Origin of the sequence: Vibrio sp. L5-1 (genome assembly GCF_021728315.1) — a bacterium.
Taxonomy (GTDB): domain Bacteria; phylum Pseudomonadota; class Gammaproteobacteria; order Enterobacterales; family Vibrionaceae; genus Vibrio; species Vibrio splendidus_K.
Window position 1 is genome coordinate 1 of record NZ_JAKKCQ010000005.1, and the last position, 115,343, is coordinate 115,343.

103 protein-coding genes, 1 tRNA gene and 2 rRNA genes (1 of these 106 running past the window's edge) are annotated in these 115,343 nt (G+C 43.6%); 51 read left to right on the forward strand and 55 right to left on the reverse strand.

Features of this window, described 5'->3' with window-relative positions; all coding sequences use genetic code 11:
• The 3 genes from L3V35_RS17680 to L3V35_RS17690 form a co-directional block, all read left to right on the forward strand.
• A 23S ribosomal RNA gene (locus L3V35_RS17680) occupies positions 1-99 on the forward strand; the annotation flags it as partial.
• 113 nt (positions 100-212) lie between these two features.
• Positions 213-328 (forward strand): 5S ribosomal RNA (rrf, locus tag L3V35_RS17685).
• Between the two features lie 83 nt (positions 329-411).
• Positions 412-502, forward strand: a tRNA-Ser gene (locus tag L3V35_RS17690).
• A 290-nt stretch (positions 503-792) separates the two neighbouring features.
• Here L3V35_RS17690 and L3V35_RS17695 read toward each other — a convergent pair.
• The gene (locus L3V35_RS17695; protein WP_237300359.1) at positions 793-2,205 is read right to left on the reverse strand and encodes a phosphoethanolamine transferase; all 1,413 of its coding nucleotides are present in this window, start codon (positions 2,203-2,205) and stop codon (positions 793-795) included.
• A 70-nt stretch (positions 2,206-2,275) separates the two neighbouring features.
• Here L3V35_RS17695 and L3V35_RS17700 point away from each other — a divergent pair, with 70 nt between their 5' ends.
• Positions 2,276-3,130, forward strand: coding sequence for a glycerophosphodiester phosphodiesterase family protein (locus L3V35_RS17700; RefSeq protein ID WP_346730176.1), 855 nt, complete (start codon positions 2,276-2,278; stop codon positions 3,128-3,130).
• Positions 3,131-3,228: 98 nt separating this feature from the next.
• On the opposite strand, the gene L3V35_RS17705 is transcribed toward L3V35_RS17700, so the two are convergent.
• Both L3V35_RS17705 and L3V35_RS17710 read right to left on the reverse strand, forming a co-directional pair.
• Positions 3,229-4,563 (reverse strand): MATE family efflux transporter, encoded by a 1,335-nt coding sequence (locus L3V35_RS17705; RefSeq protein ID WP_237300361.1) that lies wholly within the window; start codon positions 4,561-4,563, stop codon positions 3,229-3,231.
• Between the two features lie 262 nt (positions 4,564-4,825).
• The gene (locus L3V35_RS17710; RefSeq protein ID WP_237300362.1) at positions 4,826-5,800 is read right to left on the reverse strand and encodes an AraC family transcriptional regulator; all 975 of its coding nucleotides are present in this window, start codon (positions 5,798-5,800) and stop codon (positions 4,826-4,828) included.
• A 92-nt stretch (positions 5,801-5,892) separates the two neighbouring features.
• Between L3V35_RS17710 and L3V35_RS17715 the strand changes: the two genes are divergently transcribed.
• Both L3V35_RS17715 and L3V35_RS17720 read left to right on the forward strand, forming a co-directional pair.
• Positions 5,893-7,263 (forward strand): serine hydrolase domain-containing protein, encoded by a 1,371-nt coding sequence (locus L3V35_RS17715; protein WP_237300363.1) that lies wholly within the window; start codon positions 5,893-5,895, stop codon positions 7,261-7,263.
• Positions 7,264-7,329: 66 nt separating this feature from the next.
• On the forward strand, positions 7,330-8,121 hold the full coding sequence (locus tag L3V35_RS17720) for a hypothetical protein (RefSeq protein ID WP_237300364.1): 792 nt from the start codon (positions 7,330-7,332) through the stop codon (positions 8,119-8,121).
• A gap of 83 nt (positions 8,122-8,204) precedes the next feature.
• Here L3V35_RS17720 and ppsA read toward each other — a convergent pair whose 3' ends face one another.
• On the reverse strand, positions 8,205-10,577 hold the full coding sequence (gene ppsA / locus L3V35_RS17725) for a phosphoenolpyruvate synthase (protein WP_237300365.1): 2,373 nt from the start codon (positions 10,575-10,577) through the stop codon (positions 8,205-8,207).
• 178 nt (positions 10,578-10,755) lie between these two features.
• Here ppsA and L3V35_RS17730 point away from each other — a divergent pair, with 178 nt between their 5' ends.
• Positions 10,756-11,589 (forward strand): pyruvate, water dikinase regulatory protein, encoded by an 834-nt coding sequence (locus tag L3V35_RS17730; protein WP_017069200.1) that lies wholly within the window; start codon positions 10,756-10,758, stop codon positions 11,587-11,589.
• Positions 11,590-11,707: 118 nt separating this feature from the next.
• Here L3V35_RS17730 and grxB read toward each other — a convergent pair whose 3' ends face one another.
• The 3 genes from grxB to L3V35_RS17745 form a co-directional block, all read right to left on the reverse strand.
• Entirely contained in the window at positions 11,708-12,340 is a 633-nt protein-coding gene (gene grxB / locus L3V35_RS17735; RefSeq protein WP_237300366.1) for a glutaredoxin 2, read from the reverse strand.
• Between the two features lie 333 nt (positions 12,341-12,673).
• Positions 12,674-12,832, reverse strand: a complete 159-nt coding sequence (locus L3V35_RS17740; RefSeq protein ID WP_004733064.1) for a hypothetical protein — start codon at positions 12,830-12,832, stop codon at positions 12,674-12,676.
• 164 nt (positions 12,833-12,996) lie between these two features.
• Positions 12,997-13,977, reverse strand: coding sequence for a Gfo/Idh/MocA family oxidoreductase (locus tag L3V35_RS17745; protein ID WP_237300367.1), 981 nt, complete (start codon positions 13,975-13,977; stop codon positions 12,997-12,999).
• Between the two features lie 209 nt (positions 13,978-14,186).
• Here L3V35_RS17745 and L3V35_RS17750 point away from each other — a divergent pair, with 209 nt between their 5' ends.
• Both L3V35_RS17750 and L3V35_RS17755 read left to right on the forward strand, forming a co-directional pair.
• The gene (locus L3V35_RS17750) at positions 14,187-14,669 is read left to right on the forward strand and encodes a GNAT family N-acetyltransferase (RefSeq protein ID WP_004733067.1); all 483 of its coding nucleotides are present in this window, start codon (positions 14,187-14,189) and stop codon (positions 14,667-14,669) included.
• Between the two features lie 2 nt (positions 14,670-14,671).
• Positions 14,672-15,463, forward strand: coding sequence for a L,D-transpeptidase family protein (locus tag L3V35_RS17755; RefSeq protein WP_237300368.1), 792 nt, complete (start codon positions 14,672-14,674; stop codon positions 15,461-15,463).
• A gap of 77 nt (positions 15,464-15,540) precedes the next feature.
• Here L3V35_RS17755 and L3V35_RS17760 read toward each other — a convergent pair whose 3' ends face one another.
• From L3V35_RS17760 to L3V35_RS17795, 8 genes are all read right to left on the reverse strand, one after another.
• The gene (locus L3V35_RS17760; protein ID WP_237300369.1) at positions 15,541-16,278 is read right to left on the reverse strand and encodes a sulfite exporter TauE/SafE family protein; all 738 of its coding nucleotides are present in this window, start codon (positions 16,276-16,278) and stop codon (positions 15,541-15,543) included.
• 158 nt (positions 16,279-16,436) lie between these two features.
• Positions 16,437-17,156 carry a glycerophosphodiester phosphodiesterase family protein gene (locus L3V35_RS17765; protein WP_237300370.1) on the reverse strand — a complete coding sequence of 240 codons (720 nt, stop codon included), beginning with the start codon at positions 17,154-17,156 and terminating at the stop codon, positions 16,437-16,439.
• A 56-nt stretch (positions 17,157-17,212) separates the two neighbouring features.
• Positions 17,213-18,523 (reverse strand): sn-glycerol-3-phosphate import ATP-binding protein UgpC, encoded by a 1,311-nt coding sequence (locus L3V35_RS17770; protein ID WP_237300371.1) that lies wholly within the window; start codon positions 18,521-18,523, stop codon positions 17,213-17,215.
• Positions 18,513-19,355 carry a sn-glycerol-3-phosphate ABC transporter permease UgpE gene (gene ugpE, locus L3V35_RS17775; protein WP_102511493.1) on the reverse strand — a complete coding sequence of 281 codons (843 nt, stop codon included), beginning with the start codon at positions 19,353-19,355 and terminating at the stop codon, positions 18,513-18,515. The genes L3V35_RS17770 and ugpE overlap by 11 nt, the downstream gene beginning before the upstream one ends.
• A gap of 38 nt (positions 19,356-19,393) precedes the next feature.
• On the reverse strand, positions 19,394-20,275 hold the full coding sequence (locus L3V35_RS17780; protein ID WP_114635615.1) for an ABC transporter permease subunit: 882 nt from the start codon (positions 20,273-20,275) through the stop codon (positions 19,394-19,396).
• Positions 20,276-20,521: 246 nt separating this feature from the next.
• A complete protein-coding gene (locus L3V35_RS17785) occupies positions 20,522-21,814 on the reverse strand; it encodes an extracellular solute-binding protein (RefSeq protein ID WP_171328285.1) in 1,293 nt (430 codons plus the stop codon).
• 287 nt (positions 21,815-22,101) lie between these two features.
• Entirely contained in the window at positions 22,102-22,704 is a 603-nt protein-coding gene (locus L3V35_RS17790; RefSeq protein ID WP_237300372.1) for a 2OG-Fe(II) oxygenase, read from the reverse strand.
• A 170-nt stretch (positions 22,705-22,874) separates the two neighbouring features.
• Positions 22,875-23,906 (reverse strand): major royal jelly family protein, encoded by a 1,032-nt coding sequence (locus tag L3V35_RS17795; protein ID WP_237300373.1) that lies wholly within the window; start codon positions 23,904-23,906, stop codon positions 22,875-22,877.
• Positions 23,907-24,260: 354 nt separating this feature from the next.
• Here L3V35_RS17795 and L3V35_RS17800 point away from each other — a divergent pair, with 354 nt between their 5' ends.
• Positions 24,261-25,049 (forward strand): MBL fold metallo-hydrolase, encoded by a 789-nt coding sequence (locus L3V35_RS17800; protein ID WP_237300374.1) that lies wholly within the window; start codon positions 24,261-24,263, stop codon positions 25,047-25,049.
• Positions 25,050-25,124: 75 nt separating this feature from the next.
• On the opposite strand, the gene L3V35_RS17805 is transcribed toward L3V35_RS17800, so the two are convergent.
• Both L3V35_RS17805 and rimK read right to left on the reverse strand, forming a co-directional pair.
• Positions 25,125-25,553, reverse strand: a complete 429-nt coding sequence (locus tag L3V35_RS17805) for a RimK/LysX family protein (protein ID WP_004733090.1) — start codon at positions 25,551-25,553, stop codon at positions 25,125-25,127.
• A 32-nt stretch (positions 25,554-25,585) separates the two neighbouring features.
• Positions 25,586-26,491: a 30S ribosomal protein S6--L-glutamate ligase gene (gene rimK, locus L3V35_RS17810; RefSeq protein ID WP_010428457.1), complete on the reverse strand. Its 906-nt coding sequence runs from the start codon at positions 26,489-26,491 to the stop codon at positions 25,586-25,588.
• A gap of 603 nt (positions 26,492-27,094) precedes the next feature.
• Between rimK and L3V35_RS17815 the strand changes: the two genes are divergently transcribed.
• Both L3V35_RS17815 and L3V35_RS17820 read left to right on the forward strand, forming a co-directional pair.
• Complete coding sequence (locus L3V35_RS17815; RefSeq protein WP_237300375.1) at positions 27,095-28,879, forward strand: SgrR family transcriptional regulator; 1,785 nt, start codon at positions 27,095-27,097, stop codon at positions 28,877-28,879.
• 165 nt (positions 28,880-29,044) lie between these two features.
• Complete coding sequence (locus L3V35_RS17820; RefSeq protein ID WP_237300376.1) at positions 29,045-30,106, forward strand: MBL fold metallo-hydrolase; 1,062 nt, start codon at positions 29,045-29,047, stop codon at positions 30,104-30,106.
• Positions 30,107-30,302: 196 nt separating this feature from the next.
• Here L3V35_RS17820 and L3V35_RS17825 read toward each other — a convergent pair whose 3' ends face one another.
• Positions 30,303-30,728 carry a MarR family transcriptional regulator gene (locus L3V35_RS17825; protein WP_010428472.1) on the reverse strand — a complete coding sequence of 142 codons (426 nt, stop codon included), beginning with the start codon at positions 30,726-30,728 and terminating at the stop codon, positions 30,303-30,305.
• Between the two features lie 98 nt (positions 30,729-30,826).
• Between L3V35_RS17825 and L3V35_RS17830 the strand changes: the two genes are divergently transcribed.
• The 4 genes from L3V35_RS17830 to L3V35_RS17845 all read left to right on the forward strand — a co-directional run bounded on the left by L3V35_RS17830 (position 30,827) and on the right by L3V35_RS17845 (position 34,176).
• On the forward strand, positions 30,827-31,318 hold the full coding sequence (locus L3V35_RS17830) for a DUF2798 domain-containing protein (protein WP_237300377.1): 492 nt from the start codon (positions 30,827-30,829) through the stop codon (positions 31,316-31,318).
• Between the two features lie 34 nt (positions 31,319-31,352).
• A complete protein-coding gene (locus tag L3V35_RS17835) occupies positions 31,353-31,658 on the forward strand; it encodes a DUF3861 domain-containing protein (RefSeq protein WP_010428476.1) in 306 nt (101 codons plus the stop codon).
• A 206-nt stretch (positions 31,659-31,864) separates the two neighbouring features.
• Positions 31,865-32,629, forward strand: a complete 765-nt coding sequence (locus L3V35_RS17840) for a hydratase (protein ID WP_237300378.1) — start codon at positions 31,865-31,867, stop codon at positions 32,627-32,629.
• 188 nt (positions 32,630-32,817) lie between these two features.
• Complete coding sequence (locus L3V35_RS17845; RefSeq protein WP_237300379.1) at positions 32,818-34,176, forward strand: Na+/H+ antiporter NhaC family protein; 1,359 nt, start codon at positions 32,818-32,820, stop codon at positions 34,174-34,176.
• A 148-nt stretch (positions 34,177-34,324) separates the two neighbouring features.
• Here L3V35_RS17845 and L3V35_RS17850 read toward each other — a convergent pair whose 3' ends face one another.
• Positions 34,325-34,885 carry a cysteine hydrolase family protein gene (locus tag L3V35_RS17850; protein WP_102553198.1) on the reverse strand — a complete coding sequence of 187 codons (561 nt, stop codon included), beginning with the start codon at positions 34,883-34,885 and terminating at the stop codon, positions 34,325-34,327.
• Positions 34,886-34,983: 98 nt separating this feature from the next.
• Between L3V35_RS17850 and L3V35_RS17855 the strand changes: the two genes are divergently transcribed.
• Positions 34,984-35,964 carry a helix-turn-helix domain-containing protein gene (locus L3V35_RS17855; protein WP_237300380.1) on the forward strand — a complete coding sequence of 327 codons (981 nt, stop codon included), beginning with the start codon at positions 34,984-34,986 and terminating at the stop codon, positions 35,962-35,964.
• 64 nt (positions 35,965-36,028) lie between these two features.
• On the opposite strand, the gene L3V35_RS17860 is transcribed toward L3V35_RS17855, so the two are convergent.
• From L3V35_RS17860 to L3V35_RS17870, 3 genes are all read right to left on the reverse strand, one after another.
• Entirely contained in the window at positions 36,029-37,189 is a 1,161-nt protein-coding gene (locus L3V35_RS17860) for a multidrug effflux MFS transporter (protein WP_237300470.1), read from the reverse strand.
• Between the two features lie 372 nt (positions 37,190-37,561).
• Positions 37,562-37,942: a hypothetical protein gene (locus L3V35_RS17865; RefSeq protein ID WP_004729929.1), complete on the reverse strand. Its 381-nt coding sequence runs from the start codon at positions 37,940-37,942 to the stop codon at positions 37,562-37,564.
• A 206-nt stretch (positions 37,943-38,148) separates the two neighbouring features.
• Positions 38,149-39,861, reverse strand: a complete 1,713-nt coding sequence (locus tag L3V35_RS17870; protein ID WP_237300381.1) for an RluA family pseudouridine synthase — start codon at positions 39,859-39,861, stop codon at positions 38,149-38,151.
• Between the two features lie 291 nt (positions 39,862-40,152).
• On the opposite strand from L3V35_RS17870, the gene L3V35_RS17875 reads away from it, so the two are divergent.
• Positions 40,153-40,605 carry an NUDIX domain-containing protein gene (locus tag L3V35_RS17875; RefSeq protein ID WP_171310853.1) on the forward strand — a complete coding sequence of 151 codons (453 nt, stop codon included), beginning with the start codon at positions 40,153-40,155 and terminating at the stop codon, positions 40,603-40,605.
• Positions 40,606-40,622: 17 nt separating this feature from the next.
• Here the strand turns inward: L3V35_RS17875 and L3V35_RS17880 are convergent, their stop codons facing one another.
• The 9 genes from L3V35_RS17880 to L3V35_RS17920 all read right to left on the reverse strand — a co-directional run bounded on the left by L3V35_RS17880 (position 40,623) and on the right by L3V35_RS17920 (position 50,678).
• Positions 40,623-41,060, reverse strand: coding sequence for a bifunctional diaminohydroxyphosphoribosylaminopyrimidine deaminase/5-amino-6-(5-phosphoribosylamino)uracil reductase RibD (locus tag L3V35_RS17880; RefSeq protein ID WP_054547159.1), 438 nt, complete (start codon positions 41,058-41,060; stop codon positions 40,623-40,625).
• Positions 41,061-41,262: 202 nt separating this feature from the next.
• The gene (locus L3V35_RS17885; protein WP_237300382.1) at positions 41,263-41,817 is read right to left on the reverse strand and encodes a nucleotidyltransferase family protein; all 555 of its coding nucleotides are present in this window, start codon (positions 41,815-41,817) and stop codon (positions 41,263-41,265) included.
• Positions 41,818-42,105, reverse strand: a complete 288-nt coding sequence (locus L3V35_RS17890) for an antibiotic biosynthesis monooxygenase (RefSeq protein ID WP_237300383.1) — start codon at positions 42,103-42,105, stop codon at positions 41,818-41,820. It lies immediately after the preceding gene.
• A 940-nt stretch (positions 42,106-43,045) separates the two neighbouring features.
• Positions 43,046-43,903: a hypothetical protein gene (locus tag L3V35_RS17895; RefSeq protein ID WP_017083226.1), complete on the reverse strand. Its 858-nt coding sequence runs from the start codon at positions 43,901-43,903 to the stop codon at positions 43,046-43,048.
• A complete protein-coding gene (locus L3V35_RS17900; RefSeq protein WP_065205829.1) occupies positions 43,903-44,757 on the reverse strand; it encodes an ABC transporter ATP-binding protein in 855 nt (284 codons plus the stop codon). Before L3V35_RS17900 ends, L3V35_RS17895 begins: the two co-directional genes overlap by 1 nt.
• A complete protein-coding gene (locus tag L3V35_RS17905; RefSeq protein ID WP_237300384.1) occupies positions 44,754-45,125 on the reverse strand; it encodes a GntR family transcriptional regulator in 372 nt (123 codons plus the stop codon). The genes L3V35_RS17900 and L3V35_RS17905 overlap by 4 nt, the downstream gene beginning before the upstream one ends.
• A gap of 222 nt (positions 45,126-45,347) precedes the next feature.
• A complete protein-coding gene (locus tag L3V35_RS17910) occupies positions 45,348-47,093 on the reverse strand; it encodes an EAL domain-containing protein (RefSeq protein ID WP_237300385.1) in 1,746 nt (581 codons plus the stop codon).
• An 849-nt stretch (positions 47,094-47,942) separates the two neighbouring features.
• Positions 47,943-48,422, reverse strand: coding sequence for a type II secretion system protein (locus L3V35_RS17915; RefSeq protein ID WP_017079599.1), 480 nt, complete (start codon positions 48,420-48,422; stop codon positions 47,943-47,945).
• 261 nt (positions 48,423-48,683) lie between these two features.
• Positions 48,684-50,678: an EAL domain-containing protein gene (locus L3V35_RS17920; RefSeq protein WP_237300386.1), complete on the reverse strand. Its 1,995-nt coding sequence runs from the start codon at positions 50,676-50,678 to the stop codon at positions 48,684-48,686.
• Between the two features lie 812 nt (positions 50,679-51,490).
• Between L3V35_RS17920 and L3V35_RS17925 the strand changes: the two genes are divergently transcribed.
• Together L3V35_RS17925 and L3V35_RS17930 are read left to right on the forward strand one after the other, a co-directional pair.
• Positions 51,491-52,180: a response regulator transcription factor gene (locus L3V35_RS17925; RefSeq protein ID WP_054547152.1), complete on the forward strand. Its 690-nt coding sequence runs from the start codon at positions 51,491-51,493 to the stop codon at positions 52,178-52,180.
• Positions 52,173-53,522, forward strand: a complete 1,350-nt coding sequence (locus L3V35_RS17930) for a HAMP domain-containing sensor histidine kinase (RefSeq protein WP_237300387.1) — start codon at positions 52,173-52,175, stop codon at positions 53,520-53,522. Before L3V35_RS17925 ends, L3V35_RS17930 begins: the two co-directional genes overlap by 8 nt.
• 110 nt (positions 53,523-53,632) lie before the next feature.
• Here the strand turns inward: L3V35_RS17930 and L3V35_RS17935 are convergent, their stop codons facing one another.
• Entirely contained in the window at positions 53,633-54,169 is a 537-nt protein-coding gene (locus L3V35_RS17935; RefSeq protein WP_171308022.1) for a GNAT family protein, read from the reverse strand.
• Between the two features lie 225 nt (positions 54,170-54,394).
• Between L3V35_RS17935 and L3V35_RS17940 the strand changes: the two genes are divergently transcribed.
• Complete coding sequence (locus L3V35_RS17940; RefSeq protein WP_237300388.1) at positions 54,395-55,660, forward strand: HD-GYP domain-containing protein; 1,266 nt, start codon at positions 54,395-54,397, stop codon at positions 55,658-55,660.
• A 227-nt stretch (positions 55,661-55,887) separates the two neighbouring features.
• On the opposite strand, the gene L3V35_RS17945 is transcribed toward L3V35_RS17940, so the two are convergent.
• From L3V35_RS17945 to L3V35_RS17960, 4 genes are all read right to left on the reverse strand, one after another.
• On the reverse strand, positions 55,888-56,337 hold the full coding sequence (locus tag L3V35_RS17945; RefSeq protein ID WP_171316503.1) for a PTS sugar transporter subunit IIA: 450 nt from the start codon (positions 56,335-56,337) through the stop codon (positions 55,888-55,890).
• Positions 56,334-57,590, reverse strand: coding sequence for a PTS ascorbate transporter subunit IIC (locus L3V35_RS17950; protein ID WP_004729966.1), 1,257 nt, complete (start codon positions 57,588-57,590; stop codon positions 56,334-56,336). The genes L3V35_RS17945 and L3V35_RS17950 overlap by 4 nt, the downstream gene beginning before the upstream one ends.
• A 9-nt stretch (positions 57,591-57,599) precedes the next feature.
• Entirely contained in the window at positions 57,600-57,869 is a 270-nt protein-coding gene (locus L3V35_RS17955; RefSeq protein ID WP_004729968.1) for a PTS sugar transporter subunit IIB, read from the reverse strand.
• Positions 57,870-58,154: 285 nt separating this feature from the next.
• A complete protein-coding gene (locus L3V35_RS17960) occupies positions 58,155-58,631 on the reverse strand; it encodes a hypothetical protein (RefSeq protein ID WP_004729970.1) in 477 nt (158 codons plus the stop codon).
• A 612-nt stretch (positions 58,632-59,243) separates the two neighbouring features.
• Between L3V35_RS17960 and L3V35_RS17965 the strand changes: the two genes are divergently transcribed.
• The 8 genes from L3V35_RS17965 (at position 59,244) to L3V35_RS18000 (ending at position 69,793) form a co-directional block, all read left to right on the forward strand.
• Positions 59,244-60,452: a NupC/NupG family nucleoside CNT transporter gene (locus L3V35_RS17965; protein ID WP_004729974.1), complete on the forward strand. Its 1,209-nt coding sequence runs from the start codon at positions 59,244-59,246 to the stop codon at positions 60,450-60,452.
• A 337-nt stretch (positions 60,453-60,789) separates the two neighbouring features.
• Positions 60,790-61,059, forward strand: a complete 270-nt coding sequence (locus tag L3V35_RS17970) for a hypothetical protein (protein WP_065205837.1) — start codon at positions 60,790-60,792, stop codon at positions 61,057-61,059.
• A 114-nt stretch (positions 61,060-61,173) separates the two neighbouring features.
• The gene (locus L3V35_RS17975; protein WP_237300389.1) at positions 61,174-62,607 is read left to right on the forward strand and encodes a TolC family protein; all 1,434 of its coding nucleotides are present in this window, start codon (positions 61,174-61,176) and stop codon (positions 62,605-62,607) included.
• A complete protein-coding gene (locus L3V35_RS17980; protein ID WP_237300390.1) occupies positions 62,604-63,875 on the forward strand; it encodes an efflux RND transporter periplasmic adaptor subunit in 1,272 nt (423 codons plus the stop codon). Before L3V35_RS17975 ends, L3V35_RS17980 begins: the two co-directional genes overlap by 4 nt.
• 2 nt (positions 63,876-63,877) lie before the next feature.
• The gene (locus L3V35_RS17985) at positions 63,878-67,066 is read left to right on the forward strand and encodes an efflux RND transporter permease subunit (protein ID WP_237300391.1); all 3,189 of its coding nucleotides are present in this window, start codon (positions 63,878-63,880) and stop codon (positions 67,064-67,066) included.
• Positions 67,067-67,221: 155 nt separating this feature from the next.
• Positions 67,222-67,932 (forward strand): response regulator transcription factor, encoded by a 711-nt coding sequence (locus tag L3V35_RS17990; protein ID WP_065206266.1) that lies wholly within the window; start codon positions 67,222-67,224, stop codon positions 67,930-67,932.
• Positions 67,929-69,182 carry a HAMP domain-containing sensor histidine kinase gene (locus tag L3V35_RS17995; RefSeq protein ID WP_237300392.1) on the forward strand — a complete coding sequence of 418 codons (1,254 nt, stop codon included), beginning with the start codon at positions 67,929-67,931 and terminating at the stop codon, positions 69,180-69,182. The genes L3V35_RS17990 and L3V35_RS17995 overlap by 4 nt, the downstream gene beginning before the upstream one ends.
• Positions 69,182-69,793 (forward strand): class I SAM-dependent methyltransferase, encoded by a 612-nt coding sequence (locus tag L3V35_RS18000; RefSeq protein ID WP_171316512.1) that lies wholly within the window; start codon positions 69,182-69,184, stop codon positions 69,791-69,793. The genes L3V35_RS17995 and L3V35_RS18000 overlap by 1 nt, the downstream gene beginning before the upstream one ends.
• Positions 69,794-69,924: 131 nt before the next feature.
• Here L3V35_RS18000 and L3V35_RS18005 read toward each other — a convergent pair whose 3' ends face one another.
• A complete protein-coding gene (locus tag L3V35_RS18005) occupies positions 69,925-71,073 on the reverse strand; it encodes a DUF3541 domain-containing protein (protein WP_171310736.1) in 1,149 nt (382 codons plus the stop codon).
• 283 nt (positions 71,074-71,356) lie between these two features.
• Between L3V35_RS18005 and L3V35_RS18010 the strand changes: the two genes are divergently transcribed.
• Both L3V35_RS18010 and L3V35_RS18015 read left to right on the forward strand, forming a co-directional pair.
• Entirely contained in the window at positions 71,357-72,712 is a 1,356-nt protein-coding gene (locus L3V35_RS18010) for a diguanylate cyclase (RefSeq protein ID WP_237300393.1), read from the forward strand.
• 164 nt (positions 72,713-72,876) lie between these two features.
• Positions 72,877-74,460: a DEAD/DEAH box helicase gene (locus L3V35_RS18015; protein WP_054543020.1), complete on the forward strand. Its 1,584-nt coding sequence runs from the start codon at positions 72,877-72,879 to the stop codon at positions 74,458-74,460.
• 562 nt (positions 74,461-75,022) lie between these two features.
• On the opposite strand, the gene L3V35_RS18020 is transcribed toward L3V35_RS18015, so the two are convergent.
• The gene (locus L3V35_RS18020; protein ID WP_017085410.1) at positions 75,023-76,552 is read right to left on the reverse strand and encodes a DUF3612 domain-containing protein; all 1,530 of its coding nucleotides are present in this window, start codon (positions 76,550-76,552) and stop codon (positions 75,023-75,025) included.
• Positions 76,553-76,721: 169 nt separating this feature from the next.
• Between L3V35_RS18020 and L3V35_RS18025 the strand changes: the two genes are divergently transcribed.
• Positions 76,722-77,318 (forward strand): hypothetical protein, encoded by a 597-nt coding sequence (locus L3V35_RS18025; RefSeq protein ID WP_114635585.1) that lies wholly within the window; start codon positions 76,722-76,724, stop codon positions 77,316-77,318.
• A 186-nt stretch (positions 77,319-77,504) separates the two neighbouring features.
• On the opposite strand, the gene L3V35_RS18030 is transcribed toward L3V35_RS18025, so the two are convergent.
• Complete coding sequence (locus L3V35_RS18030; protein ID WP_237300394.1) at positions 77,505-78,521, reverse strand: GGDEF domain-containing protein; 1,017 nt, start codon at positions 78,519-78,521, stop codon at positions 77,505-77,507.
• A gap of 248 nt (positions 78,522-78,769) precedes the next feature.
• On the opposite strand from L3V35_RS18030, the gene L3V35_RS25475 reads away from it, so the two are divergent.
• Entirely contained in the window at positions 78,770-78,898 is a 129-nt protein-coding gene (locus L3V35_RS25475; RefSeq protein ID WP_267136161.1) for a hypothetical protein, read from the forward strand.
• Positions 78,899-78,905: 7 nt separating this feature from the next.
• Here the strand turns inward: L3V35_RS25475 and L3V35_RS18035 are convergent, their stop codons facing one another.
• The 5 genes from L3V35_RS18035 to L3V35_RS18055 all read right to left on the reverse strand — a co-directional run bounded on the left by L3V35_RS18035 (position 78,906) and on the right by L3V35_RS18055 (position 84,291).
• Entirely contained in the window at positions 78,906-79,118 is a 213-nt protein-coding gene (locus L3V35_RS18035) for a cold-shock protein (protein WP_004730009.1), read from the reverse strand.
• A 360-nt stretch (positions 79,119-79,478) separates the two neighbouring features.
• Entirely contained in the window at positions 79,479-80,756 is a 1,278-nt protein-coding gene (locus L3V35_RS18040) for a cytosine deaminase (protein ID WP_017079618.1), read from the reverse strand.
• A 9-nt stretch (positions 80,757-80,765) separates the two neighbouring features.
• Entirely contained in the window at positions 80,766-82,004 is a 1,239-nt protein-coding gene (gene codB, locus L3V35_RS18045; RefSeq protein WP_237300395.1) for a cytosine permease, read from the reverse strand.
• A gap of 719 nt (positions 82,005-82,723) precedes the next feature.
• A complete protein-coding gene (locus tag L3V35_RS18050) occupies positions 82,724-83,947 on the reverse strand; it encodes an HlyD family secretion protein (RefSeq protein WP_237300396.1) in 1,224 nt (407 codons plus the stop codon).
• Positions 83,941-84,291 (reverse strand): MFS transporter, encoded by a 351-nt coding sequence (locus tag L3V35_RS18055; RefSeq protein ID WP_108208668.1) that lies wholly within the window; start codon positions 84,289-84,291, stop codon positions 83,941-83,943. Before L3V35_RS18055 ends, L3V35_RS18050 begins: the two co-directional genes overlap by 7 nt.
• A 133-nt stretch (positions 84,292-84,424) precedes the next feature.
• On the opposite strand from L3V35_RS18055, the gene L3V35_RS18060 reads away from it, so the two are divergent.
• Positions 84,425-85,432 (forward strand): AraC family transcriptional regulator, encoded by a 1,008-nt coding sequence (locus L3V35_RS18060; RefSeq protein WP_237300397.1) that lies wholly within the window; start codon positions 84,425-84,427, stop codon positions 85,430-85,432.
• A 9-nt stretch (positions 85,433-85,441) separates the two neighbouring features.
• Here the strand turns inward: L3V35_RS18060 and L3V35_RS18065 are convergent, their stop codons facing one another.
• Together L3V35_RS18065 and L3V35_RS18070 are read right to left on the reverse strand one after the other, a co-directional pair.
• Entirely contained in the window at positions 85,442-86,398 is a 957-nt protein-coding gene (locus tag L3V35_RS18065) for an urea transporter (RefSeq protein ID WP_237300398.1), read from the reverse strand.
• A gap of 82 nt (positions 86,399-86,480) precedes the next feature.
• On the reverse strand, positions 86,481-87,140 hold the full coding sequence (locus L3V35_RS18070; protein WP_237300399.1) for a pyridoxamine 5'-phosphate oxidase family protein: 660 nt from the start codon (positions 87,138-87,140) through the stop codon (positions 86,481-86,483).
• Positions 87,141-87,230: 90 nt separating this feature from the next.
• Here L3V35_RS18070 and L3V35_RS18075 point away from each other — a divergent pair, with 90 nt between their 5' ends.
• Complete coding sequence (locus L3V35_RS18075) at positions 87,231-88,688, forward strand: PLP-dependent aminotransferase family protein (RefSeq protein ID WP_237300400.1); 1,458 nt, start codon at positions 87,231-87,233, stop codon at positions 88,686-88,688.
• Positions 88,689-88,734: 46 nt separating this feature from the next.
• On the opposite strand, the gene yjeH is transcribed toward L3V35_RS18075, so the two are convergent.
• A complete protein-coding gene (gene yjeH / locus L3V35_RS18080; protein WP_065205869.1) occupies positions 88,735-90,003 on the reverse strand; it encodes an L-methionine/branched-chain amino acid transporter in 1,269 nt (422 codons plus the stop codon).
• A 256-nt stretch (positions 90,004-90,259) separates the two neighbouring features.
• Between yjeH and L3V35_RS18085 the strand changes: the two genes are divergently transcribed.
• From L3V35_RS18085 to L3V35_RS18095, 3 genes are all read left to right on the forward strand, one after another.
• The gene (locus L3V35_RS18085; protein ID WP_017082486.1) at positions 90,260-90,721 is read left to right on the forward strand and encodes an Lrp/AsnC family transcriptional regulator; all 462 of its coding nucleotides are present in this window, start codon (positions 90,260-90,262) and stop codon (positions 90,719-90,721) included.
• Positions 90,715-91,635, forward strand: a complete 921-nt coding sequence (locus L3V35_RS18090; protein WP_237300401.1) for a LysR family transcriptional regulator — start codon at positions 90,715-90,717, stop codon at positions 91,633-91,635. The genes L3V35_RS18085 and L3V35_RS18090 overlap by 7 nt, the downstream gene beginning before the upstream one ends.
• 127 nt (positions 91,636-91,762) lie before the next feature.
• A complete protein-coding gene (locus L3V35_RS18095) occupies positions 91,763-92,377 on the forward strand; it encodes a LysE family translocator (protein ID WP_029221972.1) in 615 nt (204 codons plus the stop codon).
• A 103-nt stretch (positions 92,378-92,480) separates the two neighbouring features.
• Here L3V35_RS18095 and L3V35_RS18100 read toward each other — a convergent pair whose 3' ends face one another.
• Both L3V35_RS18100 and L3V35_RS18105 read right to left on the reverse strand, forming a co-directional pair.
• Positions 92,481-93,644: an alpha/beta fold hydrolase gene (locus L3V35_RS18100; RefSeq protein WP_237300402.1), complete on the reverse strand. Its 1,164-nt coding sequence runs from the start codon at positions 93,642-93,644 to the stop codon at positions 92,481-92,483.
• 53 nt (positions 93,645-93,697) lie between these two features.
• Complete coding sequence (locus L3V35_RS18105) at positions 93,698-93,928, reverse strand: hypothetical protein (protein WP_029221973.1); 231 nt, start codon at positions 93,926-93,928, stop codon at positions 93,698-93,700.
• Between the two features lie 274 nt (positions 93,929-94,202).
• Between L3V35_RS18105 and hcp the strand changes: the two genes are divergently transcribed.
• Both hcp and L3V35_RS18115 read left to right on the forward strand, forming a co-directional pair.
• Positions 94,203-95,864 (forward strand): hydroxylamine reductase, encoded by a 1,662-nt coding sequence (gene hcp, locus L3V35_RS18110; protein WP_054547123.1) that lies wholly within the window; start codon positions 94,203-94,205, stop codon positions 95,862-95,864.
• Positions 95,865-95,983: 119 nt separating this feature from the next.
• The gene (locus L3V35_RS18115; protein ID WP_102561283.1) at positions 95,984-97,063 is read left to right on the forward strand and encodes a hybrid-cluster NAD(P)-dependent oxidoreductase; all 1,080 of its coding nucleotides are present in this window, start codon (positions 95,984-95,986) and stop codon (positions 97,061-97,063) included.
• Between the two features lie 281 nt (positions 97,064-97,344).
• On the opposite strand, the gene L3V35_RS18120 is transcribed toward L3V35_RS18115, so the two are convergent.
• Positions 97,345-98,781: a glyceraldehyde-3-phosphate dehydrogenase gene (locus L3V35_RS18120; protein ID WP_004730041.1), complete on the reverse strand. Its 1,437-nt coding sequence runs from the start codon at positions 98,779-98,781 to the stop codon at positions 97,345-97,347.
• A gap of 995 nt (positions 98,782-99,776) precedes the next feature.
• Here L3V35_RS18120 and L3V35_RS18125 point away from each other — a divergent pair.
• Complete coding sequence (locus L3V35_RS18125) at positions 99,777-102,368, forward strand: ATP-binding protein (protein ID WP_237300471.1); 2,592 nt, start codon at positions 99,777-99,779, stop codon at positions 102,366-102,368.
• A gap of 32 nt (positions 102,369-102,400) precedes the next feature.
• Here the strand turns inward: L3V35_RS18125 and L3V35_RS18130 are convergent, their stop codons facing one another.
• The 3 genes from L3V35_RS18130 to L3V35_RS18140 form a co-directional block, all read right to left on the reverse strand.
• Positions 102,401-102,637: a hypothetical protein gene (locus tag L3V35_RS18130; RefSeq protein WP_004730045.1), complete on the reverse strand. Its 237-nt coding sequence runs from the start codon at positions 102,635-102,637 to the stop codon at positions 102,401-102,403.
• Positions 102,638-102,801: 164 nt separating this feature from the next.
• Positions 102,802-103,428: a D-Ala-D-Ala carboxypeptidase family metallohydrolase gene (locus L3V35_RS18135; protein WP_050052414.1), complete on the reverse strand. Its 627-nt coding sequence runs from the start codon at positions 103,426-103,428 to the stop codon at positions 102,802-102,804.
• 212 nt (positions 103,429-103,640) lie between these two features.
• Positions 103,641-103,955, reverse strand: a complete 315-nt coding sequence (locus L3V35_RS18140) for a DUF496 family protein (RefSeq protein WP_004730049.1) — start codon at positions 103,953-103,955, stop codon at positions 103,641-103,643.
• A 195-nt stretch (positions 103,956-104,150) separates the two neighbouring features.
• On the opposite strand from L3V35_RS18140, the gene L3V35_RS18145 reads away from it, so the two are divergent.
• The 5 genes from L3V35_RS18145 to luxQ all read left to right on the forward strand — a co-directional run bounded on the left by L3V35_RS18145 (position 104,151) and on the right by luxQ (position 109,358).
• The gene (locus tag L3V35_RS18145; RefSeq protein WP_054547120.1) at positions 104,151-104,351 is read left to right on the forward strand and encodes a hypothetical protein; all 201 of its coding nucleotides are present in this window, start codon (positions 104,151-104,153) and stop codon (positions 104,349-104,351) included.
• Between the two features lie 63 nt (positions 104,352-104,414).
• On the forward strand, positions 104,415-105,071 hold the full coding sequence (locus tag L3V35_RS18150; protein WP_054547119.1) for a YceH family protein: 657 nt from the start codon (positions 104,415-104,417) through the stop codon (positions 105,069-105,071).
• The gene (locus L3V35_RS18155) at positions 105,072-105,386 is read left to right on the forward strand and encodes a GIY-YIG nuclease family protein (RefSeq protein WP_054547118.1); all 315 of its coding nucleotides are present in this window, start codon (positions 105,072-105,074) and stop codon (positions 105,384-105,386) included.
• Between the two features lie 307 nt (positions 105,387-105,693).
• Positions 105,694-106,788, forward strand: coding sequence for an autoinducer 2-binding periplasmic protein LuxP (locus tag L3V35_RS18160; protein ID WP_054547117.1), 1,095 nt, complete (start codon positions 105,694-105,696; stop codon positions 106,786-106,788).
• Positions 106,788-109,358 (forward strand): quorum-sensing autoinducer 2 sensor kinase/phosphatase LuxQ, encoded by a 2,571-nt coding sequence (gene luxQ / locus L3V35_RS18165; protein WP_054547116.1) that lies wholly within the window; start codon positions 106,788-106,790, stop codon positions 109,356-109,358. The genes L3V35_RS18160 and luxQ overlap by 1 nt, the downstream gene beginning before the upstream one ends.
• 61 nt (positions 109,359-109,419) lie before the next feature.
• On the opposite strand, the gene L3V35_RS18170 is transcribed toward luxQ, so the two are convergent.
• The gene (locus tag L3V35_RS18170; protein ID WP_054547115.1) at positions 109,420-110,079 is read right to left on the reverse strand and encodes a PilZ domain-containing protein; all 660 of its coding nucleotides are present in this window, start codon (positions 110,077-110,079) and stop codon (positions 109,420-109,422) included.
• Between the two features lie 194 nt (positions 110,080-110,273).
• Here L3V35_RS18170 and L3V35_RS18175 point away from each other — a divergent pair, with 194 nt between their 5' ends.
• Positions 110,274-110,624, forward strand: coding sequence for a HopJ type III effector protein (locus L3V35_RS18175; RefSeq protein WP_017082477.1), 351 nt, complete (start codon positions 110,274-110,276; stop codon positions 110,622-110,624).
• Positions 110,625-110,744: 120 nt separating this feature from the next.
• On the opposite strand, the gene L3V35_RS18180 is transcribed toward L3V35_RS18175, so the two are convergent.
• Entirely contained in the window at positions 110,745-111,053 is a 309-nt protein-coding gene (locus L3V35_RS18180) for a DUF1289 domain-containing protein (RefSeq protein ID WP_081008987.1), read from the reverse strand.
• Positions 111,054-111,212: 159 nt separating this feature from the next.
• Between L3V35_RS18180 and yegD the strand changes: the two genes are divergently transcribed.
• From yegD to L3V35_RS18200, 4 genes are all read left to right on the forward strand, one after another.
• Positions 111,213-112,565 carry a molecular chaperone gene (gene yegD / locus L3V35_RS18185; protein ID WP_054547113.1) on the forward strand — a complete coding sequence of 451 codons (1,353 nt, stop codon included), beginning with the start codon at positions 111,213-111,215 and terminating at the stop codon, positions 112,563-112,565.
• A gap of 491 nt (positions 112,566-113,056) precedes the next feature.
• Complete coding sequence (locus tag L3V35_RS18190; protein ID WP_054547112.1) at positions 113,057-114,106, forward strand: porin; 1,050 nt, start codon at positions 113,057-113,059, stop codon at positions 114,104-114,106.
• Positions 114,107-114,455: 349 nt separating this feature from the next.
• Positions 114,456-115,088: a fumarylacetoacetate hydrolase family protein gene (locus tag L3V35_RS18195; protein WP_054547111.1), complete on the forward strand. Its 633-nt coding sequence runs from the start codon at positions 114,456-114,458 to the stop codon at positions 115,086-115,088.
• Between the two features lie 150 nt (positions 115,089-115,238).
• Positions 115,239-115,343: the start of a LysE family translocator gene (locus L3V35_RS18200; protein ID WP_004730073.1), read on the forward strand. The gene runs 528 nt beyond the window's last position; the window shows 105 of its 633 coding nt (coding positions 1-105); its start codon is at positions 115,239-115,241; its stop codon lies beyond the right edge, outside the window.

A 115,343-nucleotide genomic window follows, 5' to 3' on the forward strand; every position in this document is an offset into this window, starting at 1 on the left:
CTAAAGGGTTGTCGTAGACTACGACGTTGATAGGCAGGGTGTGTAAGTGCTGCGAGGCATTGAGCTAACCTGTACTAATTGCCCGTGAGGCTTAACCATACAACACCCAAGGGGTTTTGTGGACTCAGAAGTACCAGACCTTGAATGAGTTTGAAGAGAAACTTTTATAGCTCTATTAAATAGAGAAGCAGCTTTCCGAATTTTAAAATTTGCTTGGCGACCATAGCATTGTGGACCCACCTGATTCCATGCCGAACTCAGAAGTGAAACACAATAGCGCCGATGGTAGTGTGGGGCTTCCCCATGTGAGAGTAGGACATCGCCAGGCTTTAATTGTATTTTCAGTTTTAAAAACTGAAAATAAAACTAAAAGCAGCGTACAAGTAAGACTGATTTTAGTAACAATTTGTTGGAGGGATGGCTGAGTGGTCGAAAGCACCGGTCTTGAAAACCGGCAACCGTTAATAGCGGTTCTAGGGTTCAAATCCCTATCCCTCCACCACCATTAGAAAGCCCGCTGAGAAATCAGCGGGCTTTTTTCTTATCTGTTTCAAATCATTATGTATCATCCAAATATTTACACACGCACTTAATTCACCCACGGATACTGTCAGAGTTTCCTAAATCATCTCATTAGGCTGTTTGCTAACAAGGTTAATGAAGTTCTTGAATAAGTAAAATTGAGCTGATATCTGCCTACACAGTGTTAAATAAGAGGTAATTTGATGTGAGGAGAAGGTTACTTACTAAGTAACCTTTTGGTATTCCGGATCTTCTGTACCAGTTGCCGACTTAGTCGATTTTTCTTATCTTAAACTCACTTGTTAGCACTGAGTCGTACTCCTTTCCGATGTACTCGGTATTGAAGATACTTTTATGTAGCTCTGTCTGTTCCGAATTGATTCCTGCCCATTGTGCAAATGTGTCTGAAAAGTCTCTCAAATTATATTTGACCGAATGTGTTTTTGTTTCTTGGGTATCGTCACTCATTGTTACAAACGGTACTTCTACTGCCTGCCTTGAAAAATGTGAGCCAGTACCATGAATTAGATACGGTGGAACGTTTACAGACGTTAGGCCATGATCAGAAAAATAAATGATTTTATATGTTTTATCATGCATCGTGAGTAAGTCTCTAAGCTTCTCTATAAAAGCCACGCCATAAGCTACTGATTTTGAATAGCATTCTAGGTATTTGTTATCTGAGGGTTTTAGTGAAATCTCCTCATCAAATCTCTTACAAAAGTCATAGTGTGACCCCATGGTATGAATGAAAATGACTTTCGGCTTATTAGTTTCTTCACGAATCGCCTTGCTCACTTCTGGTAAGAGAATGTTATCGGGTTCAGCTTTATCATAAGACGTATTTTTATAATATTGGTAATGTGCCCTACTCGCGATTGCGGATACTTGTGTCTCGTATTGTCCGATCTTAGCTTGATTTGATATCCAATAAGTTTTCATTCCAGCATCATTAGCAAGATCTATCACATTTAAGCCTTTGTCATGCCTGTTTACATCTAGGCTCTTGGATAATATTCGAGGAACTGAGAAGTATGTAACAACGGATGGGGAAATAACACCATTAAATATTTCTGCTCCTTTTATCTTTCCATTTTCTTCGTTATACGATGGGTAGTAATTTTTGCTCACAGATTCACCAATATTTACGACATAAATATCCTTTAATACTTTATTTGTATGAACATTCTCCCATTTTGAAGAGATTACAGATTTTCCCCCTTCAAGAAGAGATAGTTCATAATATAAAGAAATAGGTTTAATAACTGAAATTAACCCTAAAAAACTAAACCACACTTCATGATGGATTGTTTTTGAGTATTCTTCATTGAGGTATGTCGTATTTTTATTATTATGTAAGCTATAAAACTTGGTTACCAATATACTGGAAAATAATATCAACATAATTAATGAAAATGACTTACCAACCTTTCCTAAGGTAATGTGAAATGATAAAAAAACCAGAATGAAAAATACAATTATCTTTACATATGTTATGGCGCTAATACTTTTTATATGTTCAAGAGCTTCACCTCGATTAGACTCTAAAACCGATCCTAAGACACCTAAGTCTAAGCTTAGAGAGTTCAATCTTAAGTAGAAATCAAAAGTCATTATTACCGTGAGAAGAAGAAATACAAATCTATTACCGACAAATGCTATTATAGTTGCTATAAATAACATGTTTAAACTCAATATTGATAGGGTAAACCACAAATTATCATCAGCCCCAGTTCTCAACAGGTAAAATGTCATGATACTTAAAGGAATCAGAGTCTTAATATCAATATTTTGTCTAGTTCTCATATGTTTTTGGGTAGCTTTTGTTATCGGCCCTTCGATGAGTGTAGTCATTGATGTATGGAGAGGCAATGTAAAGGCATACCCAAATGAACATAATAACATCCTTAATATTATCGATAATTCTGGTGGTTTGATCGCACATGCCGGTGGGGGAATCAATGGATTTAAATATACAAACTCGTTAGAAGCGGTGGAGCAATCAATTGAACATGGTTTCAAGATGATAGAGTTAGATCTACTTATCTCATCGGATGGAAGGATTGTTGCTGTTCATGATTGGAAGACTTTTCACGAAATGACAAATTCTAATAATACTGGGTCTATTAGTTCTAAAGAATTTGAATCAAAGATAATTTATGATGAATATAAAACATTAAATATATCAACAGCTATTGATATTCTAGATGAAAATGGCGTGGTATTAGTTACGGATAAAATAAATAATCTTGCTTTGCTTTCAAAGTATATAATAGATAAAGATAAATCTATTATCGAAGTATTCAACACAGATCAATATAATGAAGCAATAGAGTTAGGTTTTAATAATGTCGCATTAAATATAGATCTAAATACACCATTTATTCTTGAGTGGATTGATTTAAATAAAATTAAGGCTGTGACGTATCGGGGTGATAACCTTAGCTCGCTTGGGAGTGAGTATCAGAAGGCGATAGAACTAAGCAACATGGGGGTTTCTGCCATGATTTATTCGACAAATGATTTAGACTTGGATGGTATTAAAGCTTCTGGAATCGGAAACTTTGCGTTATATGTCGACTTTGTTCTTCCATCAGATGAACTATAAGATTGCAGCTTATCTAAAAAGCAGAGCTTAATCGCTCTGCTTTGATGTCTAATTAAATGTTCTTTGGAGATTGCTTGGTTGATGAGCTCCCGAATTGCCTATTTGGCAAGCCTAGCCTCGACTTGCCCAAGTGCGCGTTGGTACATAAACCATGCACAGGTTCCGGCAAGTACATTCCCTACCATTGCGCCCCAGAACAGACCTTCAATACCAGCAAGCTGCGAGCCAACCCACAAGCAAGGCAAGAAGAAGGCGAACAGGCGTAGCGCTGAAATCGTTAATGCGGTGTAAGACTTGCCCAATGCGTTAGAGACAGAAACCATCAGCATACAGATTCCCAGTGGCCCTAAACTAATAGGCACGATCAGTAGGTGATAGTTCAAAATCGTCGAGACTTCGCTTTCACTAGTCATAAGGTTTGCTAGCCCACCAGAGAACAACCAAGTCACTAACGCTATCACCAACTGGAAACCCAATACGAACATCACTGCAATCTTAACGAGCTTACGTATGTTTTCGAGGTTGTTCTCTCCTAACATGCGTCCAATCATTGGTGGCATCGACATAGTCAGTGCTAACACGGCAACAATGGAGAAAAACTCAAAACGAGAACCCAAAGCCCAAGCTGCAACGGCTGCAGTCCCATAGCCAGCAAGTAGCTTGGTGGCGAACATTGATGAAACGGGTGGTAGCAATTGACTGATCATGGCAGGTCCCATGATGTTACCGATTGAACGAACACTTTTGCTGATGTCGAGATCGTGCCAGTCGAATGTCATCCAATGCTTTTTCGTAACTTTTGGAGCAACGATAAAGATACCCGCACCGAACGCCAAAATGGTCGCAATGGCTGCCCCATTGATGCCCATGTCGAAAGTGAAGATGAAAATCGGGTCCAATATCAAGTTGATGACACTGGTCGAGATCATCATTGATCCGGGCAGCATGGTATTACCATTGGCACGACAAACACTGTAGAAGAAGTAGAGTAGGGCTCCTGTCCAAGAGCTGATTAGCCAATAGATCCAATAAGAATCAATGATCGGTAATACCGTCGGTGGCGCATCCAACAACTGTAAAATTGGCCCCCGAAGCAGATAAATGATGACTGAGAAAAGCGCCACACTCACGCTGCCCATCGCAATTACTAATCCACCAAGCTGCTTAGCGTAGCGCGTTTCATTCGCGCCAATGGCTCTTGCAATTACCGCGGTTGTTGCGATTCCTAGCCCGACCTGAATACCAATGATGATCATCTGTATTGGAAGTGTAAAACCTTGAACAGCGAGCGGCAGCACGCCCAGTTGGCCAATAAAAGCACTGTCTACAAGCTGGAAGCTCATAAGGGAAAGCACCCCAAACAGCATTGGCCATGTCATTGTATAGAGTTGTCGGCCAAGAGAAGGCGAGGGAGTTGCGGTAGTAGAATTCATAACACTCTTATCGGTCTTGAAGTTAGGTTTGTGTTGGTGACAAACCTCTCAATGAAGAATTGCGTAAAGGATAACGTAAGGTCAGCCCGATACCAATAATTGTTCTTAGATCTATCGATATTACCTTTGCACAGTTTCATCGGTATGTGAGCATTGTGCGATGTAACTTTATGCGGTCGCTTATTGAAATTTAAGGTGTCGTATCTTGTTTCTGAGTTTTATATTGGCGGATTGGGTCTAAAGGTTTTCAAATCGATTATTTCTAAGGTTTCGCTTTATGCCGATAATTTGGTGCTGTGATACCAACCCAACCTTTGAAAGCACGGTTAAAGTTGCTCAAATCACTGTAACCAACTTGCCAACTGATCTCTTGCACTGAAAGATCGGTCTCTTCGAGTAGCTGTTTTGCTTTGGTTTCACGAACCTGTTCTTTGGCTTCTTTAAAAAGAATGCCTTTGCTCTTCAGGTTTCTCTGTAGCGTTCGTTTTGTCATGCCGAGCATGGTCGCAAACCATTCAATATTGAACCAAGGTAAAGTCGAATAAGTGTTTATCAGTGTCTTTACGGCTTGCTCCCAATCTTGGGTACTATTTTGTTCTGAGATAGCGCGATAGTCGTCGGGCAGTGGGATCGCAATCGCCCCATATTGTTGCTCAAACTGAATATCAGAATTAAAAAAGTGTTTAGGTAACTGACGCGCACCGTTGTTGGTAGAGACAAGCTTAGCGTGTGATGGTTGCCACTGGTCGTCTATAAACTTACGGCATAGGGTAATCACTGTAAGGGATCTAAACCATTCGGATTGTTCAAATCCAGAGGTTGATGGATGATAGCAACTGCGATGACATAGCCACCACAAGCCCTCTTTTTTCTCGGTCCATATCGTGACGTGGTTGTTCAAACTAGGCATTTCAGCGATCAAACAACGAATGGCTTGCTCTAACGAACTACATTTCTCTATCTCATGGTGTAGCTGTGGTGAAAGTTGTTCCAGAGAGGTTTTTCGCCCAACTTCAATACCAATCGAATAACCAAACTTACGCTCAAGTCGATGAATAAAGAGAATTAAATCTTGGGTAGGAAGCCATTGGTTAGATTGTGTTAGCTCAATTGGTAAACCGCACTCGATAGCGACACTGCGCCAGTCAAGCGATCTCTTATCACAATACGCAATGTACGGGGCAATATTACTGGTAGAGCTCAATAGTATGTTAGTTATGTTCGATGATGCTTTCATTGTTGTTAGTATTACCTATAAATGTCACCAAATGACCTAATTAAGTGTAGCGTAACTCCATATACTTCTTCTAACCCAAAGAGGAGAAGAACATGAAACTTACACCCATTGCCTTAATTATTTCATCACTCACGATTTCATCGCTTGCTGTGTCATCGACTGTATTTGCAGAAAACCCAGTAGAAGCCGCGCTTAAGATTGAAGGCGCGCAGGTTACTCTACCTGTAAAAGATGCTCTCCAATCTTTTACTCCTGGTTTCGTTGATTCAGCTCGTGAAAATTTCAATAATTTCCATTGGCAAATGGGTGGTGATCATAGTGTCTATTACAACATGCACATGAGTGAATTTATGCCGACCGCTCTTGCCGCTCCTAATGCGGAATATAAGCCACTGGTTAAAAATATCGATTCACGCCTTGCTAAATTAACCGTAAACACCGAAACCAAAGGTGAGCTGACAATGGAGCAATACCTAGCGGATGAGCAGTTCAGAACTCAAGGCTTCATGTTAATTCACAAGGGTGAGATCGTTTATCAGGCTTATCCCGGCATGAGCCCAACAGACACCCACGTTTGGGCCTCAACAGCGAAAACGACGGTAGGCGCAGTAGTCGCTATGCTGGTTGAAGAAGGTAAAGTCGATCCTGAACAGGACATTGCTCACTACGTTCCTGAACTCAAAGAGACTAACTGGGAGAGCATCACTGTCCATCAAGTGCTCAACATGTCGACTGCGTTAGACAACGAAGAAACGCTTGAATCGATATTGAATCCGGACTCTGACGTAGTACGTTTCTTTGCTGCGTCATTCAATTCACCAAGAGCAAAAACCGGTGAGATGGAAACATGGATGGACGTGGCTAAGGGCGCACAAAAGCTAGAGGGCGAGAAAGCAGGTGATCATTTCCGCTATGCCTCAATCAATACCATGGTTTTGACCAAACTAGTCGAAAACATTGAAAACAAGACTTGGACTGAGGTATTTGAAGACCGTGTTTGGTCTAAGGTACATGCTCGTCAGCCTATGCAGATCAACCTAACACCTGATGGAATGGGCATCGCGGTAGGTTTGGTTTCGACGACCTTAGAAGATATGGCACGTTGGGGAACGTTATTTACACCGAGCTGGAAAGCCGTTGCTGATGAGCCTGTGATTTCACAAGCAGTGATTGACCGCATTCATACTGGTGGCAACTCGAAAGGCTTCGTAGGTACTAGTAAAGAGAGCAGTTCAGTGCACGCTTTTAACGAAAAGGCTGACTACAACGCTTATCAATTCGACTATATCTTCAATGACGGTGCGATGTCGAAAAGTGGCAACCTTGGGCAGTTTATCTATATCGATCCAGAGCGTGATTTTGTAGGCGTGATGTTTTCAACCAACCCATACCACTCAGGTTTTGGTGAGAATAAAGGTCCAGCACTGATGCGCTCTGCAGCGAAACTACTTGCCGACAAGTAATCTACTTATAACCCAACAGGATGTTCCATGCTTCAAGGAGGAAGCAAACGACTTTCGAGATATATAATGAAAAAGTTTGCTCTATTGATCCCTTTGAGTTTAGGTTTAGCGCTGCCTGCACATGCAGGTTCAGAGTCCGAACGTGTTATCGACCCTGCTGATGTCACCAAAGTTTATACTCAAGCTGCATTGATGTTGAACGGTAGCTCAGATATCCAATTTCAGGGACAAGTTTCTGGCGGTTTAGAAAACGGTCAACAGTTTGCCCTACTGGCTGAAGGGACGTTTGTCGATGAAAGCAACACAGCGCTTCGCGATCCAGACAAATTCGGTACAGAGTATAGCAACTCTAGAATCCAGTACTTCCACGTCTTTGAAACGGGGACTAAAGCTACGCCTAAAGTGGGTCTTTCATTAGATTATATTAATACGCGCAACAGCATTAAAAATGACTTATTGTCGGTTGGCGGTGTTGTTGCGATTAATCCAGTTTATACCGGTGGATTTCTTGTATTTCCAAGAGCAGGGTTGATGACAGGTAGCATGGAGATCCCTGGTGTTACTTCATCTAAAGATGATTTAACGGGATACTCGCTTGGTTTGATTACCGCGAAGCATCTCGGTGACTCTGGCGCCTATGTGTCTTTAGTACCAGAGTGGCAGGATCTTTCTGGCGATGACATCGATATGCAGAACTTCTCTTTCAAAACATCGTTAAATGTACCGATGAACAGTGCAAGAACTTGGTGGTTGAATACGCGTTATGACATTACCAAAGCAGATGTTGATGTGAAAGGTGTGCCAATGTCGAATGATTGGCAAACCGAGGCTTGGATTGGTGTGAGATACTACTTCTAACCCCTTAATTTGCTAACATGCAAAGAACTTAAAAAAGCCAGTCATCGTGACTGGCTTTTGTCGTTTAGGTCTCGCACGAAGCGTTATTTATTTGCTACGTTACCAAGCTTCAACCACGTGTCGATAACCGTATCTGGGTTTAGTGAAACAGAGCTGATGCCTTGCTCCATTAACCATTCAGCTAGGTCATCATGGTCAGATGGGCCTTGGCCACAAATACCCACGTACTTACCCGCTTTAGCTGCTGCATCGATTGCCATTTTCAGCATCGCTTTCACCGCTGGGTTACGCTCATCGAATAAGTGTGCAACGTCACCTGAATCTCGGTCTAGGCCAAGTGTCAGCTGCGTCATGTCGTTCGAACCGATCGAGAAGCCATCGAAGTACTTCAAGAACTCATCAGCCAATATCGCATTCGATGGTAGCTCACACATCATGATGACTTTCAGACCTTGGTCGCCACGACGCAGGTTAAATTTAGCCAGAATGTCGATAACCGATGCCGCTTCGCTTGGAGTACGAACGAATGGAATCATGATTTCAACGTTCTTCAGTCCCATCTCGTTACGAACGCGTTTCAGCGCTTGAGTTTCAAGCTCGAAACAGTCTTCAAAGACTGGAGAGATGTAACGAGATGCACCACGGAAGCCCAGCATTGGATTCTCTTCATGTGGTTCAAACGTTTTACCGCCAACAAGGTTACTGTACTCGTTCGACTTAAAGTCAGACATACGTACGATTACACGCTTAGGCCAGAACGCAGAAGCGATGGTCGCGATGCCTTCCGTTAGCTTGCTTACGTAGAAATCGATAGGATCTTTATAACCACGAATGCGTTGGTTGATTTCTGCTTTGATCTCATCCGTTTGCTCATCGAAGTTCAGCAGAGCTTTAGGGTGAATACCAATCATCTTGTTGATGATGAATTCAAGACGAGCAAGGCCAACACCTTCGTTCGGGATCTGAGCGAAGTCGAAGGCACGATCTGGGTTGCCTACGTTCATCATGACTTTGGTTGGCAGCATTGGTAGCTCATCAACCTCAGAACGTTTGATTTCAAAGTCGAGTTCGCCATTGTAAACGTAGCCCGTTTCACCTTCTGAACATGACACTGTCACGATGTCGCCATCATTTAGGCTACTTGTCGCTATACCACAGCCAACAATGGCAGGAATACCGAGCTCACGAGCAATGATCGCTGCGTGACAAGTACGGCCGCCACGATTAGTCACAATCGCGGACGCTTTCTTCATCACAGGTTCCCAGTCTGGGTCTGTCATGTCTGTTACCAGTACGTCGCCTTCTTGAACCAATGACATTTGGTCTAGAGAGTCAACTAAGCGAACAGGGCCTGAACCGATGCGTTGACCGATAGCACGGCCTTCAACTAGTACATCTGCCTTGTTGTTTAGCTCGTAACGCTCGATAACGTTTTGGTCGCTTTGAGAACATACGGTTTCAGGACGAGCTTGAACGATGTAAAGCTTGCCGTCGATGCCATCTTTTGCCCACTCAATGTCCATCGGACGTTGGTAGTGCTTCTCGATGATCATCGCTTGTTTTGCTAGCTCTTTGATCTCTTCATCGTTCAATGAAAACTCGTTACGCTCTTGAGTATCGGTGTCGATGATATCAACTTGCTTGCCGATCTCTTGGTTGGTTGAGTAGATCATCTTGATCAACTTAGAACCAAATGTCTTTTTAACAACTGGGTAGTGACCCGCTTCTAGCATTGGCTTGTGAACGTAGAATTCGTCTGGGTTCACAGCGCCTTGTACAACCATTTCACCTAGACCCCAAGAAGAGGTGATGAATACCACTTGGTCGAAGCCTGACTCAGTATCAAGCGTGAACATCACACCTGAAGAGGCTTTGTCTGAGCGAACCATACGCTGGATACCCGCAGACAATGAAATGCCACGGTGATCAAAGCCTTGGTGTACTCGGTAAGAGATAGCACGGTCGTTAAACAGAGATGCGAACACGTGTTTAGTCGCTTCGATAACCGCATCGATCCCTTTCACGTTAAGGAAGGTTTCTTGTTGGCCTGCAAATGAAGCATCTGGAAGGTCTTCAGCTGTTGCCGATGAACGAACCGCAACAGACAATTCTTCGTTGCCTTCAATCAGTTCGCGGTAGTTATCACGGATGTCTTGCTCTAGTGATTCTGGGAATGGTGCGTCTAGAACCCATTGTCGAATCGTTGCACCTGTCTTACGCAGTGCGTCAACGTCTTCAACATCAAGTTCATCAAGAAGTTGGTGAATGCGCTCATCAAGACCTTTGTAGTCAAGAAAGTTGTTAAACGCATAAGATGTGGTAGCAAAACCATTAGGTACTGATACGCCAGCGTTGGCTAGGTTAGAAACCATCTCGCCAAGTGAAGCATTCTTACCGCCGACTTTGTCGACATCTTCCATGGAAAGGCCATTGAACCATAGGGTGTTATTTTGCATTTATTTCTCCAGAAACATAGCAAGTATTGTAGGGATTTAAAGGCAAACGATTACGTATCAGTTTAAAAAAATGTAAATTATTTTTAAAAGCTGTGGGGGACGTAATAGTCAGCAGGGTTTCGTTATATATATTATGGTTCCCATCCTACTCAAAATAATTTTAAACATTAAATAAAAAATGCAAATTGATATCCAAAGTCGTGATGTATTCTATGTTTCTGATGGAACGGCCATAACATGTGAGACTTTAGGGCATGTTGTTCTAGGTCAATTCCCATTCGAAGCCAATGAAAAAACCTTCCCGTTTGTCGAAAGTGAGGACAAACTTTCTGATTTATTAAAAGAGATCGAAATTTCGTATCGTGATACGGGCAACCACCCGTTGGTCTTTTTTTCGATTGTGATTCCAGACATCAAGCAGAAGCTCTTGGAGGCACCAGCGCATTGTTATGACGTGCTAGAGAGTATTGTGCAGAAAGTGCAAGACGATACCCAAATGGCCCCTGTGCCTAAGCTGCAGCGCTCACGTAGTGTTAATAAAGATTCAGTGAAGTACTTCGACCGTATTGCTGCGATTGAATACACGTTGGCTCATGATGATGGCATTACGCTGAAAGGGCTTGAAGAGGCGGATATCATCCTATTGGGTGTGTCTCGAAGCGGTAAGACACCGACAAGCTTGTATATGGCGATGCAGTTTGGCTTGCGCGTAGCGAACTACCCGTTCATTCATGATGACTTGGCGCGCTTGAAGCTGTTACCCGAATTTGAGATCTACCGACACAAACTGTTTGGTTTAACCATTGATGCGGAAAGGTTGACTGAAATTCGAGAGAACCGTTTAGCCGGAAGTGAATACGCGAGTGATTCGCAATGCTTGTATGAGTTGCAAACGGTAGAGTCGATGTTTCGCCGAGAAGCGATACCTTACATCAACACGTCTTCGTTATCGGTTGAAGAAATTTCAACGCGAATCTTGGAGCGAACAGGGTTGAGAAGGCGCTTGTTGTAGAAAAGACAATTGAGTCATAAAAATCGAAGCTCGTACGAACAATGTTTCGGGGAGCTTCGATTTTTCGTTTAGGCTCGTTGCTAACGACTAACGACTAACGACTTAGCAAATTAGGAAATTAGCGAAGAAGCTTGATGCCTAACGTTTGACTCTGTTTTTCTAACCAACGCTCAAGTGTTGGTGGCCATGTGATACTTGGTTCGACACAGAAGCCACGAAGCATTGAGAAATAGAGTGCTTGATCAACCAAAGGTAGCGATGACTCACCATTCTCTAGATTCAGTAAAAGCTCGGCATCTTTCAGTAATGGGTTAATCAGTTGAACGTATTGCGGGGTCTTTTCTAAGAGCTCTTCAAAATTAAAGCCTTCGGTCTCTTTACTAACACGCCAAGCTTCTTTGGCTCCAGCAGAGCGATATTCAGCCAAGTCGAGGTTCCACCAACGTGGGCGTCCGATCTGTTGAGTGAGAGGAAAAGATCGGCTTTGGAAAAGAGTAGCCTGCTCTGAAGGTTCACGTTGCTCATCCTTTGATTTCAAATCCATGAAATAAGCAATGATGTCTAGGCTTTCGGCCATGATAGAACCATCGTCTTTCTGTAAGACGGGCACCATTTTTTTACCGATCAGATCGATAAGGGTTTGGGCATCATCATAATCCACAGAAACAAGTTCGATGTTCAAGCCTAAAGATTGAGCGATGTAGGCAACTCTTGCACAGAAAGGGCAGTGGTCGTAAATGTAAAGCTTCATAGCTTCCCTTAGTTCAGGATAGAATAAATATAAGTTAATGCTAATATATCAGAAAGTATTACGAACATTAAGCGTCAATAAACGCTAAGTACCAATAAACAGCAAGTATCAACAACACACAATAAGTGCTTGGTATAAATACTCTTTCATTAATTCTATTGTCTGTTGGATTCGGCTTTACTGCAATGAGTAGACTAATGGGAAGGCTAGTGAGAAATAACGGGCACAAAAAAGGCTCTGGCGGCTCACTCTAATGCAGAAGAGTGAAGTCAGCCAAAGCCTCAATGTTGTTACCTTTAGCAGAGTGACTACTAAAAGAGCAGAGTAGTTAAACTATGCTTTTTTAAGGTCTTGTGCTGGGTAAGTAAGCGTCATTGCGCCTTCTACCGTTGTAACGTGAACGTAGCCACCACCAGCACTTAGGCCAGTCACTACCATTTCACCAAGCTCAACACCTTTTGTTGCTACAACGCGATCGTCAACTGAAAACACTTTACACACCTTCAATAAATTAAATAAATACGATAGATATCGAACGCGGATTTAAACAGATGACACCCCAATCAACTAATCCGGTTATTTGTCGTAAAGATTAAATTTAGTTATGCATAAACCAGTATTTCTTAAAAATCAGTTTGTTAACTCATTCAGCGATGTTATTTGTCTGCCGGATAAACGACACCAACTTGCTGGCGCATCTCTGTAATTAACTTAGCAACAGTTAAAGCGCGCTGTTGGGCTTGCGTTTGAGTTGCTTGATCGCCACCAATGCAGTCTGCAAAGGCTTGCGCCTCGTAACACATTGAATTTTCGCTTTGCGCTTGTGTGAGGCTCTCAACACTACCATCGCGGTAGCGGATCTTAACGTCAGTACATTCAGCGATGTGATCGATGATGATCGCTCCTAGTTCACCTTGGATCTCGCTTGGCGCATAAGAGTCGCTGACTTTGGAGTGAGCGAGCGTTACGTCAAACTCAGGATACTGGAAGATCGCACAGCCATGAGCATCGACACCTGAATCCAGTAGCTTTGCAGAAGCCTGTGCATTTTCAGGTTGGCCAAATAACGCGACTGTCGCGGCAACACAGTAGAAGCCAATATCGACCAATGAGCCGTTAGAAAAAGCTGGGTTGAAGGTGTTTGGGTTCTCGCCGTTTAGGTATTTTTGGTAGCGCGATGAATACTGGCAGTAGTTGATGTGTGCCTTATGTACCTTGCCAATCTTCTCTAACCCTAGTTGAACTTGCTTAAAGTTCGGTAGAAACTGAGATTTGTACGCCTCAAACATCACCACTCCGTTCTTCTGAGCAACCTCAAACATTCGGGTTGCTTCATTAATATTCGATGCGACAGGCTTTTCACAGATGACATGTTTGCCTTGCTCCATCATGAAGATGGACTGTTCGCAATGGAGTGAATTCGGTGAAGCGATGTATACGGCTTCAACCGTTTTGTCATTGGCCAATGCGTCGAGTGAGTTATACGTCGTTTCAACGTCAAACTCTTGGGCGAACTGTGCCGCGCTGTCTAGATTTCGAGAGTAAACCGCTGCAAGTTGCATCGATTGAGATTCGTGAGCAGCTTGAACAAACTTTTGTGTAATCCAATTCGTTCCAATTACAGCAAACTTAATCATATAGGTGTCCAATAGTTAGTGTATTGATTCTGCAGAGATAGTAGCACTCAACGGCTGGCAATGTGCCTGAGATTTACGGAACAATTTCCCTAAACATAGTGCCTAATATTAATAATCAGCCTTCACAGAACGTCTGGGTTGACCAGTACAACGGTGCACAACGAAGTCATTTTTGCTAAGGTATTAGTGAATTCAAATAAGGTAATGATATGCAAATTCGGACTGCCAAGGTCACTGATATAAGCTCGATCTTAGAGCTCTCAGAGCAGATAAATCGTCAACATCATCTTGGTGCTCCGATGGTATTTGCGCCACCTTCATTGGGTTTTACTGACAGTGAAGAGTACTGGTTAGGGTTGATGATCGATCCTGTAGGGGCTTTCTTCGTTGCCGTTGATGAGCAACAAGTGGTTGGCTTCTTAGCCGGGAAGGTGACACAAAACAAAGGGGTGAGCTTTATTCAGCCGCATAAGGTGGCAAGAGTGAATACGATTGTGGTTAACGATCAAGTTCAAAGCCAAGGTGTCGGTCGAGCTTTAATGAAGTCATTCAATCAGTGGGCTCAAGCGAGCGGTGCTATCGAGCTTAGGTTAGAAGTGATGGAGTTCAACCAGCAAGCTCAGGGTTTTTATGAGTCGTTAGGGATGGAAACTCAATCTCGAACCATGTCCATGCGTTTTGAGGAGATTTAAGGGTGCGTTTGATTTGGCCTTTATCGTTATGCTTACTCTTTTCTACTTCGCTCGCTTATGCGGAGAAGCTCGTCGTTGAGAAAATTGTGTCTGATGCGACCGCTATCGAAACCATTGTATTTGAGTCAGCACCTTCCCATTCTAATCGCACACCTACGTCATCGGTCAGCTCGAATTCGAAGCATGTCATTGTTATGGACGATGCTCTTGAAGGGGACTCTCAACAAAAGGTCGCCCAGCTTTCTCAACGCTCTTCACTAGGTCCACCTCAAAGCTCAGGTCTACCTCAAAGCTCAGGTCTACCTCAAAGTTCCTCTCAAGAGTTTTACACTCTACCTGACGCGTCTTCTGGCATAGACCCGTTATTGCAAGTGGTCACCTTAGTCAAAGTCGACAAATCTAAACGTAGAATGTATCTGCTCAAAGGGGAGGAAGTGGTTCAGGAATTTCGTATTGCGCTAGGTAAACAACCGAAAGGGCATAAGCGCTTTGAAGGGGACAACCGAACGCCAGAAGGGCAATACCAGCTCGACTATGTTATGGAAGAATCAGACTTCTACCGCTCGGTGCATATCAACTACCCGCGATCATCAGATATGCAGTGGGCACAAAAAAATGATGTTGATCCTGGGGGCAATATCAAGATCCACGGAATCAAGAATGGTGAGCGTCGTTCACCTAGTTTTATACAAAGCTTCGATTGGACGGATGGCTGTATTGCATTAACCAATCAAGATATGGATGAGTTCATCCAACTCGTAAAAATGGGTACCCCTATCCATATTGAATGGTAGTTATCGGTACCCATTTTCCTGAACAGTTCTCGAAAACAACTCTCGAAAACAATTGGCGAAATCAGCGCTAGAGCCAGTTACAGTATGACTCGACCTGCACTGAAGATAGCAATCACAATGAGCAGTGCAATCGTGACTGGCTTGAACTTCGCCCCACCAAAACTCTCAAACAATTTTGAACCGACATAGCCGCCAAACATGCTGCTTGGTAAGAGTGCTAGAGTAAGCCAGACCACATCACGATCGACTAACCCTGCTATAGAGGCCGTAACAAAGGCGCTAGAATCAGCTAGTACAAAGAACGCAATTAGGCCGGCTCTGGCAATGTGTGGTGCGACAGGACTTGCCAATGCATGCGTGCCAACCGGAGGGCCAGACATGGAAGCTGCGCCATTCATTACCCCAGCAAGGCTGCCTAGAATATAGGGAGCAAATCTAGGTTCGCTTTTGTATTGGAACCCTTTGTAGATCATGATTGCTGACGCAAAAATGAAGGCACTGATGATCAAGATGATCGTGTCTTGGCTAACGGATTTGAGTAACAGCAAGCCGACGGGCGTGAAGGCCAAACAAGGGATAAATACCTTTGAAACCCATCGCCAATTTACGTGATGTTTAACCTTCGGCAGCAATTGGATATTGCCTAACAGGTCGATCAGCATGAAAACAGGAACCAGTTCGATAACAGGCACGAATAACGCACTCAATGGCAATGCCACTAAGGTGAAACCAAAACCTGAGAAGCCACGAACAATAGCGGCGAAAATGAAGATTGCACCCAAAATTGGGAAGGTTGGACTAAAAATGAGATCCATAAATTAAGTAACCAATGAAGCTGTCTAATAAGGCGAGCTAGTGAAACCAAGTGAGTAGCGGAATGTACTCCTACTCACTTGTGTTTACTACCTAATTTTCAGGTTTTTCAGGGTTAATTTTAAAGTCTCTCGGGGGTATTTTTGCGGTATTTACGAGGTCAATTTATAGGGTTGAATTGATTCGGAAAATCAGTAAATACAGCGTCTACTTTTGAGATAAGCTTGAAGTGAGACGGATCATTGACGGTGTAGCACCATGCTTGAATGTTCGCTTTGTTGAGAGTGTCAAGATCGATCTGATCAACGTGTTCATAGTTCATGTGACAGCTGAACGCTTTTACCTCATTGATGAGCATAAGATCATCTTGAGTCAGTTGCTCTGTGATTACTCCCACTCGATATCTCGGTAAATGACGAGCCATTTCAGTAACCACCTTATGGCTGAAGCTCGAAAGTAAGACCTTATCGGTGTCTAGATCTGAGCGAATCAACTCGTCGTGCAGCAAATCAACCACATAAGGGGCTTGATGTCGGCTGTCGACTTTAATTTCGAGGTTGACGCTAAGATCATGCTGCTCAACAAGTGCGAGTAACTCTTCCAACGTCAGTATTTTTTCTCCAGCGAACTGCTCAGACTTCCAACGGCCAAAATCGAGCTGACGCAGTTCAGCAAGGGTGTGTTCATCAACTCGACCCTTGCCATCGCTGCAGCGCTCAAGCGTGTGATCGTGACAAACGACCAGTTGGTCATCCTGAGTGGGCTGAATATCAACTTCAATCCATTTCAAGCCGAGTTTAGCCGCTTGTTCAATGCTTGCTTTGGTATTTTCTGGGTGAGTACCTGCGACACCCCGATGACCTACGATGATAGACGACATAATTAATCCTTCTTAAAGACGCACCGTAAAAACGCATTAAATATCAGTGTACTCGATTAAGCTAGAGCCGTCGTTAAGCTTGTCGCATCTTCGTGTGACTCCTGTGATGTGAAGTTATTTGGGTGAATGCGTTTGCCATGATTGTCAAAAATATGCAGGTTGGATTTATCGATGCTTAGCCCGAGAGGGACGGCTTGGCACAGCGTCGTTTCAGGTGTCACTGCAATAAAGGGTTGTTCGTTCACAAGGCCATGAACCAATTGATTTGGCCCTAAAGGCTCAACCACGCTGATGCGTAATTCAAGCGGCAGCGCGTTCATGACTAAATCGGCACAAACCTCAGAGTGTTCTGGGCGAATACCAAGTGTGATGGCTGTATTTTTTACGTGGGCGTATTCGGGCAAGTACATTTGCTGGTCGCCAATCTCAAGGTAGCCGTCGTCGAGTGTTGCTGGCAAGAAATTCATCGCTGGGCTGCCAATGAAGCTTGCCACAAAGGTACTGGCTGGCTGGTGGTAGACCTCTCTTGGTGTTCCTACTTGCTCTATTTGACCGTTGTTGAGTACCACGATTCTGTCAGCCAGTGTCATGGCTTCAACTTGATCATGAGTGACGTAAACACTGGTCACGCCAAGCTCGCGTTGTAGCTTTTTGATTTCTAACCTCATGTGGGCACGCAGTGAGGCATCTAGGTTAGACAAAGGTTCGTCAAACAAGAACAGCTGTGGGTCGCGAACGATCGCTCGCCCCATAGCAGCACGTTGACGTTGACCACCAGAAAGTTTGGCTGGCTTGCGGTCTAGGTATTCTTCGATCTTCAGCGTTTTGGCGACTTTCTCTATTTTATCTTCAATAAGGTGCTGACTGACACCTCGGTTCTTTAAGCCATAAGCGAGGTTCTTATACACCGTCATGTGAGGGTAGAGCGCGTAATTCTGGAAGACCATCGCGATATCACGCAGGGCAGGTTTCTCTGTATCAACCCGACGGCCACCTAAGTGAATCTCGCCACCAGAGATGCTTTCTAAACCCGCAATGGATCGCAAAATAGAAGACTTGCCACAACCAGAAGGACCCACCAAAACAAGGAACTCACCTTCATCGATATCAAGCGAGACTCCTTTGACGGCTTGATGGCCGTTTTCATACGTCTTGACCAAGTTTTTGATACCTAACATGGTGGCAGCTTTACGCGTACGATCGTGAGTGGCTTGGTTGTGCGCTAGCGTCTGCTTTAAGTTTGGCATCGAGGTGTCCTCTGTATTTTTGTGGATAGTTTGGTGAGAAGGCAGCTGAGACGTCTTGTACTCATCAAGTGATTGAATGCGGTTATTGTTAATTTGAGTTGTGCCGTTATTATTTTTCACTTTCTACTAGCCCTTTTACAAACCAACGCTGAAATACAACCACCACTAAAACGGGTGGCAACATGGCTAAAATCACCATGGCGAAAGCATAGTCATAGCGCGGTAAACTGGTTTCATTGATGTTGTTGAGTACTTGTTTTATCCCCATCACGATGGTGTTGTAGCCTTCATCGGTAGTCATCATGATCGGCCATAAGTATTGGTTCCAACCCACAACAAACATGATGATGAAAATCGCGGCGATCATGGTTTTAGATAGAGGTAGCAAGATATCGACAAAGAATCGAAATGGACCTGCGTTATCTAACTGTGCGGCTTCTAATAATTCGTCAGGGATGGTTTTGAAGAATTGCCTAAAAAAGAAGGTCGCGGTGGCTGATGCGATCAAAGGTAGAATCAACCCTGTGTAGCTATTAAGAAGCCCAAGCCCTGCGACAACTTCATAGGAAGGGATAATACGAACTTCTAATGGCAGTAGCAGGGTTACGAAGATCAACCAAAACCACGCCGTGGCGTAAGGCAGTCGAAAGTAGACCAAAGCATACGCCGCCATCATCGAAATGATGATCTTACCGATCGCAAAACCGAGCCCCATGATCATCGAGTTGACGATCATTTTACTGGCGGTGACTTCGCCACTAAAGCCCATGCTTTTGTTCCAAGCTTCGCTATAAATAGCCGTAAAGTTATCGCCCGGTAGCCATTGCAGACCTTCGCTGACAATGGTGTTTGGATTGTGGGTTGAACTGGCAAAGATTAGCCAGATAGGGACTAACATAAACAGCATCCCAGCAATTAAAATTAGGTGGTCAGAGACCTTATTACTTTTCATAAATAACTCCTGTCGCGTTAAAACCTAGCTGTCGTGGGCTAGTAATGAACACGCTTTTCTACAACGCGAAACTGGATAAATGTAAGAGTGAGCACCAGTAGCAACAACACAACTGATTGCGCAGAGCTGCCACCTAAATCTGCGCCAACAAAGCCATCTCGATACACCTTGTAGACTAACGAAGTTGTACCGCCACCTGGACCGCCATTGGTCATGGTGTCTATCACGCCAAAGGTTTCAAAGAAGGAGTAGGTGAGGTTGATGACCAACAGAAAGAAGCCAGTAGGGGCCAGTAGTGGGAAAGTGATGGTCCAGAAACGTTTCGAGTCACTGATACAATCCAACATCGCTGCTTCTTTTACGGCGTAAGAGATCGATTGAAGCCCAGCCAGAAAGTAGATGAAATTCACCGAAACTTGTTTCCACACGGACACCAAAATCAGAGCAAACGTGGCATCAACAGGATCGGTCTGAAAGCTAAAGTCCCAACCTATAACCGCAAATATTTCGGTAAACACGCCAATGTGTGGGTTAAACAAGAAAGCACCGATAACGCCTGCTATCGCGGGCGCAACCGCATAAACCCAAGTGAGGGTGACTTTGTATACGCCTTGTCCGTGAATGATGTTGTCGGCTTTCACGGCAAGCAGCAGAGCCAAGGCAAGTGATAAGAAAGAGACCACAATCGCGAACATCAAAGTAAATCCAATCGAGTTCAGGTACTCGCTCGATTCGAATAGCATTTGGTAATTCTCAAACCAGACGAATATAGATGAGGTGCCCCAAGGGTCTTCCAGCATAAATGAAAGGTAAACCGCCTTTGCTGCTGGGTAGATAAAGAAAACGGCAATGATGAGGATCTGAGGCGCCAAAAATAGGTAAGGCAGCGGAGAGTGAAAGAATTGCTGACGTCGTTCCACAGGGTAATCCCTAAAAATAGTTACAGTAGCCACTATTAGATTAGTGACCGTTACCACTAGCGCGATATCAAGGCATGCATCCAGTTGAGTTATCGTTGTTGGAGCAAGAAATGGCGCTAATGAAGAACCTCCTCACGCCTTGCCATTACGTTTTTAATAACGCAGTGACAAGTGGTGAGGAGCAATGAACGGCTTTTGGTGTGTTAAGCCTTCAGTTCAGTTATCTGCTCTAGCTAAAAAGCAGAATTAGTTCATGGTGCGAGCGAAGCGTTTCAGTAGTTTGCTGCTCTCATCTTCGACTTTATCTAGGCTGTTCTCGACACTAGAGCGGCCTGCGAAGATGTTATCGAACTCACGGTGCATCACTTCACGGATCTGCGGGTAATAACCTAATCGGTAGCCCTTAGTCCACTCGCCCGATTTCAGGCTAAGCTGCTTTACGCCCACTTCCGCGTCTGGCTGGTCTTTGTAGTAACCAGACTCTTTCGCTAGTTCATATGCAGCGGTCGTTACAGGTACATAGCCAGTGGTTTTGTGCCAGTAAACCTGAGTTTCAGGTTTAGTCAGGTAATCAAAGAACGCAGCCACACCTTTGTCTTGTTGTTGGTCATGGCCATTCAATGCAAACAGAGCGGCACCACCAATGAAGGTTAAGCCAGCATCTGGGTTAACCGATTTCCAGTAAGGAAGGTAAGTTGTGCCTAGCTCGAAAGGTACGCGGTTACGTAAGCCACCGAATGAACCTGAAGAACCCATCCACATTGCCACTTCTTGACGCTCGAAAGGCGTTTGGTTTGCATCCCAGTCGCTGCCGTAATACTTGTAGTAACCTAGATCTGACCACTCTTTCATCTTGCTAACGTGCATCATCATATCTTTAGTGTTGAACATGATTTTAGTGGATAGGCCGTCGTAGCCGTTGTTCTGGTCAGAGACTGGTAGATTGTGGCGAGACTTAAAGTTCTCAAACATGATCCACGGCGTTAGAGATTGAGAAAACGCGATGTGCCCTTCTGCTTTCAACTTCTTGGCTACCACTTCTAACTCTTCATAAGTTTTAGGCGCTTTGGCACCCACTTCTGAGAGAAGGTCTTTGTTGTAGTAAAGAACCGGTGTCGAACTGTTGAAAGGCATACCAACCATTTTGCCTTGGTTGTCGGCATAGAAGTTACGAACGCCCGCCAGGTAATCATTCGAATTAAAGCTGTAGCCCGACTCAACCAGAATATCCTGTACTGGTTTCGCCACGCCTTTCGCGTTCATGATGGTTGCAGCGCCGGCATCGAAGACTTGTAGAATATTGGGTGCTTCACCTGCTCGGTACGCTGCGATACCCGCTGTTAAGGTCTCTGTGTATGAACCTTTATAGATTGGCGTGATCTTGTAATCATCTTGTGATGCGTTAAAGTCCGTCGCAATTTTATTGACTGTTTCTCCAAGCTGGCCGCCCATTGCGTGCCACCAAGTGACTTGAGTCGTTGCGAGCGCGGGCATTGCTGCTGTTGCCGAAAGAACGCCTGCCAAAATTAGCTTATTCATCTTCTTTTCCTTTTGGATGAAATCGATGTAGAGGTATTGAATTAGAGTATTAACGAGACGGTAGGGGTGTCGTTTGAAGCTATCTTGAACAGGCCATATTTCACTTACGTGGCTAAACCGTTTCAGTGATATGAAAGATTCGTTTCGATTTTATTTAAGAGAAAAGTTATTGATGGTTTTGATGTTGAACATGTTCGGTTTTTAAGACGTTTTATTGGACAACTGTTGTTCAATAAAAAAGCCTCTCGATGGAGAGGCTTAGAAGAAGGTTCGATGTGGATACAGTTTTAGTGCGCGATATCCAATTGGTTGTCTTTCACACCGTTAATTCGGAACCAACCAGCTATACTGAATCGCTCTGTGTTGGTTGGCAGAACCTCGTGTGGGAACTGTTCAGACAAGAATACCAACAGTCGACCACCCTTTGGTGGAATGGTCGCAATGTGATTGCCTTTTAGATCGTAAACCACGAGCTCTCCTGCGTCTTCCTCTGACCATTCGTCATTCATGTAGAACACGGTAGTTAGACGGCGGTTTTCATTGCCTTTGAAGCAGTCTAAGTGCTTCTGGTAGAAGTCGCCTTTTTCGTATTTCGCAAAGTGCGCTTCGTATTCGAACAGACCTAAAAAGAACGCTTGGTTTGCCTCTAAACGAATTTGTTCCATTTTGTCTAGGAACAGAGATGCGGGTTCGCCCATATCACGGCGTACCCACTGAATTTTATCACTACGAATCGTTGCTTCTCGTGCTACGTCATCATTACGGCCGATCCTAGCCTTTTTCCAGTTCTCTGGAATGCAATCCCTCAATGCCACCACTTCTTCGTGAGTTAAGAAGTCATCCCAAACAAAGTAACCTTGGGTAGAAAGAGCATCAATTAATTGGTTCATGTATAGCACTCAGACAATAAAATAGAGGCGCATATATAGTCCGAATAACTCGGGCTAACAAATCACGTATTTTGTCGTCACGACTAATGTTTATAGTTTGCTGGTGAAGATAAGAGAGAGGATCAACCGAAAAGAAAAGTGAGCCAATTTAAAGGCTCACTTCTGTTGAATTATCGTCCGGTTGTTCCTTTAGCCAGTGCTTTGATTCGTACGACTTCGAATGGTCGAGTACCAGTATCTTTACCGTTGTTTAAGGCAGCCGTTCGATCAAGTTGATTGACCGTTACGTAAATATAACCGTCAGGGCCAAATGACATGCCATCAGGCCAAGTTTGGTTGTCTGATAGTGTGGCAATAATTCGGTACCCTTTTGGTGTGGACACACCAATTGCATTGTTCTCAATATCCGTAACATAAACGTTCTGAGCACTGTCTACAGTAATACCATCTGAATAAGGTTTGTCTGCGTATCTTTTAATATTGTCTGCGACAGTCTTTCCATCGTTATCGAACTCACTCGCTTTCACTCGATAAATAGTGCGTCCGTTGACAGCTCCGAAATAGACCCATTCGTAAGATGGATCGATCGTGATTGGGTTTAACGCAAAACCAGTTTTACTGTCGGCCTTCATAGATGGGTGGTTTTCTGCCACTCGAACCGCTTCTCCCGTCTTTAGGTCAACAGTTACAAAGGCTGGAATAGCTTCACATTTTAGATCGTTCTGGGTCATATCAGCAATGATAATACGTTGTCTTTTTTGGTCTAGAGCAAAATCTTGTAGGAAGCTTGTCGGTTTTAGAACAGAGGCGGGTATTTTTATCGTTTTTACTAATGCTTCATTACGAGTATCCCAGCCCGTTATGGAATGAGTTGCCAGATCGAGAATCCACGCGACTCCGTTGTCATCGGTACGAATGGCAATGACAGCCTTAAATTGAGAGTTTTCACCTTGTGCATATTTCATCGTCGGGTATGGCGTTTGATTTCCAGCCACGCTTAACTCGATGACTTTAGTCGTTGGATGATCGAGCGGATGAACGCTTAACAATAAACGCCCATCTGGTGTAACCGAAGGGTTACCTGGGCGTTCAGTCATGGTCGCGACCACGGTAGCTTGTTTTGGAGTGATCTTTGCCTCTGCATGTGCATAAGTAGACAAAATTGCGCTCGCTAGTACGGTGTAGATTATTGTTTTTTTCATTTTCTTTCCCTTGATAATTTACGCAAATGTTACCAATGGGTTAACAATCATCAATAGCCTTGTATTTGTCACACTTTCAAAATAAATTTGATAATTAGCTTTAACCTATTCATATCAGTGCGTATTGATAATCAGTTAAATTGAATTTAGTTCTTAAAAATCATAATGATGAAGGGGTTGTAATATTGTGATTACCTTTTTCGAGTAACAGGTTCATCTTTTTGTTATCAGTGTCAGTAATTTTGAACTCACAAAACCACATTTCGTTGATCTTTGCTATATTCTGGTTAGACCACTTGTTGCTGAACTGTTAATTTGTTCTGAACGGCAGGAATAACGAATAGGAATACGGTTTTGCAACTTCATACCATCAAAGGCTATATCCAAGACATGTATCTCGTAGAGTACCCTGACAGGTTGTTGTTACTTGATGGTGCGTGCCGAGCGGATATTCCCCACCTTAAAGTTTTCATTGAAGATGATCTTGGCCGTGAATTTAGCGACCTACACACAGTGGTTGTGACGCACATGCATCCAGATCACGCAGGAGCAGCACACAAACTCAGAAAGCTCACGAATTGTCATTTGGTTGCAGCAAATCGAGATAAGGATTGGTACCACGGCATCGATGGCATATTGATGCATTTGACCGATTTGGCATTAGCACGGTGGATGGCGAACCGATTGGGCAAGCCCAAAGCAAACCTATGGTATTCAAGAAAGCTGAAGCCGGACTACAAGCTGTCGGATGGTGACAGTATTCCGGGCTTTGATGATTGGTTGGTTCTGGAAACGCCCGGCCATACCGACAGAGACCTTTCCGTCTATTGCCCATCACACAGTGTCGCCTATGTGGCGGACTTAATGGTTGAGGTCAAAAAGAAGCTGATTCCGCCTTTCCCAATTTTTCATCCCAATAAGTATCGAGAGTCGGTATCTCGTATCTATGACATGCAGGTCAACACCTTGCTGGTGGCGCATGGGGGACAAGTGAATTTGAGTGAGCAAGCCTTTGCACATCTGTTGATGAGTGCGCCAAGAAGGCCAGTGACACATTGGCGAGTGACTAAAATCAAACTCAAAGGATTGCTAAAATCTGTTTGGCGATTTGGGTTTAAAGATAAAAAGAATCGCCATAAATAATAAAGGCCAGTCTCAAAGACTGGCCTTTATTATTGTGCGTTGTTGACTCACTATTTGAACTGTGGAGCAGTTCAATTAGTGAGAAATTAGAAATTCGCCCGCAGGGTCAACAATCACTTTGTCACTCATGCCTTGACGACCAAGCAGCATCATATAAGTCATATCCTGACGGTTGCTCAGTGTGATATCGATAGGCCATTCCTGACCACCAATTTTTAACATGGTTTCAATCACACAACGGTGTTCAACTTCGCCGTTCGATGATTTGATTCTTTTACTCGTTTTCAGCTTCGCCTTGCAGCGCACAGTCTCTTCTAGGTGGTAAACGTCTGGGTGAAGATCGAACTCAACGAAGTTTTCACCGTCTGTTTTTACACATAGTAGATTGTCTACGTGCAGAGAAGAGGTTTGAGCCCCTGTATCAACACGCGTATGTAGTCCAGTTATCCCTAACTCTGGTAAGCAAAGTGCTTCTGTATTCCCTATGATCATTTTATTGTTCATGTTTTTTCCAATCATGAGTAAACGGCGTTTAATCAGCCTTTGCCACGAGTACGGTTAGCGTTTGGTTTTGCATTTTTTTCGATGAATCCGAAAATCATGTCTGCTACATCTTTGCCTGTCGCTTTCTCGATACCTTCTAGGCCTGGAGAAGAGTTCACTTCCATTACAACAGGGCCATTCTTAGATTGTAGAATATCGACACCACATAGGTTTAACCCCATGATTTTAGCTGCATTGATCGCCGTAGCGCGCTCTTCTTTGGTTAGTTTAACCAGTTGAGCTGTACCGCCACGGTGCAGGTTAGAGCGGAATTCACCCTCACCAGCTTGGCGTTTCATTGCTGCAATAACTTTGTTACCCACAACAAAACAACGGATGTCTGCGCCATTAGCTTCTTCAATGAACTCTTGAACCAAGATGTTCGCTTTTAGGCCCATGAATGCTTCGATAACGCTTTCAGCTGCTTTGTTTGTTTCAGCCAGAACCACACCGATACCTTGAGTGCCTTCAAGAAGCTTGATAACCAGTGGCGCGCCACCTACGTTTTTGATCAAGTCTTGAATCTTGTCTGGGCGGCTAGCGAAACCTGTTTTTGGTAAGCCAATACCTTTACGAGACAACAATTGTAGTGAGCGTAGTTTGTCGCGAGAACGGCTAATAGCCACTGACTCATTGATACAAAAAGTGCCCATCATTTCGAATTGGCGAACAACCGCAGTGCCGTAAAAGGTAATGGAAGCGCCAATACGTGGAATAACAGCATCGTATTGAGGTAGCTCTTCACCCATGTAGCGAATCTTCGGATTGTTACTCGCGATATCTATATCACAGTGCAGCGTGTCGATAACATCGACCTGGTGACCACGAGCTTCTCCAGCCGCTTTTAAGCGAGAAGTAGAGTATAGGTTTTCGTTGCGAGAAAGAATTGCGATACGCATGGCGTTTCCTTAGTTAATACCTGATTGGTAACTGCAAATAAATGAGTTGTTAGCTGAGCTTTCAGTTTTTCTGAGGCTCTTTGCTTGCTTCGGGGCGAACCTTAAGGCTTTTCGTTTAACTAAGAAAACGAATTAAATTTGTCGAGTCGACAACGGAAATTTATCGAATGTGTGAGCGATTGGTACAACTAGGTTGAGAGGGCGTTTGGAATGGAAAAGCGAGTTGAGACCTAACTCATATTGGGGGTAGGAGCCTATTAGGTTGTACTCAACTCGCGTTAACTCGGTGCTTAAAAGTGTACTAATAACGCCAGTTACATAGCTCTATAAGTGTTCGTAGTGCTTCTCTTTCGAGCTTGCTACAGGTGCTTTTTAGCTTATTAAGATAGTATTTTCTCATGATGATTACTTCTCTTGTATTAGGCTTTGGTGGGAGCTCAAAGTTCCTTGTTGACCCATTAATTATGGTTACTTAATAGGAAGTAATAAACAGATGGGTTTTTACTAAGTTGTTCCTGTTTTTGTCTTTTATCGCTACTTTTTGACTGATGTGTTTTATAATGGACTTAATCAGGAAGGGTTGTTTCTAAAAAGGTTCATTATTTGTCTGATCTAAACATGATGCGTTACTACACAAGGCTGGATTCGTTCGAGCCTAACCTCCCACATTCGGTAACCTTAACTGAGGTTGCAGACAAGCTGTTCACCAGCTTGCGTCATGCACGAACCTTGTTAGGTAAAATGCATCAGGCTGAATGGGTGGTGTGGGAGCCAAAAGTCGGCAGGAATCAACGTTCTAATTTGACTTTGCACTTTAGTAATCAACAGCTGACTCAACACGTTGCGAGTAAACTGATAGAGCAAGGCAAATACGAAAAAGCACTCTCAATTCTAGACAATGACCGCGCTGTATTTGGCTCTCTCCTCCAAGAAACCTCTGGCGCGACGATGCGTGAAGGGCTGCTGCACGTGCAATTAACTTATAAACGTAAGTTTGAAGACCTGTTCCCGCATCATATTCACCGCAGTAGCGAACGATTTTTGATCAGGCAAGTGTTCAGTTGCCTCGTCACTTGTAATGGCAAGGGCGAGTTGAAGCCTGAACTGGCGCACCATTGGGAATATGATGCTGAAAAGTTGGTTTGGACTTTCTATTTGCGCCCCGGCCTAACCTTCCACGATGGCCAACCCGTTGATGTCAAGCAGTTAGTATCGTTGTTTACCGCCTTACAACCGCTACCTTTCTATCAGACAGAGTTAGCCCATGTCGCTTCGGTTTACAGTGAGCAGTCATTAAGGATCAGCTTCCAATTGACCAAAGCAGATACTGGTTTTGCTGGTTTACTTGCTGGGGTTAAGTATTCGATTCAACCCGCAGCGCAAGTAACTCGTGAGCCATCGCCATTAAACTCGGTGTCACATGCAGTTATTGGTACCGGTCCATTTAAAGTGGTTGAGACCAATAATGAACGGATCAAGCTCGCGGCATTTGAGCTCTATTATGGTTGTCGGTCTTTAACCGATGAGGTGACCATCTGGCAGTTTGAAGAATCGATGACGGGCAGTGCTCGATTCGATGACAGCCAAATGCAAGTCTCGTCTTATGAAGATTCTTCTTGTTTCCATCAGCTAGGGAAAAGCGATACGGAGCTTGTTTCAGCAGACACAGACGGCCTTCGTAGCCGAGTCGAAGATGGGTGCTTGTTTATCCTGTTCAATCAGAATTCAGCGGCAACTCCGCTTAATAATGAGCAGCGAAAATACCTTTCAGAACTGACCAACCCACAAGCTATTTTATCTCAGCTGGAAAAAAACAAGGGTTTGTTCAGTGTCTCTTTAGCTCAAAACATACTGCCAAGTTGGCAGAAATTGTATCGAACGCCTTCGAAAGAAGCACAACTGCCTAAAAAGATGACCATAGCCGTTTACAATTACTACGCCCTATATAGATGTGCTATTTGTGTATCTGACATATTGAAACGATATGGTGTAGAAGTTGAGGTAAATACCTACAGTTTTCGAGAACTGGCTCAGCTATCTCAGAGTGGTGACCTTAAAGAAGACTTGGTGTTGTGTAACCTCAATCTCGATGACAATGCACCTTCTTCACTGTTCTCGTGGTTGATGAATGATCCTGTTTTGCACTCTGCACTAGGAGAGATGAACAGCGATTGGCTGAAGCAGCGCTTAGATCATCATAAGGCATCGGTTGAACTGCCGAATTACTTGGCAGAGTTGGAGCCCGTTGCATCGACGCTGATCTCGGACTATTGGTTAGTGCCTATGTTCCATCACCTACAAACCGTGCGTTTCCAAGGTATTCTGAAGAATGTAGCCATCACGAACTGGGGTTGGCCAGATTTCAAGAATGTATGGTCTGCGGATTAATATTTCTAACTAAATAGATTCACTATTCTTTTCTAGCCGATCTCGGCAGGTCCACATATAGCCAAAATATAAGTTACACTAACCGGTTTACTTTTTCGTTTTGCTATGTAAACTAATCAGTGTAGTTTTTGCGTTGGGATAGACCCAATGATTAAAGAGATACCAATGAAAAAATATCTATTACCGATTTTAGGAGTACTTGCCGTGGTCGCTATCGTAAGCACAGGTTCACAATCAAACGACAATCTAGATAAGCTTCCGAAGAAGTTTGTTAACAGTGAGTTGGAATACAAATCGGGTATGTCTGATATTTTTTCAATCTTGAAAGCTTACGTGACTGTGGAAAGGAATGAGCCGGTACCGCGTTCTGCATTGCCTCTGAAACCGATGACAGCCGAGCAGCTGATCGAAGAACAAGACGATGTCGCTTATCGCTTGGGTCACTCAAGCGTGATGATGAAGCTGGATGGCAAGCTAGTGATGACTGATCCTGTGTTCAGTGATCGCGCATCGCCAGTGCAATGGATGGGGCCAAAGCGCTTCCATCCAACACCAATCTCATTACAAGAACTGCCTGATATTGATGTGGTAGTGATCAGCCACGATCACTACGACCATTTAGACAAAGGTGCCGTAAAGGTATTAGCAGGCAAAGTAGGGACATTTTTGGTGCCACTCAGAGTCGGTGCTCTACTAGAAAAGTGGGGCGTGGATAAAGCAAAGATCATTGAGTTGAACTGGTGGGAGTCGGCAACCGTTGCTGATATCGAGTTCACTTTGACGCCGACACAACATTTTTCTGGGCGTGGCTTACTTGATCGTGACCAAACACTGTGGGGGAGCTGGGTCATTAACGCTTCAGATAAGAAAGTCTTCTTTAGCGGTGACTCTGGTTACTTCAACGGCTTTAAAGAGATTGGTGAGCGTTTCGGACCGTTTGATTTAACCATGGTTGAAACGGGCGCGTATAACTCACTTTGGGTGGATATTCATATGTTCCCAGAGCAAAGCGTTCAAGCGCACATTGACCTTCAGGGTAAGGTGATGATGCCAATCCACAACAGCACGTTTGACCTTTCTATGCACGATTGGCAAGACCCAATGGAGCAAGCACTGACGATAAGCAAAGAGCGAGACGTGCAAATGGTGAGCCCTGTGATGGGTGAACGCCTAGTGATCGCAGAGCCAGTACCCGTTCAAGCGTGGTGGAAACTAGCATCGAATTAGAGCTGTTACCTAATTAGAACTGGCATCTAATTAAAACGGTCATCTAAGTTAGAGGTAGCCATACTGCTAATCTATATCAAATCAGCTCATACAAAAAACGCCACCGATCGTACGATTCGGTGGCGTTTTTTTCATCTTTCTAAAGATCGGCTTTGTTTCAAAGAGCCGATCTATTTCTAATTACTCATTCTCTAGATCAGTTTTCTAGATTGTGAGCCATCTTGCTCGCGATTTTTCGAAACTGTTCTAACTCATCGTCGGCCATGCCTTTGGTCATTCTCTGCAGCATCTCTCGGTCAATATTCGATACCTTACTCATGATCTCTTGACCCTTATCGGTCAGAACCAATAACTGGCTTCGCTTGTCTTCGGGATTAGGCGATTTCTTCACAAGTTCCTGACTGATCAACGCGTTAACGAGCCTAGTGACTTGCGCCTTATCGCGGTTTAGGAAGTGTGCAATATCAATAGAAGTACATGGAGACTTCTTGGTAATGATCTTCATTACACGAATATTCATTGGCGCGATGTCAGAGTCCAAACTCTCAATCTGTTCACTCATTTGACGTTTCAAAGAGTGTACCAAACGAAAGATGGATTCTAGCGATGTGTTATCAGACATAAACGATCCTTAGAAATCTAGTTGACAGTATCAACCACTTTATTTATAGTTGACATTATCAACTTAATTGTTCGTAAATTCAAGACAGGAATATAGATATGACGATTCAAGCAACATTAACGCCAACTCTTCCTGAGCAAAAAGCCACGCCTGTATTACACAAAGCTTTGGTAATGATGAGTTTAATGCTGACGATTGGCGGCAGTTTAACAGCGGTTATGACTTACATGAATGTCGGGTTTGGTGAGGAATTCATCAGCAATTGGCTATCATCGTTAGCGCTTGCTGTCGTGATTATGATGCCAATCGGCATGGTGATGATGACTTTGGTGACTAAAGTCACTGCTAAGGCGTTGCCCAATTACGGCGAGAAAGCTCGCAACCTAATCGTGGGATTGATTATGGCTTTTATCATGGAGTCCATCATGGCATTTGTAACAGCGGGAAATAATATTGGATTTTCGGATACATCGGCGTTTACCAGTGGATGGTTTAATGGATTTATTGCTGCGCTTCCTATTGGCCTTACGATCATGGTCGTGATGTCGATGACGGTTAAACCTAAGCTCGAACGATTCATGAAGAGCTAGCCAAAACACTTTTTAAGCATTGTAGGAGATCCACATGACAGCATTCACAGGCAAACACAATAACTACCGTATCACTATCGAAGAAGTGAACATCAAAGAAGATCGTGAACTGCAAACCATGCAGTTTGAAATTGAAGACAGAGAAAACATGTTCGCGATTGTTGAGAAGATCAAACAAGACAGTGGCTTAGACGAGCAATCAGCAACGCGACTAGGGGTGAGCATTCGATTACTCGGCCCAATGATGATGCAAGATAGAAAGCACCCTCTGTTTGTTGATTTCATGCCTCATTTCAGAAACTTCATGCAGAATCTGAAGAAGACGTTAAAAGGGCAGTAAGCCTAGTCATCAGTAACACGCTCAAAAAGCCAGTAATCAATTTACTGGCTTTTGTTATATTTAAATCAACATAGTTTCAGTTGTTTGCGTCTAGAATATGGGAAAATTGATGGCTGAATTTGCGGTGTTGCTTCGTTGTTTAATTGTCTATTCAAGCTTCAAGAAATCCGATATTATACTGGTCATAAAACTAAAGGTGGTATTATATGACAAATGTATTTAAGCAAGCAGCTGAAGAACTACTGAGTCGCCGCGTTGCGGGAACTAAAGCACCAAGATTGGACGAACAGTACCGTCCGAATAACTTGGAAGATGCGCTAAAGATCCAATCATCAATGATCGATCTTAAGAGCGACAAGGTCGGTGGTTGGAAGTGTTTGCTTCCTTTGGCTGAAGACAAGTTCATTGTTGCGCCTATCTTTTCGGGTAGCGTTCAACAAGGCGAAGTTTGCGAACTGTTTGCTGACAACGACGTAGTACGTGTTGAGCCTGAAATTGCCTTTACGCTTGCAAAGAGCCTGCCTGCAAACCCAGAAGGTTACAGTGAAGAGCAAATCAATGAAGCGATTGGTTCTTGCCATATGGCTCTTGAGTTAATGCAATCTCGCTTTGCTGATGACAGCGGTGCCGAGTTCTATGAAAGACTTGCTGACGGCCTAGTAAACCAAGGCTTGTTCATCGGCCCTGAGATTGATCGCGAAAAAGCGTTCACCTCTGCTGAGATCAGTATTGAAGTAACTCAAGGCGAGCGAGTTCAAGCATTTGACGGTAAGCACCCGAATACACTGCCACCAAGCCCAATCTACTGGCTGATTAACTACATGACGCGTCGTGGTGTTGATTTCCAAGCGGGTGAAGCAATCATCACGGGTTCTTACTGCGGTATCGTAGAAATGGAATTCGATAAGCTAACGACATTCCATTACCAAGATATTGGCGAATACCAAGTAACGTTTAAGCAGAAACGCTAACTTCTATTGGCGCACTATCTGTTATCGAAAGGCTATTTACTGACTAGTAAATAGCCTTTTTTATTAAGTGATGTTCAATAGGGTTCTTATTACTTTGCATTTAATTGGGCGTTTAGACGTCTAGACGTTGACAAGTTCTAAGTGTGACATTAGTCTCTCTTCTCCCTGTTCTATTGCGTTGTCGTTCCATGTCTAATTCGAAAAATCCTAATGCTGTAATTGCACCTTCTGCAGTTGCACTTATCCCTCTGATTGTTTTCCTTTCGCTGTTTATTGGCGTAGGTACGTACTTGTCGTTGCAAGGCGTCGACTTTGCGTTCTATCAGCTTCCAGCTCCGATTGCGGCTTTGCCTGCGGTGATGTTGGCGCTGTTACTAAGCAAAGATAAATTGAACCGTGCTATCGAGCAATTCCTGAATGGAGTCGGTCACAAAGACATTATTGCAATGTGTATGATCTACCTATTGGCGGGTGCTTTTGCGGCTGTGGCTAAAGCGTCTGGTGGCGTTGACGCGACTGTAAACCTTGGCCTATCTGCTATTCCAACTAGCATGATTCTGCCGGGTATCTTCCTTATTTCTGCTTTCATCGCAACAGCAATGGGCACTTCGATGGGTACCATCGCTGCGGTTGCACCTGTGGCGTTAGGCATTGCAGATTCAGCAGGCATGAGCATTCCACTGACAGCAGGTGTTGTTTTGAGTGGCGCGATGTTTGGTGACAACCTGTCTATCATCTCTGATACCACCATTGCCGCAACACGTTCGCAAGGCTGTGAGATGAGAGATAAGTTTAAAGAAAACATCCGCATTGCACTTCCAGCTGCTCTTATCGCGATTGTTATCTTTGCTTTCAACAGCACTGCAACTCAGGTTCCTGAAACAGGCCCAATCGAGTGGCTGAAAGTACTGCCGTACATCACTATTTTGATTCTTGCTGTGTCGGGCATGAATGTGTTCGTTGTGCTGACAATTGGTATCTTGCTGGCGGGTGGCGTGAGCCTAGGTTCTGTCGAGAACTACGGTATGACGGATTACGCTCAAGATATCTATGCAGGCTTCGGTAACATGCAGGAAATCTTCCTACTGTCGATGCTGATTGGCGGTTTGAGTGAGCTAATGCGTCGCCAAGGTGGACTGGCGTTTCTGACTAACTTAGTGAGCGGTTTGATTCGTGCGTTTGGTTCTTCACACTCTAAGCAAGCCAATGGCCGTGCGAGTGAGCTCGGTATTGCTGGCTTGGTATCAATGGTGAACCTATGTACGGCAAACAATACGGTAGCGATTATTGTATCTGGCAGCGTGGCTCGCCAATTAGCTGAAGAAAATAACGTGTCTCCACGTCGCTCTGCCAGCTTATTGGATATCTTCTCTTGTGTGATTCAAGGTGTACTGCCTTACGGTGCACAGGTATTGCTATTAGGTTCGGTATTTAACCTATCGCCTTTGGATATCGTGGCTAACTCTTACTACTGTTTCGCGCTTGCAGTTGTGGCTGTGTTTGCCGTGTTTATCAAGCATCCAGCGCGCCAAGTAGCTAAAGCTTAGTACCAACTTATCAAGCTTAGTAATCATTGCTTTCGATAGAAGGCTCCGCAAGGAGCCTTTTTTATGCCTGTTCCGAATGGGCAGACAATTAAGGCTTGATTTGAGGTTAAAGAAAACCGCCTGTGAATAAAGGCGGTTTTGAATTTAGTTAAAGTAGGTTCTCAAGTTCATTCGCGGACGCGACATTGGCATAGCCAAAGCTAAGAGCAGCCATAAATGCAGCGTGGACATGCGCTGCTGGCACGGTAATACCGTTGAATTCCATATCTAACGTTGTGCAAGCGTCGTGCGCTACATGGCACTCATAGCCTAAATCGGTAGCTGCGCGAGTTACAGCATCAATACACATGTGGCTCATCGCGCCGACAATGATCAGTTTTTCAATTCCTTTTCCCTTCAGTACTTCGTTCAGCTCTGTTTCTCTAAAGCTGTTGATTTGATGTTTTACAATCACAGGTTCACCTTCTTGAGGTGCGACACTGTTGTGGATTTGAGCACCGTTTGAGCCCGGCTGGAAGAAGGGCGCCTCATTGGTTGGGAACTCATGACGAACATGAACAATAGGAAGCTGTTTCTTTCTAAATGCGGTTAGTAGTTGAGAGCCTTTTTGGGCTGCTTTTTCTGTCTCAGACAGCGGCCATTTCGCTCCCTCGTATGAAGGGAAGTAGTCATTTTGAAAGTCGATAAGTAGTAGTGCAGTGTTCGTCATAGTCCATACCTTTGTATTTAGTGTATTTAGTGTATTGCGGTGTAGGAATATTATGAATACTCTGTATTTTTTATCGCACGTCAAAAATGACAGACTATATGGCAATAGTGACAAAATCAGTAATGGTCGAAATCATCGACTATCCAGGTTCTCTTCAGAGTGCAGTGTTCGGGGTGAAAGAGTTTCTTCAGATGGCCAATAGCCTTGATCCTTCCGATGAACAGGTTCAGTTTCATGTTGAGATTAAGCCTCACAATGACTTGGCTTGTCCAACCGGCCATTCAATAGGCACCTCACAAGACAGTTCAACCTTTGGTTCAAAGGCCGATATCATTTTATTGCCGCCAAACTTAGATGGTCGCTACTACCTAGAGCCGGATGAAGGGCTGTTAGATTACCTTGTTGAGTCTCATCAACGAGGATCGATACTGTGCTCGGCATGTGCGGGCGTGTTTATTTTGGCGAAGACGGGGCTACTGCAAGGTCGAACCGTGACAACCCATTGGCAAGCACAACAAAAGTTCTCGGATCTCTATTCGGACATCGATGTCGATATCGACAAAATCTTGATTGATGACGCTGACATCATCACAGCTGGTGGTTTGATGTCGTGGATGGATCTGGCTTTGTCTATCCTGACAAAATACACGACTCCGACCAATACTCGTAATCTAGGTAAGTATCTCGTACTTGATACTGGGTTGAGGGAACAGCGCTATTATCAGAGTTTTACGCCGAATTATGCTCACGGTAATGACAAGATTGTATCGGTGCAGCACTTTATTCAGAAAAACTACCACTTATCTTTAACTCTTGATCAGTTGGCTGAAGAAGCGTTCATGACCCGAAGAACTTTTATCCGTCAATTTACTAAAGCAACTACCTTTACGCCGATCAATTACATCCAACATGTGCGTATTCAAAGTGCCTGTGAGCTACTGGAAAGTTCTCATAAACCGGTAGATCAAATCAGCTATTTAGTCGGCTATGAAGACGTAAATAGCTTTCGAAAAGTCTTTTTTAAAATCATCGGCTTAACACCATCAAGATTTCGTTCTAGATTTCTCGCCGAGGAATGACTTTTAATAGTCACCATTCCTCAGGTTTATTGAGTCGTGTTGTTAGTGAGCATCTTGGATGTCTCTAATTCAGTTTCTTTGTCACAAACTCTTTGTTTCTAACCATCAGCCACATCAATCCGCCTAGAATTCCCACCGATAATTGGATGAAGCCTAGGTTTTCAATTAGAGAATCTGGGCGTATTGAAACCAAGACCATGCCAAGTGAGCCACAAATCATGCTGAAGAACTGGATCAGTGCGACGGCAGAACCTGTGTCGTGATCTTGTTGATTTAGCATTAAATTAGTGCCGGGCACTCTCATTATGATAGCCATTAAAGTGGCGGGAGCTGCGATAAATGCGAAGAACCAAGGTGACAATCCACCTACAGTTAGCGTGAAGATTCCTGCGATTGCCAGTAGAGCAAAACACCCTGTAATCACTTTTTGAACTGGCATTCGATAGGACAACTTCATATAAATGGTTGGCCCGAATGAGGCGCACAACGCATTAAATGCGAAAGCGTAGCTGAATTGCTGCTCGGTTAATCCGAAGTGATTGATGTAGATATAAGAGCCGGCAGCCAGAAAACCCATAAGTGCCATTGGTGTGATAGAGAAGATCACCAGCAATTTGACGAACGAGCGGTTTTTCATGACCACGCCCATTCTTCCCCATGAACGGAACATAGAACCTTGGTACTTGGTTTCGAGCGTCTCTCGATAGCAGCAAGCTAATACTGACGCGAACGCACCAAAAACAGCGAGAGTGACGAACATCATTCTCCAAGACGCGATTTTCAGTAGGAACGCCCCAAATACCGGCGCGACCATTGGCGCGATGATCACCAGTGACATGATGGTCGCCATGATCTTTTCACGTTCTCGGCCGTCATAAAGGTCTTTCACGATGGCGGTTGCGATAACGGTGATGGCACTGCCCGCAAAAGCTTGGAATATACGAGCACCAATTAACTGCTCTATGCTATTGGTCATGGCACATATTACACTTGCCACCATATAGCTCGCTAATCCAATCAATAGGATCGGCTTACGACCAAACTTTTCGCTGAGCGGCCCCCAGAACAACAGACCGAAGGCATAGGTAACGAAGTAGCTGCTCAGGGTTAGATTGACCATCGATTGGTCAGTGTTAAACACCTCTACCATTTGTGGTAGTGCAGGTAAATAAAGGTCGATGGTCAATGGAGGAAACGCACTGATGATGACGAGGAAAAATAGCATGCCGGTTTTACCCAGTACTGGTTGTGGTTTCTTCAAGGTATCTCCCTGTTATCCAAGAAAGGCGTTTATTCGATAGGATATTGGTTTACAGAAGGTTTTAAGCACTTCAGACATGAAGGACGGATTCACTACAGAATGTAGCGAACAGACTTTAAGAGCTTGTCTTTGTGCTTAATTGTATTATAAAATATTATCACTTTTATGGATAACGAGTTCAACCAGTTAGTGGTAGGGATAGGCTGTAATAGTCACGGCACATTTTAATTACTAGTGACCTTGTATTCGCTAGTGGCCTTGTAATAGTTGGTGACATTGTAATGGCTAACGATATTGTAATACTCAACGAAACCACAATACTCACGACTTGGCTTGTTATCTTTTCTTTGGGCGTTTTTCGACTAAACCGTTACGCTCTAAACCACGTCGAACGCTGCTGCAAAGCTTACCAAAGCGGCGCAGTTCCTCGAAGTTAGGGCCTTGGCCAATGGAAATACTGTGCTCCCAATACATTAACTCACTGTCGACCATCTCTAGTAGTTTCTTAGAGCAACCCGAGCAGTTTCCTTTTGGCCCACAGATAAACGTCTCCGATTCGTAAAGTGGGAGTTCGTTTTTAACTTCTTCAATTAAGCTTAGCATTGCCAAATTTAGATTAGGCTTTTTGGTTGCTAGTGGTTTCAAGCTTGGTGCTTGCGCAGTTATCAAAGAAGAAGTTTGTGTGTTGTGGTGCAAATTCAAAGCAGCTGATGACATATCAAAGGCCTCAAGGAAAGAAGAAGTGGAGCATGCTACTCGTCACAAGAAAATGAATCTTGATGTAGTGCAATAAGCGTGGATAACTATCCGAAAGAGGTAGGAGTCACAAAAGGTTGTGACTCTTTTCTATAAAGCGCGGCACTGTCGAAACTAATGGTCAAAATGTGCAGGCGAGAACGCGTTATTAAGGAAAGCGAGAGCGTTTAGAACTCTGCGTCGAACTGAAACACCATCCACTCTTTTGTCACTGGGTGGTGCAGAGCAAGCCTTTCTGCATGTAAGTGTAGTCGGTCGGCTTTGTTGCCATACAGTCCATCACCCAAAATAGGCATGTTAAGCCCTTCTTCATGTGAACAGTGAACACGCAATTGGTGTGTACGACCCGTTTTCGGGTGCAGATGAATCTTGGTGGTGTCTTGGTTTCGCTCAATCACTTCCCACTTGGTTTCAGCGTGTTTGCCATGTTCAAAGCAAACAATCTGACGAGGACGATCGTATAAGTCACCACGCAGTGGCAAGAGAACATAACCTTCATCTTGATCTAAAACGCCTTCAATCATTGCTACGTATCGCTTCTCAACTTCACGAGTAATGAACTGCTTCTGTAAGCTTTTGTTCGCACGTCGTGTTAAAGCAAATATCAGAATGCCAGAGGTCGCCATATCCAAACGGTGGATAACAAATGGCCCTTCAACATCTTGGTGCATTTCTTGAACGCGTGTGTAGGCCGAGTCCTTAATGTTTTTACCCGGTACGGACAGAAAACCTGCTGGTTTGTGTACTACAACGATGTGCTCATCTTGGAACAGGATATCGAGGTCTTTTCCTTCTGCTGGGTTCTCTAGCAATGGGTTTGGATCGACTTCTAGACCTTTCATCATATGGCCTAAAATCGGTACACACTTACTTTGGCAAGAGGCGTAGTATTTCTTGTGCTTACGGATTTCAGACTTTGGAGAGCGACCCCACCAAAATTCAGCCAATGCCAGCGGTGTGTAACCGTTCAAATACGCGTATTGCAGCAGCTTTGGAGCGGCACATTCGCCAGAACCCGCCGGTGGTATCTTGTTTGGGGTGTCTTCAAAGATCTGGTTCAGATCCTCAATATTTCCTTCCGCATTTTGGAAAGCGTATTGTGAAAACAACTTGTGTTGAAGCTGATGAGAAAGGTGTGCTCTTTGCTCTTTTAGCTCAGCCAGTTGAGAGGTGAAAACATCAACTTTAGCCTGCAACACTTGCAGGGTCTGTTCCCAGTTGAGCTTTAGGTATTTCTGCTGGTTCTTGTCGGCAACACTGGCCTTGTTTAGCTCGTTATTTAGCTGTTCGAAAGCTTGCTCATCAAGGTTTTCTTTGCCTTGTTCACGTTGTTCTTTACGTGTTTTTCGGCCTTCAATAATCAATAGACGTTGAGCTTCAATCTCTTGCTCAGCTTGCGCTTTTTGCTGCGCAAGTTGTTCGCACAAATCAAGGTATTCAGTATTTGCTTGCAGCGCTTTAAACTCAGCGTTTACAGCCATCATATCGGCCGTATCTTGATGGAAAAAGCTGTCGCTGCTCAGCATGTCGAATACGGGCGGCACAAAGTGAGGCAGTAGGTTTTGGTCGGCGATTTTACCTGAGAAAGCAGAGAAGTAACCCAATTCACCTTCAGGGCTTTTCACCAGTAACACACCAAACATTTTGCCGCGACCAGCGTCAGAATCTAGCCCGAAGTCATGTTGCCAATCGGTTTGCGTTTCTAGATATTGTTGAAGCTGACGAGAGGCGATTTCACACAGTGGATGCGGTTCGTAATAGAACGGGAAGGTGAAACGCTCTGGCAACGAATACGACTCGATCGGCTGTTGAAAGCGGGTGAAGCAATGCTCAGGTGTGTGGCTGTTATCTGAGTCGTGCGTTGATTTTGAGGAGTGCATAGTCGTCTTAATACTTATATCGTGGTGATAAATGGTTGTGAGTCTACTGTGTATGTTTAGAGACTTTAAACACAGTACGAGGCGGCGATTCTACTCTTTATCGAAAAGCGCCTCAAATAAGAAATGGTTCTATTACTGGATAGCTAAGCGAGACGGTTAACACGGAACCCATGAGTTATGGCTTGAACTTCATTAATTGATGAGTAACTTCTCGTTTTTAATCATAGAAGGTAACTTCACAAACGAAGGGTGGTAGCCTTGCCGCCCTCTTGTTCAACCTAAGGTAACGTTATGATTCCACTCAATACTTCGATTGTATCTGGTGTCGCTATTTCAGAGATCGACGGACAAATGAAAATGCTACTAATGAAGCGTGTGAAGGGCGAGTTTTGGTGCCATGTCGCAGGCTCGATTGAAGCAGGTGAAACAGGCTGGCAGGCTATCGTGCGCGAGTTTGAAGAAGAGACCCAAATTAAAGTGGAAGCCTTGTATAACGCGCAGTTTCTGGAGCAGTTTTACGAAGCGCACGTTAATGTGATTCAGTTGATCCCAGTGTTTGCGGTGCTATGCCCGCCCAACCAAACGATTGAACTGAATGACGAACATACAGAGTACCGCTGGTGCGATTTAGAGGAAGCGAAAGCACTTGCGCCGTTCCCCAACCAACATGCCGTCTACGATCATATTTGGTCGTATTTTGTCGATAAGCGAGTCAATCCGCTTTATCGAGTCAAATTGAGTTAGCGTTGGCTGTTTAAGAGCTAAGACTTACCAAGATACGGGGTTAGAAAAGCGCTCACTTGTGCTTGGCATAGCCCTACATCCACTTTCACGCCGTGCGATTCAAGTATCGCAACACCACGACCATTATTGCGAGGGTCTGGGTCTAGCATCGCCACGACTACGTGTTTTACACCTGCTTTAACCAATGTATTGGCACAAGCGGGTGTTCTGCCAACAAATGAACATGGCTCTAAAGTTACGTAAGCGGTAACCTCTTCCATTGTTCCGTCCGTTTTGCTGTCATAGCCATTCAGTGCTTCAACCTCGGCGTGGTTTCCACCGACTTTTTGTGTGTACCCAACAGACACCACCTTATCGTTCTTAACCAAAACACAGCCCACTGGTGGGTTTGGTTGGCAATCGGGTAGGGCTTGGCGCGAAGCTTCAAGAGCTTGCAGCATGTATTGTCGGTTCATGGTCGTTACTCAGTATGACGAGGGAGCGCAGCAGTGAGTGACCGCGCGCGGTTGATGACTTGGTTAGTTACTAACTTACTAAGCTAATAAGCTAAGCAAGTGGGGGCATGTTCGATCTGATTGGGCTTTTAGTCAATGGTTTTCATTTTGAATCTGGCCGCTAGTTGACTGTAGCCGCTCATTAACTCACTGTGGTTAATCGTTAACTGTGACCAATCGCTAATTTGGGCCAATGAGTTAACCAGTTCTTAGACTGAACTCGTTGGTCAAACACGTCTTTGCTGCGATTGGGGTTCGGTGTGATCTTCAAATCAAACAAACTCTCTAAACCAAAAGATGAAATACACTCGATGTCTCCATTAAGGTTTTGCTTTACGGCGACTGCGGTTTCTTTCTCTGGCCAGTAGCTCATCGCATCCAATGAGCCTTGGTAAGGTTCATCTCCATTTCTAGTGTGCATGCAGGCTTGATTGCGAACTTGCCAATGCAGTTTGGGTAAGCATTGTTTAAGCTGAGCCTCGTATCTAAAATCCGATTCGTAAGAGGTATCAATGGGATCAAAGTAGATCACATCAATATCATTGAGTGGAGTCGGGGAGGCATAGCCATGTAGGTGATCCCAAACGAGGTTTCTCACAAAGCCTGCAGCAACATAACACTGCGGTAAATCCAACTGGGAGACACAGTCTAAAACCTGCATTCGTAAGGGATCCTGTTTGATCAACGTGACGATACGGTTGGCTAATGGCTCGGACATTTATGAAGTAGTAACGTCGGTTATTTGATAATGACGCGTTACGTTCTTGGAAATATCACCCCATTCAGACGTTTTTACTCTCTGTTGGTGCGCTTCGAATGCTTCTCGGCTAGTGAATTCTTCATACACTTCAAAGCGATTAGGTTGAAGCGTGCTTTGGCTGACTCGAAACACGATACAACCAGGTTCTTCCAGTGTCAGTTCTTTGTGTACAACCAAGGCTTGTGTGACGGCTTTTAGGTCGTTGTCTGGCACTAGAATATGCCCTTGCAGAATTACTTTACTCATAATTACGTCCATTTAATTTTATTCACTACGGCTTTTTTATATCAAAAGCTCTATCCGTTACAAACATAATCCCACTTTGATGTTGTGACGTATAGGCTAATGTGGCGATTATTTGTTCACATTGAATGTAGCGCTAGTTACAGCGTAACTTTGAGGGCTATGTGAGCAATAAAAAATAAGACGTTGGAACTAAATCCGCGTTGGTCCGGTCTATTAAGTACGTATCATTGAACTGTATTGATACTGAAATGAATTTGTCACCTGAGATAACTAATCTAAATTTCGAACAACGGCTTAAGATATTAAATTGAGCCATAGTTGATAGCTAGGTCATACTTTGATGTAAATGGTACTCAAAACTCTATAAATTTTGTGATTTGTATCATTGATCTGGACATCAAACACCGTTAGATTCGAATTGTTGGCAATAAAAATAGCTCATGAAGAGCAGTTAAAGAAAAGGAAATATCCCTTATGAAAAAAATGAGAAGAGCACAGCTTCATCGCGTTCGTATCCAATACTGGAAAGACACAGCGAAAGAAGCTTCAAAGAAATAAGCTTTAAATCGTAAAGCTTTAAGATAAAAAAAGCTGAAAAGCTTAATCAAATGTAAAACGCAACAAATCGATTTCATTAGCACTCTCAAGGACCTTCATCTGGTCGGCGACTAAAGAAATCATCCTCCAAAGAGCTGACAGGCATTAACAACAATGCATTCAATGTCAGCTCATTAATACCCCCTCTTAGATTCTCTTGTTGCTTCACTCTGTTACTCCTAACTAAAACCCTTTTGTCCCTTTGTTCTTGTTACCTATCTCTGTATTGGCAAAGTCGTGATCAAAAAAAGCTCCCGATTTCTCAGAAGCTTTGATTTAGATTTTGATATCTGATGTGGTTACCTGCTCGGGAGAGATAACACCAACGTCAGGAGCTAATGCGTTAACGTTGGAAGAGCGTCTTCAAACTGACATCATCGGTTCGGTTCAGCTTTAGGCTCAGAAGATAGCCACCAACACCGATCAGTGCGTAAATACCTAGAGATAAAATCGGCGCTTCTGCAATCGCACTTAATGGGTTGCTTGCTATGAGCACATTCATTGGTAATGACGCGATGAGAGATAGGAAATCATTGATGCCATAGAACCCAAACACGGCGACAGAGAGGAACTTAATCGCATAGCTTGAGATAAAAATGACAAGCAGCGGAGAGTTCACCAGCTGCGAAATCGCTAGAGTGACAGTTGCCAGTGGCAATAAAACCAGTGCAACTAACATCATTCGTCCAAAAAACACTACCCAGTTGCTCAGCACATAAAACAGAGATTGCTGCTCAACCAATAGCGCCAGTTGTTGTTCACTTGATACGTTCAATATCCAGAATAGAAAATCTGCGAACAGCACTAACAATGCACAGATAGCCGGAATAACCACTAAACCGAAGCCTAGCTTCACGCCGTGAGTCATTGCATTGGATACCGGCATACTTCTCCAAAACATTGAACTGCCTTCTTGGCGTTCTTTACGCAGCGTTTTAGGGATATATAGCGTCGACAGGATCAGTGAAATAAGGCCCGCGCCAAAGTAGATCACTGAGTTGAGATCTTGTGCGAACTCTCTGTGGATGTCGCTCACGTCACCGTTCACTTGCATTTCAAAGAAAAACTCATGTTGCGCTGCGCCATTAAAGAACAGACCAACGAACAGTAAGAAACCACATAATGCGACAAACAGAGGCAATCGAGTGTTAACTTTGTGCTCGATGAGTTCTTTTTCTAGCATGTAAAAACTTGGATGCATTATGCCTTCTCCGTCTGTGTTGCAAGGAATAGGTCTGCTAGACCAACGTTATAGATGTTACCCAGTGATTCAACCTGCGCTTTGTATTGACCTTCTAATAGCCACTTAGTCGTCCCTAACCCAGGCTGAGAGGTGAGTGGGTTAAGTTTCTGTATCTCGCTTGAATGGTTGTTTGCGACTTCGATAATGAAGTAGTCGTGCTCGATGTCTTCCATGCTTTTCTGCAGTACACAATGACCTTGCTTCAAAATCAGTACATCCGTTAATAGGTGTTCAATTTCTGAAACCTCATGGCTTGCAATGATCATGGCGCGTTCACCGTCGTGGAACCATTCTAGTAGGTGGCGATAAAAAGTATCGCGGTACAGCAAATCTAAGCCCAGCGTTGGCTCATCTAATATCAACACTTGAGTGTCAGTCGCGATGATGATCGCGAGATGAAGTTGAACTTTCATCCCTTTAGAAAGCTGTTTGATCTTAGAAGAGAGCTTAATGTTGGTGCTGCTTAACGTGTGTTCTGCTTTTTGTTTGTTGAAGCTAGGGTGAACACCTTGTGTGTATCGAAGCAGTTGTTTAACGGTCATCCACTCTGGTAACACGTTAACATCTGAAATATACGATAAATGCTGCATGAGCTCTGCGTGCTGGTGGATAGGGTGGTAGCCGTTTACTTCAATCTCACCTTGATAGTTGTGGCCACCAAGCAGTGATTTGATCAGTGTCGATTTGCCCGCGCCATTGTGGCCCAGAAGCCCAAGTACTTGCCCTGGCTTTAACTCGAAGTTGATGTTCTCGACACCCACTTGGTTCGAATAGGTTTTGGTTACGTTTTTCACTGAAAGTAAAGTACTCATGACTTGTCCTTTATATGTTGTGCTAGCTGTTTCACGAGTTCTTCGACACTCATATCAATGATGCTTAGCGTCTCAGCGATGGCTGGGATCTGTGTGTTGATGAATGATTGGTGTGCAGACTCTTTCAATTTTTGAAGTGCCCCTTCGGCCACATACATGCCTTGGCCGCGTTTTTTCTCAACCAAGTCTTCATCCACCAGTAACTGATAGCTTTTCATGACAGTAAGGTGGTTGATCTTGAGATCGGCAGCAACCGCACGCACAGAGGGTAATGCTTGTTGCTCTAACCAAACACCTTGAAGAATTTGGTCACTGATCTTTACGGCAAGCTGCCTAAAGATCGGTTGGTCGTCTTTCCATTCGGTCATAATTAAAACTGCATGGTGATATACATGTGTATAACACTAACCTTTTTATTCGAATTGGCAAGGGTTTTATGAAAATGGATCGGATATTTTTACATTTGGATAAAGCATGTTTGGTGGGGAGGGTACTTGAAGCCTACGTCCTTGTGGGCTTTCAAGCAGCTGTATGAGCGATGATTATTTGAATAGGAAATGGTTGCTCGTCAAGATTTCTGTTAGGGGGGCCTATTGCTCCTCTGAGTCATTGGGCCGGCTATACAGATAGCCTTGATGTAAGTTGTAGCCTAGCTGACACAAGATATATTGTTGCCTGCGCGTCTCGACACCTTCATAAATCATCGTGATATTTGATAAGCGTCCAATCTCAGAGATATTAAGCAATACACCCTGATGGTGCTCTCCTGACTCGATATCCTTAACAAAGCAACGATCCAGTTTTAGATAGGCCGGAGAGATAACATTGATGATTTCGATGTTGTTATTGCCCGTGCCAAAGTCATCCAGAGCGATAGTGATACCAAGCTTTTTGATATCCTTAATGTTATCGATAACCTCACATCCATAGCCAATATTCGAATATTCAGTAATCTCGACGACAAATTCATTCGCTTCCATCGCGGCCAAATGCTCTCTGAGCCTTGCGAAGTTCGACCCCACCAAAGCGCTCGGACACACGTTGACACCATAGATCTCATGGCTGTTGTGTAATTTGGCTTTTCTGACTGTCTCGATGAGCAAGATAGTGTGAAAGGTGAGTAAATTGGTGCGTCTCATGGTGTTGATGAAGCTTAAAACGCCGACGTTACGAACTCGAGATAGCAACTCGTAATACAGAACGCTGTTGTCTTCGGTGTTGATGATGGGCTCTTCTTCAAAGGAGATGTGTTTCCAACGAAACAGGTAGATCATAAAGCCCAGAATATAGGAGCGATAAAGCAGTGTGGCGAGAATCAGAGAAAGCGCAGTCCACAGTACGACAATATCATCACTGTAAAAGGTAATGGTTGCACCGGTTGGCAGTGGTGTTTGATAGATAGCTTTACTTTCTTCACCTAGGTTCAGAATGTAATAACCATTCTTCTGGATCGAGACCGAGTCGACTAACAGCGGCAATAGTGAGTTCTTGTATCGAGCTTCAATAGAGCGTGTAGAAATACGCACCGTAAGGTCAATGTCACGCTTGGTATCTACGAAGCGTGAATAAGCGAAATCGGTACTATCGTAAAAGTCATCAACTTGATCAAGGTCTACCATTTTCGAGCGTGTTTTGGAGATATAACATGAACCATAAGACGTAGTCATGATGACAGAATCTAAGTTGAGTGAATGCCTTAATGAGTGCACAGCCCCTTGGTTATCGCAACCATAGAGCATGATTTCTTCAGCAATATGTTTGGTGTTTTCGCTGTATTCATCTGCAATCTTCGTCGTATAAAGGATTTGGAAAAAGTAGACAACGAAGAGGAAAAATGAAGAGACGGTGAACACGGTTATCAGAGCCTTAATCAGTTCTCTATGATAGGTATTGAACATCATTTTCAACATTTCTATCTGACTGGGCTTGAATTGATTGATGTCGTACTTTGGTGCGATGCAGTTTGTAGAGCTCTTATCGAGATCGATGAAGTAACCCACCTTATAAAGGTTAGAGATAAGTTCGCTATTATTATCTATCTTTGCTTTTTTACATAAGTTTCGATACTTCTTTCTTATTGAGGCGATGATGTTTTTTAGTGCATACAAACTAAACTCTTCATCAAAATGTAATTTAAAAGACTCTTCAACATCTCGTGCAGATTGAGGGTTAGATATTGATGAGTGATCAATAAGATATTTGAATACAAAACTCTCTTTACTATTAAGACTTTCCTCTGATATCTTATTACTGTTGTTCTTGATATATATTTTTTCTTCATTGTAGATCAGTTGCAAGCTCTCATTATTGTTGTTTATATTGAAAGAACAGTGCATGGCTCAACTCCTAAGCGACAGTTATTATATTTATGTGATTGATGTGTATTGGCTGGGATTTTCATTCAACCTAAGAGTCCTTTCCAAATAATATAACCAAAATGTCACCATTTTCTCTTAAGATGTTGATACTAATCGCAGAATTTGGGCTTGAATGAAAGGTTATCGAGATGTTCACCCAAAAGTTGAATTTATAAATGAAAGCCAATGATTTACAAGGGGTAAAGGGGATTTATCCATTTGTTTTGGTATTTATCCATTTTGCAGCTTCTGTGCGGAAGGATTAGCCACTAAATTTAGAGGTTTCTAATGTAGCTTTTGATGGTATTCATTTAATTTATTGATGTGTGAGATTTATCAGAATTTTTCCGGATAAACTTAGATTATGTCAATTTATGTAATGTTAATATAATTTAGTTGAGACATGATTTTAGTAATTGAATTATATGGATAGATGATGGCATTGATAATATTGTATTTTGAGTTTTCCTTATTTGTATTCTTACGTCTTATTAAATAATGAAGTTTTTAGTGGGGAAGTTTTAGATAGCACGAGCATGTTATTTTATTTATATATTTATACCTATCCATTTATGAAAGATGTTTAATCAAAACACTGTTGATATCTATATCAGACATACACCTATGTAGATCTTTATAGACTAATTATAAAAAATAAGATATGAATTAGGTTCGTGTTATAACGTAAACAGCACTTGAAGATGTAAGCAGCAACAACTTAGTCCTATTCGTATTATTTTTGAACAGATTTATCGTAATCACATGATATTCAAAGATCTGTCTCGATGGCTTAGCTCTAACTTCTGTATGAGTAAAATCGTTGAGTATTTAACATGCGCCATCAAGTACGACGATTTGAGGTTCTTTTTCTGGTTGATAGAGTACCTGACAAAAGTCACCTTCAGGTGAATAGGTGTAGTTATCTGCGTCAAAAGAGATAGCTGCTACTCTTTCGGCATTGCTACCAGGATCGACTTCTTTGTTGATCACGTGAAGCTCTGTTCTGTCGATATTGAGCAGCCTTCTTAGTGAATCCACATAAGCTATTGGGTAGCCATGACAGACGTAGTAGGTTTCAATTTCCGTTTTTTCTACATAGTTGCACTCTCCCTCAACGCCAGCAATCGCAGACTTGGCGTAGATCATATCGATACCGGTACGTAGGTTACCCGCTACGTCGTGTATTTTACTCGCACGGGCGCTTCCTTGAACGTTTAAGAACTTGACCATAGCCGTGGCAGACAGGATAGCTAAAATTAAGACTGCGATGATAAGTTCTAAGAGAGTGAAGCCGTTTTGTCTTCTCATATTTACCGATTATTTGATCTGATTGAGGGGCTGCTTGAGGGTAATCTAAATACCAAAGCCATTACAGAAGGTAGGTATATCTGTTATATGGCTTGCAGGTTGATTGTTCTCAATAATTGCATAATAAACAATACTTTAACTTCGGCTTGTCGTTATTGGCCGCAATGTAAGCATACGTAAGCGTTGATGTGGGTATCACTCTCTGGACTACGAAGTGCTAAAAAACTCTAACTTATTGATAAATAGGTTTTTAAATGTCTATTAATCGACCGTTAAAAATTGTCTTTCGACTTCATTTGACGGGATGGGCTTACTAAACAAGAACCCTTGAAGATACTGGTATCCACAATCGATCAAGAACGCTTTTTGCGTTTCTGTCTCGACGCCTTCAGCAACTACCTTTAGCCCCAGTTTATCGCAGATAGCATGAGTGGCTTGGACTATTGCTTTGCTCCCTTTGTGCGAACCATGGACAAAACTTTTATCGAGTTTAACGGTGCTAATTGGCAAGTCATGCAACATTGAGAGTGAGGAGTACCCTGTGCCAAAGTCATCAAGGTGAAGTTCTACGCCTAATTTTGATATATCACTTAATGCTTGTCTGACTTCACCATGCTTGAAGATCATGGAAGACTCCGTGATTTCAAGGGCAACGCTTTGAGGCTGGATGTTGTAGAAGTTCAGCATTGCCAATAACTGTTCGGCAAAGGTAGCGTGCATCTGAATACTCGAGATATTGATGCTCATCATCAACTCATTATCAAACTCTCGTTGCCACATCGATAACTGTTTGAGTGCGGAATTGAGAACCCATTTTCCGAGAGGAACTATTTGCCCACTCTCCTCCGCTAAGGTAATAAATTCGTCAGGAGCTATGTCACCTAGTTCTTCGTCCGACCATCGAAGTAAGGCTTCAAATCCTTTCACCTTGTCGCTGTTAGTGTTCATTATCGGTTGGTAATGAAGGTTGAGGTCGTCATTCTCTAAGGCATGCGTGAGTCGATGACGGATCTCTACCTTGCGGTGAAGGGTTTGTGCTAGACAAGGTGTAAAAGTTTGAAATCGATTTCGTCCATTTGTTTTGGCCATATGCATCGCCATACCCGCTTGCTTGAGCAGTGACTCTTGATCGACGGCATTATCAGGGAAATGAGCAGTACCGATGCTGCAACCAACAGACAAGGTGCCAATTCCTCTGATGTGGAAACTCCTGTTCAAGGCTTCAATAATACGAGAGCAGAGCAGCGGGATATTGTGATTTCGACAGGCGTGGGCAATCACAATGAATTCGTCGCCACCAAATCGACCGATCATGCACGTTTCGTCGACGAGGTGTTTAAGACGTTCGCCAACCTGCTTAAGTAGTTGGTCACCGACACTGTGTCCATAAGTATCATTGACCAATTTGAAGCCATCAAGGTCGACAAACATCAACTCAAAGGGCGAGCGATAGGCAATACTGGTTTCCAAAAGGTTGGTGATACCGCGGCGATTATAAAGCTCAGTTAAACAGTCGTGCTCAGCGTTGTATCTGGCTTTGATCAACTTCTCTTTTTGTTTAGTTGTACAGGTGAGGTTTAACAGAAGCTCGCTTTTATCAAATAGCCATTTTCCTTGCACGTCAAAGTGATGGATTTTGTTATCTATTTCGCAGCTGACTTCTTCTAAAATCTCGCGGCCTTTACGCGCAGCAAACAACCATTGTGCTGCTGCCTCTTCACTTGAAACGAAGTCGGATAGGGTACTAAACGGTGAACCATAGCTTTGAAAGAATGCGGAGTTAGCGCTCACTACGTCTCCCGAGTTATCAAATAGAAGGGATAGATTTGCGCCATCAGAGCAAGCTAAGTCGTGCTTTAGGCTGCCCTCTTCGGCAATGACTTGTACCAACATCCCAGTTCGACCATCGGGCAATGGGATCCCAGAAAATAGGCATAATGCACGTTTGGAAATGTGGTTTGGCGTGAAGTTCCACCATGTTTTGATGCTTTCGTTACGTAGAAATTGTCTTTGGTATTCTTCCAGTGTTGCTTCTATCGCTTTTGACATCTCGACACTAAAGTCACGTGATGTCAGCTCAAACATCGACTCAGACTCCCAGAGGGGGAGCGCGTTACTATTTGCCCAAGTTATTCTTTTATTATCAATATCATATATCCAAATAGGACACTTGAGATGCTCGAAAGGTTGATAATTGGTCATCATATTGAACTCGGTGAACTGATGTGTTGGTCGAACAGTGCCTACCGAACTCATGCATTCAGTAGGCGCTTATCAAATTGAATTCTGGTCTTCAACAGCCGTTAAAAGCCGTGTTGAAGAAGAAAAAAGTGCTACAGAAAGGAGCGTGCTATAGAACTCACAGTTGAAGCCCATCTTTTGACGAATGTTATTTTTGGCGCGACCTGAATGTTTATCCAAGAATTTGCCTGCGCTTGAATCGGATTCACTATTTCTTGTTTATTGCTATCAGCTAATAACTGCGTTGAAAATAAAGGGAGGCTGGTCAGTAACAGTGAAAGCGGTTTATTCATCTTAAAGTGGACCCTGTGTGGTAGTGGTGATTAGCAAATGCTGGATCGAATTATCAATTTCATGAATATTACTTGAAGAAGATATTGCTTAATAGCGCCTGCCGAGGCCCTGAAAATGCAAAACACTGGCTGGTGAGTAACGTAATCGATTTCTTTCGACTGTCGAACGCTATATTTGGATTTTAAACCTATAAATTTGTCATTTGTCAGTGATATTAACCGACAAGTCATTACTATTTGGAGGGTTGATTTGATTGGGTTTTGTAAATGCCTTAAATGTAAGTGTGAGTAAGAAAATAAAGCAAACGTAAGCGTTGTATAGGCAATTAAAACACCGTGAATAGCGAGTTATTGATGGCCAACCTTCTTAAACTAAGGAGTACTGGTGGTTAAGCACTGCGTTTTGTAAACGTGTATGTACAAAAGTGATTACAATGTTTTGCGTACGGTAAAAGTGAGGCTCGAAGCACAACATTGATGATATATGAGCAGTATATATACTGCCCTCGCTTTTAATAAATACGGGTGATAGGAATGTCGAAAACCAAAGTGCTCATTGTCGAAGATGACCAAGAGATAGCTCGTTTAACTACGCTTTACCTAGAAGCTGAAGGCTACGATGTTAGCGTTGTTCATGAAGGGAATTTAGCACTTGAAGCGATCCGCAGTATTGAACCTGATTTAGTGCTGTTGGACTTGATGCTTCCAGGCATGAGTGGCGCTCAAATTTGCCGTCAGGCTCGAGAGTTTTACAATGGAATAATTTTAGTGTTGACCGCCTCTGCCGATGAAATGAGTGAGGTAAGCTTATTTAAGTTTGGCGCGGATGATTACGTTGCAAAGCCTATTCGTGGCCATGCTTTGTTGGCGCGAATTGAAGCGTTATTACGTCGAGCTGCTCCTATTGCTATCGCGCCAGAAAAAATGGCTGAAAAGCAATGCGATATTGTGATCAACAATATTGCTCAAAGTGCCACTCTGTATGGGCAAAACCTTAAGCTTACTTCTGCCGAGTTTGAAATCTTAAACCTTCTTGTGAATAACATCTGTCAGGTCGTGACTCGAGACCAGTGCTGTCAGTTATTTAGAGGGATTGATTATGCTTTTAATGATCGTTCTATTGATATGCGAGTTTCCGGTTTAAGACGAAAACTACGCATTCACGCAAAAGACAAACAGTTGATCCGTACGGTTCGCAATAAGGGGTACATGCTGGTTGCGTAAGTTCATGACTGCGAAACTTCGTTCTGTTTCGATGTTTGCCCGATTGTATCTTGGGATTGTGGTTGGTATGTCGGCAACGATCTTTTTGTTTGTGAACCTAGGTGAAGGGCACATGCGAAGAACCGAGATCGAAACTTTCTTAAATGATGGTATTTACTTCGTTGAGCAGTATACCCGTCAGCACAATCAATATAATTCACTGTATAAAGAACTCGATAGAACAGGCTACCAACAATTTTATATCTTCAATTTACGCCTGTTAGATAATTGGTCGGGAGAGGCTCCATGCCAACGATGCGAGTTATTTACCACTTTAAATGGTGTACCTATATACCTCAGTGATAACGATCTGTACTCGGCGGTGTTTCAACTTCCAAATTCTAAATTTAGTTTCGCGTTCAGTGAGGTAGGGGATTTTTTCTCTCCTGAAATTGAATGGTATGAAGATTCAGAAAGAAACTTTTTACTCGGGCTTTTGTTCGCCATTATTGTCGCGATCGGCGCAAGTGTTTACTTACCTGTGAGGCGTTTTCAAGAAAGAATCGAGTTGCTAGTTGAGAAGCAAAAACAGTTTGGTCGAGGGAAACTCAGTACTCGTTCTGATCTAGACGACATTCATCCAGTGTCAGATTTGGCCAGCAGCTTTAACTTTATGGCGGAAGAGATCGAGAGCAAAGTGAAACAAAGCCACATCTTTGCTCAAGCTATCCCACATGAGGTGCGCACCCCGCTCAGTCGTATTCAGCTGGCGACCGATATTCTAAGAAGGGGGGCCCCCGACCATCATCAGGCGCTTTTCGATGATATTGATACCTACATTGAGGATATCAACGATCTCACTTCAGAAATTATCATGCTGTCGAAGTTGAATGTCATGGATAACTCATTCTTTGAGCTCGTTAAAGTGACCTCTGATCTTCATGAGTACTGTCTCGATCGTATTCGTTACTCTCAGTTAGACAATGTGCTCTTTGAATCCAAAGTAGGCCAAGATTGCAAGATTAAGTGTGACTGCTCAATGGCACGTTTGGTCTTCGATAATATTCTCAAAAACGCGGGTAATTACACACGCGATAAAGTGTGGATGACACTGGATGAGAATTCAGAAAACTGGCTAGTGGTTATTGAAGATAATGGTTCTGGAATCCCAGAAGACAGTCGTGATGAAGTATTTCTTCCGTTTTCTCGTCTAGATTCAAGCAGAACCTCAACCACCGGTGGTTTGGGTTTAGGCCTCGCGATTGCGATTTCAGCGGCTAAAAAGCTTTCTTGGGATATCAAAATCGATGACAGCAACCATAGTGGAGCTAAGTTCAGTATCGTGATTCCTAAGACCGTATAACTGGGCGCTCTGAGGGCTACTTAGGTTCTAGGTTCGTAAAATAACAAAGCCACGGTTGAATACCGTGGCTTTTTAGTATGCTCATTTACATAATAGTGACTGCTTAGAGCTTAGAGCTTAGAGCGATGAAGTCCATAAATGGCGTGGTCTACGATGCGGCCATTCAAGTTCTCGTTACAAGTGATGATGCCTTCCAATGTAAAATGTAAGCGCTCACAAACTTTACGACTACTCATGTTCTCAGTAGCGGCTGATATTTCAATCTTTTCCATATCTAACTCATTGAAAGCAATATCAATCAGTTTTTGAACCACACGAGTGACTATCCCTTTGCCTTGTTGAGTCTGTGACAACCAATAACCAATCGTTACCTTCTTGGTATTGTGGTCGATGGTATTGAAGCTGCAGTTACCGACGATCTTTCCTTGATACACGATGGCACATGTCATGCTTTTCCCTTCAGCATAATCGTGTAATGAGCGTTGGATGAAAATCCTAAAATCTTGCTCTGTTTTGCAGTGCGGTGGCCATGCTAACCACTGGCTAAGATACTCATTTTGGCTTTGTGAATAGTCAGCGTAATGGGCAGCGAAACTTTCTTCGACCAATGCGATGGATAGTTCGTTATCGATAATCGTTTTAAACATGTCTTTCCTTTTCTTTTGGCTGATGATTTAGTGATTTTTGGTCGGCAGGCTATAATGTCGCATGATTTTCAATATGCAACCACTTGTAGCACGGATTTTTCGTGATACGTTAGTTCTATCACGAAACTCATTAAACCTTACAATAGTTGTGTATATAACCATTAGCTATGCATTAGTATTAGCAGCCTAAATATATAAAAACTATAAAAATGCTAGGCTTAAATAATGAATCAACATTGCCAAGAGGTAACCGTAGACCTAAGAAAGGCTCTATTTGGTATTGCTAAGGCGCTTGATAACGTCGGTTTTGAAAGCAAAAACCATGGGCAGAGGGTAGGTTATATCGCGTATCGATGTGCTCTGAGCGTCGGGTGGGAAGAAGAGCAGGCCCAACTTGCGTTCTCATTAGGGTTAATTCACGACTGTGGCGTATCGCAAATTGATGAGCAGCTCAGCTTAACTTCTGGGTTTGTGCCCGACTCGAGCTATCACCATTGTCAGAAGGGCTACCAAATCTTAAAAGAGTGCCCAGTTCTTTCTATATTCGCTAAGCCGGTTCTTTATCATCATACCCCGTGGGCTGAGTTAAAGACGATTCATATCAGCGAGTTAGAAAAAGAATTGGCCGCGATCGTGATGCTTGCCGACAGAGTCGATTATCTATACGGCATAACCTCTTCTGATCGTTATGGAAATTTAACACCAGATGGAAAAGCGAGCATTATTGAACGTTTGACTGAACAAGCGGACGAGATGTTCGAAACCAACCTTGTGCAACATATGTGCGAGCTGGTCGATCTGGATGATTTTTGGTTCTCGATGGAAATCCCTTACATCGAGAACATGAGGGATAACTTTGAGCCTGTGCCATTCTTCTCTCAGCAAATGTCGCTGGACGAGACGGTGGCCTTTGCCGAGTTTATCGCCAATGTTGTTGATACAAAAAGTTCGTTTACTTTTAAGCATTCGTTGAAAGTCGGGCAGCTTTCTGAATATCTCGCCAAGCAGTTGGGTTATTCATACACAACTCAGCGTAAACTCTATTTAGCAGGGCTAGTTCATGATATCGGCAAACTGCAAACACCTAATGACATTCTTCATAAGCCGGATTTGCTGACCGAAGAGGAGTATTGCTGTATTAAACGCCACGCAACGGACACTCGATTCGCACTGCAAGAGCTGTTTAGTTCTCCTCAGGTATGCCAATGGGCATCCAATCATCATGAAAGGTTAGATGGATCAGGTTACCCAATTGGTAAAACGGCGGAAGAGCTGGATCAACCGAGTCGGATCGTCGCTGTGGTAGATGTATTCCAAGCATTATCTCAATCACGTCCTTATCGTGCTGGTATGACGTTAGAACAGACGATGGCTATTTTGAGAGACTATGTTGAAAACTATAAGTTAGATAGAGAAGTGTTTGAATGTCTTGAAAAACACGCACAGTACTGTTTCGAGTTATCAACTGATAAAAGAATGTACGCGTTTTAACGCTAGTGAATGCTGATTGGTTGTGAGGCGTTGGCGTGATGCACTTGTTAGTCATGCATTTGTAAGCCATACATTTTTGTAAACCATGCCTTCTGTAAATCATGAATTGGTAAGCCATACGTTTCAATTCATGCTAAAAGATAATTGACTAAGCACCAGAAACAGAAAAGCGATAGCCGAGACTATCGCTTTTTTAATGGGGGCATATCAGGATCTTTAGATCGAGATTAGTAGCGTTTTAAGATCTCGATGATCTCTAGCTCTGTTTCCGCTGCGATAATGGCATCAATGTCATCATCATTTTGGAACAACTCTGATAGCGCCATAATAGTATGGATATGGCTGTCTGAGTCCATCGCTGCCAGAGTAATTGAAAGGTAAACGTCACCGTTGTCTTCCGACTCTAAATCAACACCCTTTTTGAATACCGTCACTTGCAGAGATGCTTCGTTCACACCATCTTCAGGACGAGCATGAGGCATCGCTATCTTTGGTGCTAGAACATAGTACGCGCCAATGTCCTTGTGTTTTTGTTTGATAGCTTCAACATAGCTAGCTTCAATTTTGTTGCTTGCTAGCAGTGTTGAACAGGTTAAATCAATCGCAGCATCAACCGTTAGGTTTTCTTCAGAGTTGATGATAACGCCTTGGTCACCGATTAAATCGAATAGGCTCATGAAACAATCCACCCTAGAATCAGACCAACGACACCAAAGTCAAAGTCAGCAAATGTTGTTGCTTCAAGACCGAGGCCACCAAGAACTGGAAGTAGAAGCATTGGTAGGAAAGAGATACATAGGCCTTGAGTGAAAGAACCTAAGATAGCACCACGTAGACCGCCAGTTGCGTTACCGTAAACGCCAGCTGCACCACCTACGAAGAAGTGTGGAACTACGCCCGCTACAATGATTGTCCAACCAAGCGCACCTTGTACTGCCATTGCTAGTAGACCTGCTGCGAAAGAACAAAGGAAGCCGATAAGTACCGCGTTTGGTGCTACAGGGAATACCATTGGGCAGTCTAGAGCAGGTTTTGCGCCTGGTACTAGCTTGTCTGAAATACCTTTAAATGCAGGTACAATTTCAGCAATCAACATCTTCACACCTTGCAGTACGATGTAGACACCACCAGCAAAGATAAGAGATTGCATGAAGGTGAATACGACCCAGTTTTGACCGCTAGAAACCGTTTCTACAAACTCGCCGCCAGCAATAATAGATGCAAGCATGAAGAAGATAGCCATTGTTGTTGCAACAGCAACCGGCGTATCACGTAGGAACATTAAGCTTTTAGGAACTTGGATGTCTTCTGTTGATTTTGATGTGTCACCGAATTTGCTACCAATGAAGCCAGACACGATGTAAGACAGTGTCGAGAAGTGACCGATAGCCAGTTGATCAGTACCCATCACTTTTTCAGTGTACTTTTGGCCTAGCGCTGGCATCACAACCATTAGTGTACCCACAATGATAGAGCCAATTGCGACTAGAGCAGTGCCTTCAATGTTTGCTGTAGACAGAATTACCGCTACTAGCATAGACATGAACATTGTGTGGTGACCCGTTAAGAAAATATATTTTAAAGGAGTAATGCGAGCCAATAAAATATTCACAACGAATGCGAAGAACATAATTAGAGCCATTTCATAACCGAATGCTTCTTGTGCTAATGCAACAATTGCTTCGTTATTTGGAATAACACCACTTACGCCGAATGCTTCAGTAAATACAACTGAGAAGTTATTTAGTGCGCCAACAAGAGCGCCAGCACCAAAACCTAAAATTAGGAAACCCATTACGGTTTTAATTGTGCCTTTTAGAATGGTAGAAATATCAGCTTTTTGTGCAACAAGGCCAATGAAAGCAATTAAACCTACCATGATTGCTGGCTCTTTTAATAAGCCGAGCATGAATTCGAAAAAGTTTTGCATAATTTGACCTTACATGAAAGTTTTTAGTTGTTCTTCGATTGATGCTTTGTCAAAAATATTTTTAAGGCTGATGATATTCTCTTTTCCACCGTCTTTCAGTTGGTTAGCAACGTCTGTTGCCGCGACCCAAATATCCGCATTGCTTGATGCTGCAGAAGATAGATCTTCGTGATCAATCTCTGCTTCGAAACCGATTTTTTTAGCCACTTCTTTCACTGCCATTTCCATCATTAGTGAAGTACCAAGGCCGTTACCGCAAACTACAAGAATCTTTTTCATAATATTTGTCTCAATTGGATTTTAGGGGTTGAGAAACTGCGTTCTCTTATTGTGTGAGAGCATAATAATGGAAATATTCAGATTTCAATAAGATCTCCATCACAAAGCTAAAATGAGATTGTGATGGAGATCTCGTTAATTCGCGTTAAAAATCCAGAGTGAGACTTTGATCAAATTTAACTTTTCACTCGAATATGCAACGTATCTTATTGAGAAAGGCAGGAGTAAATGTATTTATTTTTCGGAAGGCAAATATTTAGAGGATCTGTGAAATAAAATAGATAACTAATCGTATCGACCGTAATCGGTAAGCATTTTCTTAAGCATACTATTGACGTCTTTGGTCTTTTTATTTCTTTTTGTTAATTGACTAAGAGAGGTTGGCTTTGGAGCCTCAGTTTTATCATTCTCAACATCTTCGACCTTATCTTTCATTTTTTGTACAGCGGGCAATAACATTCGAATTTCTTCGTTATTAGTATTGGTTAGTACCACAATATTTTCAGATTCAACTTGGGTAATGGTCAATATTCCATGTTTAACGGATTCAACCTTTTCACCAATCATAATTGATTCAGGTGCGACAGAGCGATCGGTTAACTGACCTGTACGTAATTTCGCCGCACTGATAGCGCGGATATTTCCGGTGTTTTCAAACGCGACAATAACAGTATAGGTATTATAATATTCAACTACTGTCACATAGCCATGTCTATTTGTTTTGAATTTAGCTCCATTGTTCATGTCGTGCGGAGCTTCCATTTTCTTCAAGTGTGTCCTCTCTTAGTCTCGATGGCTGTTATATCTAATCAGCTCTATTAGTATTTTATAGATAATTATTTGGTGAGATCATACAAAGTATATACGCATCTAAACTTAAGATGAATCTTGAAGTATCGGGAAATGAGGCAGAGCACAGAAAAGTAGTAAGAATCACACAGAATTAACCGAGTGATTACGCTCGTACGTTTAAAGGCTTAACATTAAAAATTCAACTTCATACAGGTTGTTTACAGTTTTTATGCACACAAAAGACGATAAACACAGCGTTTTGTTTAATCCTTGACCGCGCGATCGTTTGCGTCAAAAAATGTGATGAAAGTCTCACTTAACTGTTTATACTTCTTTTCCGGTTTTAAGCCGGTGCTTAGCCAATACAAGCCGTCACATGGATATGTGAATGACCCCACGGACCGGACCAGCTACGTTCCACTGCTTGTATAAGGTGATTTTTACATGAACAACTCGTTGTTACAGTCGCTAACGTTGTTAGCTCCTTCATCGCGTAGCGTTTTGCTTGCGGTTCTTTGTCCTATTCCTTTGATGTCATTCGTTTGGCTCATGTTCACTCTTTAAGGATTACTAGGACACATTATGAATATTCTATTTGGTCTTGTCGGTGTTATTGCACTGATTGCTTGCGCATGTCTGCTATCTGAGAGTCGCTCTTCTATTAACTGGAAAACGGTCTCTCGTGCACTATTACTTCAAATCGGCTTCGCTGCTTTGGTGTTGTATTTCCCTTGGGGACAACTGGCGTTAACAAGCCTAAGCAATGGCGTTTCGAGCTTGCTTGGTTTTGCAGACGTTGGTATCGCTTTCCTATTTGGTGATCTGGCTACTGAAGGTTTCATTTTCGCGATTCGCGTACTTCCAATCATTATCTTCTTCAGTGCTTTGATCTCTGCGCTCTATTACTTAGGCGTTATGCAGAAAGTGATTCAAGTTCTTGGTGGAGCCGTGCAAAAACTGCTGGGTACCAGTAAAGCTGAATCTCTAGTTGCAACAGGTAATATCTTCCTTTCTCAGGGTGAGTCTCCTCTTCTTATTCGTCCCTTTTTAAAGTCTATGACTCGTTCTGAACTGTTTGCTGTAATGGCGGGCGGCATGGCGTCAGTAGCCGGCAGTGTACTGGGTGGCTATGCAGGATTAGGTGTTGAGCTTAAATACCTTATTGCAGCAAGCTTCATGGCGGCTCCGGGCAGCCTATTGATGGCGAAGATCATTGTTCCTGAGCGTAGTACTCCGAGTGACTACGACCACATTGAGCTAGATAAAGCTGACCAAAGCAACGTGATCGATGCATTGGCAAGTGGCGCAATGAACGGTATGAAGGTGGCGGTCGCTGTCGGCACTATGTTGGTTGCATTCGTGAGTGTGATTGCAATGGTCAACACGGGTTTAGAAAGTCTAGGCGAAATGTTCGGTTTTGCGGGCATTACCCTGCAAGCTATCTTTGGTTACCTATTCTCGCCTCTTGCATGGTTAATTGGTATCCCGAGTGATGAAGTATTAATGGCAGGTTCTTACATCGGTCAGAAGATCGTAATGAACGAGTTTGTTGCTTTCATCGACTTCGTTGAGAACAAAGCTCTGCTGTCTGAACATAGCCAAGTGATTGTGACTTTTGCATTGTGTGGTTTTGCCAACATTGGTTCTATCGCGATTCAATTAGGTTCGATTGGTGTTATGGCACCAGAGCGTCGTGCAGAAGTGGCAAACTTAGGTTTGAAAGCGGTAGCGGCTGGTACGTTAGCAAACCTAATGAGTGCATGTTTAGCGGGTATCTTCATCCTGCTTTAAGCTAGATTAAGTTAAAGTAGCTAGATTCAATAAAAGCGCTTAAATTTAGTAAAAGCGGGTATCTTACTTACGGAGTTTACGTAAGAAGGGTATCCGCTTTTTTGTGCCTGCTGGTTAGGTTGATTCAGATTCAAACCACCACTTTCATTACTCTGTCGTGTGTAAGGCTCACTCGGAAGAGTAATAGAGCAAGCTCCTTTTATCCGATATACTTGAATATCATCAGGTTGCGATTAATAGCATTCGACTTCGATTGAGAATATTCGGTTTCGACTAAGCACATCCGCTTTCGACTAAGAACAATGGCAACCAAGTCCAATAAATCAAAGGTCTCCCCATGAACATGCGCGTTCTCATCGGTCTTATCACTGCCTTTATCGGCTTGTTTGCGATGGTTTATCTTATTGCTGGTGGTACTCAGTTCCCTATCTCTCAGTGGCCGCAAGAGGCTTACCACGGTTTAGTATTCAGCATCGTATGGGGCACTGGCGTCGCAGCATCGGTGGCGTACTTCTTCTCGGCATTGGTGTTTGTGACTATTGCAGTGGTTTGCTATGCGATTGGTTATAAGATCGGTGGGCTCTTTTCTAGCAAGTCAGAAGCATAAAACAGAAGTTTAAACGTACACTTTTTGCATTTTCTTTTAGGGTTAACGTTCGCCTTAACCCTCCCTTAACCTCCAGCTCGTTATCTTGCCTCCATTCTTACAGGAGACAAGAAGATGAAATTGAATCTTCCTTTAAAACATTCCCTTATTTCACTTGCTCTAATCGGGTTGATCGGTTGCACGACAACCAGTCAGGCTGACTATGTTTCGTTAGCAGAGCAAAGCACTAGCCAGAAACAGCAAAGCTTACTCGCAGAGCTGATTCAACAGGCTTCTAGTGATCAAACGTCTACTAAACAAGATCTAGACGCTGAGAATCTACAACTCGCCGATTTAGTGAATGCGCCGAAGCTCGATCTCTATATCGAGCGCGCTCTACAGAACAGTCCAAGCCTTCAACAAAGTATCACAGCACTCAAAATTGCCTATGCACAGCAAGGTGTGACGTCTGGCGACCGCTTACCAACCGTCGATGCGAGTTTTTCTGGTCAAGCTGACGAAGGCACTAACGGCTCAAGCACCACTGAAACCTACACTACGGATGTCACGGTCGGTTGGGAGTTGGACTTATGGCAGAAATTAGCAGACACAAACAACGCCGCGTTAAAAGATATTGCGACGTCTCAGGCTAACCTTCAGGGCGCTCAAGATCTTTTGGTCGCGAGTGTTATGAGAGGTTGGCTTGATATCAGTTTGAAGCAGCAGCTTGTTGATATTGAAACGCAGCGCTTAGTGATCCTCGAAAACAACGAAGAGCTGGTTTTAGAACGTTATCGCACAGGGCTAGGTAGCCTTGAAGAGCTAGATAACGCCAAAACGAGCAGCGCATCGACTCAAGCAACTTTGGCCGATTACCAAGAGCAACTGGCACAAAGTCGACGCGCGTTAGTTTTGTTAACGGGGCAGTGGAGTGGGGAGTCTGAGGAGTTATCACTTGCGGATCTCGGTTCATTCCCAACCATCATTAACCCGCTAGACAACATGCCGACGCAAGATCTGGCAGGGCGTCCGGATCTTCAAGCGGCTTTCTTCAATATTGAAGCAGAAACACTACGTGCCGATGCCGCATACAAAGCGATGCTGCCGTCGATCAGCTTATCTGCAAGCCTAACCGATATGGCGGAATCTCCGAGTGAAGCCTTGTTGACCGGACCTTTGTGGAGCGCACTTGGTCAAGTGTCAGCACCACTGTTTCAAGGTGGCAAGCTTAAAGCACAGGCAGAGATTGCAGACTTAACCACAGAATCCAGCTACTGGGCTTACCAAGAAACCCTACTTACTGCGGTGAATGAAGTGGAGAACGCGATGGGTCAAGAGTCCTCACTAACGCTTCAACAGCAACACCTAACGAACGCCTTGGTGAGCGCACAACGCAGCTTCACCAGCTATGAAGAGAAATACCGTCAGGGTTTGGTCGACATTTTTGATCTACTTACTGTTCAGCAACAAACCTATGACCTTGAATCGCAACTAACACAAACCATTTATAACCGTCTCGTAAACCGAATTGATTTAGGCCTAGCTCTGGGCTTGGGAGTATCTTCATGAAACTGAATACCATCACAATTGCCATCACTCTAGTGGCTGGTTCAAGCATCTTTGCAGCCCTTGCTTACAACGGCTCTCAAGTGGCTCCTGCTCCTCAAAAGGCGAATGAACTAACGGTTTCCGAGCCTCAGGCTATGGCTGTTGACACTAAGTCTCTCGAAATGACGCCTGTTGAAACGACAACTTTGTCTGCATCGCAACAGCAACAAGTGTCTGTGGTTCTTGCAACATTGGGTGACTACCAAGCAGAAGTTGTGGGTTACGGAGAAGCGAAGTCACGTTACGAGTTGATGTTTTCAACGGAAGTAGGTGGCCGAGTAGAAACGATCAGCTCGCAGTTTGAAACAGGGCAAGTGATTGGCCAAGGTGAAGTGATCGCCAATATCGATTCGACCAGTTACCAACAAGCGGTAACCCAAGCCAAGGCGGATATGGCTCAAGCTCAGCTAGATTTATTGGAAGAACAGAGACAAGGCGAACAAGCTAAGTCTGAATGGCAACGTTCTGGTTTGTCGGGCGAACCTGATTCACCTTTGGTATTACGTGAACCGCAATTAGCGCAAGTGACAGCTGCTTTAGAGAACGCCAAGCTTGAATTGGTGAAGGCTGAGCAAGACCTCGAAAAAACAACCTTGGTTGCCCCTTTTGATTCGTTGGTCGTGAGTCGTGATGTTCAACCGGGAAGCTACGCACAAACGGGCGCGCAGATTGCTACGTTATACAGCGTTGATGAGGTTGAGGTCTCTGTTCCTTTGTCTGAAAGCCAATGGTTGAGCTTACCCAACAGCGATAACTCGCAATTGAAAGAGCAGCCGTGGCCAGTGATTCTGTCGAGTTCTGATGGTCAGTACCAGTGGCAAGGTTATGTCGAGCGAGTAGAGCAGCACTTACAACAAGACACACGTCAACGTTCACTGATCGTGAAAGTCGATAACCCTTTGGAGCAAGAGAAAGATCTTTATCCAGGCACATTCGTGCAGGCAACGATCTCGGGTAAGCAACTAACTCAATTATGGGAGCTGCCAGCTTCAGCACTTTCGCAGCAGGGTGACCTGTGGTTTGTGGATGGCAACGGTCTGCTCTCTAAATCCAACGCGAATGTTGAGTTTGAAAAGGGCGGTTTGATTTACATCGACCCTACCAAGCTGAACAACTCTGCCGATCTGAATAGCCTTACAGAATCAAATAGTGACAGTGTGCAAGTGGTCAAGCGTCCATTAAGCAGCTTTAAATCAGGCATGGTTGTGCTGGCTAAGGCGGAGGGTTAGTCATGTCTAACGAGCTGAAACCTAATAACCAAGTGCACAGTAACCAGACGTCGGATAAACCGCATACTGGCGTAATCGCGTGGTTTGCTAACAACTCTGTGGCAGCGAACTTATTGTTAGTGGGCGTGATCATTATTGGCGTGTTATCGCTTAACACGTTACGTAAAGAGGCTTTCCCAAGTCTTGAACCCGATGTTGTCACTGTTTCAGTGACTTATGACAGTGGTGACCCTGTTCAAGCGGAAGAAGGGTTAGCAATCAAGATCGAAGATGCGTTAGAAACCGTGCCGGGCATTAAGCGTATTACGTCGACCTCTGACGCGAATGGTAGCCATGTTTCGATTGAGAAAACGAGTACCTATGATCTTGATACCCTATTAGCCGATGTTAAAACCAAGGTAGATGCTATCAATAACCTGCCTGCAGGCGCTGATAATCCAGTGATTGATAAGGCTCGCATGCAAGACCACGCCTTATGGGTACAGCTTTATGGGGATGCAGATCGAGCAAAGTTGCAGAGCTTAGCCGAGCAACTTAAGTCGGACTTACTGAGCCAATCGGCGATTCGTGATTTGGAAATCAAAGCCAAAGCCGATCCTATGATCTCGGTTGAGGTTGATGAGAACAAGCTCCAAGCTTATGGATTAACACTGACTGACGTTTCTGAAGCGATCAATGCGGAATCTTCTGCAGCTATCTCGACCAGCCTTCGCAATGGTGAAAAAACGGTTCGTTTGAAGGTATCTGAACAGGCGTATGAACTGCAAGATTTCAACGCGATTCCGGTGATGACGACCACTGATGGTACTCAAATTACATTGGGTGATATTGCTAACGTTGAAGACATGTTTGCCGATGACACCTTCATGCTTTCTCGTTACAACCAACATAATGCAATGGCGATTCAGATCGTGATGGATGAATATGGAGATGTCGTCAGCATCGTTGAACAGGCTCTACAAGTGGTAGATCGCTGGGAAAACAGCAACATGTTGCCTAGCGATGTCGAAATCGAAACTTGGTACGACAAAAGTACCATGATCAAAGACCGTTTGAGCCTGTTGGTGAAGAACGCGTTAACGGGTATTGCTCTGGTATTCATCGTGTTAGCGGTATTCCTTAATGTGCGTGTCGCTTTCTGGGTGGCTGCGGGCTTACCGTTCGTATTCTTTGGCACCATGTTCTTCATGACAGACACCTTTATGGGGTTAACCATCAATGAAATGACCACCTTTGGTTTCATTATGGCGCTCGGAATAGTCGTCGATGATGCGGTGGTCGTCGGGGAAAGCATTTACTCCACGCGTAAGGAAGAAGGGGATTCGATCGGCAGTACTATTCGAGGCACGATGAAGGTGGCATCACCAACCATATTTGGCGTGCTAACGACGGTTGTTGCTTTCTTAGCACTGGCTAACGTTGAAGGCAAAATGGGTCAGATTTACGCTCAGTTCGGCACGGTCGTGACTATCTGTTTGTTGCTGTCTTTGGTTGAGTCTAAGTTCATCCTGCCATCGCACCTCGCGCATATTAATACCAAGCGCAGCGACAAAAAGGGGCTTTGGGCTCGTGTTCAACATGCTGCCGATACTGGGCTAGGTTGGTTTAATAAGCGCATCTATTGCCCTGTGATTGAATGGGTGCTGAAACTGCGTTACGCCGTGGTAATGGTTTTCTTGTCACTGCTTATCTTGGTGGCGGGGCTGCCAATGACTGGGGCGGTACGTGTGGCATTCTTCCCTGATATGCCGGGCGACACCGTGACTGCTGACATGTCGATGCAAAACGACGCGAGCTTTGGTCAAACACAACAGAACTTGCTAGTGCTTGAAGCGGCGGCAACACAAACGGATGAAACTCTGAGAGCGCAATACGGTGCTCAAGATGAATCATCGGAACTGTTGAGCCTTCAGGTTATCGCCGATGCCGATGATTCTGGCCAAGTGAAAATTGAATTGGACAGCGACAGTGTTTACACATCGAACGAGTTTGCAGATGCGTGGCAAGAGACTGTTGGCCAAATGGAAGGGGTTAAGAAGCTTAAAATCTTGTCTAAAATGGAGATGGTCGATAACTTCAAAGTCGAGCTAAAAGCGTGGAATGAAGAATCAGTTTCGGCGGCCGGCAATGAGTTCTTAGCTAAACTGCAAACCATTAATGGTGTGAGTGGCATTGATCATAACTTGGATCTGGGTGAGCCTCAGTATCGTTTCGAATTAACACAACAAGGTCGTGCGTTAGGTTTTGATACGGCAAGTCTTTCACAGCAAGTATTACAGGCGTTTGGTGGTGACATAGTTCAGCAATTCCAACGTGGTAAAGATGAGGTGAAAGTTCGAGTTCGTTACCCAGAGTCGGATCGCCAAACCATTGCGGATATCAAGCAATCGAGCATGAGAACTAACGACGGTACTGTGGTGCCTTTGAGTACGGTTGCTGAGGTGCATTCAGACTACCAAGTATCAGAGATCACACGTATTGATAGCCAACGTGCTGTGTACATCAGTGCAGTATTGGACAAAGAGGTGGTTGCGCCTGCTGAGCTTGTTCATCAGTTGCAAGACACATTAGTACCCGATTTAGAAGCGCAATATCCGGGGCTAACGGTCGACTTTGCTGGTGAAACGGAAGAGCAAGAAGAGACGGCTAGCTCGATGATGAGCATGTTTGTGCTCGCTATGATTGCGATTTACACGCTGCTTGCTATCCCGCTGAAGTCTTACATTCAACCGGTGATCATCATGACGGCGATTCCATTTGGTATTGTTGGCGCAATCCTAGGACACTGGTGGAATGACTTAACAATCAGTATCCTATCGTTAAACGGTATTCTCGCGTTGAGCGGTGTGGTGGTGAATGACAGCTTGTTGTTGGTTTCTCGTTTTAACGAGTTAATCAAAGAAAAGGGTAAATCGGTTCACGATGCAATTGTTGAAGCGTGTTCTGGTCGACTAAGAGCCGTGTTACTCACATCGGTCACCACGTTCGCAGGTTTGACGCCACTATTAAGTGAAACGTCTCTGCAGGCTCAATTCCTGATCCCTGCAGCGGCGGCACTAGGTTACGGCATTTTGTTTGCGACGTTTATTACGCTGATTCTGACGCCAGCATTACTAATGATTCAGTGTGAGATTAAGTCTCTGATTCTTAAAGTCACAAATCGAGTCAAAGGCGTTGAACAAACGGCTTAACAATGGCTAAGCTAATGATGATATCTAACGGGTGGATGCTGAATTAGTCTCAGCAGCATCTGTTTAGGTTCATTAGCAGTCAAGGCTCAATAGGCTAAGGCATTACAGAACTGCGCATTACTAGCCACAATATAACTAAAATAGAGGTCGTCATGATGGCAGAATCCGTCACTAATAAACTCACAGATAAGCTTCAATTGCTTTTGGTTGAAGACGACCTCGATTTGGCCACTGCTGTTATTGATTACCTCGATTTAGAAGACATCCAGTGTGATCATGCAGCAAATGGTCTAGCTGGACTCAATCTAATTGAAACTAATCGCTATGACGCAGTAATTCTCGATCTCAATTTACCTAAAATGAATGGCTTGCAGGTTTGTGAGAACTTGCGGGCACAGGGGATCGACACACCAGTATTGATGCTGACGGCGCGTGATACGCTTGATGATAAGCTGACAGGCTTTTCAAAAGGTGCCGATGACTACTTGATCAAACCATTTGCGATGGAAGAGTTGATTGTTCGAGCTCAAGTATTGGCAAAGCGGCGCAGTGGTCAGGTTAGCCGCTTATCGGTGAGTGATCTGGAGATCGACCTTAAACAACATCAAGCATATCGTGCGAACTCACCTCTCAAGCTTTCCCCAACTGCGCTCAAAATCTTAGAAGTTTTGATGCGATCTAGTCCTAATCCTGTTTCACGAGAGACGATCATGCAAGGCGTGTGGGGCGATGATCAACCAGACAGTAATAGCTTAAAAGTGCATATTTTCAATCTACGTAAACAAGTCGATGCTGAACAAGAGAACAAATTACTTCATACCATTGCGGGCAAAGGGTTTGCGATTAAGGAGCAACCAGAAGGATGAAGATTAGACCAAGCTTAAGAATCTATGTATTGCTGGCGATTTTGGTTACGGGCGTAACGACGATTCTGGTTCTATCAGCATTGAGTATAAATTACTTTATCTCAGGTATGGATGTCGCTATGCGTGGCTCTATGATTGCTCAAGCTCAGCAAGAGGTTGTGAAACCGGGCAAGCCTATGACCAATCAAGAGTTTACGGTTGCAACGCAATGGAGCGATTTACCACAAGGTATTCAAACTCATATTGAGCAGAGTAACGTTGAGTTAAATGTCATATCAAAAAAGGTTCTTGGTAAGTCAATCTTTGCACCGCCAAAAGAAGGTTACTTTGTTATGAAAGTGATGAAAGGAGCCGAAGTGCGTTACGTTTCTGCTGTGTTTAACCAAAAACAAGACCATTTCTTAGAAGACAAGGCACTGCCTCACTTTGTGACAATTTTCCTGACTGCGTTAGCCGCGATTGTCCTGTTTTTCGCGATTTTAGTTTTGATATTACGTAAAGTAGCATCGCCTGTTGAACAGCTAAAAAACTGGGCTAAGTCGTTAGACAAAGATAACCTCAATGAACCCACACCAGATTTTCACTTCAGTGAACTGAACACCTTGGCTAACATCATTCGTGATAGCTTGAGCTCTGTTCAAAACAGCTTAGAGCGGGAACAGAAGTTCTTGGGCTATGCGAGCCACGAATTACGTACCCCTATTGCTGTCACAAGAACCAACAGTGAACTGCTAGAGAAGCTGATTCAAAAGGGTAAGAGCCCAGAAAAGCAGCTTGAAGTGATAGACCGAATTAAGCGCGCGGGTTTCACCATGACAGACCTGACAGAAACGTTGTTGTGGCTCACCCGACAACAAGACAAAGACCTACCTCCGGAAAACGTACATCTTGGCGAACTGTCGCAACAGATTACCCACGATTTAACCTATCTATTGAATGGTAAAGCGGTGGTTGTGAATATTGAAAGCGACGACACACAATGCCAGTTACCAGCTGGACTAACCCGAATCGTGCTGACCAATTTGATTCGCAATGCTTTCCAGCACACAGGAAGCGGTACCGTGGATATCGTTCAATTGGGTTCAAAAGTCACCATTGTTAACAACAACACTGATGGCACGGTAGAAGACAATCATTTGGGCTTTGGTCTAGGGTTAGAGCTCACCGAAAAGCTGCTTGCGCAATATCAATGGCAGTACCATAACCAAGAGCTGGCTGGTGGCCGTGAAGTGTGGGTGGATTTCTCGTAATGCACTGGCGTGATCGTTTTAAGGTGTATTGGTATCACCGAAAGCAGACTAACCGCTCGAATGGCGACCAAGCCAAAGCATTAGGTTGGACTAGTGAAGAGAGTCAATTGTGTCGCTTTGAAGTGATCGCTCGTTCGGCTGACTTCGAAAAGAAGAGTGTTTTAGATTTGGGTTGTGGCTATGGCGAGTTGTTTGAACTGCTCGACAGCATCTATCGTATTCAATCTTACACCGGCGTTGACCAACACGCAGGCTTTCTAAAAAAGGCTAAGCAGAACTACACAGAAGATCGTTGTCAGTTTTTGTCGGGTGACATGAGCAAAATGAAACTTGAGGTGCATGACATTGTTATCGCTAGTGGTTCACTGAACTACATCTCTCGTGATCCTGACTATCTGACAAACATGATTACTCGTATGTTTGAGTTGGCGAATCAGACGGTGATTTTTAATCTTCTCAACTCAAGCCAATATCCTTCACGTAATACCTTGATGAGTTATCACCCTCAAGGTGTCTATCGTTTCTGTAAAACGCTCTGTGATGATGTCTCTTTAATAGAGGGCTACGCAGAAGGGGATTTCATGATAGTGATGAACAAGGTCTGCTCCTAAACCTAAACCTAAACCTAAACCTAAACTTGAGCCAGATCGAAGTGATGGTGTGGAAATAATTAAAAAAGCCGCAGGCCTTGAAAGGTATGCGGCTTTTTGGGTTCTATGACCAACCTAGGCTAGGTATGCTGCTAGTTCTTCGGTGGTTGGTTTTTAATAAGTCCGTAAGGGATGTTAGTAAACACTTTAGGATTGCCTTCATAGGTCGGCGCTTCATTCACTTGCTGCCAATCGAGCAGCATGATTGCTAACACGTTGCGGTGTTCACCGTACTCAAGATCAAAATCACCAGTGATAGAAGGAATCATGCCTTGTTTCTCATCGATAGAAGCTTGAATCGCGAGCCGAGTTTTCTCGACAACTGGGTCATCTTCTAAACCTGCCAGTAAGAAGGTTAATCCAACCTCAGCAATCACATCTTCTTTCGCACGTAGCAGAATCGTATCGATATTTTCTCTGAAGTAATCGTAGATCCATTGATGATCTTGCTCGCTCACTTGATGCTGATAGTACTCGGAATCGCCAAAGATGACGTGTGTCATGCCGTAGAGTTTGTTGCCAAATTGCTGACTTGAAAGCTTCTTATCTTCATCGTCTGGGTACGCTTTCTTGAAGGTGTCGACGAACTCATCAACGACATCTTGTTCACCTAATTGGCGCAGCCAGTAGACTTGATTGGCGAGTTGAGCCGCCCACGCTTTCACCATGTCTTCGTTGGTCACGTATCGTGAGAAATCATAGCGACGAATAATTTCGCGCAGCTTAGCATCGTTCTTGTGCTCTAAACCGTATTCATTAGCACGAGCCATAGAGCCTAGGAGGTCAACACCAAGATAAAGGTATTCAGGCATGTGCTTGGTGATGTTGTAGCGTCGAACACTGCGCTCATCGTTATCGCCAACATAAGAAGTAACGCGCTTCTCTGAGTAGAGTACGATTTGTTCCATGGTATGAACGTCATTAGACAGGGTGCTGAGCTTACTTGCCACTCGTGCCATGTCACTCCATACCGCAGCAGAATATTTATCGTCTAATGTTTGGCGATACATACGCAAACCATAGTGACCCTCTTTGAAGGCTGGCAGGGTATAGAGTTGGCTTTCGTAGGTCGTACGAATGAGGTCTGCAGATTGTTTGAAAGATTGTTCATTAGAGTTAAGAGAATCTGCTTGGATTTGAATACTCGGTACATTTGTCGCCAGAGCGTTCTCTTGTGCGTGAACAGCGACCGTAACTGAGGCCGATAGTAATGTGCACAGTGTAATCGTTTTTAGCTTCATGTCGTGAGGTACCAAGCTGATTAATAGTCTATGTAAAATAACATCGATGAATCCTTTAATGTAAGGTTTGAGTCAATACAATGTAAGCTTTATAAGGTTCACTAACCCTTTTTGATTAAGCAATTAGTATAACCAACAGACCTGAAGTGATGAATGGCACAATATTTGATAGATAGTAGACGTTAGTATAGATTTTTAGTGACTTAGCGGCATACTGGAGCAATAAGCCAGAAATGAGCCGTTATAAGGCAGTATATAGAACAAAAGTGTTAGAGGTTCGTAAATGCCAAGTGGTTCTAGCAAGCAGTGGTCTGCCAAAGTAGTATCTTTTCTTTTTTTCCTAGCGATAGTAGGCGCGATTGAGTTCTTTCACGCCAAGCAATTAACTTTTCTTAAGAATGAATCGTATTCTGAGGGGAAAAAACAATTATCCATTATTCGTTCTCGGATCGAAGCCGCGATCGTGTCAGATATGTATATCCTCAACAATTTCTCTACCTTAGTGACCATCAACCCTGATGGTGAGGTGAAAAGTTGGGACAAGATTGCTGAGAATATTATTCAAGATGGCTTCCATATTCGACTTATCGCACTCGCCAAAGACGACATTCTAAACTTTGTTTACCCAATGGAAGGCAATGAGCAGATTCTTGGTATTAATTATCGCGATTATCCCAACCAATGGGAGTCTGTTGAGATAGCCCGTAATCTCGGCAACACTGTTATTGCTGGGCCTTTTGAATTGTTTCAAGGTGGTCAAGCCCTCATTACGCGAACTCCGATCTTTCGAGACCCACCTTTTAATCAAGACTATTGGGGTGTATCCAGTGCTGTTATTGGTTTAGATGAGCTGTTTGACGATGTCGGAATTGGGAAAATCGAGAACAAGTACGAACTCGCGATTCGCGGTGCCAACAGTTCGGGTAAAGATGGCCCAGTCTTTTATGGCACCCAGGATGTGTTCGATAATGCGTTTGCCACCGAGCAGGTGAGCTTTCCTTACGGTGGTTGGTACCTTGCTCTCTCCGGTAATGAGCATGTATTGATGGACGTGCCTTGGTATCGAGTTCAAGCGGTAAGGCTGGTGGGTTACACCATAATGTTAGTACTAGCGATTGCCTTTATTACTATTTATCGCCTGTATCTAATTGCTGATAGCCGTTCTATGCATGATGAGCTTACGATGTTACCGAATCGTCGATACTTCATGTACAGCCTCAAGCAGGCATTTAAAACCACTCAAAAGCAGAGAGCGAGAACCTTTGCGGTTGTCAATATCGATCTGGATGGGTTTAAAGCGATCAACGACACGTTTGGTCATGCAGCTGGCGATCAGGTGTTAGTTGAATGTGCCAAGCGTATAAAGAGTGAGTTGCGCGGTTCAGACATCGTGGCAAGGATAGGGGGGGATGAGTTCTTAGTCTTATTGCCACGCATCATCGATGATCAACATGTATCGTCGATTGTGGCTAAACTTCGTAAGGTGATATGTACGACACCAGTGGTCTACGAGACGTACTCAATTTATCTTCGAATTAGTGTCGGTTGGGTTATTCATAACAATAACTACGATGATGTCGATGCACTCTTGAAAGCGGCTGATGAAAAAATGTACGAACAGAAGCGACAAGTTATGTAGGTTGAATTGGAGCTGTGATTAGAATTTAGTTGCTGAATGTGGGGAAAAGCCTCAGAATACCGCGCTTTGCTCCTTATCAATCCAATTGATGAGCGAAAGCTGTAGCAACGACTTCTTTCTGCGCGTTGCTCATACTAAATGTTATTCAACTGAGAAAATAATCTATGAGTTTTACCTCCCTGGGCCTTTCTGAACCGATCCTTAAAGCTATTGAAGCACAAGGTTACGATAAGCCATCACCAATACAAGAGAAAGCCGTACCTGCTGTCCTAACGGGCAAAGATGTTATGGCCGCTGCTCAAACAGGTACAGGTAAAACTGCAGGCTTCACGCTACCTATTCTTGAAATGTTGTCAAAAGGCCCTCGCGTACGTCAGAACCAAGTACGTGCGCTAGTGCTAACACCAACCCGTGAGCTTGCTGCGCAAGTGAATGGCAGCGTAGTGAAGTACGGTATTAACTTACCTCTTACTTCTACGGTGGTGTTTGGTGGTGTGAAAATTAACCCTCAGATGCAAAAACTGCGTAAAGGTAGTGATGTACTGGTAGCAACACCGGGTCGTCTACTTGACCTATACAACCAAAATGCTGTGCGTTTTGATCAACTAGAAATTCTAGTGCTAGATGAAGCTGACCGCATGCTAGACATGGGCTTCATTCGCGATATCCGTAAGATCTTGGCTTTTCTACCTAAGAAGCGCCAGAACCTACTGTTCTCTGCGACGTTCTCTGATGATATTCGTGGCTTGGCGAAAGGCTTAGTAAACAACCCAGTTGAAATCTCGGTAAGCCCTGCGAACTCAACAGCACCAACCGTTGAGCAAAGCATCTACCCAGTAGATAAAAAGAAAAAAAGCGCAATGCTAGCGAAGCTCATCAAAGATAATGATTGGCGACAAGTACTTGTGTTTAGCAAAACGAAACATGGCGCAAACAAGCTTTCACACTTCCTTGACGAGCAAGGCATCTCAGCGGCTCCTATTCATGGTAACAAGAGCCAAGGCGCGCGTACTAAAGCCCTAGAGAACTTCAAAACGGGTAAAGTCCGAGTATTAGTGGCGACAGATATTGCAGCGCGTGGTATCGATATTCCGCAACTGCCTCAAGTAGTGAATTTCGACCTTCCAAACGTATCAGAAGACTACGTTCACCGTATTGGTCGTACTGGCCGTGCTGGTGAAGTGGGTAAGGCAATTTCATTGGTTTGTGCTGATGAAGTGGGTGAACTGTTTGGTATCGAGCGTCTTATTCAGCAAGTGCTTGAGCGCCGTGAACTTGAAGGTTTTGCACCTGTAAACAAACTGCCTGAATCTCGTTTGGATTCGCGTCCGATTAAGCCTAAGAAGCCGAAAAAGACACGTGAACACTCTGATGGTCAACGTTCTGGTGAGAATGCTCGCGGGCACAAACCAGCAGGTAAGAACAAGCGTCATGTCTCTGGTTCAGGTTCTGCTCCTAAGCGTAAGCCTAATGCGAACAAGCCTAATTCAGGCAACAAAGCTTCTGACAGTAACTCAACAGTTGCGGGTGATGATAAATCTTTAAGAAATAATGGCAGTAACTATAAGCGTGGTAATGCGGCAAACAAGCCTTCTACGAATAGTTCTGGTAAGCCAGCTGGTGCAGGTAAACCTAAGAAGTCTGGTTTCGGTGGCGGTAATGGCTCGAGCAAACCAGCAGGTAATAAGCCTACAGGTAACAAGCCTTCACCATCTAGAAGCCGTTCTAAACCTGCACCTCAGAAATAGTAGCTCTTTGGTAGACCGAAAGGTTGATAAGGTAGCTTTGTAGCGTTTCAGTAACGAGAATTACTTTTTTTAAAAGGTTCTCGTTTATTAGCGTAGCGAATTTCTGCAATTTAACTCGAATAAGCGCGAATATTGAATTTCAATGTTCGCGTTTTTTTATGGGTATTATTTTGCGAATTAGAAGTGATTTCTTGGCTGTAAAAACTACTGAATCAAGAAGAAACACGCTATTGAGAGGAAAGGTAATGATTCGTTAATGATTTATTAATAACAACATAATCACTAGCGTTTTTGTGGTTCTTTGCAATTTGCAATTCCAGTTTGCAAAACAAGCAGGGATTTACGGCCAATACGTGTTCAGATGCTTAGTAAATACGTGTTTTAAAAGTTGGCACGTATGATGCATAAGTAATGGTGACCCTTCTTAAGCCGAGGGTCACCTAGCCAACTGACGTTGTTAGTGAACCCATATTGTTCACACAAAATATATGACCAATCACCTTTATTGTGGTTGGTTTTTTTTTTGCCTGAATTTTGAGTTCTACTTGTTGGTTTTACTTTTTTACTCACCACACTTCGAGTAACAGCTTGGTTGGCGAGGGCACTCTCCACCTCTGGAGCAGATAAGCCTAGCCTCTGTCTCAATCCCACGTTCAATCCAATTTATATTTAGAATCTTGGCTATTGTCGTGAGATCTTTCTTGATGTTACGCGGGATTACCACAGAGCCACCATTGTTGACGCATGACGCCTTAAGCTGCTCTGCTATATCTCTTGAATTACCGCCTTGAGCATCAATCGCTGGGTTTAAGTCTATACCAGCACACAACACGCGATTGTTACCCGCGGGATCCGTCATATTGATGGATTCACAGCAATAGATTCTTGGCTCATCTCCCACATTTAAAATGGAGATCTGAGCTGAGCTACCTGCCCGAGGTTCTGACAATCGACGGAATACAGCCCAATGTTGACATGGGTCAGCGACCGTTCTCATATTCCCCCAAGGCAGTGGAATCCCGTTCCCGCGGTATACCGCCTTGAGTTTCCCCGGCCCATAAGCATCAAAGTAGTGCCAGTGAGGGTAGGGCGATACTACCGTCATTCTACGCATCGCAACAGAGGGGGAAACCCCCGCTCTCTTATGAACGTCTATTTCGTAACCAGTGCGGTCTAGCAGCTGTCTAAACGGGACTTTCGGGCACAGAAGTGCTCCTGCAAAGAAACTGGATTCAAAGTCTCGCCACGCTTGCAGAATGTCTTGAGAGTTCAGCTGTGAAGAGCCTGAAACCTGGTTGTCATCCCATGTGTTGTTGTTACCGACCGACAACACACTCTTTAGGCCTTCTTTACTATGCAGAATGCAATGGCCGATATAAACCGAGAGATCGTATTTCAGACGAGTGGGGTACTCTTTGAGAATTTCGTTTAAAAAGATCGTACCGGGAGGCTCAAAGAATGAAGTAACCAGTTGCTTGGCATTAATTCCTAGCTCGTCAACCACGTCTTGCGGCGTGCGCGTAACCCAGCGGATATTAATACCAAGCGTTCTAGCGATGTCTATAAGGTCTTCTACGCTGAGGTTAAGACGTTTTAGGCCAACCTCCTCTGCGGCGCGCTCAAGGTCAGGGAAGTGGTTCTGGTTGCTTTCTTGGTGTGCCCTAATCAAGAGGTGCGCAAACTGACGGCCAGAGATCCCCGTTTGTGACAGCATCTCAGGAATCGCAATCTGCAGGATGTCGTTGGAGAAAAGAAAGCTAGGCTCGAGTGCCATGCCACTTATCCCACCACGATTCCCTTTGTCAGGTGCAATGGCTTGTTGTTCTGATTCGTCGTCGAGGAACCACGTTGGGGTCTTCTGAAAAACCTGCGCAATCACTTCCAGCATGTCGATGCTTGGCACACGCTTTCCACGTTCAATCATTGAAAGGTAAGAAACGGAAGGTGCGTATTCTGGGTTGATTCGAATACAACGCGCAGACAGATCTTCCATCGTTAAATGGTTACGTTTTCTTAGGTTACGTATTTTCGTACCTAGGAAATGAGACTGACGAACTAAACTTTTTGACAAGGCCATATTTGTAAAATTCACATTGTAAAATTTTTGTTGTGAAATTGTATGTAAAAAAGCGCTAATCTACAAACTAAGCAATTCACAAAATGACAAATAAATTAAACGTTAGTTTGGAATAATTGCTCTAGGACACATTTTTGCTGTAGAAATCGGTGGTTGTCACCGGGCTAGTCAAGAGGGAAAGACTATGAATATGCTTACATTCGATAAAACAGAAATCCAAAAACAATCAAAACCATTTATCGCTGAAGCTGTCTTTGCCGTGGAGACAATCAGTGCCAACCAGCAAATAGAGAAGCAAGTGAAAGCAAAACAGCTGCTTGATCGACTGTTCCCACTAGAGAATGGTTCACATCAAGACGTAACCAGCTACGTAGTTGATTACCGCCATATCATGGCTTACTTTAAAGATGGCCAGCACAGCGGCCTAAAGCACCCTAAACAGTTTGTAGCGTACATGGGTGAGAAGAATGACCCAGACTCTATCTTGTTCCGAGATGGCAGTGGCAGTCACTTAGAAGTGATGTTTGGATGTCATAAAGGGACAGGGTGTATTGAATTGGTAGAGATCGATGATATTCAGTTAGAATCATGCACCACGTTCGGTCAATCGCCAGTGGAAGCAACCACCACAATGCGCGAAGAGACCATTGCAGCAATGCGCCACTGGATCAGCTTGATTCAAGGTGATGCAAAGGGCAAACCAAAGGCATGCAGCGAAGATAAAGAGTTCAGAGCAAAGAGTGGTGAAGATTACTGCCTGAATTATTGCTACCAGCTTTAGTCGTATGAAATAAGGTTTGGAACGCTGGAGGGTTTGACCCCAGTAAGTACTAAGCCGATACACATAGCCAACGAAAAAGCCCCAAAGATTAATGTACTAGTTAGTCTTTGGGGCTTTTTGTTATTTTTTAAATGTGTATCAATTCGCGTTCACGGTTTCTCATTGAGCAGAACCAGCTGTGAAACCTTAAAGAGGCATGACTCGGTTGCGGCCAAGTGATTTCGCTTCGTAAAGTAACTTATCAGCTCGTTCGATCAGTGATTGCGCCGACTCACCGGGCTCAAGTTCAGCGACACCAAACGATGCGGTGATACTACCGACTTGTTGACCACTGCGACGATCTTTAATAGACAGCTTTTCTAGAGAGCGTCGATTAGTATCTGCGAGCTGACGAGCAATACGCAAAGACTTGTTTGGCACGATGAGTGCGAACTCTTCACCACCAAATCGATACGCAGAAATACCCTCACGACAACTTAGCTTCAGCTTGCGAGCTATCCCTTTAAGAACCATATCGCCAAACAAGTGGCCATAGGTGTCATTGAAATTTTTAAAATGGTCTATATCGAGAAGGATGAGACATAGTGACTGTTTGGCTTCGCATAATGTTTCCAAATCACGATCTAGAGAGCGTCGGTTATAGAGTGTCGTTGTACTGTCAAAGAGCGCATCTTTCTGCACTTCTACTAATTGGGTTTTTAGCTTGGTGATTTCTGACGTTGCAGAGTTCAACTGAGAGTTTAAAAACTGAGTAGAGTGACGAATATGACGAGACTCAGAAACCAACTGACGAACCAACGACATGACTTCGTCGATCGATAGACTTTCATTATCAACACGAGCCAAATCCTCGAAGCTTTTATCGATCATGTCGGAAAAAGCGGAGGTATCGGTGAGAGTATCATTCATTGAATTCGAAACTTCAGAAACTAACAGTTCTAGGTTAGCGCGAAGATCGTTGATATTGGTTTCAGATTTGCTCGCAACGTAATTGTTGTAAAGCTGCTCACCAACGGCTGGAGGACAAATGCCGTAGTGTTCTAAAACACCATCCATGTCTTTAGTTAGCTGTGGGATAGCATTATCGACATAGGTGTACCAAAGTGCGTAATTTGCAGGTGTGGTAGACACTCTGTTCTTCATCATAAGAGGTACCGCTTTTTTTAGATTAGCGGTGGATTTCTGGAATTCGTCTTTTTTCATTATTTTTACTGCAGATACCAAACTAACTCAAGCCACTTGTGGACAAGGTTAGCGGATTTCGCAGGTCTTTGCTTTAAAAATTATATGATTAATCGATGAGGATTGGATAAATAACTCATTTTTATTATGAATATCGATTGCGTATTCATAAATGGTGTCTAATGGATTGTTCTTTAACCATATTTTTGGTTATTCACTATGGAACATAGGTTAAGTTTTTTATTAAAACCTTAGTCTGGGAGAGAACTGTGATTTCAGAATCGATTGGAGAAGTAACGCAGAAATTTGAATCGAGAGAGGGAAAGGGTGAAAACATTGATGAGCAGATACAAAAAAGCGCCGATAAAAATCAGCGCTTTAAAATTCTTTTTAGCTAAAAGCTAATTATTGAGCAACAACGTTTGCTGCTTGTAGGCCTTTTTGACCGTTTTCAACTTCGAAAGAAACCTTTTGGCCTTCTTTCAGAGTTTTGAAACCTTCTGAAGCGATTGCACGGAAGTGTACGAATACGTCAGCACCGCCGTTGTCTTGAGAAATGAAACCGAAACCTTTCTCTTCGTTAAACCATTTTACAGTGCCAGTATTTGTGTTAGACATAATTTGTCCCTTATTCATAAATTTTCTAAATTGTTGATTGCATTACTGCAATGCGCTGATAATTGAATTATTTAATGTTGCTAAGAAATAAGGAAAAACTACTTACAAAAACGGGTAACGATTTTACATGTCATTTTTTACTATTCATCTAACTTAAATAACTCCGGCTAACAGAGCGAGTGCATGTTAACACAGTCTTTCCGGTTGTACACTCATTGATTGAGAAATCAGCGAGTTTTTTTGTCATGTTGTGCTCGTTAACAAAACCACCTGAAATAGCTGATGGTTTTATAAAATCACACGCCGTGACAAAGTAAAAAGGACGCCTAAGCCTCCTTTTCATCATTAGTATAGACGATATTATCGTTTGAAGTTGATATCTTCAGTTTTATCTAAATTAATTTTTGTTTTCGCTGGTTGAGTCTCTGCGATTACCTTGCCGTGGCGAATTGAGTACTGCACTGGTACTTGGCGGCGCACGGCATCAAAGCCATCGTCAGCAGGAAGAATTAGCAGGCTTCCTGGCTTACCTTCCTCAATACCGTAGTTGTCTTGGATGTTCAATGTACGAGCTGAGTTCTTGCTGATTAAATCAAGAGAGGTGTTAATTTGGTCGTAGCCCATAACTTGTGTTACGTGCAGTCCCATGTGCAGAACTTGAAGCATATTCGCTGTACCCAGCGGGTACCATGGGTCAAACACATCATCATGGCCGAAACATACATTGATATTAGCCGCTAGCATCTCTTTAACACGAGTCACACCACGACGTTTCGGGTAGTCGTCGAAACGGCCTTGTAAGTGGATGTTCACTAACGGGTTTGCCACGAAGTTAATGCCAGACATTTTTAATAGACGGAATAGGCGAGATGCATAAGCACCATTGTAAGAACCCATTGCTGTCGTATGGCTTGCCGTTACCTTATCACCCATGTCGAATTTATGAGCAAGGGCCGCCAGTGTTTCAACAAAGCGAGATTGCTCGTCATCGATTTCATCACAGTGAACGTCGATCAGACAGTCGTACTTGCGAGCAAGCTCAAACGCATAGTGCAGAGATTCAATACCGTACTCACGAGTGAATTCGAAGTGAGGGATAGCACCAATAACGTCAGCACCAATTTTCACTGCTTCTTCAAGCAACTCTTTGCCGTTAGGGTATGAAAGAATACCTTCCTGAGGGAATGCAACGATCTGGATGTCGACCCACTCTTTCATCTCTTCACGAACTTCAACCATCGCGCGTAACGCAACTAACGTTGGATCAGATACGTCAACGTGAGTACGCACGTGTTGAACACCGTTAGCAATCTGCCATTTCAGTGTTTGTTTCGCACGAGACTTTACGTCTTCGATTGATAACAATTCTTTACGCTCAGCCCAACGCTCAATACCTTCAAACAAAGTACCAGAGATGTTCCAGTTAGGTTCTCCAGCCGTTTGCGTCGTATCTAGGTGAATATGCGGTTCACAGAAAGGAGAAACTGCAATGCCACCTTCAGCATCAAGGATGTCACCTTGATGATTGATTGGTGCGTCATTATCGAGAATGCGAGAAAATTGACCATTTTCAATCAGGATTTGTTTCAAGCCGTCTTGGTCTTGAAGCTTCGCGTTCTTGATTAATAAGGTTGTCATAGTGTGTCCTTAAGCGGCCTGAGATTTCAGAGCGTTTTTATTCAATAGAGGGTTAAGCACGAGGTAACTGGTTGCACCACCAAACACGGCATTCAAAGGAACGATGCCAGGAAGGAAGTGACCAGCGGCAACGCCTGTTGCTACCGCGATAATGCCAGCCCAGTTAACGGTTTGGAACTCTGCTTTTGCAAAATCTTTGTAACGTTTACGGTTCGCAAAGAAGTCGGCGATGATTACCCCACCAATGGGTGGAATTGCCAGCGAAAGGAAGGTTAACCAACCGACGAAGTTGTTGTACAGCCAAAGCGCGAAAATCGTACCCACGATGCCGTTGATGATAGACATTGTAGTACTTGAGCGGCCAGTGATGTTGGATAAACCAAGACCTGACGCATAAAGTGCGTTTTCATTGGTTGTCCAGATGTTCAAGCCTAGAACGATGATGGCTGGAAGCAGAAGACCTTGCGCAATCATCACATCTGAAATGTCAGAGAGACCCGTCGCTGCTGCACCTGCCGCGCCAAAAATAAACATCAGTGAGTTACCGATGAAGAATGCGACCATGGTAATTAACACTGCGCTCGCTGGCTTTTTACCAAAGCGAACGAAATCGGCAGTTAACGTACCTGCACTCACGAATGAACCGACAACCATTGCTAACGCCATTGAGAAGTCCATTGGTGTTTCCGGCTCAATCAGTTGTAGCTGTTCTAGCCCGCCAACACTGTCTACCGCAGTCAGTACTGAGTAACCACCCAGAATTGCAATCGCAGGAACCGCAATCGCTGAAAGGACCATGAGTGCTTTAATACCGAAGTACACCGTACCCGTCATCAACAAGCCTGATACAACAATCAAGGTGTTGGTATCAATGCCCGTGGCTTTCTGAACTGGAATGGCAAACATTGCCACGCCCACACCAAACCAACCGACTTGTGTACCACCAAGTAAAGCCGAAGGAAGCCATGAGCCTTTAGTACCAAAAGAGAAACGAGCAAGGAGGTGAGTAGAGAGGCCAGTAGATGAGCCGATATAGCCAAGAAAAGAAGTGTAAATACCGAGAATTAGGTTACCGATGAGTACGGCGAGGAAGAAATCGTTGAATGAAAGACCTGTCCCGAGTGAACCACCTGTCCACATACTTGCAGAGAAGAAAGTGAGTCCAAGCATTACCATGGTGAGTGAAGCGACTCCTTTCCTAGCCGATGTAGGAACCGGCCCAAGACTGTAGTTATTATCAGCAGCCATTTTTTACCTCCGCAAATGATCAAAATTAAATTTAACGGTCGCCGTATTGCAGGCAAACGTGCGCATTATGGTGATATAAATTACGTAGTCAATGCTAATTTTGTCAATAAAGGCGGTGTAGCATCAGTTGTTGAACTAAAAGTAATATAAAACATAAGGTTATATTTTATGTTTTTTTAATTAAAATAAATAGAAAACGTTTTCTATAACGCATCAGGTATCTGTTGTTCATAGTTGGCTATGAATGTTGATTATTATATTTATGAATGGGTGTCTGTATCTTGGGCGGGCGATGTTTCTTAAATGACAGGCAAAAAAATGGCCAATCGCAATATTCGCAATTGGCCTATATATATCGTGAACAACAAAGGTTCACTAACAACGTCAGTTGGCTAGGTGACCCTCGGCTTAAGAAGGGTCAATATATACATTGCAGTTAGTGTGCCAACTTTTAAAACGACGAAAAATGGGTGTTTTATAGCAATCTGGTGCGTATTTAAGCGTTTATTTCGCGTTTTTGTAATACTCTGTTGCGTTTTGCAATTGCGTTTTGCAATTTGTGGTAATTACGTGAGGGTAAGGTTGGTGAAGCGATTACCGAATGTTGCTTAATTTTTTGACTTCTGTGGTGTTCTTCTTGCAATTAATGGTGAAATAAACAAAAAGCCCGTGCGATCTCAGATCTCACGGGCTTTGTATTGTTGCATCTAAGAGAAGTGTTAGATGGAGTAGAAGAAGTACAACTGAGACTTCATTCGAATGATGATTCCTCGTATTACGTCTAGGAATGCCATAAAGCTAATTGGCTTCTCACCGCTGACCCAAGCTAGTCCAACAGAGCCGACAGGAATATCGTAGTCTTCCGCTTCGTCAATTTTTAAGCGAACAAAGTGATGCTTGTTCTGAAGGTTTCGACCTGTGGTTACACGAACCTGTTCATCAATACCTAATAAGCTAGCTTGTGCTTCACCTGTTGCTTCAACAATGCCTTCAACGGTTGCTGAGAATATTTTTCCTGGGTATACCGCAGTAGCAAATTCTGCGGGCTGGCCCACTTTAATATTACGAATTGCTTGGTGATTGACTCGCATCAACACGTACTTTTCTTCGGTATACATCTGGATACGAGGCATCATTGAGACTCGTTGACCCTCACGAAGGATAAAGTTCGTCACAAAGCCATCGGTCGGCGCTGTTACTTTGGTGCTGTTAAGGTCCCATTGTGCTTGCGCCAGTGTTGCCTTGGAAGAATCGACCTCTGTTTGTTTCTTGCTAACGTTGGTTTCAGCTTTGTGGATGTTTAATTTCGCGCTCTCGGCATCGACTTCTTTTTTACTGAGTTGAGATTCCAGCGTGGTGACATTGTGAGTCGCTAAGTCTACCTTCGCTGTTTGTTGGTCGATGTCAGTTTCAGTAATCGTATGTTCTACGACACTATTTTGTTTCTGGTAACGATCGAGAGTCTTAGATTGCAGTACTAAGTCCGTCTTTGCTGACTCTATCTGTGCAATAGAAGTTTTAATGTCTTCAAGCGCCGACTGATAGCTAATTTTAGCAATGCTGACTTCTTGGCGAGCAGTGTCTAAAGCGACTTCCGTTGATTCAAGTTGAACGCTTGCTTTGTCTCTCGCAATCACATATCTGGTGTCATCAATTTCGTAAAGAAGTTGCCCTTCAACCACATCTTGGTTTGGGCTGATGTGAACCTTGGTGGTTTTTCCTGTGACCGCTGTTGAGTCCGGACGTAATTGAATATGCGGAGATTGAACAACTGAACCGCCCGAGAGATCCATCGGCGTGAAGTTGATTAACCCAACCCATACGAACATTAACCAAGATGTACCACCTAAGTAAGCAAACGCTTTGGTGCCTTTGTTCCAAGGCATACCTACCAATCTCAGTAAGTAAATGAACAGTGCCCAAATAGCTAAGCCTTCTAACATGCTGGGTTCTCCTCATTTTTATCACTGTGTTCTGGTTGAACGTCAGACTTTGTCGGCGCTTTCCAGGTGTCTCTCAGATTGATGATCGCTTTTTCCATATCAACAAAGGCCAAGATGACGGCGAGTACCCATACCCAGTGCCAGATAAAACCAATCCAAGTTAATGCGGTGATTAAGCCGAGTTGTTGGTGCTCTTTACTGTGAGCTTTATTGATTGGTAATTCATGCACACGCCAGAATCCGTAACATGCAGCAGCGATAGTTGCGATCAATACAACGCCTGCTACTACGTGTAGAGCGGTATCGGCGCCGGTTCCGACAAATGGGACACTTACTAAACTCATTGATAAACCCTAAGTTAAATGATGCACCGAGTGTGATGGGTGTAGGATTTACAAGTTGTAAATTTACTAATTACTTCGATAATGCTATTTATATGATTTGATCTGTCATTGGATTTATAAAGGACTGCCATTAGTGAGTAATTGTAACTTCTTAAGAGCGTTAGGGATTTTGGGAATCTATCGGCACGTCGTGACGAATCCTATGGTTAATGCGGACAGTTTGGGTATTCCGAAGTCTGTATTTAATAATTCAATGAACCTTATTCCAGTTAGTGAAGTCGACAAATGGTTTGGCTTGTTGGAATTACAAACCAATGATCCGGATATCATTTTGAAATTGGCTGATCGAGTTGATATTGAAAGGTTAGGCCCGTTAACTAATTGGTTTTTTTCTGGGCATGATCTTGCTTCGACGATCCGTAGAGTCAACATCGGACTTCATTGTTTGCAGTCGGGTGCTTTCTTATATGGTGCACAGGTAGGGACAATGATTAAATGGTGCTACGACAACCCTGCGTACTCGGAAACGGGTAAAGTGCATGACTCGATAAGAGTCGCAATTTTCATTATGAAGATTTTACGTCGATATTTGGGTGATGATTTTAAACCCGTTGCGGTATCAATTGCGGGCCACCGAGATAACGTCGATCTTTACCAAGAGTATTTCGGTTGCACGATTCAGTGGGGGCAGCCGCGCACTGAAGTTTGGATCCCTAGTGAGTCGAGGTTATCCATCAATCAATCACCATCGAATAGTAAAACAAATCTGGCGATGAATTTTCATGACTTGGATAACTATCTCAACATGCCCGACGCAGAGGACGAGCACAAGGTGACCTACGAGATGATCAATTACAGCCGCCATTTCGGCCTGCCAACGCTGCATAAAGTTTCCAGTCTACTCGGCTTATCTGAACAGCAGTTCCAGCGAAAATTGCATAAAGCTGGCGTTAATTTCTCAACAATTATGGGTTATGCGTTAAGCAACGTGGCTGTAGAGCTCTTGGTGTATTCAGTGCCAGTGGAAGAAGTCGCGACGAGGTTAGGTTATACCAACGTTGCGAGCTTTAATCGGATGTTTAAGAAACATCGAGGTTTGACGCCCAAGCAATATGTGGAGCGCTTAAAAACCGGACTGTAACTATGTTGCCTAACTTGCCTTCGTTTCTTGCGTTAGGCCAGATAAGTAAACCACGACCCAAGTGCTCAAAATGAAAGGGGCGGTGAGTGGTAGCAGTGACAGTTCATGAAAACTGAATGTGATGACACAGCTTAACAGCATACCTAATAGGATTAACGGCCAAGGGATCCGCGGATAGAGCACAAGTGCTAGAGTGGCAAGAATGGCGTTGTACCCGTAAAGACCTTGGGCAACCAGTTCGTGAGAAGCACCGATCATCTTACTAAAAATGGTGCTCATTATTACTGCTAGCACAACCCAAATGGCATGCTTTAGGTTGTTAAGTGCGATGGCGATTAAGATAACGAGCCCCGACAACGCATTTTCGATGAAGCTGACTTGGCTTATCCCTTTTAATAATGGGATAACCACTGGCGGTAGGTTGAACCACGAGTTAGCTTCAATACTGATTAGTGGCATCAGTGCGGAATCAGGTGCAGAAAATGCCGATAGATCCAAGGTTGATTGGATAGCATAAATCAGCCAAGAGGTGAGGATAAAGGCGTTAGTGTAACCGCGGTATTTTTTAAATCTGAATACGATGTGGGCAATGGGGACTGTGAGTAGTGCGCCTACTACAGCCACTAGAACCAATAATGGTGTGACACCAAAAAAGTTACCGATAAATAAACCAATTAAAGCCCCATTTAACGCATACATACCACTACCAATATCGTAAGCTGCCTTGTTGGTGTTGGTGTTGGTGTTGGTGTTGGTGTTGGTGTTGGTGTTGGCGTACATATAGCAACAGAAGGCTAATGCATAGCTGCAACTGGCGCCAAGTAAGGTAAGAAAAGCCAGCGCCAGTGACTCAATAGAAATGGCAAGCAATAGCAGAAGCGACGTCATAACAGACGGTGTGAAATAGACTTGCCCAATGCCATTGAGCAAGCCTTTAAATGGTTGAATATCCTTATTCGTTCTCATCGTCTGATTACATTATTTTGTCATGTTAAATTTTTGTGATTCAGATTGTATACAATTTTATTAAGTTGACCATCTTTGTGTATCAATTCTGATACCAGCGCTCACCATAGGCTTGTTGGTAATCTGGTGTTTCAATGATGCCTTCTTGCTCTGGAACCGTTTCTAATGGCCCTACGATCGTTCGATAAGGTAATACGCCAGCCCATACTGGGATATCCATATCAGTTTTATCATCATTCACGCCATGTTTACCAATCTTCACGGAGGCTTCCGTTAAAGGTATCGCCAATAGCTCGGTTGCGGTGAGCTCTTTTTCATTACTGAGCCTGACTTCATCGGTTCTGCCCGGCGCGATTTGCTCAATAAAGATATTCAACAAGCGATCCTTTTCTCGATTGTCATCGATGACTGAAAATGACCCCAATACCACAGCAGAACGATAATGCGCACTGTGGTGAAATGCCGAACGGGCTAACACCCAACCATCGAACAGAGTGAACGTTAAGCAGGTTGGGTCTCCCTTTTTTAAGCCTTTCAACAAGCGACTGTTTTTAGCCCCATGAATGTAGACCATGTCATCGACTCGCCACGCGAGCATTGGGATAACCATTGGCCCTTGTTCGCCCAGCAATGCAATGTGTGCGATTAAGCTCTCATCTATGATCTGATGAAGTTTCTCTTGTTCAAATACGGCTTTGTGAGCCCCTTTTTTAATCGTGGTTCTTTTCGTGTTAGATAACATAATCGCTCCTTAATCATTGCCTTTTGATTAATGTAGCGATTAACTGGTCTATTAAATAGAGCCACTTTTAAACACTATTTGGATCCAGTTATGCAGCCTATTGATGTCGGCGACCTACAGTTGGACGAACAACACGACACGCGTCAAACCGCCTTGTTTCACGCGATCAGAGAGAAGATCGTTCACGATTTATGGAGTAAGGGCAGTAAGTTACCTTCAACACGTAAGTTGGCCGTTGAGTTATCGGTGAGTCGAAATACGGTGATCTACGCGTACGAACAACTGGTCACCGAAGGTTATATCGAGAGCAAGCAAGGTTCAGGTTTTTATGTCTCGGTTGAACAGCCAGAGCACTTCCTAAGTTTGTCTCAGCCAAACAGTGTTCAGGATGCACCGGTTAAGCACGTAATAAGTCAACCGATGGCAAACATAGCGACACCTAACGACATTAACCGCAGCTTTGCCCCTGGAGTTCCTGATTTAGATGCATTCCCTTTTGCGAAATGGCAGAGGCTGCTGCAACGTCACTCTACGCGGCAGAACATCGCGGGCAATCAAGAGGTTCAGGGAAGCTTGGCCTTGAGGGGGGCATTGAGCGGGTATCTTGCGAGTAGTCGCTCGGTCAATTGTAGTGCTGACAGAATCATCATCACCGCTGGTGCGCAGCAAGCCATCTCAATCGGATTAATGGCGACGTTAGCGATGGGCGACAAAATCCTTGTGGAAGAGCCGGGCTATCGACAAGTGCATAAAATTATTGATCTGTTGAGGCTAGAGCTAGATGGTGTGAGTGTGCGTGAAAAGGTTGGGTTAGATATTGAAAAAGTGTTGTCCAGTAATGCTAAGGCTCTCTATGTTACGCCGAGTAACCAATACCCAATGGGCACGACCCTCAATACTGAACAACGCCTCAAGTTGATCGATTGGGCTAATAAACATCAGTCATGGATCATTGAAGATGACTACGACAGTGAGTTCCAGTTTGCTCATCGCCCTTATACCTGCATGCAAGGCTTAGCGGGAAAATTAGGATTCGATGATCGAATCATCTATGTCGGTTCCCTGAGCAAGGTGATGTTCAATGGCCTGCGACTAGGTTACTTAGTGGTGCCTGAAAGTTTGGTGGCGAAGTGTCTTGAGATTAAAGATGCGCTCACTGGAGACACGGCGTCTCATACACAAGAAGCTTTGGCGGATTTTGTTCGCGAAGGCGATTTACTGCGTCATATTAGAAAGATGCGTCGTTCATACAAACTCAAGCATGAAGCCATGATAGAAGCGATTAAAAGTGAGTTTCATGGCGATCTTGAAGTGATTAGCCAAGCGGCAGGGCTACATGTGACCGTGAAGTGGTATCAAGGCATATCTGAACATGAGTGGAGCCGTAGAGCAGGGCTTGAAAATATCATCATTCGTCCTTTTGACTTTTATGAATATGGATCAAGTGATGCTCGTGATTGGAATGGGGCGGTGTTGGGATTTGGAAATATCCGTTTGGCTGAGATAAAGCCGAAGATCACACAGATCGCTCGGCTTTTTTATCAGTAATATTGGTAGGGCATGCTTACAGTTTGTCGATTCATCATTAATCGAGTTATAACTTGTCGACAGAAACGGTTTTACCTTTACCTAGCCACTTACGCCAAGGGAGTGACAATGTCACAAAAATAGTCACGGCATAGAGCATCGACCAGCTTAAACAGATAAACACTAAAGTACAGATGACCAATGAGAGCATGGCGGTGTATCTAGATGCGCCAGTCAGTAATCGGCAAGCCGCTAACATTGCAAGCAGATAAACCAGAACGAAAATACCGTTGGCGAGTTTAAGAAAGAATTCGAGATCGAGATTAGACAACTCACCAATCACACAAGAGATAAGCGCGACAAAGCCAATTGCTAAGGTTGGGTAAAGTGGTACGCCACGGCTATTGAGTTGAGCCATTCTACTCGTAGGAGTGTGTTGGCGAGCCTGAGCCCAAATCATACGAGACAAGCTTTGTGTGTAAAGGTTTAGGCTAGCAAAACAAGCAAAGAAACCAAGCACACTGATGACGGTTTTGAAGCCATTACCAAACAGTTGTTCTGTTACCCACGGGATGGATGCAGCATCAAATTCAGGTGAACCATAAGCGCCTAGCTTGATAATAACCACCGAGCAAGCCCAGTACACTATGCCCGCAACGAAACACCCTGCAATGATTGCGATGGGAAAGTCACGCTGTGGATTTTTAAATTCTTCTCCCATGTGAGCAAAGGCTTCTATCCCGACAAAGCACCAAAACATCACCGCTAAGGCTGCGCCAATCGACCACATCGAATCAGACGTCATGGTCGGAACTGCGATGTCCGCTGCAGTGATGTCGGCTTTCCAAACAAAGGCGCTAACCAAGGCAAAAATCGACAAGGCGATCACCGTTTGTAAGCGGCCAGAAGACTTACTGCCCATCAAATTGACAGCAATAAGCAGAGCGACGGTAAAGGACTGAGCGCCAAGTGGTGTGTCGAGTGGCGCTGGCAATAGTTGTTGTGCAAAACCTCCAGCCAATGCAATGGCAGCCGGAATACCGACAGGAATAACACTCACAAACAACCAAGCCACGCTGGTTTCTAATCGCTCACTGAACGCCTTGCGAACAAAATAGGCCGTGCCACCTGCATTGGGGTAGCGTTTTCCTAATGCGGCAAAGGTTAGTGCAATCGGGCAAATAGCGATAAACAGGATTAACCACGCGAGCAGTGACAACTGTCCTGCAATGCCTGCTGCGATCGCAGGGATCATAAATAATCCAGTGCCTAGCAAGGTAGTCGAGAGTTGTCCGATTCCTGAAATAAGCGTGATTTCTTGTTTGAGTTGTGTCATTCGCTCTCCTAGCTATTGGCTTATCATATCGGCCTTATTGTGCCTGTCTTCTGATGTATGGGTGATGCTATGAATGAGAGCATACATTGTCGACATCAATAATACAGCTAGCGAAACGTCTTAAGACACCGTCAATTTAACGGTTTTAACTTGATTAAGCGTGAAAGTGTCGGCTGTCATAATGGCTGTTATAAGTAGGAAAGTTGTGTCAAATTAGGCGTTATAAATAGAACAATAAATGGAAAGAATCAGAAGCATGGATAAATTTGATCGCCAAATTTTGGATATTCTCAAAACCAATGCACGATGCTCAGTGAGCGATATCGCCCGAGATGTCAGTCTCTCGCGTTCGGCGGTGAATGCCAGAATCAAGAAACTGGAAAGCGACAAAGTGATTACGGGTTATTGTGCTCAAGTGGCAGAGCCCAATCAAACGAAGAATGTGTGCGCTTACATCTTGTTGAAGTTCGACATGTCGAGCAGCGACCATAGTTGTGAGTCTTACGCGACACGAATCCAGAGTATTGATGAGGTGCAATGGTGCCACTCTATTAGCGGTGAGACTGACATGATGCTTTATGTTGAAGTTGAAAGCATGGACCGTTTGAATCAAATCCGCGATCGGCTGCAAAGCTATCCAGAGCTTCGACACCTCATGACTCATACTGTCTTGACGGAGTTTTTTAACAAACAGAATGCGACGGTGCATTCATGTTAGGCAATATCAACTTAAACCTACTGCGCTCTCTGCATGTGCTTCTTGAAGAGTGTCATGTCAGTCGAACAGCTCAGCGTTTGCACATCACGCAGTCGGCGGTGAGCCGTCAACTGGCTCAGCTTAGAGATCTATGTGGTGATCCTTTGCTGGTTCGTGATGGTAACAAACTGGTTCCGACTAACCGTGCTTTGTTGCTCAAAGGTAAACTCGATGACTTGCTTGGAGAGTTCGACCACCTTTTAGACGATAAACCCTTTGAACCGAAAGACTGGCAGGGTGAACTGGTATTGTCTTCGAGTGACTATGTGGCTCAGTATATTCTTCCTGTTATTGTTGCAGAGGTGTCCGCCGAAGCCCCGAACATTAATTTGGCTTTCCGCTTGTGGCAGCCAAACTACCTTGAAGCTCTGAACGAGTCGGGTATTCATTTGGCTTCCAGTATGTTTCCCACAAAGCCAGAACATGTATCAAGCATTAAGCTTGGTGAAGATAAATCGGTGTGTTTGATGCGCAAGTCGCACCCATTAGCCCACCAATCGGCTTTGAGTGCAGAAGATATCGTCAACTATTCTCACATCAAAGTGACGGGTGGCGGAGATAAAGACAGCTACGCGGACATAGCATTGAAGAAAAAAGGACTTAAACGAAGAGTGGCTCTGCAGGTTCCGTTCTTTTCATCCGCTGGAACTGTATTAATGCAAGACGACTATCTGATGATCGTGCCTGAACATATCGCCTATAACCTAGGTCGGCACCTCGATACTGCCTATTTTTCTTTGCCATTTGATACGGAAATGCACACCTATTGGTTAATGTGGCACCCCAAGTATGACAACGATTCTGCCCACAAATGGGCGAGAGAAAAGGCATTCCAAGCTATGCAGAAGTCGAGTTATAATATCAGTATGACTTGAAATCATAGGTGTAATGATAATCTTTGATTTCAAATAATACCTTCTGCGAATTATGGTAAGTGCTAAGTATTGAATATTAAGCAAAGAGGGTTCAGCTAGGACGCTTTGTTTTACTAGGAATGGAATGATGACAGTAACAATTTGGTTTTCTTTATTAGCGATTTGCTTGTTGGGTGCAATGTCTCCGGGCCCAAGCTTGGCTATGATTGCAAAACACAGTCTGGCTGGTGGCCGCATGAACGGGCTTATCGCAGCTTGGTCTCACGCCGTAGGCATCGGTATTTATGCGTTCGCAACCATTGTTGGTTTAGCCGTTGTACTTGAGCAATCCCCCATGTTGTTCAAAGCCATTAGTTTAGCGGGTGCAGCGTATCTGCTTTATCTCGGCGTGAATGCGTTGCGTTCGAAAGGTGGTGTTGCCGCAAAATTGGAAGCGGGTGAACAGATGAGTTACATGCAGTCTGCTCGCGAGGCTTTCTTGATCTCTATCTTGAGCCCGAAAATCGCGCTGTTCTTCATCGCTCTGTTTAGCCAATTTGTTGCGTTAGGTAATGAACTGACCAATCAAGTGATTATCGTATCAACACCGCTACTTGTAGACGGTTTATGGTACACATTTATCACCTTGGTGTTGTCTAGCCCTTTGATTGTTGAACGTATTCGCTCTAAAGCTCAGTTGATTGATCGACTATCTGGTGTGGTGTTGATTCTGCTTGCTGTGCGTGTGGTGTGGATGATTTAGTCATCACTAGACCTTAAGATCTAAAACGGCTCACAAGATATTATCTTATGAGCCGTTTTTGTTTCTACTGATCTAAACGCTAACAGTTAACAGCTAAAAGAAGTTAGCCTGCTGAGTTTAGAACCGTATCTAATTCTTTCATTGAGTCAGCAAAGTAAGGGTTATAGGTCAAACGAGCATGGTTCTTCCCTTCTTCACGATACCCCCATGCTGAGTACCAAACTTCACTTGTCGCGTTGCACTGTTCTTCAAAACCTGCCTCTTGACCATTGGAGCAGATCTTCTCGCTACCATTGATTCCGTAATACGGATTGCTTGGTGAGAACAGCAAACCCATATGAGAACCGTTCGAAATACGTTGTTCTGGGATCTTCATGCTGTATTGAACAGTGCGAGGATCGTCGAGTGTGGTTTCTCCTTGCCAAACCAAAACATTGTTTGGATTGGGCATCGATTCAGTAAACGCTTGTTGAACGAAGCTAGTGTCAATCACACTGTCGCCTTCACTCATCATAATAAACACCGGTTTATCGAAGTGTTTATCTTGCAGGTCTTCACGAACCACTTCTGATGTCTCGTAGTAAACCGAGGCACCGTTCATTGGCAGTGAGTTGTAACGCAACATATTGTCTTCAGGATCTTGATCCGCCCAAGTGACAAAGTAGCTTGCTAGCCCAGCATACTGAACCGCAGATGAGCTCGGTTGAAACGCAGGAGAGAACAGCAGTAGCCCGGAGATCTTAGGATCGTTCATCGCCTGTGAAGTCACGAGGTTTGCGCCTGTTGAATAGCCGCCAAGCCACACAGAATCATACTCTTGCTCTAGTAACTTCGTATGGTGAGCTACCACACCTTGCCAATCTTTTAAGCTCGGTTGCATTAGGTCACCCACACGACTGCCGTGACCCGGAAGCAATACGGTTCTCACTAAGTAACCTTGCTCAGCCAAATGGGTAGCGATGTCTTTAAACGAATAGGGTGAATCGCCTAATCCATGGACCAATAACACTGCCTTGCCGTTAGGTTTGGTAGGTTTGTATTCAGTCGGGGAGTTCAGTTGAATCTCAAGCTGCTTGTCTTTTGTCATGAACACGCGGTTTTTCAGCAGCCAATCTTGGGTCTCATTGACGTAGGCATCAAAGCTATCTTGCTGATAGGCCGGCAAGCTTGGAGATGTTTCGTAAGCGGGTATAGATGTCTCGTTGGAACAACCAACGAGACTTAAAGTCGTTAAGGCGAGCAGCGTTAGAATGGTATTTCTATGCATTTTTTAATGTTGTCTCTGTTGTGCTTTCACTATGTTTGAAACTAAAGTTTAGATTACTTTCTGCTTGAAAGGTCTTCGTATTCACCTTCAATAACACCGGCATCATTGGTTGATGACTGACGAGTGTTCATATGAGCTGCGAAACCTTGTTTCTTCATTTGATTCTGAATGCGCTTGCCAGTAATTAAAGCTGCGATAGCTAAAGGAATAGCAAGGATCAAGCTAGTGAATAACGCCAAAAGGCCAGTAAACAACGCAACAATCGTAACTAATATATTTTTCATATTCATTCCTCTTTTTCTATGTTGTTACTATATCGCTTCTATTCTGAACGAAACATGAACACCACCAAATAATTCTAGAGAGTCACTATGACACAGGTGTGTGTGGATTGAGAGTTTATATGTAGTCATAATCACGCACTAAAATAAGGGAATAAACGCAAGGTCAATAAAATCAATGAGTTAAAAGTTGGCACGGTTGATGCTCTATAGGGTTTGGAATAAGTCACTGTAAGCAAAGCACTTACAGCTAATAAAAAATTACTGGAGCCCCTTTATGTTCTGTATTCAATGTGAACAAACGATTCAAACCCCAACCGTAAAAGGCTGTTCTTTCGCACAAGGCATGTGTGGAAAAACCTCGGAAGTATCCGACCTTCAAGACGTGTTGGTGCATTCTCTTCAAGGTGTTTCTTTTTGGGCAAGCCTAGGTCGCGCTTGCGATGTTATTGATACAGAAGTTGATGAGTGGGCACCAAAAGCGTTCTTCGCAACACTGACTAACGTTAACTTCGACCCTGCTCGTATTATCGAATTCGCACAACAGTCTCATGAATTCAAGCAGCGTTTAGAGCAAAAAGTTCGTGCAGCAGCAACATTGATTGGTTTTGAAATTCCAGCACTTTCGGCTGCTGCGCAATTCGATCTTCCAACCGATTCTTCAGCGCTATTGGCACTTGCCCCTCAAGCTGCGGTAAACCGTGGTCACGACTCTCAACACGAAGATGTGATTGGTCTTCGTCTTCTTTGCCTATACGGCCTAAAAGGTGCGGCAGCCTACATGGAGCACGCTCGTGTTCTTGGTCAAACTGACAATGCTATTTTTGCTGAATACCATGAAATCATGGCTTTCTTAGGTACTGACCCATCTGACCTAAAACAACTGCTAGATACGTCTATGCAAATTGGCTTGATGAACTACAAAGTAATGGAAATGCTGGATAAAGGTGAGACAGATACCTTTGGTCACCCTCAACCAACAACCGTGAATGTTAAGACTAAGAAAGGCCACTGTATCCTTGTTTCTGGTCACGACTTACATGATCTAGAAAAGATCCTTCAACAAACTGAAGGCAAGGGCATCAACGTTTACACCAATGGTGAGATGCTACCTGCACACGGTTACCCTGAACTGAACAAGTACCCACACCTTGCGGGTAACTACGGCAGCGCTTGGCAGAACCAGCAAAAAGAATTCGCTAACTTCCCTGGTGCCATCGTAATGACATCTAACTGTCTGCTTAACCCTGATGTAGGTTCATACGCAGACCGTCTATTTACACGTAGCATTGTAGGCTGGCCGGGTGTTGATCACCTTGAAGGCGACGATTTCAGCGCAGTAATCGACTGTGCTCTTGCGCAAGAAGGTTTCAAACACGACGAGATCGAGCAGATGATCACTGTCGGTTTTGGTCGTAACGCACTGATGGAAGCGGCACCTGCGGTTATTGAGCAAGTGAAAGAAGGCAACATCAAGCACTTCTTCCTAGTCGGTGGTTGTGACGGTGACAAGTCTGAGCGTAGCTACTACACAGACTTCACAGCTCAAGCGCCAGAAGATTCAGTAATCCTGACACTTGCATGTGGTAAATTCCGTTTCAACAAGAACCAATTTGGTGACATTAACGGTATCCCACGTCTGTTAGATGTTGGCCAATGCAACGATGCTTACTCAGCGATTCAGCTTGCTATCGCACTGTCTCAAGAGTTTGATTGTGGTATCAACGAACTTCCGTTAACGCTGGTTCTATCTTGGTTCGAGCAAAAAGCGATCGTTATCCTGCTTACCCTGTTCGCTCTTGGTGTGAAAGGTATTTACACTGGCCCAACAGCACCTGCCTTCCTAACAGAAAACCTATTAAAGATTATGCAAGACGAGTTCGATATGCGTTCTATCTCAACGCCAGAGCAAGATCTTAAAACAATCTTAGCGGCTTAATTTAAGCCAACTCTAAGCCCCGTTGTTGTGACGTTTTTCTAAAACAGACAACGGCGGGGCTTTTTCGATTTAAATCTTTAGTCATTTAATCATCTAGTCATTAGCAAGGTACACGAACTATGTATGCATGGTCGGATAGCGATTCAATCAATTTAGTGTGTTTAAAGAAATGGCATGAGACGCCAGATACGGTCAGCTTTGAGCTTGGCAGCGTTCCACAAGACTTACATTTCAACTTTAAGCCAGGACAATTTATTACTCTGGGTTTGGATATGCCGGCGAAAACGGATTACCGTGCTTATTCTGTAGCGTCTTGTCCTGAAGATAACCGCCTGAAGCTGACGGTAAAGCGTGTGGAAGGTGGTTTGGTTTCGAACTTTATTGTTGATGAACTTGATGAAGGTGATGAAGTTTCTGTATTGAAGCCTGCTGGTGCGTTTAACTGTATTGATTGCATGCCAACAGCTACCAAGAAAGTAACGCTAGTGAGCGCGGGTTGCGGTATCACTCCGGTGATGGCGATGGCAAAGTATTGGTTGGCTCAAGGCAGTGATGTTGAAATCGATTTTGTTCACATGGCACGTAATCGACGCGAGACTATCTACTTTGAAGAGCTTAACCAACTTGATGAGACACACGCTAACTTTAACCTTAAGTTACTTCTGAAAGACAGTGAAGGAACAACTGCTCCCCAAGGTCGTCTAGACAAGAGCTGGTTGGTAACACTCAGCCCAGATATTTTAGACAGAACCGTTTACTTGTGTGGGCCGGTTAGCTTTATGCAAGACATAGAAAACTACCTGAAAGAACTTGAGTTCAACATGGATAACTTCTACCAAGAAAGTTTTACTCCAGCGACTCAAAGTAATAATTCACTAGCCAATAGCAATACTGCTTCAGAAGAACCACAAGCAGAAGCGTCTGCAGATTCAAATGGTGCCGTTAAGGTATTTGTTCCTGCATTTGGCGCAGAAGTAGAAGCGGAGGCGGGCACACCACTCGCTGATTCATTAGAGAAAGCTGGTGTTCCAATTATCATTGCTTGTCGCAGTGGGATTTGTGGTTCTTGCAAGTGTAAAGTAACCAAAGGTTCAGTGGAATCAAGCAGCCAAGAGACTTTGACGCCAGAACAGATTGAGCAAGGTTATGTACTCGCGTGTTCGAGTGCGATTCAGTCAGATGTTGAGGTTGAGTTGTAACAGATGTGAAGTGAAGCTTTCCAAGAGTGACGAGGATAAAGTTCTTGTCATAGCGATAAAAGTTAGCTTGCCAGCTGTAAAAAGGCCACTTAGATCAGATAGAGAGAGCAGATCTAAGTGGCAACCTTCCTGTTTATACGGGGGAGTAAAACAAGAAGGGTTGCAAAGCCCATTACAGACCTCGCAGATATAATTATTATGTTGTGGAGCTGGTTACTTAAAACTGTTTATAGAATCTAAGGAAGTAATAGAATCTAAGCAATTTACAGGCTCTAAGCAGTTTATACTTCAGGGTAAGTCTTGTAGCGCACACCCATCATTTGTTCCATACAGTGAACAACCTGACAGCTGTAGCCAAACTCGTTGTCGTACCAAATATACAGAACAGCACGGTTGTCTTGTGCGATAGTCGCAACACCGTCAACCACGCCTGGGTGGCGAGAGCCAACCAAATCGGTAGATACAATCTCAGTCGAGTCTGTGTAATCAATTTGTGCAGACAGAGAAGAAGACAGCGCCATTTCACGCAGGTACTCGTTCAATTCTTCTTTGTTTGTGCCTTTCTCAAGGTTTAGGTTTGCTACTGCCATTGAAACGTTTGGCGTAGGTACGCGAATCGCATTACCTGTTAGCTTGCCTTCCATTTCTGGCATCGCTTTTGATACTGCTTTAGCAGCACCAGTCGATGTCAGTACCATGTTCAATGATGCAGCACGACCACGACGATCGCCTGAGTGGAAGTTATCGATTAGGTTTTGGTCATTGGTAAATGAGTGAACCGTTTCAATGTGACCAGACAGTACACCGAATTTGTCGTGAACCGCTTTCAATACTGGCGTGATTGCGTTTGTCGTACAGCTTGCAGCAGAGATGATCGTGTCTTCTGGTTGAATGACATTCTCGTTCACACCAAATACTACGTTCTTGATGTCGCCTTTGCCTGGCGCTGTCAGTAGTACTTTCTTCGCACCGTTACATGCAACGTGTTGGCTTAGGCCTTCAGCGTCACGCCATACACCTGTGTTATCAACCACAAGTGCGTTTTCAATACCGTAAGTCGTGTAATCCACTTCTTCTGGCTTGTTTGCGTAGATAACTTGAATGAAGTTGCCGTTTACGATGATTGCTTTACGTTCTTGGTCAACTACGATACTGCCGTTGAACTGGCCGTGAACAGAGTCACGACGAAGTAGGCTAGCACGTTTTTCTAGGTCGCCGTCTTTGCCACCACGTACAACGATTGCACGTAAACGAAGTGGGTAACCTGGGCCACTTTTCTCGATCAATAGACGAGTTAGCAGTCGGCCAATACGACCAAAACCGTACAATACAACGTCACGAGGTTCGGTCATTGCATCGCCTTGAAGCGATTCTACAAGTGCAGTTTGTAGAAAATCATCCAACCCGTGAGTGTCTTCGCGATCTTGCCAGAATGCATGGGCAAGGCGACCAACATCAATACGACATGGAGACAAGTCCATAGAGAGAAGGTGTTGAATGATTGGTTGAGTCTGTTCTGCTGTAAGAGGAGAACCAGTGTAACGTTTTGCGATGCGGTGAGCTTTGATGATGTCGATAGTTGTCGCGTTAACCAGGGTCTTGCCGAAGAGGATAACTTCTACGCCTTTTTGACGGTATAACTGACCTAAAGTTGGAGCGATGGATTCAGCAATAGTTTGACTAGTTTGCCAGTCTAGGAGGTGCTTTTCGGGACTCATCTTTACTCGGGACCTTTCACGTTAAGTTTCTGCATTCATGGCGGTTGTAGGGAAGCCAATCAGCATAGGGGATTTGAGGTATCAGGCTGTGGTCTTTATTGCCACTTAAATGTGCTTGATATGCCTTGTGTGCAACTTGTAATTTTTATGTGGCAGGATTGTAAGGTACGACGGGTTATTCTGCTAGGAAAAATAAATGCAGACAAATTATCTGTAAGTTGGCTTTATATTAGCCATAAATCAAGTTTTAAGTGTCGATAAAGGCTATTGACTTTAACAATCTGTAGCACTTATTTTTCGCCAAAAAATACTCAAATCAAAATATTATATGTAATAAAAGTCATAGTGTTCATTAAAGGTGTGATCGTGATCTCAAATTACACGTAAACAGTAAGCGACAAATAAGGTGATCAATGCGTTTTCTTCTTCGATCTTTGAATACGCCGAATTCGAGTGCGAAAAGTGCATGACGCAAACGATTGGATCTCACAAATTTCACTTAACTTCGGTGTTTGTTGGTTTATAGAGTCATTACTCCCAACCTTGTGGAGCCGAGAAGCGTGGCCGTTTGCTTATTATGCGAGTGATAATAACTGGATAAAGCTTGCTTCGTTAAACTTCACTTGTTCATACCTCGTTTGTAAACAGCTCTCTCATCTATACTCCTCCTGTTTAAACATCTTGTGTTTAGAGCTCGCGTGTTTAAAGCACACTTGTTTACAGCACAACTGCTTAAAGCATATTTGTTTTGAGTCTATCTGTTTAGTTAAAGCCCCCCTTTAAAGCCTAAACATGGAGGTAAGTTGATCATAATTTACCGTTCTGGGCTCAGAGTATCGTTTGTTCATATCCAATTTGATCAATAAGTCCTGTTAATGTCCTATTCTTAACTTGGGCTAGGTAAAATTACTTTCGGGAAGGGAGTCGTTATAAAAATGATAAACATGTCAATTAGATGGCGTCTTATATTTCTTTCCACGGTTTCTGTATTCATCATGTTTGGTTTTACAGTCAATGAAGTGCTCAAGAACGATAAGAAGATGAATCACCTTGAAACAACTCGTATTAAGGTTGAAGCGCTTCAATCTTTTAATACCGTTTCAAGCGATGCTTATCGATGGTTGGTTCTGTCTAATGACTCTCCAGAGAAAGAGCTGCTGCTGTTAAAGCTGCAAGCTGATTTAGCTAGACTGGCTCAGAACGAAAAACAGCTTCGACAGTTCGATAGCAATTGGACTGTTGAACCGCAGTTGGTTGAGCTTAAGAGTGTGTTAGCGAAACTCGCTCGCGTAACCTCCAGTATGAACAACGACGCATCACAAATTACGGACAACAACACGCAACTGACAGAACATGCCTTTGACTTGCTAAAAGGTGTGTTAATGGAGCTATCTGAATATCGCATTATCATCGTGGACGAAAAGATCAGTCAAGCTGACGCGATGTTTATCAATCTTACTCACTACGTGTTCTGGACTCAGCGAGAAGCGTGGTTGAGCTACCGCTTGTATCGTTCTCCAGAGCTGATAGATCAATATTTATTGAGTTATGTTGGTGCTTTAGAAAGGCAGCAGCAGTTATTAGATACGTTTTTCCGATCAGGAAGCCGTTCTCCTGAAATTAGAAAGCTATTAAGTACGTTTTCTAAAGATGAATTTCAAAACCGTTTTACAGCTCGAATCCTCAAAGGTGACTTCTCGTCGCCTGAAATATATGAACATGTGGAAGGTTTAGAACGAAAGAAGTTAGCAATTTCAAAGGCAGTGGGTGCTTACACGAAGCAATTACAGTTTGATCTGACCAAAAATATAGCGCTGCAAAAAAGGCAAACCCTGGTTATGACATTGCTTATTCTTGTCGTTTCAGGTGTGTTGTTGTGGCTTGGTGTAGCGACATCTCTTCGCTTAAATCGAAACCTATCGATTATTTTGAAAGGGGTGTCTGAATGCGCGGATAGCTACGGCAAGCCCAAGGTCATTCATATTCAAGGTAACGATGAACTTGCCGAGTTCACTGAAACTTTGAATCGAGTGATGGAGCGTAACTATCAACATAACAAAGAGTTAGTAGAAGCAAAAGAAGATGCAATTTCGGCTAATAAGGCGAAGAGCGCATTTTTAGCCAATATGTCCCATGAGATACGTACACCACTCAACGGGATTATTGGGATGGCTGAGATCTTATCTCAAAGCCAACTGAGCGCAAATCAACAAGAAGTGTTAGGAGATATCGAATCGTTTTCTCACTCATTACTGGTTCTGCTTAATGACATTCTTGACCTTTCCAAAATCGAGTCGGGCAACTTAATGCTATCGCCACATAATGCTGATCTGAGAGAGGCGGTTTACGACTCAGTAAGTGTGATTTTATCCAAAGCGATAAGTAAGGACATCGAACTCGACATCAATATCGATTCCCAAACTCCACCGCAGCTGTTTTTCGATGAGTACCGTGTAAGGCAGGTGCTGACCAATTTGCTGTCTAACGCCATCAAATTTACGTCAAAGGGCACGATTACGACGGATATCGCATACACACCTATGTCTTTGGGTAGAGGCAAGCTTGAATGCAGTGTGTCTGATACCGGGATTGGGATTGAGCCTGAGAAGTTAGAGTCCATATTTGAACCTTTCACTCAAGAAGATGGCAGTATTACTCGCCAATTCGGTGGGACAGGGTTAGGGCTTGCGATTTGTCGACAGCTTGTTGATTTAATGGGTGGTTACATAACCGCACGTTCAGTGAAAGGAGAGGGCTCAACGTTCACTTTTTGTTTGTATGTCGACACTGTCGAAACTCATCTTCAAACCTTCGACAACCTAAACCGTGCGACTATTATTTCGAATTCTTTCAATTACCTCGATCAACTGGTCAAAGAGTGTGAACGCTTAAATGTTCGACCTAATGTTGTGTCATCCATTTCGGATCTTGATGAAAACCTGAAAGAAAGTGACTTCATACTTTATTGTCATACGCTGCATCACTCCATGGATAAAGATCTTGCGACGTTGAAGGCGTTATACCCTTTGGCTCGTGTTATCGTGTGTCAGCATCATCTCTTTAAAACCAATCTAATCACAGAAACGGTTCACTCAACTCATACATTGCCATTCTTGGGTCGACGATTCTTAAACAGCTTACAATCGCTCGATATCGGTGAAGAACAAGCGCCGACGGTGGAAGTAAAAGATGAAGAGGTTCGTTCTCTGAACCGACGTATTCTGATTGTTGAAGACAACCTAATGAATCAGAAGATAGCGAGCTTCTTCCTTGAGCAAGCGGGCTATGAATATTTGATTGCCAGTAATGGCCAAGAAGCGGTGGATGTCATCACTCAAGGCGCTCAGTTTGATGCCATCTTAATGGACTGCATGATGCCTGTTATGGATGGTATAACGGCGACCCGTGCGATTCGACAGTGGGAGAGTGACCAACGAGCCGCACCATTACCCATCATTGCTTTAACCGCTAGTGTGCTGGAAGAAGACATCAAAGATTGCTTTGAAGCGGGCATGAATGCCTACTTGCCGAAACCTTATAAATCCCACCAACTGTATGACCTTTTCAGTAGCCTTGATATTGTCTAACTGGCTCATTATCAAGGCTAGCACTGTACGATTTAGCGAACTTCTAACCCAAGGTTGTATTGCGCAAGGCAGCGACCGACATAACTAATCTTTAGTAATGCAGCCACTAAGATCGTGCTGATGTGTGCGACAATTTGAATTGGCAGTGAGAAGTGATCGGCCATCGGATAAGCAACAATAATACTGAGTAGCATAAGCAAGGCGGTGGTTGCTAGACTGAAGTTTGAAACAGAAAGTAGCGTTTGAAAGCGTTGAGTCATCGTCTTCATATTGAATTCCTAATTGCTATTAATAATTATGATACTCGTTATCAATAGCAATTAGCGTTCCAGTTTTATTTTAATCATTAAATCAATTGGTTAAAGTGTCATGATAATTATTTGCGTCATAATGACTCAAATAATTATCAAGTCTTTATGACTCCATTGAGTGGTTACCACTGTCTAAATCCGCAAGTATCGATGTGGAATCGAACACCAGAATACAAACCCAGCCCAACGTTATTTTTTTGCCCAAATTCAGCATGAACCTTTTTAAGTTTCACGTGTAGATCTTCGCGAGTAATATCATTCGCAGGTACTAAGTCTAAGGCGCAGAATTCCAAGTGTTTACTTCGCAGTGCGCCGCCAGCTTGTTGATTGTAAATATTGGTTCGCTCTCCGGACACAGGGATAACAACGCCAATTTCAGGCTCAATATATTGTTGTATGTACTTAAGGGTATTGATCATGTTTGGCACATGTTTCTTATTGGGAAGGGTAAACAGGGTCGTATTGCTCATTGCCCAATCCGTGCCTTGCAACAAGACTAAATGCAGAGGCATGCTCTGAGTGATGCCGTTGTCTTTGAGTTGTTGACCGATCGCTTTGACTTGATCTTGGGCGTGGTTAAGGAGCATCCAACCTCGAAATGCTGATCGGGTCGGAACCTTGTAGCCATGAACATCGACCACGAGATCGTCATAAGTGATTTCGGTCTCTTCGGTATAAAGTTTCTCAAATTTTTCAGGGTAAGGTTGTGTCGTTGATAACGCCAAGGTAATCAGAATACTTCCGTACATAAAGTCTCTCCATCGCTAGTGTACACTCGTTATTTAGTTTGATACTGCTGTTGAGTTTCATTCATTTTGCTTAGGTACGCTTAAGTCTAGACGGTTAGGTTTAGATGCTTAGGTCTAGATGCTTAAGTATAGACGCTGGAGTTTAGGTACAAAAAAACCCACTACTAAGAGTGGGTTACTAACATTGTTACAAGTAAATTAGCGAGGTTAGATTACTTCTTACCTTGAGTTTGCTTGTCTTCTTCTGTTAGTTCACGAATGCGGCGGCTGATGTCGCGACGAGCTTTAGAGATCTCTGCACTCTTGATGATGTGATCATCAACGCGGTCTTCGTAGTCAGCTTTCATGTTTTTGATAATGCCTAAGATCTCGTCGTGAGTCATCTCTGGCTTGATGTAATCAAGTAGGTTATCAAGAAGGTCGACACGCTTGCGGTTGTCGCGAACTTTCTTTTCGTTGTCTAAAAGTTCACGCTTAAGTTTGTTCTTACGTCGTGCTTGGTTAACAATTTCAAATACGCTGCTCATAGATTCCTTTTCCTAATCGTCAAATACGTTGTCTGGTTCTGATTAAAGCACATCAGTTAGTGTTGTAACAGTCTTTAGATCAAAGCAAAAGTAAGGTTGTATAATTATTCGGCACTCTCGCTAAAGTGCGATTGTTTTTATCTAACTGTTCAAGTTAGTATCCAGTATAGACACTGCATTGATACGAAATGTGAAATGAATCAACAACAACTGGAAACAGAAGATTTAGGCGGCGATGTTACTGAACCTTCGGCAGAGCAAAACAAGCTTCGTGATGCGTATGTACAAGAACGTACTTATTTGGAAGTCGTGGAAATAGAGCTAAATCGTTCTAAGATCATAATGATTGATGAACAAGGCAGAAAGAAACGAGTACCGATTTTGTCTGAGCATTAGCCATTACTGGCTGCATTGTTAAATGTTGAGATGGAATTATCAAAATAATAAAAAGGAAAAACGATGAACACAGTACTTTCCCCAATTGAAGCGAGAATTATCGGTTGCTTGATCGAGAAAGAAGTCACTACCCCGGATCATTACCCGTTAACGTTAAACAGCTTAACGACTGCATGTAACCAAAAGAGTAACCGAGAACCAGTTCTCTCTCTGTCTGAGTCGGACGTTTTAGATGCGGTTGATGGTTTGATAGCTCGCCGCATGGTGAGTGATGAGAGCAGCTTCAATAGCCGTGTTAATAAGTATCAGCATCGTTTCTGTAATACTGAATTTGGGGATTTGCAATTTACAGAGCAAGAGCGCGCAATCATCTGCTGTATGCTGCTTCGTGGGGCGCAAACGCCTGGCGAACTGCGCACTCGTACTGGTCGTCTTGCTAATTTTAGTGATGTGAAAGAGGTTGAAGCGACACTCGATAAATTAGCCGTAAGAGAAGCGGGCGCTTTAGTCGTGAAGTTACCACGTGAAGCGGGTAAGCGCGAATCACGCTACCAGCACTTATTGAGTGGTGAAGTGGATGTTGAAGCGTTTGCGACGGCATCGGTAAGTGCGGCTGCACCCTCTGCGACAAGCGAAAAGTTTGAAGAGCTTGAATCAGAAGTAGCAAGCCTACGTGAAGAAGTGGCAGAGCTTAAGGCTCTGGTTGAATCACTGCTTTAGATGTCTGAGTCTGATAAAAATGCGGATTGGGTCGTGTACTTAATCCGCAATCGTCACAATGCCCTTTATTGTGGCGTGACGAATAATTTAGAACGTCGATTTGAACAACATCAAACCGGTAAAGGCGCCAAAGCTTTAAAAGGTAAAGGCCCGCTTAAGCTAGTTTGGAGTTTTGGTGTTGGGTCAAAAAGTGAGGCGTTGAAAACCGAATACGCGATCAAACAACTACCAAAATGTCGCAAAGAAAAATTGGTATCACTCAAACTAATTATTGAATGGCAACAAGACAGAATTCAATATATCGAAGTCTCATAATTCATAGCTAAAATGTTTGTTATTGATTAAATCTTAATAATGTAAACCTTACGCTGGATTATTCTAAGTTATTGATTATATGTATTAATTCACTTTCGTCTTGAGAGCCTTATTTCATCATCTAGCTTGTTATTACTAATCTCCATTCCAAATTAACATATCGCTCATTTAGAATGTCGTTCTAATTATTATGAGGCGCTATCATTTATCACCGTTGTCCTACATAATATCTTTTAGCCATACAAAGAGATGGTGTCATGCTAGGTTAAAAAATGAGCCAAAGTAGCTCATGTAGAACGAGAAAAATATGAAACGTTTATTGATGTTGTTTGGACTTGCCGTATTTTCTGCGTCCGCTCTCTCTCACGGAACTCATGTCCTCAATGGGTACTGGGAATACCAAGATTATCTTTCCAACTTTCCAGAACAAAAAGCACTGACCGATAAAATGGTCGAAGCTGTGCAAAATCATCCTGTGCCATTGAGACGAGTTCAAGACAGGCCTATTACGATTTCAGTCGTGTATCCGGGTCAACAGATCTCTGATTATTGGGTTCGTAATATCCAAGCTTTTGAGAAACGTCTCGATAAGCTGAGAATTCGCTATCAAATTAACCAAGTGTTTACACGTGTAAATGCAGATGTCTCTCAACAGAGCATTTCTTTGCAAGAGGCGATTGAAAACAAGACGGACTATCTGATTTTTACGTTAGATACGACGCGTCATCGCAAGTTTATTGAGCACGTGTTGAATTCTACTGACACCAAACTGATTCTTCAAAATATTACGACCCCAGTCCGAGCGTGGGCCGATAGACAGCCATTCATGTACGTGGGCTTTGATCATGCGACCGGTAGTTTGAAACTTGCAAATTATTTTAAAGAAGTTAGCCAACCAGCCAGTAAGTATTCTGTTTTATACTACTCGCAAGGTTACATCAGTGATGCGCGTGGAGATACCTTTATCCATGAAGTGAATACCGGTACTCATTTTGATCTCAAGTCTTCGTTCTACACAAGATCTGATAAAGAAAGTGGTTATCAAGCGGCTAAAATCAGCATAGCGAACGATAAGGATCTAGACTTTATCTATGCGTGTTCAACCGATGTCGCTTTGGGCGCAGTAGAAGCCATTCGTGAATCTGGTCGAGATATCTTAGTTAATGGCTGGGGAGGCGGATCCGCTGAACTTGAAGCCATTGCAAGGGGCGACCTAGATGTCACTGTTATGCGCATGAATGATGATACGGGTATCGCTATGGCAGAGGCAATAAAGTGGGATCTAGCCGGATTGAAAGTTCCTACCGTTTACTCTGGCGAATTTGAAGTAGTGACCAAGGAAGATTCTCCAGAACGTATTTCAGAACTTAAGCAGCGAGCATTTAGGTACTCAGGCCAATAATGAAGAAAAGTTACGCCAGTACACCTAGAAACACTTTAGCTAGGCTCATTACGCGTATCATTATTTTAGTGATAGGTGTGATGGCACTTGGCGTGCTTATTCATACTTATGAGACCAGTAGTACCATCGTAAAGCAAGAGACGAATCGAACGGTTAAACAAACCTCAAGCCTCATCCAAAATATGTTTGATTATCGTTTGTCGGTGCTACAAATTCATCAAGACAGTAGCTCACACAGTGAAACACTAAGAGCGTATTTTGCTACTGGCAATAAAGAGGCTTTGAGTTACTTCTTTTTTGGTGTTGACCAAAGTGAACCTGATCATGCACCGGATTTGCGTTTTGTGTCTACTCATGATGGTTTGGCTTGGGACGATGGTAATGGCCAGTTTTATGGATTGGACGAGTCCAACTTAAAACATATCTCTGATGAGGTTTCATTTAGTAGTAACTGGCATTTCATTAAAGTGATAACCGATATTGGTAAGCGTCATTTGTTGGCTCGCCGAACTCCTATTGTGGATAACAAAACAGGGGAGGTTCTTGGCCAGCTCTATATCGCGATCGTACTCGATAATAACTTCTCGCTTGCAGAATCGATTCAACAGGGAAGCAATTGCGAGAACATCGTTATTGAAGCACACGGTACACCGGTTACGTCAACATTCAGTGGCGATGAAAGTTACACAATAACGGATATCCTCAACTATAAAATGTACGAGCAATTGCCTCGCCATTTCGTCACCATCGCAACTATTAAGATCAATGCTGTTGAAACGCCTCTCATCATTCGAGCTGTCCAAAAGAACACGAACTTCATTGCGTTAGAAGAGAACTATGAGCGTGCGATCATTGTTGTGATTGTGGTGATCATATTGATGTCTTTCTTTGCGCGAACTTGGATTCAAAGAAAGGTGGCGGCTGAACTCGATAAGTTGATGGACTTTACTCGCTCAGCAAGTGACGGCGAAGAGTACAACAAGTTCGATGGCTCCAAGATTTTCGAGTTTCACCATATTGGTTGCACCCTTGAGGACACTTTTGAACGTTTATCTGAACAGAACCAAAAGTTCCAAGATCTCTTTAACTTTGCTCATTCACCTATCTTGGTTTGGTCTGATAAAGGTGACTTAATTCAGATGAACCCCGCTGCTCGTATGGCGCTATTTGACGCCGATGATAACTACGGAGCGGTGGCTCAAGAGTTTGAGCATTGCATGCTACCGAATATCCATATGGTGGTTCAAGGTTCAAAGCTGACGGGCATTAACGTGCCAATTGGTGGGAAGGTATTTCGTTGGAACATGTCTGCAATTCGCGTTGAACACGGCATCACAGGTGTCGTGGTACAAGGCCAAGACATTACTAAGCTCATTGAAGCCGAGAGGCAGGCCGATCGAGCAAGAGAAGAAGCTGAGCACCTTGCGAATGTACGTGCAGATTTCCTCGCTAAGATGAGCCATGAAATTCGTACACCGCTTAATGGTATTCTTGGTGTTTCTCAGTTACTGAAGCGCTCTATACACAGTGAAGATAACCGTGAACAGGTGGATGTACTTTGCAATAGTGCGGAACATTTGCTGGCGGTACTTAACGATATCTTGGACTTCTCAAAGATAGAGCAGGGGCAGTTCAATATTCAAAAGAAAGACTTCCGTTTGGGTGAACTGGTTAATACATTAGACAGTATCTATCGTCCGCTTTGTGGCGATAAATCGATCGCATTTACTATTGTGAATCATTTGGCTGATGACATTGAAATAAACACCGACCAAGTGCGCCTGAATCAAATCATGTTTAACTTGGTGAGTAACGCTCTTAAGTTCACTCACCAAGGCGGTATTTCCGTTAGTTTTGAACTCGAAAGTATCTTTAACTCAGATCATGCTAGTTTGATCGTTCGAGTGAAAGATACCGGTATTGGTATTGATGAAAACAAGATTGACGCTGTGTTTGAACCCTTTGTTCAAGCCGAAGAGACCACGACTCGTGAATATGGTGGGACAGGGCTGGGCTTAACGATTGTAAAAAATCTGGTCGATATGCTGGAAGGGGACATTCAAGTCCGCAGTGAGATAAACCAAGGTTCGGAGTTTATTATAGAAATCCCAGTGGAAGTGCACTCTAAGCCGCTATTGGGCGTGAAGCAACAAGCTGATATCGAACCAGAGGCGTTGTTTAGTCGATCTTTGAGCGTATTGTTGGTGGAAGACAATCACACCAATGCATTTATTGCGCAAGCTTTTTGCAAAAAATATGGCATGGTGGTGACATGGGCAAAAGACGGTTTAGAAGCGCTAGAAAGGGCTAAGGCGACAACCTATGATCTTATTTTGATGGATAACCAACTTCCCAATCTTGGTGGCGTTGAAACTACTCAGCAACTTAGGGATGATATTGGCGTTGCAGCCCCGATTTATGCGTGTACCGCTGATGCTCAAGCGTCGACAAGAGACAGCTTTATGGCTGCTGGGGCTAATTACGTGATTGTAAAACCCATTAAAGAAGAGTCGCTACACCAAGCATTTGTTCATTTTAAAAACTCACATTGGGATGTAACGAACGACTGATCTAAACCTTTGAAAGTGCGATAGAACAAGTGCTGTGAATAAACTTTACTTGAACACGCATTTATACAAAGCCGGCAACAAATGCTTGCTCCAACAGCAGCGTTTTTAACTCGTCACTCATATCTAGGTGTTCAGGGAACTGAATGCCTAATAGCCAACCTTGGCCTTGTCTTTTTTTGCTCACTACGTTGTAGATCAGTTCGCTATCTAAGTACTCACTTAAGACAGAGTTTACTTGTATCTTCCAACCGACATCGATATCGGATTGCTGGGTAATATAGACGCCGCAGCCTGAGACTGAAAAATCGACCAGGGTGGCATCTAATGACAAAGTATCAAAAGTAACTTCACAGCTGAGTCGTACCTTATATCTTTCGTGTTCACGGATAGGCTTGGTCGCAAAGCTTGAAGGCGGACGAAGGAAAATAAGATGTGCAGGCGAGGTGATATGAGCCAGTACGTTGGTTTTAAACGCGACAATGTGCCCAAGTTCGGTGTCGGTGATGGCACGAACAATAATATCCACGTTGATGAGTTTTCTTAGCGTCAGTGCTTCTGTCGCTTTTTGTGACAGCTCAAGGATAAGGTATTGTTCTTCTTTGTGTCCGATATAGAGTGTAGTGATCTGGATCGAGTCGTCTGGGCCAAATTCTAATACACCTGCTGTTTTTGTACCGGGTTTGAGGTATCTAAACAGTTCTAAGTTTTTATCTTTATGCATATTCGTTACTGAACAATGTTAATCGTCTGATAAAATAATATAACGTCCTGATAAAACTATGTCATTAGTTTCATTGAGGTAATTTGCATTGTTTGTTCAATAAGTGAATCGCTGTCCCAAGTAAACAACGGCTTACTCTTGTCGTAAAACAAGATACACTGCTGACAGATATATACTTGATGGAGAAATAGTAAATGGAACTGGAAACCTTATTAAATACTCTGGCTGAAACCCCAGAAAGCGTGCAATTTGAAGATACAATGCAAGTGATCGAAGCTCACTATGTTTTTGCGGAGAGTGAATTTCGCAATGGTGAAGTGGTGAATACTGCAGGGCAGAATAATGGTTCGTGTAAGATTTTTGCTTTTGGTTTGGAGCAAGGTTTATCTGCGGAGCAAACACTTGCTTGTTTTGGTCAATTTTATCGTAACGACGTGCTAGGTTTTCCAGAGAACACAGACCATCAAAATATTCGTAACTTCATGGTTCATGGTTGGAACGGTATACAGTTTTCTCAGCCTGCGCTGGTTGCAAAAACGAAGTAGGCACTAACCAAATAAATCTCAGTATGTTGAAGCGAGAAAATAACCTCTCGCTTTTTTGTCTATGTTGAACCGGTACGTAACTTGCGGAATAGGTTCTAAACTACTTAACAGGTTCGAAAACTACTGAATAGGCAGTTCAGACAAGCATTTACGGCACAGACATACTCCAGCTTTTGGAATATCGCTAGTATCACGCTTTTCTAGTTCAAAACACCAACACGTCTCTTTACCCGCACTGATATCGCATTGAGCTGGCTCATTACACTGCGAACATTGGTGAGTCGAACTAACACCAGTAAGATTATCCATAACCGACGTTTGCTCTTCTTCAGATAAGCCTTTCCAGCCTATAATTTCATCCATTGTTCGAAAGCAGCCACTGCACATTCCGCCATTATTTTTACAAGCCGCTCGGCAAGGTGTTTTCATTTATCTAACCTGTGATTCATTTGGGCTGAAATGTAGCATATTTGTTTGCCTATTAAGAGCCGTTAGGCTAAGAAATCACTCAGTTAAATTTAGAAATGACCTCGTAATTTTTAGGCTTTTCATGTAGCATCTCGCCCCTTTTGTTGAGTGGGGGATATTATGTTTATTGGATTTGATTATGGAACAGCGAACTGTTCTGTCGCGGCAATGGTTGATGGAAAACCAAGCCTGTTACCGCTAGAAGGTAACAATCACTATATTCCCTCAACCGTGTTTGCACCTACTCGTGAGAGTGTTTCCGAACATCTATTTCGCCATTTGAATATCAAACCGAGTGATGCGGTTGGTGAGCAAGTGTTACGACGTGCTATAGCTTTGAATCGAGAAGAGAGTATCGATTTGGTGCCAGAAGATATGGCGTTTGGTCAGGCGGCGTTGGACCTTTACTTAGAAGACCCTCGCGATGTTTATTACGTAAAATCCCCTAAGTCTTTTCTTGGCGCAAGCGGGTTGCATGATGTTCAGGTGAGTTTCTTCGAAGATTTAGTGTGCGCCATGATGGCAAATATTAAGCACCAAGCAGAACTCACGACTCAAGATCAGATTAAACAAGCTGTTATCGGTCGACCAATTAACTTCCATGGTCGAGGTGGTGAAGAAGCAAACCGACAAGCTGAAGACATACTCTCACGCGCAGCTAAGCGTGCAGGCTTCCTTGATATCGCTTTTCAATTTGAACCAGTAGCCGCAGGCCTTGATTACGAAAGTACCCTGACTGAAAACCAAACGGTATTGGTTGTGGATATTGGCGGTGGTACCACCGATTGCTCATTGTTAGAAATGGGGCCAACTTGGTCGGGTAAAGCGGACCGAACCCAGAGTTTGTTGGCTCACAGCGGGCAAAGGGTAGGGGGTAATGACCTTGATATCTACCTTGCCTTCAAACAACTGATGTCACCTTTCGGTATGGGCAGCAAAGGCATTTCGGGTATCGATATGCCACTGACTCAATTCTGGAATCCAATTGCGATCAATAATGTCGAAGCTCAAAAGAACTTCTATTCTCGCGAAAACCTAGCGGCCTTGAAGTTACTTCGTAAAGAAGCGTCAGACCCTCAAAAGCTAGAGCGTTTGATGAGGGTTTATCATGACACTCTAGGCTATAGCATTGTACGCAGAGCGGAAGAAGCCAAGATTGCACTAGCAGAATCTTCTCAATATCGAGCCGCGATTAATGTTGCTTCTGAATTAGTCGAAGTGGACATTTCCGTTGAGCAGATGGTTGAAGCTATTGAATCGCCAAAGTCTAAGATGATTGAGTTGGTTAAAGAAGCCATGCAACAAGGCCAGAAAAAGCCAGACGTAATTTACATGACGGGTGGCTCAGCTCGTTCACCTATACTTCGTGAAGCCGTACAACAAGCAGTGCCGAACGTACCTATCGTGAGTGGTAATTACTTCGGTTCAGTAACATCAGGTTTAGCTCGTTGGGCTGAGGTTTGCTTCAAATAAGAGTCCAATGATGAGTTATTAGGGTAACCAGTCGCTGATTGGTTGCCCTTTTTTTGTGTTTGGCTTTAATGAATTTTCGCTAAGGTACTTTTATCTTCTCTAAAGTGGGAATTGTTTCACACGATTAAATATTTCAATCAGATTCTCAGTGTTACAAAATGTTTCAAGGTTAAGGTTTTGTCATGTGATGGTCTGACGAGTAAATTTTAATTTTGATTTTTAATGTTTATTTGATGACTAGAAAATCAAAATCATTGATAGATTTATCTCAATAAATACCAAGTTACGCTTGTGGTTTTATTTGTATAGTATTGTTTATAAAGTTTTTTTTGATTTTTATAGTGTGATTTTTTTTATTTTATATATTTTAATGCAACTTTTTTGTCATTCGTATATTAGTGTTTGCCTACTTGTTAAATGCAGGTAACAACTTCTCCGTAAGCACGAGGTTGTTAGTGAATAACTCACCCAGTTACATAATGGATATGACAATGAATAAGAAACTTTTAGCGCTAGCAATTTCTGGTGCAGTATTTGGTACACAGGCAGTTGCTGTAGAACTTTACAACGAAGACGGCACAACATTCTCTGTTGGTGGTCACGTATCAGTTGCAGTTGGCGACGTGAACAGCGCTGACCGTCAAAACAGCGATGATATCGGTGTAGAGTCTGTTTCTCCACGTATCAACTTCGGTGCAACTCACGAGCTTGGCAACGGCTTTACTGCTGACGCTAAAGGTGAATGGGCGCTAAACATGCTTGACGGTGGTGAAGAGTCATTCACAACTCGTCTTGGCTACGTTGGTCTTTCTCACGACGATTACGGTCGTGCAGCAGTAGGTACTCAATGGGCACCTTACTACAACGTTGCTGGCGTAGCAGATATGCCAATCGCATTCGCGAATGACTTCATCTACGAAGATCACGGTAACCTAGGTACTGGTCGTGGTGAAGAGATGGTGAGCTACGGCAACGCTATCGATTTCGGTAACGCAGGCTCTCTAAGCGCAGCTGTTGCTTGGCAAGGTCGTAAGGTTGATGGCGCAACTACATACGGTAACCGTGGTCAAGTTGCATTGAACTACGCAATTGCTGACTTCACTGCAAACTACGCATACAACACTGGCGATGTAGACTACGCTCTTCGTGGTTCACAAACTGCTGACTCTCACGTATTAAGTGCAACTTACGGTTCATACGGCGCGGAAGGTCTTTACCTTGCTGGTGTATACGCGATGAACAACTACATGAACTCTGCGAAAGTAGGTTCTGCTAGCATCGTACTAGAAGAGACAGTAGCTATTGAATTACTAGCTTCTTACGCACTTTCTAACAGCCTTAACCTAAGCGTTAACTACGAAGCGGTAGAAGACGACAAGAACAGCGAAACTGTATACAGCACTTCAGCTCTACAAGCTGAATACAACTTCACATCTCAGTTCGTAGGCTTTGCTGGTTACCAGTTCGACCTACAAGGTTCTGGCGTGTACAAAGAAAAAGCTGACGACCAATGGCTAATGGGTGCTCGTTACTACCTATAAGTCGCAGACTTATTTAGCATAGTGTTTACTCCTTAAGTTTACCTTTTAGGATACTGTCCTAGACACCATGCTAAGCCCTCTCAAGCCTTTTGGTTTGAGAGGGCTTCTTTCGTATGAATGCTATTCAAATTTAACGCCCTCCTTTAGTTTCATTTTCTCTAATTTATGTAAGCCGATGACTCTATTTCTGGTGGGTTGGTCGAGATATACACCTATATCAACCTAAAAGTATTCAAATCAATGAATTGAGCTCAAGATCAGAATTTAGAGATCGGTAATCATCTTGTCGAAGACTCTCATTTTATGATGCGCTAAACTCTGCTCTCTAAAAATAGTTCAGGGATAAACTATGAGCAGCGTTGTAGATCAGAAACAATTGATGAATTCGAAACGAACAGCAACCCCAACCAAAATACTGTGTGTTGGGCGTAACTATGTCGATCACATTGAAGAACTTAACAATGCGATCCCTGACTCTATGGTGGTTTTCAATAAGCCAAGCACCAGCGTTACTTCTTCTCTGTCTTCTTTTCATCAAGAAGCGCTGCACTACGAAGCAGAGATCTGTTTTATTGTTGAAAACGGTGAATATTCTGCAGTGGGATTCGGCTTAGACCTTACCAAGCGTGAGTTGCAAAGCAGTTTGAAAGCCAAAGGTTTACCTTGGGAGCGTGCCAAAGCCTTTGATGGTTCCGCTGTCTTTAGTCGCTTTGTTCCCGTTGATAATTTTGATCTCTCTGAGTTAAACCTAGAATTATTTATTAACTGTGTCCGCGTTCAAAAGGGTCACGTTGAGCAGATGCTGTATTCTCCACAAACTATCCTAGAAGAGCTCTCTTCTTACACGACTTTGCTTGATGGCGATGTTGTAATGACAGGTACCCCAAAAGGTGTTGGTGAGGTCCATCGAGGTGATATCTTCCTTGGCCGTCTAAAGTGTGGTGAAACGACATTGATTGAGATCGAGTGGGTAGCAAGTTAAGTAGTCTTTTCTATTTGGTTAATAAATTTGCTTTATTGTTCATTGATGGTGTTTAATTCGAATATTTTACTATCCTACAACCAATTGCATCTGGAAGGGTGTTGGTAATTGATATAAAATCCGCCTCCGTTTTTATCAATACTGAAACCCATGATCGACTTAGCCATACTACCTGTTTACCTGACTGCCGTTGTTGCACTTCTCCTTTTGCCTGGCCCTGATATGTTACTCATCGCGAGCTCAAGTATGAGCTAT

Excerpts from the sequence above, each read along its gene's own strand:
- L3V35_RS17695 (WP_237300359.1), bottom strand. The coding sequence starts at position 2,205 with ATGTTATTTATAGCAACTATAATAGCATTTGTCGGTAATAGATTTGTA.
- L3V35_RS17700 (WP_346730176.1), top strand. The coding sequence starts at position 2,276 with ATGATACTTAAAGGAATCAGAGTCTTAATATCAATATTTTGTCTAGTT.
- L3V35_RS17705 (WP_237300361.1), bottom strand. The coding sequence starts at position 4,563 with ATGAATTCTACTACCGCAACTCCCTCGCCTTCTCTTGGCCGACAACTC.
- L3V35_RS17710 (WP_237300362.1), bottom strand. The coding sequence starts at position 5,800 with ATGAAAGCATCATCGAACATAACTAACATACTATTGAGCTCTACCAGT.
- L3V35_RS17715 (WP_237300363.1), top strand. The coding sequence starts at position 5,893 with ATGAAACTTACACCCATTGCCTTAATTATTTCATCACTCACGATTTCA.
- L3V35_RS17720 (WP_237300364.1), top strand. The coding sequence starts at position 7,330 with ATGAAAAAGTTTGCTCTATTGATCCCTTTGAGTTTAGGTTTAGCGCTG.
- ppsA (WP_237300365.1), bottom strand. The coding sequence starts at position 10,577 with ATGCAAAATAACACCCTATGGTTCAATGGCCTTTCCATGGAAGATGTC.
- L3V35_RS17730 (WP_017069200.1), top strand. The coding sequence starts at position 10,756 with ATGCAAATTGATATCCAAAGTCGTGATGTATTCTATGTTTCTGATGGA.
- grxB (WP_237300366.1), bottom strand. The coding sequence starts at position 12,340 with ATGAAGCTTTACATTTACGACCACTGCCCTTTCTGTGCAAGAGTTGCC.
- L3V35_RS17745 (WP_237300367.1), bottom strand. The coding sequence starts at position 13,977 with ATGATTAAGTTTGCTGTAATTGGAACGAATTGGATTACACAAAAGTTT.
- L3V35_RS17750 (WP_004733067.1), top strand. The coding sequence starts at position 14,187 with ATGCAAATTCGGACTGCCAAGGTCACTGATATAAGCTCGATCTTAGAG.
- L3V35_RS17760 (WP_237300369.1), bottom strand. The coding sequence starts at position 16,278 with ATGGATCTCATTTTTAGTCCAACCTTCCCAATTTTGGGTGCAATCTTC.
- L3V35_RS17765 (WP_237300370.1), bottom strand. The coding sequence starts at position 17,156 with ATGTCGTCTATCATCGTAGGTCATCGGGGTGTCGCAGGTACTCACCCA.
- ugpE (WP_102511493.1), bottom strand. The coding sequence starts at position 19,355 with ATGAAAAGTAATAAGGTCTCTGACCACCTAATTTTAATTGCTGGGATG.
- L3V35_RS17785 (WP_171328285.1), bottom strand. The coding sequence starts at position 21,814 with ATGAATAAGCTAATTTTGGCAGGCGTTCTTTCGGCAACAGCAGCAATG.
- L3V35_RS17790 (WP_237300372.1), bottom strand. The coding sequence starts at position 22,704 with ATGAACCAATTAATTGATGCTCTTTCTACCCAAGGTTACTTTGTTTGG.
- L3V35_RS17795 (WP_237300373.1), bottom strand. The coding sequence starts at position 23,906 with ATGAAAAAAACAATAATCTACACCGTACTAGCGAGCGCAATTTTGTCT.
- L3V35_RS17805 (WP_004733090.1), bottom strand. The coding sequence starts at position 25,553 with ATGAACAATAAAATGATCATAGGGAATACAGAAGCACTTTGCTTACCA.
- rimK (WP_010428457.1), bottom strand. The coding sequence starts at position 26,491 with ATGCGTATCGCAATTCTTTCTCGCAACGAAAACCTATACTCTACTTCT.
- L3V35_RS17820 (WP_237300376.1), top strand. The coding sequence starts at position 29,045 with ATGAAAAAATATCTATTACCGATTTTAGGAGTACTTGCCGTGGTCGCT.
- L3V35_RS17825 (WP_010428472.1), bottom strand. The coding sequence starts at position 30,728 with ATGTCTGATAACACATCGCTAGAATCCATCTTTCGTTTGGTACACTCT.
- L3V35_RS17830 (WP_237300377.1), top strand. The coding sequence starts at position 30,827 with ATGACGATTCAAGCAACATTAACGCCAACTCTTCCTGAGCAAAAAGCC.
- L3V35_RS17835 (WP_010428476.1), top strand. The coding sequence starts at position 31,353 with ATGACAGCATTCACAGGCAAACACAATAACTACCGTATCACTATCGAA.
- L3V35_RS17840 (WP_237300378.1), top strand. The coding sequence starts at position 31,865 with ATGACAAATGTATTTAAGCAAGCAGCTGAAGAACTACTGAGTCGCCGC.
- L3V35_RS17845 (WP_237300379.1), top strand. The coding sequence starts at position 32,818 with ATGTCTAATTCGAAAAATCCTAATGCTGTAATTGCACCTTCTGCAGTT.
- L3V35_RS17850 (WP_102553198.1), bottom strand. The coding sequence starts at position 34,885 with ATGACGAACACTGCACTACTACTTATCGACTTTCAAAATGACTACTTC.
- L3V35_RS17855 (WP_237300380.1), top strand. The coding sequence starts at position 34,984 with ATGGCAATAGTGACAAAATCAGTAATGGTCGAAATCATCGACTATCCA.
- L3V35_RS17860 (WP_237300470.1), bottom strand. The coding sequence starts at position 37,189 with ATGCTATTTTTCCTCGTCATCATCAGTGCGTTTCCTCCATTGACCATC.
- L3V35_RS17865 (WP_004729929.1), bottom strand. The coding sequence starts at position 37,942 with ATGTCATCAGCTGCTTTGAATTTGCACCACAACACACAAACTTCTTCT.
- L3V35_RS17870 (WP_237300381.1), bottom strand. The coding sequence starts at position 39,861 with ATGCACTCCTCAAAATCAACGCACGACTCAGATAACAGCCACACACCT.
- L3V35_RS17875 (WP_171310853.1), top strand. The coding sequence starts at position 40,153 with ATGATTCCACTCAATACTTCGATTGTATCTGGTGTCGCTATTTCAGAG.
- L3V35_RS17880 (WP_054547159.1), bottom strand. The coding sequence starts at position 41,060 with ATGAACCGACAATACATGCTGCAAGCTCTTGAAGCTTCGCGCCAAGCC.
- L3V35_RS17885 (WP_237300382.1), bottom strand. The coding sequence starts at position 41,817 with ATGTCCGAGCCATTAGCCAACCGTATCGTCACGTTGATCAAACAGGAT.
- L3V35_RS17890 (WP_237300383.1), bottom strand. The coding sequence starts at position 42,105 with ATGAGTAAAGTAATTCTGCAAGGGCATATTCTAGTGCCAGACAACGAC.
- L3V35_RS17895 (WP_017083226.1), bottom strand. The coding sequence starts at position 43,903 with ATGCATCCAAGTTTTTACATGCTAGAAAAAGAACTCATCGAGCACAAA.
- L3V35_RS17900 (WP_065205829.1), bottom strand. The coding sequence starts at position 44,757 with ATGAGTACTTTACTTTCAGTGAAAAACGTAACCAAAACCTATTCGAAC.
- L3V35_RS17905 (WP_237300384.1), bottom strand. The coding sequence starts at position 45,125 with ATGACCGAATGGAAAGACGACCAACCGATCTTTAGGCAGCTTGCCGTA.
- L3V35_RS17910 (WP_237300385.1), bottom strand. The coding sequence starts at position 47,093 with ATGCACTGTTCTTTCAATATAAACAACAATAATGAGAGCTTGCAACTG.
- L3V35_RS17915 (WP_017079599.1), bottom strand. The coding sequence starts at position 48,422 with ATGAGAAGACAAAACGGCTTCACTCTCTTAGAACTTATCATCGCAGTC.
- L3V35_RS17920 (WP_237300386.1), bottom strand. The coding sequence starts at position 50,678 with ATGAGTTCGGTAGGCACTGTTCGACCAACACATCAGTTCACCGAGTTC.
- L3V35_RS17925 (WP_054547152.1), top strand. The coding sequence starts at position 51,491 with ATGTCGAAAACCAAAGTGCTCATTGTCGAAGATGACCAAGAGATAGCT.
- L3V35_RS17935 (WP_171308022.1), bottom strand. The coding sequence starts at position 54,169 with ATGTTTAAAACGATTATCGATAACGAACTATCCATCGCATTGGTCGAA.
- L3V35_RS17940 (WP_237300388.1), top strand. The coding sequence starts at position 54,395 with ATGAATCAACATTGCCAAGAGGTAACCGTAGACCTAAGAAAGGCTCTA.
- L3V35_RS17945 (WP_171316503.1), bottom strand. The coding sequence starts at position 56,337 with ATGAGCCTATTCGATTTAATCGGTGACCAAGGCGTTATCATCAACTCT.
- L3V35_RS17950 (WP_004729966.1), bottom strand. The coding sequence starts at position 57,590 with ATGCAAAACTTTTTCGAATTCATGCTCGGCTTATTAAAAGAGCCAGCA.
- L3V35_RS17955 (WP_004729968.1), bottom strand. The coding sequence starts at position 57,869 with ATGAAAAAGATTCTTGTAGTTTGCGGTAACGGCCTTGGTACTTCACTA.
- L3V35_RS17960 (WP_004729970.1), bottom strand. The coding sequence starts at position 58,631 with ATGGAAGCTCCGCACGACATGAACAATGGAGCTAAATTCAAAACAAAT.
- L3V35_RS17965 (WP_004729974.1), top strand. The coding sequence starts at position 59,244 with ATGAATATTCTATTTGGTCTTGTCGGTGTTATTGCACTGATTGCTTGC.
- L3V35_RS17970 (WP_065205837.1), top strand. The coding sequence starts at position 60,790 with ATGAACATGCGCGTTCTCATCGGTCTTATCACTGCCTTTATCGGCTTG.
- L3V35_RS17975 (WP_237300389.1), top strand. The coding sequence starts at position 61,174 with ATGAAATTGAATCTTCCTTTAAAACATTCCCTTATTTCACTTGCTCTA.
- L3V35_RS17980 (WP_237300390.1), top strand. The coding sequence starts at position 62,604 with ATGAAACTGAATACCATCACAATTGCCATCACTCTAGTGGCTGGTTCA.
- L3V35_RS17985 (WP_237300391.1), top strand. The coding sequence starts at position 63,878 with ATGTCTAACGAGCTGAAACCTAATAACCAAGTGCACAGTAACCAGACG.
- L3V35_RS17990 (WP_065206266.1), top strand. The coding sequence starts at position 67,222 with ATGGCAGAATCCGTCACTAATAAACTCACAGATAAGCTTCAATTGCTT.
- L3V35_RS17995 (WP_237300392.1), top strand. The coding sequence starts at position 67,929 with ATGAAGATTAGACCAAGCTTAAGAATCTATGTATTGCTGGCGATTTTG.
- L3V35_RS18000 (WP_171316512.1), top strand. The coding sequence starts at position 69,182 with ATGCACTGGCGTGATCGTTTTAAGGTGTATTGGTATCACCGAAAGCAG.
- L3V35_RS18005 (WP_171310736.1), bottom strand. The coding sequence starts at position 71,073 with ATGAAGCTAAAAACGATTACACTGTGCACATTACTATCGGCCTCAGTT.
- L3V35_RS18010 (WP_237300393.1), top strand. The coding sequence starts at position 71,357 with ATGCCAAGTGGTTCTAGCAAGCAGTGGTCTGCCAAAGTAGTATCTTTT.
- L3V35_RS18015 (WP_054543020.1), top strand. The coding sequence starts at position 72,877 with ATGAGTTTTACCTCCCTGGGCCTTTCTGAACCGATCCTTAAAGCTATT.
- L3V35_RS18025 (WP_114635585.1), top strand. The coding sequence starts at position 76,722 with ATGAATATGCTTACATTCGATAAAACAGAAATCCAAAAACAATCAAAA.
- L3V35_RS18030 (WP_237300394.1), bottom strand. The coding sequence starts at position 78,521 with ATGAAAAAAGACGAATTCCAGAAATCCACCGCTAATCTAAAAAAAGCG.
- L3V35_RS18035 (WP_004730009.1), bottom strand. The coding sequence starts at position 79,118 with ATGTCTAACACAAATACTGGCACTGTAAAATGGTTTAACGAAGAGAAA.
- L3V35_RS18040 (WP_017079618.1), bottom strand. The coding sequence starts at position 80,756 with ATGACAACCTTATTAATCAAGAACGCGAAGCTTCAAGACCAAGACGGC.
- codB (WP_237300395.1), bottom strand. The coding sequence starts at position 82,004 with ATGGCTGCTGATAATAACTACAGTCTTGGGCCGGTTCCTACATCGGCT.
- L3V35_RS18050 (WP_237300396.1), bottom strand. The coding sequence starts at position 83,947 with ATGTTAGAAGGCTTAGCTATTTGGGCACTGTTCATTTACTTACTGAGA.
- L3V35_RS18055 (WP_108208668.1), bottom strand. The coding sequence starts at position 84,291 with ATGAGTTTAGTAAGTGTCCCATTTGTCGGAACCGGCGCCGATACCGCT.
- L3V35_RS18065 (WP_237300398.1), bottom strand. The coding sequence starts at position 86,398 with ATGAGAACGAATAAGGATATTCAACCATTTAAAGGCTTGCTCAATGGC.
- L3V35_RS18070 (WP_237300399.1), bottom strand. The coding sequence starts at position 87,140 with ATGTTATCTAACACGAAAAGAACCACGATTAAAAAAGGGGCTCACAAA.
- L3V35_RS18075 (WP_237300400.1), top strand. The coding sequence starts at position 87,231 with ATGCAGCCTATTGATGTCGGCGACCTACAGTTGGACGAACAACACGAC.
- yjeH (WP_065205869.1), bottom strand. The coding sequence starts at position 90,003 with ATGACACAACTCAAACAAGAAATCACGCTTATTTCAGGAATCGGACAA.
- L3V35_RS18085 (WP_017082486.1), top strand. The coding sequence starts at position 90,260 with ATGGATAAATTTGATCGCCAAATTTTGGATATTCTCAAAACCAATGCA.
- L3V35_RS18090 (WP_237300401.1), top strand. The coding sequence starts at position 90,715 with ATGTTAGGCAATATCAACTTAAACCTACTGCGCTCTCTGCATGTGCTT.
- L3V35_RS18095 (WP_029221972.1), top strand. The coding sequence starts at position 91,763 with ATGACAGTAACAATTTGGTTTTCTTTATTAGCGATTTGCTTGTTGGGT.
- L3V35_RS18100 (WP_237300402.1), bottom strand. The coding sequence starts at position 93,644 with ATGCATAGAAATACCATTCTAACGCTGCTCGCCTTAACGACTTTAAGT.
- L3V35_RS18105 (WP_029221973.1), bottom strand. The coding sequence starts at position 93,928 with ATGAAAAATATATTAGTTACGATTGTTGCGTTGTTTACTGGCCTTTTG.
- hcp (WP_054547123.1), top strand. The coding sequence starts at position 94,203 with ATGTTCTGTATTCAATGTGAACAAACGATTCAAACCCCAACCGTAAAA.
- L3V35_RS18115 (WP_102561283.1), top strand. The coding sequence starts at position 95,984 with ATGTATGCATGGTCGGATAGCGATTCAATCAATTTAGTGTGTTTAAAG.
- L3V35_RS18120 (WP_004730041.1), bottom strand. The coding sequence starts at position 98,781 with ATGAGTCCCGAAAAGCACCTCCTAGACTGGCAAACTAGTCAAACTATT.
- L3V35_RS18125 (WP_237300471.1), top strand. The coding sequence starts at position 99,777 with ATGTTTGGTTTTACAGTCAATGAAGTGCTCAAGAACGATAAGAAGATG.
- L3V35_RS18130 (WP_004730045.1), bottom strand. The coding sequence starts at position 102,637 with ATGAAGACGATGACTCAACGCTTTCAAACGCTACTTTCTGTTTCAAAC.
- L3V35_RS18135 (WP_050052414.1), bottom strand. The coding sequence starts at position 103,428 with ATGTACGGAAGTATTCTGATTACCTTGGCGTTATCAACGACACAACCT.
- L3V35_RS18140 (WP_004730049.1), bottom strand. The coding sequence starts at position 103,955 with ATGAGCAGCGTATTTGAAATTGTTAACCAAGCACGACGTAAGAACAAA.
- L3V35_RS18145 (WP_054547120.1), top strand. The coding sequence starts at position 104,151 with ATGAATCAACAACAACTGGAAACAGAAGATTTAGGCGGCGATGTTACT.
- L3V35_RS18150 (WP_054547119.1), top strand. The coding sequence starts at position 104,415 with ATGAACACAGTACTTTCCCCAATTGAAGCGAGAATTATCGGTTGCTTG.
- L3V35_RS18155 (WP_054547118.1), top strand. The coding sequence starts at position 105,072 with ATGTCTGAGTCTGATAAAAATGCGGATTGGGTCGTGTACTTAATCCGC.
- L3V35_RS18160 (WP_054547117.1), top strand. The coding sequence starts at position 105,694 with ATGAAACGTTTATTGATGTTGTTTGGACTTGCCGTATTTTCTGCGTCC.
- luxQ (WP_054547116.1), top strand. The coding sequence starts at position 106,788 with ATGAAGAAAAGTTACGCCAGTACACCTAGAAACACTTTAGCTAGGCTC.
- L3V35_RS18170 (WP_054547115.1), bottom strand. The coding sequence starts at position 110,079 with ATGCATAAAGATAAAAACTTAGAACTGTTTAGATACCTCAAACCCGGT.
- L3V35_RS18175 (WP_017082477.1), top strand. The coding sequence starts at position 110,274 with ATGGAACTGGAAACCTTATTAAATACTCTGGCTGAAACCCCAGAAAGC.
- L3V35_RS18180 (WP_081008987.1), bottom strand. The coding sequence starts at position 111,053 with ATGAAAACACCTTGCCGAGCGGCTTGTAAAAATAATGGCGGAATGTGC.
- yegD (WP_054547113.1), top strand. The coding sequence starts at position 111,213 with ATGTTTATTGGATTTGATTATGGAACAGCGAACTGTTCTGTCGCGGCA.
- L3V35_RS18190 (WP_054547112.1), top strand. The coding sequence starts at position 113,057 with ATGAATAAGAAACTTTTAGCGCTAGCAATTTCTGGTGCAGTATTTGGT.
- L3V35_RS18195 (WP_054547111.1), top strand. The coding sequence starts at position 114,456 with ATGAGCAGCGTTGTAGATCAGAAACAATTGATGAATTCGAAACGAACA.